This is a genomic window from Roseobacter sinensis (assembly GCF_025755255.1).
Taxonomy (GTDB): Bacteria; Pseudomonadota; Alphaproteobacteria; order Rhodobacterales; family Rhodobacteraceae; genus Roseobacter; species Roseobacter sinensis.
Genome location: NZ_JALIEB010000011.1, coordinates 1 through 111,855, shown reverse-complemented (window position 1 = coordinate 111,855; position 111,855 = coordinate 1). Strand labels below are relative to the sequence as shown.

113 protein-coding genes and 2 pseudogenes (1 of these 115 only partly in view) are annotated in these 111,855 nt (G+C 64.2%); 71 read left to right on the top strand and 44 right to left on the bottom strand.

Features of this window, described 5'->3' with window-relative positions:
• On the bottom strand, positions 1-922 hold the 5' portion of the coding sequence (locus MUB52_RS16245; RefSeq protein ID WP_263845294.1) for an SLC13 family permease. It extends 851 nt beyond the left edge of the window; only the first 922 of its 1,773 coding nucleotides appear in the window; its start codon is at positions 920-922; the stop codon falls past the left edge of the window.
• Between the two features lie 62 nt (positions 923-984).
• Between MUB52_RS16245 and MUB52_RS16240 the strand changes: the two genes are divergently transcribed.
• The 4 genes from MUB52_RS16240 (at position 985) to MUB52_RS16225 (ending at position 3,044) form a co-directional block, all read left to right on the top strand.
• Positions 985-1,482 carry a hypothetical protein gene (locus MUB52_RS16240; RefSeq protein ID WP_263845293.1) on the top strand — a complete coding sequence of 166 codons (498 nt, stop codon included), beginning with the start codon at positions 985-987 and terminating at the stop codon, positions 1,480-1,482.
• A gap of 79 nt (positions 1,483-1,561) precedes the next feature.
• Entirely contained in the window at positions 1,562-1,966 is a 405-nt protein-coding gene (locus MUB52_RS16235) for a helix-turn-helix domain-containing protein (protein WP_263845292.1), read from the top strand.
• Positions 1,963-2,232: a hypothetical protein gene (locus tag MUB52_RS16230; RefSeq protein ID WP_263845291.1), complete on the top strand. Its 270-nt coding sequence runs from the start codon at positions 1,963-1,965 to the stop codon at positions 2,230-2,232. Before MUB52_RS16235 ends, MUB52_RS16230 begins: the two co-directional genes overlap by 4 nt.
• A gap of 71 nt (positions 2,233-2,303) precedes the next feature.
• Positions 2,304-3,044, top strand: a complete 741-nt coding sequence (locus MUB52_RS16225; RefSeq protein ID WP_263845290.1) for a YebC/PmpR family DNA-binding transcriptional regulator — start codon at positions 2,304-2,306, stop codon at positions 3,042-3,044.
• Between the two features lie 75 nt (positions 3,045-3,119).
• On the opposite strand, the gene MUB52_RS16220 is transcribed toward MUB52_RS16225, so the two are convergent.
• The gene (locus tag MUB52_RS16220; RefSeq protein ID WP_263845289.1) at positions 3,120-3,377 is read right to left on the bottom strand and encodes a hypothetical protein; all 258 of its coding nucleotides are present in this window, start codon (positions 3,375-3,377) and stop codon (positions 3,120-3,122) included.
• 91 nt (positions 3,378-3,468) lie between these two features.
• Positions 3,469-4,371, bottom strand: a complete 903-nt coding sequence (locus MUB52_RS16215) for a LysR family transcriptional regulator ArgP (RefSeq protein ID WP_263845288.1) — start codon at positions 4,369-4,371, stop codon at positions 3,469-3,471.
• Positions 4,372-4,460: 89 nt separating this feature from the next.
• Between MUB52_RS16215 and MUB52_RS16210 the strand changes: the two genes are divergently transcribed.
• From MUB52_RS16210 to MUB52_RS16180, 7 genes are all read left to right on the top strand, one after another.
• On the top strand, positions 4,461-5,060 hold the full coding sequence (locus MUB52_RS16210; RefSeq protein ID WP_263845287.1) for a LysE/ArgO family amino acid transporter: 600 nt from the start codon (positions 4,461-4,463) through the stop codon (positions 5,058-5,060).
• A gap of 139 nt (positions 5,061-5,199) precedes the next feature.
• On the top strand, positions 5,200-6,105 hold the full coding sequence (locus MUB52_RS16205; protein WP_263845286.1) for a DMT family transporter: 906 nt from the start codon (positions 5,200-5,202) through the stop codon (positions 6,103-6,105).
• A 72-nt stretch (positions 6,106-6,177) separates the two neighbouring features.
• Complete coding sequence (betI, locus tag MUB52_RS16200; protein ID WP_263845285.1) at positions 6,178-6,753, top strand: choline-binding transcriptional repressor BetI; 576 nt, start codon at positions 6,178-6,180, stop codon at positions 6,751-6,753.
• Positions 6,750-8,258: a choline-sulfatase gene (betC, locus tag MUB52_RS16195; protein WP_263845284.1), complete on the top strand. Its 1,509-nt coding sequence runs from the start codon at positions 6,750-6,752 to the stop codon at positions 8,256-8,258. The genes betI and betC overlap by 4 nt, the downstream gene beginning before the upstream one ends.
• A gap of 49 nt (positions 8,259-8,307) precedes the next feature.
• A complete protein-coding gene (gene betB / locus MUB52_RS16190; protein ID WP_263845350.1) occupies positions 8,308-9,765 on the top strand; it encodes a betaine-aldehyde dehydrogenase in 1,458 nt (485 codons plus the stop codon).
• 89 nt (positions 9,766-9,854) lie between these two features.
• Positions 9,855-11,513 (top strand): choline dehydrogenase, encoded by a 1,659-nt coding sequence (betA, locus tag MUB52_RS16185; RefSeq protein WP_263845283.1) that lies wholly within the window; start codon positions 9,855-9,857, stop codon positions 11,511-11,513.
• A gap of 101 nt (positions 11,514-11,614) precedes the next feature.
• Complete coding sequence (locus tag MUB52_RS16180) at positions 11,615-12,244, top strand: thermonuclease family protein (protein ID WP_263845282.1); 630 nt, start codon at positions 11,615-11,617, stop codon at positions 12,242-12,244.
• Positions 12,245-12,342: 98 nt separating this feature from the next.
• Here the strand turns inward: MUB52_RS16180 and MUB52_RS16175 are convergent, their stop codons facing one another.
• A complete protein-coding gene (locus MUB52_RS16175) occupies positions 12,343-13,743 on the bottom strand; it encodes a helix-turn-helix domain-containing protein (protein ID WP_263845281.1) in 1,401 nt (466 codons plus the stop codon).
• A gap of 112 nt (positions 13,744-13,855) precedes the next feature.
• Positions 13,856-15,085 (bottom strand): multidrug effflux MFS transporter, encoded by a 1,230-nt coding sequence (locus MUB52_RS16170; RefSeq protein WP_263845280.1) that lies wholly within the window; start codon positions 15,083-15,085, stop codon positions 13,856-13,858.
• A 181-nt stretch (positions 15,086-15,266) separates the two neighbouring features.
• Here MUB52_RS16170 and MUB52_RS16165 point away from each other — a divergent pair, with 181 nt between their 5' ends.
• The 7 genes from MUB52_RS16165 (at position 15,267) to MUB52_RS16135 (ending at position 21,061) form a co-directional block, all read left to right on the top strand.
• A complete protein-coding gene (locus tag MUB52_RS16165) occupies positions 15,267-16,799 on the top strand; it encodes an acyl-CoA carboxylase subunit beta (RefSeq protein ID WP_263845279.1) in 1,533 nt (510 codons plus the stop codon).
• A 12-nt stretch (positions 16,800-16,811) separates the two neighbouring features.
• Positions 16,812-17,213 carry a RidA family protein gene (locus MUB52_RS16160; RefSeq protein WP_263845278.1) on the top strand — a complete coding sequence of 134 codons (402 nt, stop codon included), beginning with the start codon at positions 16,812-16,814 and terminating at the stop codon, positions 17,211-17,213.
• Between the two features lie 40 nt (positions 17,214-17,253).
• Positions 17,254-17,634 (top strand): DUF6497 family protein, encoded by a 381-nt coding sequence (locus MUB52_RS16155; protein ID WP_263845277.1) that lies wholly within the window; start codon positions 17,254-17,256, stop codon positions 17,632-17,634.
• 211 nt (positions 17,635-17,845) lie between these two features.
• Positions 17,846-17,983: a hypothetical protein gene (locus MUB52_RS16150; RefSeq protein WP_263845276.1), complete on the top strand. Its 138-nt coding sequence runs from the start codon at positions 17,846-17,848 to the stop codon at positions 17,981-17,983.
• Between the two features lie 69 nt (positions 17,984-18,052).
• A complete protein-coding gene (locus MUB52_RS16145) occupies positions 18,053-18,409 on the top strand; it encodes a hypothetical protein (protein ID WP_263845275.1) in 357 nt (118 codons plus the stop codon).
• Between the two features lie 289 nt (positions 18,410-18,698).
• Positions 18,699-18,905 (top strand): hypothetical protein, encoded by a 207-nt coding sequence (locus tag MUB52_RS16140; protein WP_263845274.1) that lies wholly within the window; start codon positions 18,699-18,701, stop codon positions 18,903-18,905.
• 110 nt (positions 18,906-19,015) lie between these two features.
• Positions 19,016-21,061, top strand: coding sequence for an acetyl-CoA carboxylase biotin carboxylase subunit (locus MUB52_RS16135; protein WP_263845273.1), 2,046 nt, complete (start codon positions 19,016-19,018; stop codon positions 21,059-21,061).
• 31 nt (positions 21,062-21,092) lie between these two features.
• On the opposite strand, the gene MUB52_RS16130 is transcribed toward MUB52_RS16135, so the two are convergent.
• The gene (locus MUB52_RS16130; RefSeq protein WP_263845272.1) at positions 21,093-21,557 is read right to left on the bottom strand and encodes a DUF4174 domain-containing protein; all 465 of its coding nucleotides are present in this window, start codon (positions 21,555-21,557) and stop codon (positions 21,093-21,095) included.
• A gap of 165 nt (positions 21,558-21,722) precedes the next feature.
• Between MUB52_RS16130 and MUB52_RS16125 the strand changes: the two genes are divergently transcribed.
• Genes MUB52_RS16125 through MUB52_RS16095 form a run of 7 tightly spaced genes read left to right on the top strand, consistent with a single transcriptional unit; the run spans position 21,723 to position 27,985 of the window.
• Positions 21,723-22,664: a hypothetical protein gene (locus tag MUB52_RS16125; RefSeq protein ID WP_263845271.1), complete on the top strand. Its 942-nt coding sequence runs from the start codon at positions 21,723-21,725 to the stop codon at positions 22,662-22,664.
• Complete coding sequence (gene scpA, locus MUB52_RS16120) at positions 22,627-24,756, top strand: methylmalonyl-CoA mutase (protein WP_263845270.1); 2,130 nt, start codon at positions 22,627-22,629, stop codon at positions 24,754-24,756. The genes MUB52_RS16125 and scpA overlap by 38 nt, the downstream gene beginning before the upstream one ends.
• A 4-nt stretch (positions 24,757-24,760) precedes the next feature.
• Complete coding sequence (locus MUB52_RS16115) at positions 24,761-25,414, top strand: VOC family protein (protein WP_263845269.1); 654 nt, start codon at positions 24,761-24,763, stop codon at positions 25,412-25,414.
• Entirely contained in the window at positions 25,411-25,887 is a 477-nt protein-coding gene (locus tag MUB52_RS16110) for a GNAT family N-acetyltransferase (RefSeq protein ID WP_263845268.1), read from the top strand. Before MUB52_RS16115 ends, MUB52_RS16110 begins: the two co-directional genes overlap by 4 nt.
• A gap of 52 nt (positions 25,888-25,939) precedes the next feature.
• Positions 25,940-26,620: a molecular chaperone DjiA gene (locus MUB52_RS16105; protein WP_263845267.1), complete on the top strand. Its 681-nt coding sequence runs from the start codon at positions 25,940-25,942 to the stop codon at positions 26,618-26,620.
• On the top strand, positions 26,620-27,624 hold the full coding sequence (locus MUB52_RS16100) for an endonuclease/exonuclease/phosphatase family protein (protein ID WP_263845266.1): 1,005 nt from the start codon (positions 26,620-26,622) through the stop codon (positions 27,622-27,624). The genes MUB52_RS16105 and MUB52_RS16100 overlap by 1 nt, the downstream gene beginning before the upstream one ends.
• A gap of 37 nt (positions 27,625-27,661) precedes the next feature.
• Positions 27,662-27,985, top strand: a complete 324-nt coding sequence (locus MUB52_RS16095) for a hypothetical protein (protein WP_263845265.1) — start codon at positions 27,662-27,664, stop codon at positions 27,983-27,985.
• On the opposite strand, the gene MUB52_RS16090 is transcribed toward MUB52_RS16095, so the two are convergent.
• The 5 genes from MUB52_RS16090 to MUB52_RS16070 form a co-directional block, all read right to left on the bottom strand.
• On the bottom strand, positions 27,970-29,559 hold the full coding sequence (locus MUB52_RS16090) for a Ppx/GppA family phosphatase (RefSeq protein ID WP_263845264.1): 1,590 nt from the start codon (positions 29,557-29,559) through the stop codon (positions 27,970-27,972). The two genes, MUB52_RS16095 and MUB52_RS16090, sit on opposite strands and share 16 nt — an antisense overlap.
• Positions 29,560-29,659: 100 nt before the next feature.
• Positions 29,660-31,834, bottom strand: coding sequence for an RNA degradosome polyphosphate kinase (locus MUB52_RS16085; protein ID WP_263845263.1), 2,175 nt, complete (start codon positions 31,832-31,834; stop codon positions 29,660-29,662).
• Between the two features lie 40 nt (positions 31,835-31,874).
• A complete protein-coding gene (locus MUB52_RS16080) occupies positions 31,875-32,546 on the bottom strand; it encodes a P-loop NTPase family protein (RefSeq protein ID WP_263845262.1) in 672 nt (223 codons plus the stop codon).
• A 1-nt stretch (position 32,547) separates the two neighbouring features.
• Positions 32,548-33,615, bottom strand: coding sequence for an AI-2E family transporter (locus MUB52_RS16075; protein WP_263845261.1), 1,068 nt, complete (start codon positions 33,613-33,615; stop codon positions 32,548-32,550).
• A gap of 172 nt (positions 33,616-33,787) precedes the next feature.
• Positions 33,788-34,303 (bottom strand): fasciclin domain-containing protein, encoded by a 516-nt coding sequence (locus MUB52_RS16070; RefSeq protein ID WP_263845260.1) that lies wholly within the window; start codon positions 34,301-34,303, stop codon positions 33,788-33,790.
• A 236-nt stretch (positions 34,304-34,539) separates the two neighbouring features.
• Between MUB52_RS16070 and proS the strand changes: the two genes are divergently transcribed.
• From proS to MUB52_RS16045, 5 genes are all read left to right on the top strand, one after another.
• Positions 34,540-35,931, top strand: a complete 1,392-nt coding sequence (gene proS, locus MUB52_RS16065) for a proline--tRNA ligase (RefSeq protein ID WP_263845259.1) — start codon at positions 34,540-34,542, stop codon at positions 35,929-35,931.
• Positions 35,932-36,002: 71 nt separating this feature from the next.
• The gene (locus MUB52_RS16060; RefSeq protein WP_263845258.1) at positions 36,003-36,500 is read left to right on the top strand and encodes a DUF2937 family protein; all 498 of its coding nucleotides are present in this window, start codon (positions 36,003-36,005) and stop codon (positions 36,498-36,500) included.
• A 52-nt stretch (positions 36,501-36,552) separates the two neighbouring features.
• Positions 36,553-37,839, top strand: coding sequence for a lipoprotein-releasing ABC transporter permease subunit (locus tag MUB52_RS16055; RefSeq protein WP_263845257.1), 1,287 nt, complete (start codon positions 36,553-36,555; stop codon positions 37,837-37,839).
• A complete protein-coding gene (locus MUB52_RS16050; protein ID WP_263845256.1) occupies positions 37,832-38,515 on the top strand; it encodes an ABC transporter ATP-binding protein in 684 nt (227 codons plus the stop codon). The genes MUB52_RS16055 and MUB52_RS16050 overlap by 8 nt, the downstream gene beginning before the upstream one ends.
• Before the next feature lie 71 nt (positions 38,516-38,586).
• Positions 38,587-39,570: an Ldh family oxidoreductase gene (locus MUB52_RS16045; protein WP_263845255.1), complete on the top strand. Its 984-nt coding sequence runs from the start codon at positions 38,587-38,589 to the stop codon at positions 39,568-39,570.
• Here MUB52_RS16045 and MUB52_RS16040 read toward each other — a convergent pair.
• Positions 39,567-40,001: a DMT family transporter gene (locus MUB52_RS16040; protein WP_263845254.1), complete on the bottom strand. Its 435-nt coding sequence runs from the start codon at positions 39,999-40,001 to the stop codon at positions 39,567-39,569. The two genes, MUB52_RS16045 and MUB52_RS16040, sit on opposite strands and share 4 nt — an antisense overlap.
• A gap of 105 nt (positions 40,002-40,106) precedes the next feature.
• Here MUB52_RS16040 and MUB52_RS16035 point away from each other — a divergent pair, with 105 nt between their 5' ends.
• The gene (locus MUB52_RS16035) at positions 40,107-40,505 is read left to right on the top strand and encodes a c-type cytochrome (RefSeq protein ID WP_263845253.1); all 399 of its coding nucleotides are present in this window, start codon (positions 40,107-40,109) and stop codon (positions 40,503-40,505) included.
• Here the strand turns inward: MUB52_RS16035 and MUB52_RS16030 are convergent, their stop codons facing one another.
• The 3 genes from MUB52_RS16030 to parE form a co-directional block, all read right to left on the bottom strand.
• Positions 40,506-41,183, bottom strand: a complete 678-nt coding sequence (locus MUB52_RS16030; protein ID WP_263845252.1) for a hypothetical protein — start codon at positions 41,181-41,183, stop codon at positions 40,506-40,508.
• A 1,050-nt stretch (positions 41,184-42,233) separates the two neighbouring features.
• Positions 42,234-42,950 (bottom strand): hypothetical protein, encoded by a 717-nt coding sequence (locus MUB52_RS16025; protein ID WP_263845251.1) that lies wholly within the window; start codon positions 42,948-42,950, stop codon positions 42,234-42,236.
• A gap of 3 nt (positions 42,951-42,953) precedes the next feature.
• A complete protein-coding gene (parE, locus tag MUB52_RS16020; protein WP_263845250.1) occupies positions 42,954-44,912 on the bottom strand; it encodes a DNA topoisomerase IV subunit B in 1,959 nt (652 codons plus the stop codon).
• A gap of 221 nt (positions 44,913-45,133) precedes the next feature.
• On the opposite strand from parE, the gene MUB52_RS16015 reads away from it, so the two are divergent.
• Both MUB52_RS16015 and MUB52_RS16010 read left to right on the top strand, forming a co-directional pair.
• Positions 45,134-45,826: a dimethylsulfoniopropionate lyase gene (locus MUB52_RS16015; RefSeq protein ID WP_263845249.1), complete on the top strand. Its 693-nt coding sequence runs from the start codon at positions 45,134-45,136 to the stop codon at positions 45,824-45,826.
• Positions 45,827-45,847: 21 nt separating this feature from the next.
• Positions 45,848-46,325: pseudogene (locus MUB52_RS16010) on the top strand (carboxymuconolactone decarboxylase family protein).
• A gap of 28 nt (positions 46,326-46,353) precedes the next feature.
• Here MUB52_RS16010 and MUB52_RS16005 read toward each other — a convergent pair.
• A complete protein-coding gene (locus MUB52_RS16005) occupies positions 46,354-47,637 on the bottom strand; it encodes an alpha/beta hydrolase family protein (RefSeq protein WP_263845248.1) in 1,284 nt (427 codons plus the stop codon).
• A gap of 217 nt (positions 47,638-47,854) precedes the next feature.
• On the opposite strand from MUB52_RS16005, the gene MUB52_RS16000 reads away from it, so the two are divergent.
• Entirely contained in the window at positions 47,855-49,228 is a 1,374-nt protein-coding gene (locus MUB52_RS16000; protein ID WP_263845247.1) for an MATE family efflux transporter, read from the top strand.
• A gap of 58 nt (positions 49,229-49,286) precedes the next feature.
• On the opposite strand, the gene MUB52_RS15995 is transcribed toward MUB52_RS16000, so the two are convergent.
• The 3 genes from MUB52_RS15995 to MUB52_RS15985 all read right to left on the bottom strand — a co-directional run bounded on the left by MUB52_RS15995 (position 49,287) and on the right by MUB52_RS15985 (position 51,980).
• Entirely contained in the window at positions 49,287-50,093 is an 807-nt protein-coding gene (locus MUB52_RS15995) for an N-formylglutamate amidohydrolase (protein ID WP_263845246.1), read from the bottom strand.
• A 233-nt stretch (positions 50,094-50,326) separates the two neighbouring features.
• Entirely contained in the window at positions 50,327-50,956 is a 630-nt protein-coding gene (locus tag MUB52_RS15990; protein ID WP_263845245.1) for a 2-hydroxychromene-2-carboxylate isomerase, read from the bottom strand.
• A gap of 4 nt (positions 50,957-50,960) precedes the next feature.
• Positions 50,961-51,980 carry a phosphotransferase family protein gene (locus tag MUB52_RS15985; protein WP_263845244.1) on the bottom strand — a complete coding sequence of 340 codons (1,020 nt, stop codon included), beginning with the start codon at positions 51,978-51,980 and terminating at the stop codon, positions 50,961-50,963.
• An 88-nt stretch (positions 51,981-52,068) separates the two neighbouring features.
• On the opposite strand from MUB52_RS15985, the gene MUB52_RS15980 reads away from it, so the two are divergent.
• The 4 genes from MUB52_RS15980 (at position 52,069) to MUB52_RS15965 (ending at position 56,681) form a co-directional block, all read left to right on the top strand.
• Positions 52,069-53,304: an acyl-CoA dehydrogenase family protein gene (locus MUB52_RS15980; RefSeq protein ID WP_263845349.1), complete on the top strand. Its 1,236-nt coding sequence runs from the start codon at positions 52,069-52,071 to the stop codon at positions 53,302-53,304.
• A 253-nt stretch (positions 53,305-53,557) separates the two neighbouring features.
• Positions 53,558-54,538: a dipeptidase gene (locus MUB52_RS15975; protein ID WP_263845243.1), complete on the top strand. Its 981-nt coding sequence runs from the start codon at positions 53,558-53,560 to the stop codon at positions 54,536-54,538.
• Positions 54,535-56,187 carry a hypothetical protein gene (locus tag MUB52_RS15970; protein WP_263845242.1) on the top strand — a complete coding sequence of 551 codons (1,653 nt, stop codon included), beginning with the start codon at positions 54,535-54,537 and terminating at the stop codon, positions 56,185-56,187. The genes MUB52_RS15975 and MUB52_RS15970 overlap by 4 nt, the downstream gene beginning before the upstream one ends.
• Positions 56,184-56,681, top strand: coding sequence for a hypothetical protein (locus MUB52_RS15965; RefSeq protein ID WP_263845241.1), 498 nt, complete (start codon positions 56,184-56,186; stop codon positions 56,679-56,681). Before MUB52_RS15970 ends, MUB52_RS15965 begins: the two co-directional genes overlap by 4 nt.
• An 89-nt stretch (positions 56,682-56,770) precedes the next feature.
• Here the strand turns inward: MUB52_RS15965 and truA are convergent, their stop codons facing one another.
• Complete coding sequence (truA, locus tag MUB52_RS15960; protein ID WP_263845240.1) at positions 56,771-57,538, bottom strand: tRNA pseudouridine(38-40) synthase TruA; 768 nt, start codon at positions 57,536-57,538, stop codon at positions 56,771-56,773.
• 116 nt (positions 57,539-57,654) lie between these two features.
• Here truA and MUB52_RS15955 point away from each other — a divergent pair, with 116 nt between their 5' ends.
• The 7 genes from MUB52_RS15955 (at position 57,655) to MUB52_RS15925 (ending at position 66,433) form a co-directional block, all read left to right on the top strand.
• The gene (locus tag MUB52_RS15955; RefSeq protein WP_263845239.1) at positions 57,655-59,070 is read left to right on the top strand and encodes a YcjX family GTP-binding protein; all 1,416 of its coding nucleotides are present in this window, start codon (positions 57,655-57,657) and stop codon (positions 59,068-59,070) included.
• The gene (locus MUB52_RS15950) at positions 59,067-59,516 is read left to right on the top strand and encodes a GNAT family N-acetyltransferase (RefSeq protein WP_263845238.1); all 450 of its coding nucleotides are present in this window, start codon (positions 59,067-59,069) and stop codon (positions 59,514-59,516) included. Before MUB52_RS15955 ends, MUB52_RS15950 begins: the two co-directional genes overlap by 4 nt.
• Positions 59,516-60,520 carry a YcjF family protein gene (locus MUB52_RS15945; protein WP_263845237.1) on the top strand — a complete coding sequence of 335 codons (1,005 nt, stop codon included), beginning with the start codon at positions 59,516-59,518 and terminating at the stop codon, positions 60,518-60,520. The genes MUB52_RS15950 and MUB52_RS15945 overlap by 1 nt, the downstream gene beginning before the upstream one ends.
• A 42-nt stretch (positions 60,521-60,562) precedes the next feature.
• Complete coding sequence (locus MUB52_RS15940) at positions 60,563-62,179, top strand: FAD-dependent oxidoreductase (protein ID WP_263845236.1); 1,617 nt, start codon at positions 60,563-60,565, stop codon at positions 62,177-62,179.
• A gap of 402 nt (positions 62,180-62,581) precedes the next feature.
• Complete coding sequence (gene ileS, locus MUB52_RS15935) at positions 62,582-65,581, top strand: isoleucine--tRNA ligase (RefSeq protein ID WP_263845235.1); 3,000 nt, start codon at positions 62,582-62,584, stop codon at positions 65,579-65,581.
• Entirely contained in the window at positions 65,562-65,825 is a 264-nt protein-coding gene (locus MUB52_RS15930; protein WP_263845234.1) for a DUF3253 domain-containing protein, read from the top strand. Before ileS ends, MUB52_RS15930 begins: the two co-directional genes overlap by 20 nt.
• Positions 65,826-65,977: 152 nt before the next feature.
• Complete coding sequence (locus MUB52_RS15925; protein ID WP_263845233.1) at positions 65,978-66,433, top strand: methylated-DNA--[protein]-cysteine S-methyltransferase; 456 nt, start codon at positions 65,978-65,980, stop codon at positions 66,431-66,433.
• Between the two features lie 84 nt (positions 66,434-66,517).
• Here MUB52_RS15925 and MUB52_RS15920 read toward each other — a convergent pair whose 3' ends face one another.
• From MUB52_RS15920 to fsa, 4 genes are all read right to left on the bottom strand, one after another.
• Positions 66,518-67,222, bottom strand: a complete 705-nt coding sequence (locus tag MUB52_RS15920; RefSeq protein ID WP_263845232.1) for a CDP-alcohol phosphatidyltransferase family protein — start codon at positions 67,220-67,222, stop codon at positions 66,518-66,520.
• A 99-nt stretch (positions 67,223-67,321) separates the two neighbouring features.
• The gene (locus tag MUB52_RS15915; RefSeq protein WP_263845231.1) at positions 67,322-68,242 is read right to left on the bottom strand and encodes a tyrosine recombinase XerC; all 921 of its coding nucleotides are present in this window, start codon (positions 68,240-68,242) and stop codon (positions 67,322-67,324) included.
• Positions 68,239-68,946 carry a DUF484 family protein gene (locus MUB52_RS15910; protein WP_263845230.1) on the bottom strand — a complete coding sequence of 236 codons (708 nt, stop codon included), beginning with the start codon at positions 68,944-68,946 and terminating at the stop codon, positions 68,239-68,241. The genes MUB52_RS15915 and MUB52_RS15910 overlap by 4 nt, the downstream gene beginning before the upstream one ends.
• A 136-nt stretch (positions 68,947-69,082) precedes the next feature.
• Entirely contained in the window at positions 69,083-69,736 is a 654-nt protein-coding gene (gene fsa / locus MUB52_RS15905; RefSeq protein ID WP_263845229.1) for a fructose-6-phosphate aldolase, read from the bottom strand.
• Between the two features lie 66 nt (positions 69,737-69,802).
• On the opposite strand from fsa, the gene MUB52_RS15900 reads away from it, so the two are divergent.
• The 5 genes from MUB52_RS15900 to MUB52_RS15880 all read left to right on the top strand — a co-directional run bounded on the left by MUB52_RS15900 (position 69,803) and on the right by MUB52_RS15880 (position 76,134).
• Positions 69,803-72,049, top strand: coding sequence for a primosomal protein N' (locus tag MUB52_RS15900; protein WP_263845228.1), 2,247 nt, complete (start codon positions 69,803-69,805; stop codon positions 72,047-72,049).
• Positions 72,050-72,193: 144 nt separating this feature from the next.
• Complete coding sequence (locus MUB52_RS15895) at positions 72,194-73,426, top strand: MFS transporter (protein WP_263845227.1); 1,233 nt, start codon at positions 72,194-72,196, stop codon at positions 73,424-73,426.
• On the top strand, positions 73,423-74,814 hold the full coding sequence (locus MUB52_RS15890; protein WP_263845226.1) for an MATE family efflux transporter: 1,392 nt from the start codon (positions 73,423-73,425) through the stop codon (positions 74,812-74,814). The genes MUB52_RS15895 and MUB52_RS15890 overlap by 4 nt, the downstream gene beginning before the upstream one ends.
• Complete coding sequence (locus MUB52_RS15885; protein WP_263845225.1) at positions 74,814-75,689, top strand: 50S ribosomal protein L11 methyltransferase; 876 nt, start codon at positions 74,814-74,816, stop codon at positions 75,687-75,689. The genes MUB52_RS15890 and MUB52_RS15885 overlap by 1 nt, the downstream gene beginning before the upstream one ends.
• Positions 75,690-75,792: 103 nt before the next feature.
• Positions 75,793-76,134: a hypothetical protein gene (locus tag MUB52_RS15880; RefSeq protein WP_263845224.1), complete on the top strand. Its 342-nt coding sequence runs from the start codon at positions 75,793-75,795 to the stop codon at positions 76,132-76,134.
• Between the two features lie 142 nt (positions 76,135-76,276).
• On the opposite strand, the gene MUB52_RS15875 is transcribed toward MUB52_RS15880, so the two are convergent.
• Positions 76,277-76,495: a DUF1127 domain-containing protein gene (locus MUB52_RS15875; protein WP_263845223.1), complete on the bottom strand. Its 219-nt coding sequence runs from the start codon at positions 76,493-76,495 to the stop codon at positions 76,277-76,279.
• Between the two features lie 331 nt (positions 76,496-76,826).
• Here MUB52_RS15875 and ruvC point away from each other — a divergent pair, with 331 nt between their 5' ends.
• The 18 genes from ruvC (at position 76,827) to folD (ending at position 92,875) form a co-directional block, all read left to right on the top strand.
• Complete coding sequence (gene ruvC, locus MUB52_RS15870; protein ID WP_263845222.1) at positions 76,827-77,330, top strand: crossover junction endodeoxyribonuclease RuvC; 504 nt, start codon at positions 76,827-76,829, stop codon at positions 77,328-77,330.
• A complete protein-coding gene (gene ruvA, locus MUB52_RS15865; protein WP_263845221.1) occupies positions 77,327-77,986 on the top strand; it encodes a Holliday junction branch migration protein RuvA in 660 nt (219 codons plus the stop codon). The genes ruvC and ruvA overlap by 4 nt, the downstream gene beginning before the upstream one ends.
• Before the next feature lie 3 nt (positions 77,987-77,989).
• Entirely contained in the window at positions 77,990-79,009 is a 1,020-nt protein-coding gene (gene ruvB / locus MUB52_RS15860; protein WP_263845220.1) for a Holliday junction branch migration DNA helicase RuvB, read from the top strand.
• Between the two features lie 37 nt (positions 79,010-79,046).
• On the top strand, positions 79,047-79,670 hold the full coding sequence (locus MUB52_RS15855; RefSeq protein WP_263845219.1) for a hypothetical protein: 624 nt from the start codon (positions 79,047-79,049) through the stop codon (positions 79,668-79,670).
• A complete protein-coding gene (locus tag MUB52_RS15850; RefSeq protein WP_263845218.1) occupies positions 79,667-80,023 on the top strand; it encodes a hypothetical protein in 357 nt (118 codons plus the stop codon). The genes MUB52_RS15855 and MUB52_RS15850 overlap by 4 nt, the downstream gene beginning before the upstream one ends.
• Positions 80,020-80,421, top strand: coding sequence for a tol-pal system-associated acyl-CoA thioesterase (gene ybgC, locus MUB52_RS15845; protein WP_263845217.1), 402 nt, complete (start codon positions 80,020-80,022; stop codon positions 80,419-80,421). The genes MUB52_RS15850 and ybgC overlap by 4 nt, the downstream gene beginning before the upstream one ends.
• Positions 80,422-80,522: 101 nt before the next feature.
• The gene (gene tolQ, locus MUB52_RS15840) at positions 80,523-81,218 is read left to right on the top strand and encodes a protein TolQ (RefSeq protein WP_263845216.1); all 696 of its coding nucleotides are present in this window, start codon (positions 80,523-80,525) and stop codon (positions 81,216-81,218) included.
• A gap of 3 nt (positions 81,219-81,221) precedes the next feature.
• Positions 81,222-81,698: a protein TolR gene (gene tolR / locus MUB52_RS15835; protein ID WP_263845215.1), complete on the top strand. Its 477-nt coding sequence runs from the start codon at positions 81,222-81,224 to the stop codon at positions 81,696-81,698.
• Between the two features lie 9 nt (positions 81,699-81,707).
• Complete coding sequence (locus MUB52_RS15830) at positions 81,708-82,838, top strand: energy transducer TonB (RefSeq protein ID WP_263845214.1); 1,131 nt, start codon at positions 81,708-81,710, stop codon at positions 82,836-82,838.
• Positions 82,839-82,849: 11 nt separating this feature from the next.
• On the top strand, positions 82,850-84,166 hold the full coding sequence (gene tolB, locus MUB52_RS15825; protein WP_404818239.1) for a Tol-Pal system beta propeller repeat protein TolB: 1,317 nt from the start codon (positions 82,850-82,852) through the stop codon (positions 84,164-84,166).
• 84 nt (positions 84,167-84,250) lie between these two features.
• Positions 84,251-84,766: a peptidoglycan-associated lipoprotein Pal gene (gene pal, locus MUB52_RS15820; protein ID WP_263845212.1), complete on the top strand. Its 516-nt coding sequence runs from the start codon at positions 84,251-84,253 to the stop codon at positions 84,764-84,766.
• Positions 84,767-84,770: 4 nt separating this feature from the next.
• Positions 84,771-85,601 (top strand): tol-pal system protein YbgF, encoded by an 831-nt coding sequence (ybgF, locus tag MUB52_RS15815; protein ID WP_263845211.1) that lies wholly within the window; start codon positions 84,771-84,773, stop codon positions 85,599-85,601.
• A gap of 28 nt (positions 85,602-85,629) precedes the next feature.
• Complete coding sequence (gene tilS, locus MUB52_RS15810) at positions 85,630-86,853, top strand: tRNA lysidine(34) synthetase TilS (protein WP_263845210.1); 1,224 nt, start codon at positions 85,630-85,632, stop codon at positions 86,851-86,853.
• A gap of 80 nt (positions 86,854-86,933) precedes the next feature.
• Positions 86,934-88,856, top strand: a complete 1,923-nt coding sequence (gene ftsH, locus MUB52_RS15805) for an ATP-dependent zinc metalloprotease FtsH (protein WP_318527438.1) — start codon at positions 86,934-86,936, stop codon at positions 88,854-88,856.
• 114 nt (positions 88,857-88,970) lie between these two features.
• On the top strand, positions 88,971-89,567 hold the full coding sequence (locus MUB52_RS15800) for an MOSC domain-containing protein (protein ID WP_263845208.1): 597 nt from the start codon (positions 88,971-88,973) through the stop codon (positions 89,565-89,567).
• Between the two features lie 145 nt (positions 89,568-89,712).
• Positions 89,713-91,389, top strand: coding sequence for a formate--tetrahydrofolate ligase (locus MUB52_RS15795; protein WP_263845207.1), 1,677 nt, complete (start codon positions 89,713-89,715; stop codon positions 91,387-91,389).
• Positions 91,390-91,488: 99 nt separating this feature from the next.
• A complete protein-coding gene (locus MUB52_RS15790) occupies positions 91,489-91,959 on the top strand; it encodes a hypothetical protein (protein WP_263845206.1) in 471 nt (156 codons plus the stop codon).
• A gap of 13 nt (positions 91,960-91,972) precedes the next feature.
• Entirely contained in the window at positions 91,973-92,875 is a 903-nt protein-coding gene (gene folD, locus MUB52_RS15785) for a bifunctional methylenetetrahydrofolate dehydrogenase/methenyltetrahydrofolate cyclohydrolase FolD (protein ID WP_263845205.1), read from the top strand.
• Between the two features lie 139 nt (positions 92,876-93,014).
• On the opposite strand, the gene MUB52_RS15780 is transcribed toward folD, so the two are convergent.
• The 4 genes from MUB52_RS15780 to MUB52_RS15765 all read right to left on the bottom strand — a co-directional run bounded on the left by MUB52_RS15780 (position 93,015) and on the right by MUB52_RS15765 (position 97,381).
• Positions 93,015-93,434 (bottom strand): PaaI family thioesterase, encoded by a 420-nt coding sequence (locus MUB52_RS15780; RefSeq protein WP_263845204.1) that lies wholly within the window; start codon positions 93,432-93,434, stop codon positions 93,015-93,017.
• 9 nt (positions 93,435-93,443) lie between these two features.
• Positions 93,444-94,106 (bottom strand): ligase-associated DNA damage response endonuclease PdeM, encoded by a 663-nt coding sequence (gene pdeM, locus MUB52_RS15775; protein WP_263845203.1) that lies wholly within the window; start codon positions 94,104-94,106, stop codon positions 93,444-93,446.
• A 39-nt stretch (positions 94,107-94,145) separates the two neighbouring features.
• Positions 94,146-96,599 (bottom strand): ligase-associated DNA damage response DEXH box helicase, encoded by a 2,454-nt coding sequence (locus MUB52_RS15770; protein WP_263845202.1) that lies wholly within the window; start codon positions 96,597-96,599, stop codon positions 94,146-94,148.
• Positions 96,600-96,781: 182 nt separating this feature from the next.
• Complete coding sequence (locus MUB52_RS15765) at positions 96,782-97,381, bottom strand: hypothetical protein (RefSeq protein ID WP_263845201.1); 600 nt, start codon at positions 97,379-97,381, stop codon at positions 96,782-96,784.
• Positions 97,382-97,455: 74 nt separating this feature from the next.
• Between MUB52_RS15765 and MUB52_RS15760 the strand changes: the two genes are divergently transcribed.
• Positions 97,456-97,992: a hypothetical protein gene (locus MUB52_RS15760; RefSeq protein ID WP_263845200.1), complete on the top strand. Its 537-nt coding sequence runs from the start codon at positions 97,456-97,458 to the stop codon at positions 97,990-97,992.
• Between the two features lies 1 nt (position 97,993).
• Positions 97,994-98,212 (top strand): helix-turn-helix transcriptional regulator, encoded by a 219-nt coding sequence (locus MUB52_RS15755; RefSeq protein WP_318527437.1) that lies wholly within the window; start codon positions 97,994-97,996, stop codon positions 98,210-98,212.
• Positions 98,213-98,228: 16 nt separating this feature from the next.
• Here the strand turns inward: MUB52_RS15755 and MUB52_RS15750 are convergent, their stop codons facing one another.
• The 13 genes from MUB52_RS15750 to MUB52_RS15690 all read right to left on the bottom strand — a co-directional run bounded on the left by MUB52_RS15750 (position 98,229) and on the right by MUB52_RS15690 (position 110,250).
• Positions 98,229-99,536 (bottom strand): ATPase, encoded by a 1,308-nt coding sequence (locus MUB52_RS15750; protein WP_263845199.1) that lies wholly within the window; start codon positions 99,534-99,536, stop codon positions 98,229-98,231.
• A gap of 84 nt (positions 99,537-99,620) precedes the next feature.
• A complete protein-coding gene (locus tag MUB52_RS15745) occupies positions 99,621-100,118 on the bottom strand; it encodes a prepilin peptidase (RefSeq protein WP_263845198.1) in 498 nt (165 codons plus the stop codon).
• Between the two features lie 13 nt (positions 100,119-100,131).
• Positions 100,132-100,980, bottom strand: coding sequence for a tetratricopeptide repeat protein (locus MUB52_RS15740; protein WP_263845197.1), 849 nt, complete (start codon positions 100,978-100,980; stop codon positions 100,132-100,134).
• Between the two features lie 32 nt (positions 100,981-101,012).
• Positions 101,013-101,588: a tetratricopeptide repeat protein gene (locus MUB52_RS15735; RefSeq protein WP_263845196.1), complete on the bottom strand. Its 576-nt coding sequence runs from the start codon at positions 101,586-101,588 to the stop codon at positions 101,013-101,015.
• Positions 101,588-102,571, bottom strand: a complete 984-nt coding sequence (locus tag MUB52_RS15730) for a type II secretion system F family protein (RefSeq protein ID WP_263845195.1) — start codon at positions 102,569-102,571, stop codon at positions 101,588-101,590. The genes MUB52_RS15735 and MUB52_RS15730 overlap by 1 nt, the downstream gene beginning before the upstream one ends.
• 12 nt (positions 102,572-102,583) lie before the next feature.
• A complete protein-coding gene (locus MUB52_RS15725) occupies positions 102,584-103,546 on the bottom strand; it encodes a type II secretion system F family protein (RefSeq protein ID WP_263845194.1) in 963 nt (320 codons plus the stop codon).
• A gap of 107 nt (positions 103,547-103,653) precedes the next feature.
• Positions 103,654-105,096: a CpaF family protein gene (locus tag MUB52_RS15720; protein WP_263845193.1), complete on the bottom strand. Its 1,443-nt coding sequence runs from the start codon at positions 105,094-105,096 to the stop codon at positions 103,654-103,656.
• An 18-nt stretch (positions 105,097-105,114) separates the two neighbouring features.
• Positions 105,115-106,341, bottom strand: a complete 1,227-nt coding sequence (locus MUB52_RS15715; RefSeq protein ID WP_263845192.1) for an AAA family ATPase — start codon at positions 106,339-106,341, stop codon at positions 105,115-105,117.
• A gap of 235 nt (positions 106,342-106,576) precedes the next feature.
• On the bottom strand, positions 106,577-106,975 hold the full coding sequence (locus MUB52_RS15710; RefSeq protein WP_263845191.1) for a hypothetical protein: 399 nt from the start codon (positions 106,973-106,975) through the stop codon (positions 106,577-106,579).
• Positions 106,976-106,979: 4 nt separating this feature from the next.
• Entirely contained in the window at positions 106,980-108,407 is a 1,428-nt protein-coding gene (locus MUB52_RS15705; protein WP_263845190.1) for a type II and III secretion system protein family protein, read from the bottom strand.
• A gap of 194 nt (positions 108,408-108,601) precedes the next feature.
• Entirely contained in the window at positions 108,602-109,450 is an 849-nt protein-coding gene (gene cpaB / locus MUB52_RS15700; protein ID WP_263845189.1) for a Flp pilus assembly protein CpaB, read from the bottom strand.
• A 238-nt stretch (positions 109,451-109,688) separates the two neighbouring features.
• Complete coding sequence (locus MUB52_RS15695; RefSeq protein ID WP_263845188.1) at positions 109,689-109,886, bottom strand: hypothetical protein; 198 nt, start codon at positions 109,884-109,886, stop codon at positions 109,689-109,691.
• A gap of 115 nt (positions 109,887-110,001) precedes the next feature.
• Positions 110,002-110,250 carry a Flp family type IVb pilin gene (locus MUB52_RS15690; protein ID WP_263845187.1) on the bottom strand — a complete coding sequence of 83 codons (249 nt, stop codon included), beginning with the start codon at positions 110,248-110,250 and terminating at the stop codon, positions 110,002-110,004.
• A gap of 351 nt (positions 110,251-110,601) precedes the next feature.
• On the opposite strand from MUB52_RS15690, the gene MUB52_RS15685 reads away from it, so the two are divergent.
• Positions 110,602-111,441 (top strand): lytic transglycosylase domain-containing protein, encoded by an 840-nt coding sequence (locus MUB52_RS15685; protein WP_263845186.1) that lies wholly within the window; start codon positions 110,602-110,604, stop codon positions 111,439-111,441.
• Positions 111,442-111,461: 20 nt separating this feature from the next.
• On the opposite strand, the gene MUB52_RS15680 is transcribed toward MUB52_RS15685, so the two are convergent.
• A complete protein-coding gene (locus MUB52_RS15680) occupies positions 111,462-111,752 on the bottom strand; it encodes a GNAT family N-acetyltransferase (protein ID WP_263845185.1) in 291 nt (96 codons plus the stop codon).
• Positions 111,745-111,855 (bottom strand): annotated as a pseudogene (locus MUB52_RS15675) (succinyl-CoA--3-ketoacid-CoA transferase); the annotation flags it as partial. The pseudogene MUB52_RS15675 and the gene MUB52_RS15680, both read right to left, overlap by 8 nt.

The window sequence follows — 111,855 nt, the reverse complement described above, 5'->3', positions numbered from 1 at the left end:
CGCCCTCGCCGTCGGCCCGCAGCGCCTCTTCGCGTTTGGCATCCGCGACGGCCAGATCGAGGCTGCTGCGGAATTCGTCGAGCGCGTCAGGCGTGGCCTCCAGCACCAGCGCGTCTCCCGCTTGCAGAAGTGAATTGCGCGCCTGGCCGTAGCGGCGCTTGCCGTCGCGGATCAGCCCGAGGATGGCCACGTCGGATTTGTCGGCGGCCTCGGAGAGTTCAGCGAGCCGCTTGCCGATCTGCTTGTTGCCTTCGGGCACGGTCAGCTCGGCGATGTATTGCGACAACTCGGCCTCGGTCGTGGTGCCTTCGCCGCTCTGCGGGATCAGGCGCCAGCCGATCACGGCGACGAAGGCAAGCCCGGCCAGCGCCGCAGCCCCGCCGACGGGGGCGAAGTCGAACATGGCGAAGGGCGCGCCGAGCGCGTCTTCCCGGATCGAGGCGATGATGATGTTGGGCGGTGTCCCGATCAGCGTGGCCATCCCCCCGAGGATCGTCGCAAAACTCAGCGGCATCAGGCTGAGCCCGGGCGGCCGACCTGCCTTGCGCGCGGTTTGGATGTCGACAGGCATCAGCAGGGCAAGCGCCGCCACATTGTTCATGAAGGCCGAGAGCACACCGCCGATGGCACCCATCAAAGCAATATGTGCCCCGAGTGCACGGGAGGCATCGACCAGCGTGCGGGTGATCAGAAACACCGCCCCCGAGCGCACCAGACCGGCGGAGACCACAAGCACCAGCGCCACCACCAGCGTGGCCGGATGGCCAAAGCCGGAGAACGCCGCCTCGGTCGGCACGACGCCCAGAACCACACCGATCATCAGCGCGGAAAAGGCAACGATATCATAGCGAAACCGCCCCCAGAGCAGAAGCCCGAAGACGGCGCCGAAGAGCGAAAAGAGGATGATCTGGTCTTGTGTCAAACGGGCTGCTCCACGCTCTTGATTTCGCGAGTTGTTTTACCTCAACTGCGGTTATGTCCGATTTGAACTTTTTTATCACCAACGGATTTCTCGACGCGCTCGATCGGGCCGGCAAGCTGGCACCGCGGGCCGCGGCCAGGGCCAAGGTGCGCATCTTCAAGCTGAAACGATACCTCGACGGGGTCGAGCACAGCTGGCGCAATCCCGATCATCTGCGCTGGAGCCACGTGGAGCAGGCGCATCATATCAAGAGCGGCTATCCCCCGCCGGAGTTTGGGGCCTTTCTGAGCGATCTGGAGAAACCGGTTTTGTTTCAGCAGATTACCGGGCTCAACGATAAGGATGAAGAAGGCTACTTTGCCCGCTTTCATGCCCGCCGGTTCAACCTGGCTTGCGTGGTGCTCTATACCGAACAGCCGGATCGGCGGCTGGCGTTCCTGACGGTCGGCACCCTCACAGAGTGCAATCGGACCCTGACCGATTTGCGCGATGCCGCGGTGGCCAAGAAGGTGATCGCAGAGCTGCGCGGGTTACCGAAGCCTGATCGCACCGCACGCTGAAATCTTGACAAAAGCACGCTGGTTGACTAGGTGTTGCTTTGCAAGACAACAGTTCTAACCGCGATATCAACGGTGACATATGACTGATGTACAGATCAATGCCGGAACCGGAGGCAAGGCGTCCAAGCGCAAAGCGGTCCGCGCGGCGGCACGCACGACGAATGCGCCGGTCAAACCCGTGAAGGCCTTGGACGAGGCGGGGTTTGATGCCGCATTCGACGCGCTGGAGCCCGCAGAAAAGCACGCTGTCTTCCGTGACGCCGGCGAAGAGTTGGCGCGGACGCTCGGTGCGCAGGTGATCGCCCAGATGCTGAACGGCTCGGACATGAGCCTGCGTGAGATCGGGGCGCAATCGGGCTTCGATCATACGGCGCTGTCGCGTATTGCACGCGGCGACTCGAAGACAGGGCCGACCCTGTGGAAGGTCTTCGCGCTGGCCGAGGCGCTGGGCTACCGGATCGAGTTGAACGCCGTCAAGAAGTGAGCACGGCCGGTCTCGTCTCCGATGCGCTGATCCTCGCACCGGCGATCTGGGCGTGCTCTTTCCTGCTGCGCTCGCGCTGGCACGAACGCGCGGTTGCGCGCCTCATCGCGCAGGGTGCAGATGAGGCGACCGTGCAGCTCAAGCGCGAAGAGGCGCGCTACTACCAGGATTTTGCCCGTGTCATGCCGAATTACATGTTGGCGGCCCTGACCTTGGGGCTGGCGATCCGGGCCTACCTGATCCTCGCAGCGGTCTTCGCCGCCTAGCCTCGGGGCTTGAGGGTTTTCGCGCGCCCGGATACATAATCGCCAAACGCAAAGACGAATGGAGGGTGCCGATGGCCGGACACTCAAAATGGGCCAATATCCAGCACCGCAAGGGCCGTCAGGACGCCGTGCGGGCCAAGCTCTTTTCCAAGCTCAGCAAGGAGATCACGGTGGCCGCTAAAATGGGCGACCCCGATCCCGACAAGAACCCGCGCCTGCGCCTGGCTGTCAAGGAGGCCAAGTCGCAGTCCATGCCGAAGGACAACATCGACCGCGCCATCAACAAGGCGACCGGCGGCGATGGCGACGACTACGAGGAAATCCGCTACGAGGGCTATGGGCCAAACGGGGTTGCGGTGATTGTCGAGGCAATGACAGACAACCGCAACCGCACCGCCTCGACCGTGCGCTCGACCTTCACCAAGAACGGCGGCAACCTGGGCGAGACGGGCTCGGTCGGGTTTATGTTCGACCGCAAGGGGGAAGTCACTTACCCTGCAGAGGTGGGCGATGCGGACACGGTCTTGATGGCGGCGATCGAAGCGGGGGCGGAGGACGTGGAAAGCTCCGAGGATGGGCACGTGATCTGGTGCGCCGATACGGATCTGAACGAGGTGGCAACGGCGCTCGAAACCTCCTTGGGCGAGTCCGAAAGCACCAAGCTGGTCTGGAGGCCGACGACCACGACCGAAATGGACCTCGATGGGATGCAAAAGCTCATGAAGCTGATCGAGGCGCTTGAAGATGACGACGATGTTCAGCGCGTGACGACCAACTTCGAAGCCACCGACGAGGTCATGGCGCAGCTTTGACGCAATCTTCCGCCCGACATAAGAAAAAAGCCACCTCTTCAGCGGGTGGCTTTTTTGTGACGAGCGACCGCAGCGTCAGCGGACCTGATCGCATTGGGTGCAGAACAGCATGCGCGCGAACTGCCCCCAGCTTTGCGCGGTGTCCGTCTCCGGGCGCGCGGTGCTCCGTCTGATCCGTTTCATCAAGTGCTTGAGGTCCGTCAGGCGCTTATGCGCGCCGCTTCCTCCAGCCTGGCTCTGCACAGTCAGGATCTTCTTTTGCGTATGCAGCGCAGACTCGATGAGTTCGATGTCTTTGGCAGTCAGATCGAGGTTGTGTAAGTTGTCCAGCATCAGAAACGTATCCTTGTTACATCCCCATCATATGGGGAACAAAAAGAAATACGCCAATCATCCCGAATAAGATTTCCGTGATTTTCCGTTTCTAAGTCACGGTTGCGTGAGAAGGCTTAGCAAGATGCCGCCGGGCCTGCCGCTTGATCGCGCGGCTGAGCGGGTCGAGCGCCGCGGTCATCAGACGACTGGTTTGCCAGTAAAGTGCGACATCCAAAGGATTTTCCGGCACGAGCGCGCGCAGCCAGCCCTGCCGCAGATGGCTCTCGACGAGGGGTAGCGGATTCATGCCCCAGCCGAGCCCGGCCCGCGCGGCGTCAACGAATGCGTGGGTCGAAGGCAGTTGATGCGCGGGCGGTGTGAGTTTCTCGCCGGTGATTTGCGTGATCCAGCGGTGTTGCAGCTTGTCCTTCGCGTTGAAGGTCATCACCGGGGCACGCGCCAGCGTCGCGGCACTGACGCCATCCGGGAACCAGCGGTCCACGAACGCCGGACTGGCCGTCGCCACATACCGCAGGGCACCAAGCGGTTGGCATAAGCACCCCGAGACCGCCTGGGCCTGCCCGGTGACCGCTGCGCTCACCGCGCCACGCAGCAGCCAGTCGGCAGAGGTGTCCTGATCGTCGATCACCAGATCGAAGAGCAGGCCCCCGACATCCGCCAACCCGCCCACGAACCACGTCGCCAGGCTGTCCGCATTGACCGCGATCCTGACCCGCGGCGTCGCGGCCTCGGCATCGGGGCGCAGTTCCTTCAGGATATGCGCCTCCATCAGCGCCACATCATCCGCATGGCGCGCGAGGCGGGTGCCCGCGTCCGTCGGGGTGCAGGGCTGGCCGCGATAGACAAGTGCGGTGCCGAAGCGCTCTTCCAGCGCCTTGATCCGTTGCGAGATCGCCGAAGGTGTCACGCCCAGATGCGCTGCCGCCGCATCGAAGCTGCCGTGCCGCACGATGGCTGCCAGGGCGTTCAGGTGACCGGGGTCGAATGACATTAGAGATGCTTAATCAGGAGCATAAGTTTTAATTTGAGTAATCCGCGGCATCTCCGTAGTCAAGGCGAGAGACTGCATGGAGCACCGCGATGATCGACACCTTTCTGCCCGGCTACCTGCTCAGCCTCTCGCTGATTGTGGCGATCGGCGCGCAGAATGCCTTCGTGCTGCGGCAGGGGTTGCGGCGCGAGCATGTCTTCTGGGTGTGCCTGACCTGCGGGGTCTCCGATGCACTGCTGATTGCGGCAGGGGTGGCCGGCTTCGGCGCGCTTGCGCAAAAACTGCCCTGGTTCGAGACGGCGATGCGCTACGGCGGGGCCGCCTTCCTACTGTGGTACGGATGGCGCAGTGCCCGCTCTGCATGGGTCGGCGGGCAGGTGCTCCGGGCCGATGGCGGTGTTCAGAAGGCGCTGCTGCCGACACTTCTCACGCTGCTGGCACTGACGTGGCTGAACCCGCATGTCTACCTCGACACGGTGGTTCTCATCGGATCGATCTCGGCACAATACGACAATCGGCTGGTGTTCGGGGCGGGCGCCGTGCTTGCCAGTCTCAGCTTCTTCTTTGCGCTCGGCTATGGGGCGCGGTTGCTCGCCCCGCTCTTTGCCCGGCCCCGCAGCTGGCGCATTCTCGACGCGCTGATTGCGCTTACGATGTGGGCTATTGCGGCCGGATTATTGTTGGCCTGAAGCATTTCGAGCAAACTCTGAATGGCGTCGCGCTGCCTCTCCCTTCGGTGATCGCAAAAAGCGATCCTGCCTATCTCAGATTAAACTCGAAACGCTATAGCCCCTTGCGGAGCCCCGCAAAACGCGGTGTCTATGGCCCATGGTCACCCGCACCCCCCACCGCCCCGTGGTCGGCATCTTCTGGATGCTGGTGACGGGCCTCTGTTTCATTGCGGTGACGGCGCTGGTCAAACATCTGGGCACCCGTGTCCCGCCCGCGGAATCCGCGTTTCTCCGCTACCTGATGGGCCTCGTCTTCCTGCTGCCGGCCATCGGTGCCTTGCGTGCGGCGCAACTGACCCCACGGCAGTGGAGGCTGTTCGGCCTGCGCGGCGTCATGCATGGGATCGGGGTCATCCTGTGGTTCTATGCCATGGCCCGCATCCCCATCGCGGATGTCACCGCGATGAACTACATGGCCCCGATCTATGTCACGATCGGCGCGGCGCTGTTCCTCGGCGAACGGCTTGCCTTTCGCCGGATCGCGGCGATCCTCGCGGCGCTTGCGGGGGCCATGCTGATCCTGCGCCCCGGGTTCCGCGAGATCAGCACGGGGCATCTTGCGATGCTGGCCACGGCCATCGCCTTTGGAGGCTCCTACCTGACGGCGAAAGTCATGGCCGATGAGGTCAAGCCGGCCGTCGTCGTCGCGATGCTCTCGATCTTCGTCACGATCACGCTCGCCCCCTTCGCCCTGGCCAATTGGGTCACGCCCACGCTCGCCGATCTTGGTGTGCTCTTCCTCGTCGCCTGCTTCGCGACCGCCGGCCACTACACGATGACGCTGGCTTTCGCGGCGGCCCCGCTGACCGTGACGCAGCCCGTAACCTTCGCCCAGCTGATCTGGGCGGTCCTGCTGGGGTATCTCGTCTTCGACGAAGCCATCGACATCTGGGTGGTGCTCGGCGGCCTTGTCATCATGGGGTCGGTCGTCTTCATCACCCTGCGCGAAGCGGCGCTCAAACGCGGCGAGACGACACCGCCCGTGCATGCCACGAAAGGCTAGGAGTTTTTTCTTGATTGACTGATCAATAAAAAACCCGCTATCACATGCGACGCCGCAAACAGGGGAAGTCGCATGCCGAAACTTGGAATGGAGCCGATCCGCCGCAGCGCTCTGGTCGAGGCAACGATTGCCGAACTGGCGTCGAAGGGCTCGCTCGATGTCACCGTCGGTCAGATCGCCAAACGTGCAGGCATGTCGACGGCGCTGGCGCACCACTATTTCGGCGGGAAGGATCAGATCTTTCTCGCCGCGATGCGCCAGATCCTGCGCGACTTCGGCGCAGAAGTCCGCCGCGGCCTGGCAGCTGCCGACACGCCCAAGGCCCGTGCCGTCGCGATCATCGAGGCGAGTTTCTCGCCGACCTGCTTCTCGCCCAAGACCGTGAGCGCCTGGATGACGCTCTACGCCCAGGCGCAGACAAATCCCGAGATGCTGCGGCTGCTTGCACTCTACCAGCGCCGCCTGAAATCCAACCTCAGCCATGCGCTGCGCCCGCTGAGCGCGCGGCCCGAAGACCATTCAGAAACACTGGGCGCATTGATCGACGGTCTCTATCTGCGTGCGGCCCTGTCGCGGTCGCAAAGCCCGGACGCCGCGCGACAGACGGCGCGCGAGATGCTCGACAAGCTGCTGGAGCCCGATGCATGAGCCGCCCCAACATCCTGATCCTCATGGTCGACCAGCTGAACGGCACACTCTTCCCGGACGGGCCGGCGGAGTGGCTGCATGCGCCCAACCTCAAGGCACTTGCCGCGCGCTCGACCCGGTTTCGCAACGCCTATACCGCCTCGCCGCTCTGCGCGCCGGGCCGCGCGGCCTTCATGTCGGGCCAACTGCCCTCGGCCACCGGGGTTTACGACAATGCAGCCGAATTCCCGTCCGCGGTGCCGACCTACGCACACCATCTGCGCCGCGCGGGGTATCAGACCTGCCTGTCGGGCAAGATGCATTTTGTCGGCCCGGACCAGTTGCACGGGTTCGAAGAGCGCCTGACCACCGATATCTACCCCGCCGACTTCGGCTGGACGCCCGACTATCGCAAGCCGGGCGAGCGGATCGACTGGTGGTACCACAACATGGGGTCCGTGACCGGCGCGGGCGTGGCTGAGATTTCCAACCAGATGGAGTATGACGACGAGGTCGCCTTCAACGCCACACGCAAGCTCTATGACCTCTCGCGCGGCGTCGACGACCGGCCCTGGTGCCTCACGGTCAGCTTCACGCATCCGCACGACCCCTATGTCGCGCGCAAGCGATACTGGGACCTCTACGAGGACTGCGGCCACCTGCTGCCCGAGGTGCCCGCCATCCCCTACAAGGATCTGGACCCGCACAGCAAGCGCATCTTCGACGCCAACGACTGGCGCAGCTTCGACATCACCGAAGAGAACATCCGCCGCTCGCGCCGGGCTTACTTCGCTAACATCAGCTACCTCGACGACAAGATCGGCGAGATCCTTCAAACCCTGACCGAAACGCGGCAGGAGGCGATCATCCTCTTTGTCTCTGATCATGGCGATATGCTGGGTGAGCGGGGGCTGTGGTTCAAGATGTCCTTCTTTGAAGGCTCCTCGCGCGTGCCGCTGATGATCTCGGCACCCCAGATGACGCCAGGCCTGCAGACCACACCCGTCTCCAACATCGACGTCTGCCCCACGCTCTGCGACCTCGCCGGCGTGGCGATGGACGAGGTGATGCCCTGGACGACCGGCCAGTCGCTTGTGCCGCTGGGCCAGGGCGCGGAGCGGACCGAACCCGTCGCCATCGAATACGCCGCGGAGGCCTCCTACGCGCCGATGGTCTCGCTGCGGTACGGCAAGTGGAAATACAACCGCTGCGCGCTCGACCCGGACCAGCTCTTTGACCTGGAGGCCGACCCGCATGAGCTGACCAACCTCGCCGATCACCCGGCCCATCAGGGGACTCTCACCCAGCTTCAGGCGAAATCCAAGGCGCGCTGGGACCTCGCGGCCTTCGATGCGGATGTGCGCAAGAGCCAGGCACGCCGCTGGGTTGTCTACGAGGCGCTGCGCCAGGGCGGCTACTATCCTTGGGACTACCAGCCGCTGCGCGATGCCTCCGAGCAATACATGCGCAACCACATGGACCTCAACATTCTCGAAGACAGCAAACGCTTCCCCCGAGGCGAATGATCTTCACCCGTCTCAAAATACTCCCGCCGGAGGCATGAAAGTTCATCTGATGACCTATCCCACCCAACCCACCGCCAGCCACTTCATCAACGGCGCCTACGTCGAAGACACAAGCGGTACGCCCATCGAGGTGATCTATCCCGCCACCGGCGAGACCATCGCAACTGTGCACGCTGCCACACCCGCACTGATCGAGCAGGCAATCACAAGCGCCGGGCGGGCGCAGGCGGTCTGGGCGGCTATGACCGGCACCGAGCGGGGCCGGGTTCTGCGCCGCGCTGCAGACATGATGCGCGAGAGGAACCACGAGCTGTCGGTGCTGGAGACCTATGACACCGGCAAGCCTTATCAGGAAACCAGCGTGGCCGACGCCACCAGCGGCGCCGATGCGCTGGAGTACTTCGGCGGGATGGCCGCGACGCTGACCGGCGAGCACATTCAGTTGGGCGAGGACTGGGTCTATACCCGGCGCGAGCCGCTGGGTCTCTGCGTGGGCATCGGCGCCTGGAACTATCCGACCCAGATCGCCTGCTGGAAAGGCGCGCCGGCCCTCGCCTGCGGGAACGCGATGATCTTCAAACCCTCCGAGACCACGCCGCTCTGCGCGCTGAAGGTGGCCGAAATCCTGCATGAAGCGGGGCTGCCGGCTGGCGCATACAACGTGGTGCAGGGGCTCGGCGATGTGGGTGCCGCGCTCGTGACCGACCCGCGGATCGACAAGGTGTCGCTGACCGGTTCGGTGCCCACCGGTCGCAAGGTCTATGCCGCGGCGGCCGAAGGCATCAAGCACGTCACGATGGAGCTTGGCGGGAAGTCTCCGCTCATCATCTTTGAGGATGCTGATCTGGAGAATGCGATCAGCGGCGCAATCCTGGGCAATTTTTACTCCTCGGGGCAGGTCTGCTCGAACGGGACACGGGTCTTCGTGCATCGGGCAATCAAGCAGGCGTTTCTGGATCGGCTGGCCGCGCGACTGGACAGCGCCGTGATCGGCGACCCGATGCGGCCCGAGACGAGCTTCGGCCCCATGGTGTCCGAGCGCCAGATGAATATCGTTCTCGACTATATCGCAAAGGGCAAGGCCGAGGGCGCTCGGCTCGTCTGCGGAGGCTGCCGGCTCGACCGCGACGGCTTCTATATCCAGCCGACCGTCTTTGCCGATGTCACCGACGACATGGTGATTGCCCGCGAAGAGATTTTCGGGCCGGTGATGGCGGTGCTCGACTTCGACGATGAGACCGAGGTGCTGGCGCGTGCGAATGCGACCGAATTCGGCCTGGCCGCGGGCGTCTTCACCCGCGATCTGACCCGCGCGCACCGCATTGCGGCCGGCTTCGAGGCAGGCACCTGCTACATCAACACGTATAACGACGCCCCCGTGGAAGCGCCCTTTGGCGGCGCCAAATCCTCCGGTGTCGGGCGCGAGAATTCGAAAGCGGCGATCGCACACTACAGCCAGCTCAAGTCTGTCTATGTGCGCATGGGAGACCTCGAAGCGCCATTCTAGAAGCAGGTTTTAATCCGAAGGCGCGCTGACGCGCACGCCATGTGTTTGGCGCGTGCCGCGCGGCGCTGATCCAGTGAGTGAGAGTGAAGATGCAAGCGGATTTCGTCATTGTGGGGGCGGGCAGTGCAGGCTGTGCCATGGCCTACCGGTTGAGCGAGGCCGGCGCGTCGGTCATCGTGATCGAGCACGGCGGCACGGACGCGGGGCCGTTCATCCAGATGCCCGCAGCGCTGTCCTATCCGATGAACATGAAGCGCTATGACTGGGGCTATCGCTCGGAGCCCGAGCCGCATTTGAACAACCGGCGCCTGGCCTGTCCGCGGGGCAAGGTGATCGGCGGATCGTCGAGCATCAACGGTATGGTCTATGTCCGCGGTCACGCCATGGACTTTGATCATTGGGCCGAACAGGGCGCCGATGGTTGGTCCTTTGCGGATGTGCTGCCCTATTACAAGCGGATGGAGAACTGGCACGCGTGCGGGCATGGCGGCGACCCCGCCTGGCGTGGCACCGACGGGCCGTTGCATGTCAGCCGCGGACCGCGACAGAACCCGCTCTATCACGCTTTTGTCGAGGCCGGGCGCCAGGCCGGCTACCAGACGACTGACGACTACAACGGCCAGAAGCAGGAGGGCTTCGGCCCGATGGAACAGACCGTCTGGCACGGGCGGCGCTGGTCGGCCGCCAATGCCTATCTCCGGCCTGCACTGAAGAGCGGACACTGCACGCTCGTTACGGGGCTCGCGCAGCGCATCCTGATCGAAGAGGGCCGTGCCACGGGCGTGGAAATCCGTCATGGTGGGTCGATCAAGACGGTCAGGGCGAACCGCGAGGTGGTGCTGGCGGCCTCGTCGATCAACTCGCCGAAACTGCTGATGCTTTCGGGGATCGGCCCGGCGGCGCATCTGGCTGCGCATGGGATCGATGTGGTGGCGGACCGTCCGGGCGTTGGCCAAAACCTGCAGGACCATCTCGAACTCTACCTCCAGATGGCGGCAAGCCAGCCGATCACTCTCTACAAGCACTGGAACCTGGTCTCCAAGGCCATGATCGGCGCGCAATGGCTGTTCTTCAAGCGGGGCTTTGGCGCGTCCAATCAGTTCGAAAGCACCGGGTTCATTCGCTCGGAGGCCGGTGTGCCCTATCCCGACATCCAGTTCCACTTCCTGCCGATCGCTGTGCGGTATGACGGGACCGTCGCGGCTGGGGGGCACGGCTTCCAGGCCCATGTCGGGCCGATGCGCTCGCCCTCGCGCGGGTCGGTCACCCTGGCCTCCGCCGATCCTGCTGCGGCCCCGCGCATCGCCTTCAACTACATGTCGACGGAGCAGGATTGGATCGATTTTCGCCGCTGCATCCGCCTGACCCGCGAGATATTCGCGCAGGACGCGTTCAAGCCTTTCGTGAAGCACGAGATCCAGCCCGGGGATGCGGTGCAGTCGGATGCCGAACTGGACGACTTCATCGCCGAGCATGCGGAAAGCGCTTATCATCCTTGCGGAACCTGTCGCATGGGGCGTGCCGACGACCCGGACGCGGTCGTCGATCCCGAAGCGCGGGTGATCGGTGTCGAGCGGCTCCGGGTCGCCGACAGCAGCATCTTCCCGCGGATCACGAACGGCAATCTGAACGCCCCCTCCATCATGGTAGGCGAAAAGGTCTCGGACCATCTGCTGGGCCGCACCATGCTTGCGCGATCGAACGACATGCCCTGGGTTCACCCCACCTGGCAGACCGCGCAACGTTAACACCTCGCTAACCTTGGTTAACGAAATCGGTTGCGTGGTGCGGTGGTCGGGACCATACCGCGCACATGCGTGTGTTAATGATGTGTTTGCTGGCGGTGTTTATGCCAGCCCCCGGTGCCGCCTTGGCGACGACCGCATTGTCCGGCCCGGTTCGTGTTGTGGATGGCGATACTTTCGATGTTGGCGGCACACCCGTGCGGCTCTTCGGTATCGATGCGCCTGAAGCGGATCAGACCTGCACAACCGACCAGGGACAGACCTGGGCCTGCGGGGCCTGGGTTACCGATCAGGTTACCACGCGCTATGCCGGCCGCGTCGCTCACTGCGCGCCGGTCACGCGCGACCGCTACGACAGGGTCGTTGCGCGCTGCGAGGTCGACGATGAGGATGTGGGCGCGGCGCTTGTAGGAGATGGCCTGGCCTTTGCCTACCGCAGATATGCGCAAGACTACGTTCTGGCCGAAAAGGGCGCTGCCGTGCGCAACGTCGGGCTGCACGCGAGCCGGGTGCAGGACCCGTCCGAATTTCGCCGGGCCCGGGCGGCAGGGTCTGCGCCCGTGGTTCCGGGGTGCGCGATCAAGGGCAACATCTCGCGCAGCGGGGTGAAGATCTATCATCAGCCCGGTCAGCGCGACTATGACCGCACGCGTATCCGGCAGGACAACGGTGAGCGCTGGTTCTGCTCTGCGGCAGAGGCGCAGGCGGCGGGCTGGCGCGCCGCGCGGCGCTAAAGCAATTGGCCTTCGGCTTGCATCACCATCGCTGCCCGATTTCAAGGCAATCAACGCAATAGGCGATGTATCCTGGCCCAGGTCAAAGGCCAAACGCTCTAGCCGATCTGATAGGGCAGGACGTCGCGCTGGTTGGGGTCGACCTTCAGCGTGCGCTCCAGCGGCGGGACCGCGCGCTGATGGCACTGCGCACGCTCGCAGATGCGGCATGAGATGCCAATCGGCTCGAAAGCGCCGTCGCGGCTGAGATCGAGGCCATCTGCATAGACCAACTCCTTCGCGTGCCGCACTTCGCATCCCAGGGCGATGGCATAGCGGCGAACCGGGGCTCCGAAGCGGCCTGCGGGCTTTGAGACATCGCGTGCGAGGTTGATGTAGCGCACGCCATCGGGGGTCTCGGCCAATTGGCGCAGGAACCGGCCGGGCAACTCGAAGGCGCGATGCACGTTCCAGAGCGGGCAGGCCCCGCCGAAGCGCGCGAATTGCAGCCGGGTCGCCGAATGGCGTTTGGTGATGGTGCCGGCCTGATCGACGCGCACGAAGAAGAAGGGGATGCCCTTGGCGCCCGGGCGCTGAAGGGTCGACAGGCGATGCGCCACCTGTTCGATGGAGGCGCCGAAATGTCCGGCGAGCGCTTCGACGTCGTGCCGGCAGGCGCGGGCTTCGGCCTGAAAGGCCTCGTATGGCATGAGGGCTGCGCCCGCGAAGTAGTTGGCCAACCCGATTTTCGCGATCGCGCGCGCTTCGGCAGTGTGAAAGCGCGCCAGATCCAGTGTCGCCTCGAGCAAGGCATCTTGTTTGACCAGCGCGACCTGAAGCAGCAGCTGGAACGTCTGACTCTCCGGCGGCGCCCGGCGCGAAAGCGTCAGGGTCCGCGTCTCGGTGTCGTAGCTGCGCAGGCGGTCGATGTCGGCAAAGGTCACCTGGACATCCGCGTTCCCGAGCGCGGAGACGGCAGCCACGCGAATATTGCGGTGTCCGCCCTGCTTGGTTGCAAAGTGTTCGGCTGCGCGATCGACAGCATCTATGTAATTGTCGCAGTAGTGGAAGAAGTCGCGTACCTCCTCCCATGGGCTCGGGATGGTACGCGCATCCTCGCGTCCAAGTGCTTCGTCCAGCGAGGCGAGACGTTCCTGCATCTGCCGGTAGCTGCGGTGCAACTCGAGGAAGGCGTGGGCGAAAGCGGGCGCGTTGGAGGCTGCGAGCCGCAGATCGGCAAGCGGGGGCAGGGCCTCGGCAAACAGCGGATCGGCAAGGGCCTCGCGCATATCGCTGACGAGCCGCTCACCATCGCCGGTGCTGAGTTCGGTCACGTCCAGCCCGAATTCCTGCGCCAGTGCAAGAACCACGGTGGTGGAGACCGGACGATTGTTGTTCTCCATCTGGTTCAGATAGGGCAGCGAAACACCGAGTTTTGCCGCAAAGTCTTTCTGGGTGTGACCGAGCCGCGTGCGAAGCTCCCGAAGCTTGGCGCCAGCATAGAGTTTCTGTGTGGCCATCCAAGGCGCCTCATTGATTTCATTTGCAAATTTGCAGGTTTGCAAAGTCTATCTTTGCAAAGCCCCCGGAACAAGATGCGCCGATCGTGGTTAACGTGGCGCTAACGCGGCATCAGCCCAACGGATTTTGCAAAGCGATCCGCCGTTCGCGACGATAGACAAGCAGGATCGAAATCACAGCCGCTGACGAGGTCGCAAACATGATGAAAAGCAGCGGGAAGGCACCTGTCGCTTCGCTGAGTGTCGCGCCGGCCAGCATGCTGAGTGCGGCGCCACCGCCGATCATGATCGCGCCACCCAGCCCCGATGCCGAGCCTGCCAGCTGCGGGCGGACGGACAGCATACCGGCGGTCGCGTTCGGGATCACGAGCCCGTTTCCGAGGCCCACGAAGGTCATGAGGCCAAAAAAGCTCATCGCGCTGCCATATCCCAGAAGGAAGATCACCAGCGAGAGCAGAACGCCGAACGCGTTGATGAGGCTGCCGATCAGGACCAGCCGGTTGATGCCGACCCGCTGGGCCAGCATGCCGGTGAACATGTTGCCAAAAAAGTACCCCAGCGCGGGGGCGCCGAAATAGATGCCGACCCAGAAGGGCGACAGCCCGAACACCACCGAGCCCACGAAAGGGCCGCCTCCCAGGTAGGCGAAAAACGCGCCTGAGCAGAAGCCCGCGGCGAGGGAGTAGCCCCAGAAACGCGGCGATGTCAGCAACTCGGGGTATTCGGCAAATTGCCGGGTGAGTGATTTGCCACTCTTGGTCGCGGTTTCACCCTGATCCGTCCAGGCGAGCCACAGGGTCATCGCACCCATCACGAACAACGCCCAGAAGTTGGCGCGCCAGCCGAACATCTCGTCGAGAAAGCCGCCCAGCATCGGGCTGATCATCGGTACGATCGCCATGCCCATCGTGACGTACCCGATCATCGATGCGGCGCGGTCCTGCTCGAACATGTCGCGGACGGCGGCGCGGCTCAGCACCATCGCCACTGCGACGATAGCCTGACACATGCGGAACACGAGGAAGAGTTCGGCCGTAGGGGCGAAGATGCAGCCTAGGGTCGCGAGCAGGAATATGCCCAGTCCCCACAAGATCACAGGCCGGCGCCCGACCTTGTCGGAGATCGGTCCGATCAGGATTTGCAGCACCGCGCTGATGCCAAGATAAAGCCCGACGGACAGCTGCATCAGGCCATAATCCGTCTGGAAATACGCGGTCATGTTTGGCAGACTGGGCAAGAACATGTTCATTGCCGTCGCGGACATGCCAGCGAGGAGGATGAGTGTCACGATGTGCGGCGGTGTCGACCGATCCAGGAAGCGGACAACGGGGGCGTTTTCCATCCTCGAAACCTAGGATCTGCTCGGATTGTTGTCCACGCATAACGGCCATGCATTTTGGGAATATTTGCTGATTTGCAATTTGCAAAGCGGAGGCTGAATAGACTTTGCAAATTAGCCAAAAACCCCTTCGATCCCGCTATTCTCTTCGGTATGGTGCGCCAAGCAAATCAACGGGGGCGCCATGAAAGATATCCTTCTTCAACTGGAAGAGCGTCGCGAGACCGCGCGGCTCGGCGGTGGGCAGCGCCGGATCGACGCGCAGCACGGCCGCGGCAAGCTGACGGCGCGCGAACGTGTGGACCTCTTGCTCGACGAAGGCAGCTTCGAAGAGTTCGACATGTTCGTCACCCACCGCTGCGCCGACTTTGGAATGGAGCAGGAGAAACCGGCGGGAGACGGCGTCGTGACCGGCTGGGGCACGATCAACGGTCGGCTTGTCTATGTCTTCAGTCAGGACTTTACCGTTCTCGGCGGATCTGTCTCCGAAACCCATGCCAAGAAGATCTGCAAGATCATGGATATGGCCGTCCAGAACGGGGCGCCGGTCATTGGGATCAACGATTCCGGCGGGGCGCGCATCCAGGAAGGTGTGGATTCGCTCGCGGGCTATGGCGAGGTCTTCCAGCGCAACATCATGGCCTCGGGCGTGGTGCCGCAGATCAGCGTGATCATGGGGCCCTGCGCGGGCGGAGCGGTCTACTCGCCCGCGATGACCGACTTCATCTTCATGGTGAAGGACAGCTCGTATATGTTCGTCACTGGGCCGGACGTCGTGAAGACCGTGACCAATGAACATGTCACGGCGGAGGAGCTTGGCGGCGCGGGGACCCACACCAGGAAGTCCTCTGTGGCCGATGCCGCCTTTGAAAACGATGTCGAGGCCCTGGCCGAGGTGCGGCGGCTGGTGGACTTCCTGCCCTCGAACAATCGCGAGCGCCCGCCGGTGCGCCCGTTCTTCGACGATCCCGACCGGATCGAGCCCTCTCTCGATACGCTGGTGCCGGAGAATCCGAACACGCCCTACGACATGAAAGAGCTGATCCTGAAGCTTGCCGATGAGGGGGACTTCTACGAGATCCAGGCGGAGTTTGCGCGCAACATCATCACGGGCTTCATCCGGCTCGAAGGGCGCACGGTGGGTGTCGTGGCGAACCAGCCGATGGTCTTGGCCGGCTGTCTCGACATCGACAGCGCCCGCAAGGCCGCGCGTTTTGTGCGCTTCTGCGATGCCTTCGAGATTCCGCTTCTGACCCTCGTCGATGTGCCGGGCTTTCTGCCGGGCACAAGCCAGGAGTATGGCGGCGTGATCAAGCATGGGGCGAAGCTGCTCTATGCCTATGGCGAGGCCACGGTTCCGATGGTTACTGTGATCACGCGGAAGGCCTATGGCGGGGCCTATGTGGTGATGTCGTCCAAGCACCTGCGGGCCGATTTCAACTACGCCTGGCCCAAGGCCGAGATTGCGGTGATGGGCGCGAAAGGGGCGACGGAGATCATCCACCGCGGCGATCTCGGCGATGCGGAGAAGATCGCCAAGCACACGGCAGACTACGAGGACCGCTTTGCAAACCCCTTCGTGGCGGCCGAGCGTGGTTTCGTGGACGAGGTGATCATGCCGCGCACCACCCGCAAGCGGATCGCACGGGCCTTCGCATCCCTGCGCAACAAGCAGGCGCAGATGCCCTGGAAGAAGCACGACAACATTCCGCTCTAGAGAGACGTTGCAATGCCCGTCTTCCACAATATTGCCGATGCGCCTGCCCATGTCGCCCCGTTTTCCCATGCGGTCGAGGCGGGCGGATGGGTGCAGCTGACCGGCCAGATGCCGACGGTTCCGGGCGCGCCTGACGCCCCGCTGGAGGGTGGGATCGCGGCGCAGACCCAGCAGGTGATGGAGAATCTCGCAACGGTGTTGCGCGGCGTCGGTCTGAGCCTTGAGGACGTGGTTCAGTGCCGTTGCTACCTGACGGAGTTCGAGCGGGACTACGCCGCTTTCAACACAACCTACAAGCGCTTCTTTCCGCCCGATCGCCTGCCCGCGCGGACGACCATCGGTGTCACGGCGCTCGCGCTCGGCGCGTTGGTCGAGATCGACTGCCTGGCGCGGCGGCCTGAGGCAGCGGGCTGATGCGGGCTGCGGATGCGCATATCCAGCGCGGGGCTTTATCGTGAGCGTTCGGCCTGTTGTCATTGTTGCGGACACGCATCCGCAGCTGGTGCTCGATGTGCCGTCGGGGCAGCCGGTCGAGTTTTATGAAGTGCTGACCGATACCGTGGGTGACGAGCTTTGGGTCCGGTTTCGCTTTCTCGCGCCCCAGATCGCGCGCAGCACCGGCAGCATCGGCTTTGAGCAGGCGGAACCGGATCTGGAGCATCTGTGCACGGAGGTCGCGCTGCCCTACTTGGCCGAATACGCGCTGGAAGCCGACATTGTGGCCGTGACCCTGCTTGACCGGCCAGTGCCCTTCGGTGTTTCCGATGCCGAGGCAACGCAGTTCATCGACGTGTTCCGCGTGAGCTCGGGTCAGTGCGTCTGGGAGGGGCTCTGACCGTGGTGCGAAAAACCACCCCATACGCCGGCGCTCGGCGAAAACCCGCAGTCTCGGCACGCTGCACCGGCGGATCGGCACGCAGTGCGTTTCTTTTGCCAGGCGCTTTGCCTATGCTGATGCGGGGCAGCGCACAGCGCTGGTTCCGATCAACAACGGACAAGGGTGCGATTTTGCACCTGTCCGAACACTATTGTGACAGGAGATACAGATGTCCAAGAGCATCAAACTGCTGGCGACCCTGGGCTTCATCGCCCTCGTGGCCGCTTGCGCACGCGAGCAGGAAGAATTCGTCGTGGTCGACCCAGAGCCGATCTCGACCGAACCGGTGCAGACCGGCAAGTTCTAAGACGGACTTCGGGGGGCGGGCGACACCGTCCGCCCTCACCGATGCACGCCGTTTGCCGTGGGCGTGCGTATGTTGAAGCACCGCGGCTTTCCCGGCCGGCTGCCCGGCACGGACCATCAATTCACCCTTCGCAGAGCCAACCCGCGCGGTGTCACCCCGCTCGTCCGGCGCGAGCGCTACAAGGATCGCAAGCCGGCCGACAGGCGTGCCGATGCGGCTTTCTTCGAAGCGCTCTGGGCGCATTTCGGGCCCGAGCCCTTTGTGCGCGGCAATCTCGATGCCGGGCGGCTGTCCTGGCTGTTCGGCCGGGAAGTGATTCCGGCCACCGATCCGTTCGACCCGGCGGATTATGACGCCCTGCTTGTCATCGACGTTGCGGCGGCGAGCCGGTCGTTTCCGGACGTATTCGAGGAGGGATCGGCGTGATCTTGCCAGTCTTGGCAGCAAAGTGGCGATCTCCAGCCCATTTCTACAAAAGCCGTTCGAAAGTGGTAGAAAATTCAACCAATGCGAGTATTGTCGTTAATGCAGCCACGCGCGAATATCCCCGCACCGTGTCTGTGTACACTATTCGTACCCCTTCCCCTGGCGGGCAGCACGGCGCTCATTCGTCGTTGCTGCCCGCCTTTTTCTCGAAGGCCTCAGTGACATGGAATAAAACAGGCGCACCCGACGTTTGCAGGGTGTTAAAAGTGTCAACAAGAGGATTTGGACCATGCCAGTTAAAAAGATCATTCTCACGCTCGCGGCCTGTGCAGGACTTGCGGCATGTGGCGACACCCTGGGTGAACAGGCCGCAGGTGGCGCGGCCATCGGAGCCGGCACAGCCGTCATCACAGGTAACAGCGCCCTTAAGGGCGCTGCCGTTGGTGCGGGCGCCAATGTGGCCTACTGCCAGCTCTACCCCAGCCAGTGTAACTGATCTCGCATCAGACACGGCTCTTTCGAATGCAAACGCCGCGCGTGGTAACCACGCGCGGCGTTTTGCGTGGCCACACCTGACGTCAATTCGCACTGCCAAAAGGACCCCCCATGTTCAATAAGATCCTGATCGCCAACCGCGGCGAGATTGCCTGCCGCGTTATCAAGACAGCCCGCAAGATGGGCATCCAGACGGTCGCGATCTACTCCGATGCGGACAAGCAGGCGCTGCACGTGCAGATGGCGGATGAGGCAGTGCATATCGGCCCGCCGCCGGCCAACCAGTCCTACATCGTGATCGACAAGGTGATGGAGGCGATCACATCGTCCGGCGCGCAGGCGGTGCATCCGGGCTATGGCTTTTTGTCGGAGAATGCGAAGTTCGCCGAAGCACTTGAGCAGGCCGGTGTGGCTTTCATCGGCCCGCCAAAAGGCGCCATCGAGGCGATGGGAGACAAGATCACCTCCAAGAAGATCGCGCAGGAGGCCGGGGTGTCCACGGTGCCCGGCTACATGGGCCTGATCGAGGATGCCGAGGAGGCGGTGAAGATCTCGGGCGAGATCGGCTATCCGGTGATGATCAAGGCCTCTGCGGGCGGTGGCGGGAAGGGCATGCGCATTGCCTGGACTGACGCGGAGGCGCGCGAGGGGTTCCAGTCGTCCAAGAACGAGGCGGCGAATTCCTTTGGGGATGATCGGATTTTCATCGAGAAATTCGTCACACAGCCGCGGCATATCGAAATTCAGGTGCTCTGCGATGCGCATGGCAACGGCATCTATCTGGGCGAGCGGGAATGTTCGATCCAGCGCCGAAACCAGAAGGTGGTCGAAGAGGCGCCCAGCCCGTTTCTGGATGAAGCCACGAGGAAGGCCATGGGGGAGCAGGCCGTCGCTCTGGCGCAGGCCGTGGGATATGCCAGCGCAGGCACGGTGGAATTCATCGTCGACGGCGAAAAGAACTTTTATTTCCTCGAGATGAACACCCGTCTTCAAGTGGAACACCCGGTGACCGAGCTGATCACCGGCGTCGATCTGGTGGAGCAGATGATCCGTGTGGCGAATGGTGAAAAGCTGACGATCACGCAGGACGATGTGACCCTCACAGGCTGGGCGATCGAGAACCGGCTTTATGCCGAGGATCCCTATCGCGGCTTCCTGCCGTCGATTGGTCGCCTCACACGCTACCGCCCACCTATGGAAGTGGCGGCAGGACCGCTCTTGGACAACGACAAGTGGCAGGGTGACGCGCCCTCTGGTCCCGCTGCGGTGCGCAACGACACCGGCGTTTATGAGGGCGGCGAGATCAGCATGTACTACGATCCGATGATCGCCAAGCTCTGCACGTGGGCACCGACCCGTGCTGAGGCCATTGAGGCGATGCGCGTCGCGCTTGACAGTTTCGAAGTGGAAGGCATCGGGCACAATCTGCCCTTCCTCTCGGCGGTGATGGACCACCCGAAATTTGTCTCAGGCGACATGACAACCGCCTTTATCGCCGAGGAATACCCCGATGGCTTCAACGGGGTGGAGTTGCCCGAGGCAGAGCTTATGCGTATCGCGGCGGCCTGTTCCGCCATGCACCGCGTTGCCGAGATCCGCCGCGCGCGTGTTTCGGGCCGCATGGACAACCACGAGCGCAAAGTGGGTGCCGATTGGAACGTGCGCCTGCAGGGGCAGTCCTATGATGTTGTGATCGATGCGGATCAGGACGGCTCGACCGTCCGCTTTGACGGTGGTACCGAACTGCGGGTCACCGGCGGTTGGACGCCCGGAGACCAGCTGGCCGAGATGACCGTCGGGGACGCGCCGCTGGTGCTGAAGGTCGGCAAGATCAGCGGCGGCTTCCGGATCCGCACGCGCGGGGCGGAGATCAAGGTGCATGTGCGCACGCCGCGTCAGGCCGAACTGGCCCGCAAGATGCCCGAGAAGCTGCCGCCCGACACTTCCAAGATGCTGCTCTGCCCGATGCCCGGTCTCATGGTGAAGATGGATGTGGCCGTGGGTGACGAAGTGCAGGACGGTCAGGCGCTTTGCACCATCGAGGCGATGAAGATGGAAAACATCCTGCGGGCCGAGCGCAAGGGCGTTGTCTCGAAAATCAATGCCGCAGCCGGCGACAGCCTCGCGGTCGATGACGTGATCATTGAGTTCGAATGAGAGGCTGCGCCTATACCAGGCGCGATGGCGCTCAGCCGGGCACGGCGCCGCGGGCGCGATCCTTCTCTTCGCGGATTTCGCGCTGCCGCATGGGCATCTTGTCGATGCTGCGGCTGATCTCGCGGATGTCCCACGGGAAGGGCTTGCGCAGTTTGACCCCGCCATCCTTGCCGATGATCACCAGCATGAACTCGCGCGGGCGCAGTTTCCGCCGCAGATCCGACTGCGCGTCGGGGTCGGTGTCGACGATGACGACCACGTCGCGTTCGATCAATTCAGCCGGCCGTTCGCGCAAAAGCTGCATCTGTTCGATGAAGGCCGGGTTGTTTTCACTGTCGGAGAACACAACCACGGGACGTTTTTCCCACTTAAATTGGTTCAAATCGACTTCATCCATCGTGACGAAGAGGTCTGTCTCCGGCTCCGCTTCGGCGGTTTGCGCTGCAGTGGTGTTGGCAAAAAAGCAAGCCAGAACAATGGGTAGTATTGGTCTCATCGTGCCTCCTGTGTGCTCCAATATAGGCCTCTCCTCCAGATATGCGATGGGTAATCCGCGCTTATTTACCATTAAATCCGCAGCAAGAGATTGCGTGTAATGTTACCGACAACCCCATCACACCGGCCGGACGGGGCGGCCGATTCTCATCGGGCCAGACATGCCATGGACGTGATCCTTCACCTGGGTGCCCATCGCACCGGAACAAAGACATTTCAGGACTACCTGCGTCGGCAGGCAGAGACGCTGAACACGGCCCAGACGGGCTATTGGGGGCCCGGCCGGACGCGCCGTGGGCTGTTTTCCGGTCTGGTTTCCAAGACCCGGACCGCCAAGGCGCGGGACCTCAGCCGCCGCGCCGAAGCCCGGATCCAACTGCAGCTTTCGGCGGCACAGGCGCGCGGGTTGCGGATGCTGCTGATCAGTGACGAAAACATGATCGGATCCCTGAAGGACAACATTCGCACCGGCAGCCTCTATCCGGACATCGGCGCGCGCATGGCATGTTTTGCGCGTGCGTTGGACGGCCAGCTTTCAACGGTGATCCTGTCGCCGCGAAGCCTCGAGTACTATTGGAGCTCGGCCATTGCCTACGGCGCCGCGCACGGCCACCCGATCCCGGACCCTGACGGGTTGCGCAAGATTGCGCAAGCGACGCGCAGCTGGCGCGATGTGGTGACCGATCTGGCCGCCGCCATGCCGGGGACGGAGATCCGCGTGATGCCGTTCGAGGCCTTCGCGGGGCGTCCGAACGCCCTGTTGGAACATGGCGTCGGTGTCGCGGCGCCGCGCGACGCGGATCGCGTGTGGTTGAACCAGGCGCCCAGCCTGCCAGAGCTGCGCCGGGTTCTCGCCGACTGCGGCGCCGATGGATCGGCATTGCCCTTCGGGATGGGCCGGTGGAACCCCTTTACACCAGAAGAAACCGCAGCGCTCAGAGAGGCTTATGCGGACGACATGATGTGGCTTGTTGCCGGTGCAGACGGCCTTGCCACGCTGACAGAGGACCGAGCCCGGACAAGAGCAGCATCAAGCCTGCCAGCCGGCGCTCCGACAGAAGGACATGGGAATGAGCACAAAGAAAGACAGATGGCGCGCCCTGGCTGAAGCCGAGCTGCGCGGACGGCCGCTGGACGATCTGACCTGGCAGACGCTGGAGGGGATTGCCGTCCAGCCGCTCTATACCGCCGAGGACATTGCCGATCTCGATCACCTAGACACGCTTCCCGGAGAGGCGCCCTATACCCGCGGCGTCAAGGCCACGATGTATGCCGGCCGCCCCTGGACGATCCGCCAATATGCCGGGTTTTCAACGGCCGAGGAAAGCAACACCTTCTATCGCCGCGCGCTGGCGGCGGGCCAGCAGGGGGTGTCAGTGGCCTTCGATCTGGCCACTCATCGTGGCTATGACAGCGACCACCCGCGCGTCGAAGGCGATGTGGGCAAGGCGGGGGTGGCCATCGACAGCGTCGAGGACATGAAGATCCTCTTCGACGGCATTCCGCTCGACAAGGTCTCGGTCTCGATGACCATGAACGGCGCGGTCATTCCGATTCTGGCGAATTTCATCGTGGCGGGCGAGGAGCAGGGACATGACAAATCCCTGCTCTCGGGCACCATCCAGAACGACATCCTCAAGGAATTCATGGTGCGAAATACCTATATTTATCCGCCTGAGCCCTCGATGCGTATTATCGCGGATATCATAGAATATACATCGGATTACATGCCGAAATTCAACTCGATTTCGATCTCGGGTTACCACATGCAGGAGGCGGGGGCGAACCTCGTGCAGGAGCTCGCGTTCACCCTGGCGGACGGGCGCGAATACGTCCGCGCCGCCATTGCACGCGGCATGGATGTGGACAAATTCGCCGGGCGGCTGTCGTTCTTCTTTGCCATCGGCATGAATTTCTTCATGGAGATCGCCAAGCTGCGCGCGGCGCGGCTGCTCTGGGCGCGGATCATGGAGGAGTTCGAGCCGAAAAACCCCAAATCCTCGATGTTGCGGACCCACTGTCAGACCTCGGGCGTAAGCCTGCAGGAGCAGGATCCCTACAACAATGTGGTGCGCACCGCCTATGAGGCGATGTCTGCGGTTCTCGGCGGCACGCAGTCGTTGCACACCAACGCGCTGGACGAGGCGATTGCTCTGCCGACCGAAAATTCCAGTCGAATTGCGCGCAATACTCAGTTGATTTTGCAGGAAGAAACCGGAGTGACCAATGTGGTCGATCCGCTCGCCGGGTCCTATTATGTCGAGAAGTTGACCTCCGATCTGGCCGCGGCGGCCTGGGCGCTGATCGAAGAGGTGGAGGAAATGGGCGGCATGACCAAGGCGGTCGCCTCGGGCATGCCGAAGCTGCGGATCGAGGAGGCCGCAGCGCGGCGGCAGGCGAATATCGATCGGGGCACCGAGGTGATCGTTGGGGTCAACAAGTACCGCCGCGCGGCCGAAGACCCGATCGACATTCTGGATATCGACAACGCGGCGGTGCGCAGCAGCCAGATCGCGCGGCTGGAGAACATGCGCGCCAGCCGGGATGAGGCCGCCTGCACCGCGGCGCTGGAGGAGGTGACGCGCCGCGCGGCCGAAGGCGGCAACTTGTTGGAGGCAGCGGTAGAGGCGGCGCGCGCACGGGCTTCGGTGGGAGAGATCAGCATGGCAATGGAAAAGAGTTTTGGCCGCCACCGGGCGGAAGTGAAGACGCTGGCCGGTGTCTACGGCGCCGCATATGAAGGCGATGAAGGCTTTGCCGCGATCCAGAAATCCGTCGAAGCCTTTGCCGAGACCGAGGGGCGCCGCCCGCGGATGCTGGTTGTAAAGATGGGGCAAGACGGGCATGACCGTGGCGCCAAGGTCATCGCAACCGCCTTTGCGGATATCGGCTTTGACGTCGATGTGGGCCCGCTCTTTCAGACCCCGGCCGAAGCGGCCCAGGACGCGGTCGACAATGATGTGCACGTGATTGGCATCAGCAGCCAGGCGGCGGGTCACAAGACGTTGGCGCCGCAGCTGGTCTCGGCCCTGAAGGAGGCGGGGGCCGAGGATATTCTGGTGATTTGCGGCGGGGTGATCCCGCAGCAGGACTACCAGTTTCTCCACGATGCGGGCGTCAAGGCCATCTTCGGGCCGGGCACCAACATCCCGAAGGCCGCCCAGGACATCCTGACACTCATAAGCGACGCCCGGGCCTGAGGCCATGCCGGACTTCACGCCAGCCGATGGGACGGGTGCCGAGATGCGGCTCGATCATCTGGCGGTCGCAGGTGAGACGCTGGAGCAGGCCCAGGCCCGCGTCGAGGAGGCGCTCGGCGTGCCGATGCAACCCGGCGGGGAACATGCGGTCTTTCACACCCACAACGCGCTGCTCGGCCTCGAGGATGGCCTCTACCTCGAGGCCATCGCGGTGAACCCCGCAGCCCCCGCGCCGGAGCGGGCGCGCTGGTTCGATCTCGATCGCTTCCGCGGGTCGGCGCGGCTCACGAACTGGATTTGCCAGGTCTCCGATCTGCCGATGGCGCTTGGCGACCTTCCGGCCGGGATGGGGCAGCCTGTTGCACTGAGACGCGCCGCGCTGCGCTGGCGCATGGCCGTGCCGGAAAGCGGCGGTCTGCCCTTCGACAATTGCGCGCCCGCGCTCATTCAATGGGACACGCCGATCCACCCCGCGCAGATGCTGGAGCCCAGAGGCGTGCGGTTGCGCCGCCTGACCGTGCAGCATCCCGAGGCCGATGCGCTGCGCGCCCTTTTCGGATCGCGCTTGCAGGATGATCGCCTGTATTTCGACGCCGGCGCCCCTGCGCTTGTCGCCGATTTTGAGACCCCGCACGGTCCCCGGACGCTGTCGTCATGATCCGCCCTGCCGAACCGGTGGACGCCCCAGCCATTGCCGCACTGTGGAACGCGATGATCCGCGAGACGCTGTCGACCTTCACCACGGTCGAGAAGACCGATGCGGAGATCGAAGCTCTGATCTCGGAGCGCCGCGGCGCTGTTTTCGTCGCCGAAAGTGCCGGGGCATGTGGCGGCTTCGTGACGTTCGGTCCGTTTCGGGCGGGGCCAGGCTATGCGGCGACGGTCGAGCATACGGTGATCGTTGCGTCCACCACGCAACGCGCCGGGGTCGGACGCCGGCTTATGCTGGCCGCGGAAGAGGCGGCCCGGGCGGACGGAAAGCATGTGATGGTCGGCGGGATCAGCCAGACCAATATCGCGGCACAGGCATTTCATGCGCGTCTGGGCTATGCCGAGGTTGCACGCATGCCGGAGGTGGGCCGCAAGGCGGACCGTTGGCTCGACCTTGTGCTGATGCAGAAAATCCTCTGACCCGGCGCTTCGCCACCTGACTTCCCCCGGGTCAGACGCTAAGCTGCAGACGATGTCCATCTGGTCCCGCATATCGGACGCGCTGGCGGCTCTTGCCGCCGGCGAGAGCCTGTCGACGGTCTTCGACCGCCTGCGCAGCCCGCCGGAACGTTCCGTGGCCTTTACCATCGCGGTGATCGCGTTGGGGGCCAAGATGGCCAAGGCCGACGGGCAGGTGACGCGCGACGAGGTGACCGCCTTCAAGGAGGTGTTCCACATCGCCGCCCAGGACGAGCAGGGCGCGGCCCGCGTCTTCAACCTCGCGCGTCAGGACGTGGCGGGGTACGAGGAATACGCCACGCGCATCCGCGACATGTTCTCTGCCCAGCCCGAGACGCTGCGCGATCTGCTGGAGGGGCTGTTTCACATTGCGATGGCGGATGGCTTCTATCACCCGAACGAAGATGCGTTTCTGGAACGCGTGACAGAGATTTTCGGGCTGCCACAGGCGGAGTTCAACAGCCTGCGCGTGCGCTTTGCACCGGATGCCTACCGCGATCCCTACGCCGTGCTTGGTGTGACGCCTGATGCCTCGCTGGACGAGATCCGCAAGGCGTGGCGCCGTTTGGTGCGGGAAAATCACCCGGACGCGATGATGGCGCGGGGGCTGCCCGAGGAAGCGATGCAACTGGCGCAAAAGCGGATGGCCGACATCAACCGTGCCTGGGACGAGATCGCAGGCGCCGAGGCGTAATGCGCTTTGCGACCTACAACGTCGAATGGTTCACATCGCTCTTTGATGACGACAGCCGGTTGCAGATGGATACCGCATGGTCGGCCCGCCATAACGTGACCCGGGCCGAGCAGGCGACCGCATTGGGCGAGGTATTCCGGCGGCTGGATGCGGATGCGGTTCTCGTGGTGGAAGCCCCCGATGCCAACAGCAAACGCCAGACCGTTGCCGCGCTGGAGGATTTCGCAGGCCACTTCGATCTGCGCGCGCGGACGGCCGTGATGGGGTTCATGAACGAAACGCAGCAAGAAATCGCGCTGCTCTACGATCCCGACCGGGTGACCGCGCGCCATGCGCCGCGGCCCGGAACCGCCTCGGTTCCCCGGTTCGATGGCACCTTCGAGATTGATCTGGATATCGACGCCACGCGGGACCAGGTGAGGTTCTCCAAGCCGCCGCTGGAGCTGGACATCGAAACGGCTTCGGGCACCGCGTTCAGCCTGATCGGTGCACATCTGAAGTCAAAAGCGCCGCATGGCGCACGCAACACGGCGCACGCGATGAAGCTTGCGATTGCCAACCGGCGCAAGCAATTGGCGCAGGCGATATGGTTGCGGGCCCGCATCGATCAGCTGTTGGCCGAGAACCGCCCGGTCATGGTCATGGGAGATCTGAACGATGGGCCGGGGCTGGACGAATTCGAGGGGCTCTTTGGCCGCTCCTCCGTCGAGATCGTGATGGACGGGCCGGAGGGGGCGCTCTTTGATCCGCATGCGCGACTGGCGCTTTCGGCGCGCTTAGGCGCTGCACCGACCTCGGCGCGGTTCTGGATTCAGCAGGAAAAGCGCTATCTCCAGGCGCTGCTCGATTACATCATGGTGTCGGCCGAACTTCGGGATCGGGGGCCCGCCTGGCGCATCTGGCATCCTCTGGACGATCCGGAGTGTTGGGCGGACGCTGCGCTGCGAGAGGCGCTTGTCACCGCGTCAGATCATTTCCCCGTGACGATGGACCTTGAGATCTGACCTCGAAGAATCGCGGCAAGAGGCGTATATCTGGGGTATGAAACGGGTTTTGATCGTCTTTTTTGCCTGTGGCCTGGCTGCGCTGCCTCTGGCGGCGCAGGAGGACGAAGACGCGCCCTCGATGATGGAGCGCGGGGCCCAGCAGTTCCTCGAAGGGCTGCTTCTGGAGATGGAGCCCGCGCTCGATAGCATGCGCGGGTTCATGGATCAGATGGGCCCGGCGCTGGCGGATCTGATGGATCAGGTCGAGGATTGGTCGGTCTATGAAGCGCCCGAGGTGCTGCCCAATGGCGACATCATCATCCGCCGCAAACCCGAGGACGAGCCCGCGCCAGAGTTGCAGCCTCAGATCGATCTCTGAGCGGGCCGCCGCAGTCTCTTGATCTTGACATCGGCGCCGAGCGAGCTGCCCAGCGACATGAGCCGCGCCTCCGCCACCTCGCCGAACAGCGGCACCATGTCGGGTGTCAGCCGCAGATGCAGTTCCTTTTTCTTGGGAAACCACTTCAGCGTGCCGCGTTCGGCATCCGCGGTCATCCAGAGCATGGCGCCAAAGCGCATGGCCTTGCCGAGGACTTCGGCCTCCAGCTGGGACTTCTCGTCGATCAGCTCGTACAAGCTTTCGAACCGCGTGCCCTCGCGTTTGTTCGAATAGCGGTGCAGCAGAGCAAGCCCGAGAAAGACGCGCTCGGAGTGTTTCAGCCCTCCGAGGTTGGCGCGGGTCGCGTTGTCGAAACAGGTTTCTGCGCGGTAGTCGGGATGCGCGCGCCAGCTCACGTCATGCAGCAGGCAGGCCGCCTTGACCAGCCGGCGCCGCTGCTCCGGCATGGAGCGGAAGAGGGGATGGATGAAGGCATAGAGCAGCTTGCCGAAGCCGGGCATCCGCGCATCCTTGGCCTCGGCAAAGCGGCAGGCCTCGATCAGCGGGTCGCGGTCGCGCAGCCGTTGCGGCATCTGCTCATAGAGCATGCCTTCGCGAATGCCATAGCTCGAGATCGCGATGTCCTTGGGCCGGAAGGTCTTGACCAGACGGCTGAGGACCTCGGTCGCCAGCGGCACAAGGCTCATCCGCGCCGAAGAGATGCCGCAGGCCCCGCGCAACTCGTCGAGATCCGAGCCTTCGATGAATTGGACCGTCGCGCTGACACTGCGCGCGGTCATGCGGTATTCATGCAGAACGTGCAGCGGGTAGCCGCGGCGGTACATGTCGATCCGCGCAATCGCGCGCCAGGACCCGCCGACCAGAAACAGACGATCCCGTTGCGGGCCCATCTTTTCCTGCAGCTGCAGCATCGTTTCCTTGATGTGCGCTTTGCGGGCGCGCTTGCCGCCCCTGATCTCCAGCAGCTTCAGGGGGCCGAGCGAGGAGGTCACGCGTCGTCCGACCCGGCCGCCCGAGATCTCGGCCAGTTCCATCGAGGAGCCGCCGATGTCGCAGACCAGCCCGTAGGACCCCGGCCAGCCCAGCAGCACCCCTTGGGCCGAGAGCCGGGCTTCCTCCTCGCCGTCGATCACCCAGATCCGCAGCCCCGTCTCGCGCAGCACCTCCTCGCGGAAGGCCGGGCCGTCTTCCGCATCGCGGACGGCGGCCGTGGCCACGACGGTCAGTTCGGGCAGCCCCATGCCCTGGGCCAGATGCTGGAACCGGCGCAGCGCATTCAGCGCCCGGACCCGGCCCTCGGGGTTGAGCCGCCCGCTCTCAGACAGCCCGGCGCCAAGCGCACACATGATCTTTTCGTTGTAGAAGTATGCGGGCGAACGGGCGGCGCCATCGAACACAACCAGCCGGACCGAGTTCGAGCCCACATCCACCACGCCGACCCGTGACAGCGCCCGCGCACTTGGATCCTGAAAGAGCGGCCTGCCAAAGAGGCCGACGTCCGGGTGATCGCCCTGTGCCCCTGCAAGATCGGGGAGTTCGGTGGCTTGGTTCATGGCGTCATCCGGTCCTTGCTGGCGCTACCCTGTGCAAAAATTGCTCATCGGTCAACACAGGGCAGGGTGCAGAGGGGGCTCCGATACCGGAGGGCCGTGCTCAGTCCTCGGTGTGGGTCAGCTTGGGCACATCCGACGCGCCCGCCGAGCCGCGCCCCGAGAGCGAGGGGTTTTCCATGAAGAACCGGTGGCAGTTGAACGCGAACGCGCCTTCCGGAACGGGCGGGCGTTCGAAGCCACCATCCGGCCCCATGATCCAGCTTTGGGCCACGTCGGCGAGATTCGCGGCCATGATCTGGCTGACAATCTGCGCCTTCACCGTCGGGTTTTCGATTTCCACCAGGGTTTCGACGCGCCGGTTCAGGTTGCGCCCCATCCAGTCGGCCGAGGAGATGAAGACGCGCGCCTTCTTGTGCGGCAGACCCTCGCCGTTGCCGAAGCAGACGATGCGTGAGTGCTCCAGAAAGCGCCCGACGATCGACTTCACCCGGATGTTGTCGCTCAGCCCCTTGATGCCCGGACGCAACCCGCAGATGCCCCGGATCACCAAGCTGATCTTCACACCTTCCTGCGAGGCCGCATAAAGCGCGTCGATGACTTCGCTGTCGATGAGTGAATTCATCTTGGCCCAGATGACCGCGGGTTTTCCGGCGCGGGCATGGGCCGCCTCCGCCGCAATCAGCTCCAGAAGCCGCGGTTTCAGCGTGGTGGGCGAAATCGCCAGATTGTCGAGGCTTTCGGGCTGAGCGTAGCCGGACAGGAAGTTGAACACCTTCGTGGCATCCCGCCCGAGCCGCGCATCACAGGTGAAGAGCGACAGATCGGTGTAGATACGTGCGGTGATCGGGTGATAGTTCCCGGTCCCATAGTGCGTGTAGGTCACAAGCTGGTTGCCTTCGCGCCGCACCACCGTGGAGATTTTGGCGTGGGTCTTGAGGTCGAGGAAACCGTAGACCACATGCGCGCCGGCCCGTTCCAGGCGGCGGGACTGCCGAATGTTTGCCGCCTCGTCGAAACGGGCCTTGAGCTCGACCAGCGCGGTGACGGACTTGCCGTCCTCGGCCGCTTCGCAGAGCGCCTCGACGATCGGGCTGTCGCGGGACGTGCGATAAAGCGTCTGCTTGATCGCGACCACTTGCGGGTCGCGCGCGGCCTGTTGCAGGAAACGGACGACCATGTCGAAGGTCTCGTAGGGGTGGTGCAACAGCATGTCCTTCGAGCGGATGGCGGCGAGCATATCGCCATCGTGGTCCATGACCCGCTCCGGAACACGCGGGGTGAACATGGGCCAGAGCAGGTCGGGGCGCGACTCCAGCACCAGCTCCTTGAGATCGGCAGAGCCGATCATCCCGTTGATCTCAATCACTTCCTCCGGGCCGACGCCGAGTTCTTCCATGATCACGGATTTCAGAGCTTCAGGGGCGCCCGCGGAATGGGTCAGCCGGACGACCTCGCCGCGCCTGCGCCGCTTCAGTGCCACCTCGAACTCGCGCACGAGGTCTTCGGCTTCCTCTTCGACCTCCAGATCGCTGTCGCGCAGCACTCGGAATTCGAAATACGCCTTCAGCTTGTAGCCCGGAAAAAGACCGCCGACGTTGAGCACCAGAAGCTCCTCGAGCGGCAGGAACCGGTGGTGCCCGTCGTCGGCGGGCAGCGCGACAAATCGGTCGATCTGCGCCGGGATCGGCAGCAAGGCCTGCAGCGGGCGTTTGTCCGAGATCCGTTCAAGCTGCAGCGCCAGCGCGTAGCCGGTGTTCGGGATGAAGGGGAAGGGGTGCGCGGGATCAATCGCCAGCGGCGAGAGCACCGCGAAGACCTGCGTGAGGAACACCTCATCGAGGTAGCTGAGGTCACTCTTGGTCAGGTCAGCGGGACGCAGCACCGAGATGTTTTCCGCCTCCATCTCCTTGAACAGATCGACCAGGACGCGCTGCTGGGTCTCCAGAAGGCGGCGCGCGTTCTCGTCGATCAGCCGCAGCTGCTCGGCCGGGCTGAGGCCGTCGGCGGCGGGCGTGGTGTTGCCGGCATGCGCCAGCTCGCGCAGGCCCGCGACGCGCACTGTGTAGAACTCATCGAGATTGGCCGCCGAGATCGACAGGAACCGCAGGCGTTCGAGCAGCGGCACGCGCGGGTTCTCGGCCTCTTGTACCACGCGCCAGTTGAACCCGAGCCAGCTGAGCTCGCGGTTGAAGAAGCGGCCGGGCCCGCTCGCGTCGAGCTCCGGCATCTCCGTGGCGTCGGGGAAGTCGGTCTTGAGAAAGTCGGCTTGCGTCATGGCGGCCTTCTGCGGGTCCCGTGTAACGTGTCTGTGACAGTTATCGCGCGGCGGGGTCCTCATTGTCCAGAACGCGCCCTGCAAGTGCTCGTGACAGAGGGCGTTTTTGCGCCAGCGAGGCCGCATCGAGGCGCGCGACCAGATCCCGCGCCGCGGCAAACGACCGATCCATACGCCGGATCAGATAGGGGATCAGATCTGGCTTCGGCGTCAGCTGCCGGTCGGCGAAGAGTTTCGCCAACACGGCAGCCAGCAGGGTGTCATCCGGCGGCTTAAGGGCGGCCGCGGGGGCTGCCGCGATCCGGCTCGCGAGATCCGGCAGGGTGATGCCCCAATCTCGCACCCGCCCGCGGCCCGTCAGAAGCAGCGCGTGGCCTTCGGCCAGCACCAGATTGTGCAGATGGAAGAGCGCCTTCTGCGCCTCCTCATCTGTGGCGATATCGGGCACGTCTTCCACGGCAACCGCGCCTTGGGCGAGCGCAGGTACATCCCAAGCACACACTTCCGTCGCCGCGACGATCTGCGCGCGCCGCCGGCTGGCCCAGACATGCGCGAGGTGGGTCTTGCCCGCGCCATCGGGGCCCGTCAGCACAAGCTTGTCGGCGTCGCCCTCGATCATGGCGACCGCGACGGCATTCGACGGCGCGACGAGAAAGTCGGCGCGCCCGAGCGCCGGAACGCTTGGCAGCTTGAACCCCAGTTGCTCCGGCATGTCAGTCCTCGTGTCGGCCCGCTTGCCCGCGATAGAGCAGCGAGCTTTTGTACTGGCTGACGGCAAAGCGGGCGATCACACCGATGGCGGCTGCGACGGGCACGGCAACCAGCATGCCCACAAATCCGAAGGCGGCACCGAAGACCGAAAGCGCGAGGATCAGCCAGACCGGGTGCAGCCCGACCGAATTGCCCACCAGCTTCGGCGTGAGGATATTGCCTTCGACCACCTGTCCCACCACGAAAATGCCGGCCACCATGCCGATGGAGACCCAATCCCCCCAGAACTGGAAGAGCGCCAGCCCGATGGCCAGCGCGCCGCCGATCAGAGCGCCCAGATAGGGGATGAAGGTGACCAGCCCGGCCACGAACCCCACGACCAGGCCGAACTGCAGACCCACCAGCATCAGCGCGAAGGCGTAATAGGTCCCCAGGATCAGGCAGACGGTGCCCATGCCGCGGATGAAGGAGGCCAGCGTCGCGTCAATGTCCCGTGCCAGCTGCCGGATGGTATCGGCGTGATCACGCGGCAGAAGCTCGTCGATGCGCGCCACCATCCTATCCCAGTCGAGAAGCAGATAGACAGACACGACCGGCACAATCACCAACAGCACGACGACGTTCAGGATGGAAGCCACGGAGCTGAGCGCCGTGTTCAGCAGTTCCGCCCCGCGGCTCTGGATCGTCTCGCCGAGCGTGCTGATCGACTGTCGCACGGTCGAACTCGCATCCAGCAGCGAGGGGAAGCGCTCGGTCAGGAAGGCCGTGAAGCTCTTGGCGTATTCGGGGGCCACGTTCACCAGTTGCAGCGCCTGGTTGGTGAGCGTCGGGATGACAAGCAGGGCCATCAGCACGAAGATCAGGATCCCCACGATGGTGATCAGCCCGGTCGCCGCCACCCGGCTGAGGCCCAGCCGCTCCAGCCGATCCGCTACCGGATCGAGGAAATAGGCTATGGCACCGCCCAGGACGAAGGGAAGCAGCACGTCCCCCATCGCCCAGAGCAGTGCCAGAAAGACCGCCGCGGCGATCCCCCAGTAGAGCATTTGTTTCTGAACGGGCAGGGCCATGAGCGCTCCGATGTGACTGTCACAGGTCACATTGCGCAAGCGGGCAGGTCATTCAAGGGGCGAAAGGCGGATTGTTTGTCTGGGCGGTCCGTTGCGCGCGGTCTTCGGCATTTCCCGGGCGCGCATAGGGGCCCCGCTGGCTGCGAGACCCCCGCGTCTTGACGTCCGTGCCTTAGTCGCAGTCGGGGCGTGTGCCCGGCAGCAACACCTTGTCGACGACGTGGATGACGCCATTGTCCGCTTCGATGTTCGCAACGATGACGTTCGCGCTCTCGCCGGTGCCGTCCGCGATGGAGACACCATCGGCCCCCTTGCTGATGCAGAGCCGCTCGGACGCGAGCACCGGTTTGAAGTAGTTGGAGCCTGCGGGGATCATCTCGGCGGTCAGCTTGCGGTCATCGACATGATACAGCAGCACATTGGTCAGCTGATCCTTGTTCTCGGGCTGGAGCAGCGTCTCAACCGTGCCTTCGGGCAGGGCCGCGAAGGCATCGTTGACCGGTGCGTAGACGGTGAAGGGGCCCGGGCGTTGCAGCGTCTCGACCAAGCCGGCGGCTGAGACGGCGGCGACCAGCGTCGAGAAGCGCTCGTCCCCCGAGGCGATCTCGACGATGTCGGCGGCCGGTGCTGCGGTGCCCAGCGAAAGGGCGGTGGCAGCGGCGGCTGCGATGGTGCGGAAACGTGTCATGGTTCAGACCTCCTGGATGTTCATTCATGTCCTGTTGACATGCAAGGCTTACGGGCCCGCGGAGGCGGCAGATCAGCGCGCTCGCGGCCTTGTGAGAAACGTGTAACATTTGCACACGCCGTCTTTTCAAGCGTCGGAACAGCACTGTCCACGCAGCCGTTGACGCGGGTTTCGCGATTGCGAGCCCCTGCCGTTTGGCCTAATCAGGTCTGAACCAAGACCTGAGAGGACATCCCATGCGCCTGACCCGCTATTTTCTGCCCGTCTTGCGGGAAACCCCCGCCGAGGCGCAGATCGTGTCGCATCGCCTGATGCTGCGCGCGGGCATGATCAAGCAGAACGCGGCGGGCATCTATTCCTGGCTGCCGCTGGGCTTCAAGGTGCTGCGCAAGCTGGAAAACATCGTGCACGAAGAGCAGGTGCGGGCGGGGCATATCCCCGTGCTGATGCCGACGCTGCAACCGGCGGATCTGTGGCGTGAGAGCGGGCGCTACGATGCCTATGGCGAGGAGTTGCTGCGCATCCGCGACCGGCACGACCGCGATATGCTCTACGGCCCCACCAATGAGGAGATGATCACCGACATCTTCCGCGCCCACGTGGGCAGCTACAAGGACCTGCCGCTGACTCTCTATCATATCCAGTGGAAGTTCCGTGACGAGATGCGGCCGCGCTTTGGCGTGATGCGGGGCCGCGAGTTCCTGATGAAAGACGGCTACAACTTCGACCTCACGAAGGAAGACGCGCTGCACGCCTACAACCGCCATTTGGTGAGCTACTTGCGCACCTACGAGCGGATGGGGCTGCAGGCGATCCCGATGCGGGCGGACAGCGGGCCTATCGGTGGAGATGACACCCATGAGTTCCTAGTGCTCGCGGACACAGGCGAGTCGGAGGTGTTCTACGACAGCGCAGTGACGGACCTTACCTTCGGTGACCGCGAGATCGACTATAACAGCGTCGAGCAATGCGCGGCGATCATGGAAGAGTTCACGACGAAATACGCGCGCACCGATGAGACGCACGACGCGGCGCTCTTCAACCAGATCCCGGAAGAGCGCAGGCGGACCGCGCGCGGCATCGAAGTGGGCCAGATCTTCTACTTCGGAACCAAATATTCCGAGCCCATGGGCGCCACCGTTCAAGGCCCCGACGGCAAGCCGACGCCGGTGCATATGGGCAGCCACGGCATTGGGGTGAGCCGTCTGGTCGGTGCCATCATCGAGGCCAGCCATGACGAGAAGGGGATCATCTGGCCCGAAGGTGTCACGCCCTTCCACTGCGGGATCGTGAACCTCAAGCAGGGCGATGCGGCGGCGGATGCCGCCTGCGACCGGCTCTACGCGAGCCTGCAATCGAAAGGGTTGGAGCCGCTCTATGACGACCGGGACGAGCGTGCCGGCGGCAAGTTCGCCACGATGGACCTGATCGGTCTGCCCTGGCGTATCACGGTCGGCCCGCGGGGGCTGAAGACCGGCGTGGTCGAGCTCACAAGCCGCAAGACGGGTGAGAGCGAAGAGCTGCCGCCAGAGCAGGCGGTGGAGAAGATCGTCGAGATCTATGGCGGCCATGACACCAGCGAACATGTGGAGATGATGCGCAGCCGCGCCTTCCACACCTACATCTGAGGCTTTTCGAGGGCGCACCGTTCTGATACATCTAGCCGCATGCTGCCGGGGGGTTGAGCAGGAGCACGGATATGATCCTTCGCGCAGTGACTCTGGCCGCCGGCTTGGCCGGTGCATTCGGAGCGGCCCAATTCCCAGCCTATTCCCAACAGTATCTGCAACGGCTCGGCGGTGCGGTTGATGCGCTGAGCCAGGTGGTTGCCGATTTCGATGCCTCGGCGGCTGCAGAAGGGCTGAGCCGGGCGGAGGCGTTGGAGGAATTGCGCGGCACGGCCTTCGTCGAGCGGCGCCGCGCCGATATGATCCGCACCTTCGAGCGGCACGCGCGCCTGCAGTCGGATCTGGCCGTCCTGCAGGGGCAGGGGCCGTTCATGCGCGCCTATCACGCCCTGCGCCTGACCGATCGCGAGCTGGCCGGACGGGCCTGGCAGGCCTTTGAGCCGGCCTTGCCCATGACCTTTGCCGCGGCGCTCTTTGCAGCTGTCGGTTTTGTTGCGGGCAGCCTGTCTTGCGCTGCCTTTCTGGCCGCTCTGCGCTGGCCGCTGCGTCGCCGGACGATGGCGGCTTGACCCTCTGCGTGCAAAGCCTCAGGTTGCGCGCACGTCAGCTTTAGGGAACCTCATGGCCTCTTCACCGGCACCCTTTGCCCCCTTCGAGTGGATGATCGCCTGGCGCTATCTGCGTGCCCGTCGGGCCGAAGGTGGCGTCAGTGTCATGACCTGGATCAGCCTGATCGGCATCACGCTGGCGGTCTTTGCGCTGATTGCAACGCTCGCCGTCCGCTCCGGCTTTCGGGCGGAGTTCGTCGATACGATCCTGGGCGCCAACGCGCATGTCACGGTCTATTCGCTGGGGCAGGTCACCGAAGCGGGGCAGATCGACCGCTCCATCAGCGACTACGATGCGCTCGCCGCGCGTCTGGCGGAGGTGCCGGGTGTGGTGCGGGCAGCCCCGCTTATCCGCGGTCAGGTGATGGCCGCGAGCCAGGGTCGCAACGCCGGGGTCGAAATCTTCGGTATCGCGCCGGATGACCTGCAAACGCTGCCCCGGATCGCCGACCCGGAGACCGCGCGCGGTGACATCGCTGGCTTTGCCGACGGCATCGCGCTCGGCTCCGGGGTTGCCCGCGAGCTTGGCGTGGGCGTCGGCGATACGATCCGGCTGATCTCGCCGGACGGGGTCAAGACGGCCTTTGGCACATCGCCGCGGGTCAACGGATATGAGGTGACCTATATCTTCAGCGCGGGCCGCTACGATATCGACCGGACTCGCGCCTACCTTCCGTTTTCCGAAGCGCAATCCTTCTTTAATCGAGAGGGGTTGGCCGATGAAGTTGAGGTGATGGTCGAGCAGCCGGAACACGTGGACAGCCTGGCCCCGACGCTGCTCGCCGCGGCCGGAGACCGGGCCCAGGTCTGGACCTGGCAGGACGCCTCGGGCGGCTTTCTGCGCGCGTTGGAGGTGGAGGACAACGTGATGTTCGTGATCCTCTCGATCCTCGTCCTGATCGCGGCGATGAACATCGTCTCGGGGCTGATCATGCTGGTCAAGAACAAGGGGCGCGACATCGGCATCTTGCGGACCATGGGGCTGAGCCAGGGCTCCGTCATGCGGATCTTCTTCATCTGCGGCGCTTTCACCGGGCTTCTTGGTACGGTCTTCGGCGTGATCCTCGGCTCGCTCTTCGCGCTTTACATCGATCCGATCTTCTCCTTCGTGAACGTCATGATGGGTGGCGGCGTCTGGGATCCGTCGATCCGCGGGATCTACGCGCTGCCTGCCCAGCTGCATCTGGAGGATGTGCTCTCGGCTGTCGCGCTGTCACTGGGGCTGTCCTTCGTCGTGACGCTCTTCCCGGCGCGCCGTGCCGCGCGGATGAACCCGGTCGAGGCCTTGCGGTATGAGTGAGCCCGCGCTGCTGCTGAGCGGCATCGAGAAATCCTACAACCGCGGTCTGCCGGGCGAGGTTTCGGTGCTGCGCGGCATCGAGCTTTCGGTCGCCCGTGGCGAGGTGATCGCCCTGGTCGCACCGTCCGGCGCAGGCAAATCCACGCTGCTGCATATCGCGGGCTTGCTTGACAGTGCAGATGCCGGGCGCGTCGCGATTGCGGGGCAGGATATGAGCGGCCTGCCCGACACCCGGCGGACGGCCGTGCGCCGTGCCGATGTGGGCTTTGTCTATCAGTTTCACCACTTGCTGCCGGAGTTCTCGGCCCTGGAAAACATCGTCTTGCCGCAGCTCGCCAATGGCACCCCGCGGAAGAAGGCAGACACCCGCGCGCGTGAGCTGCTCGACCGGGTGGGTCTTGCGCCGCGCGCGAGTCACCGGCCCGCCGCGCTTTCGGGGGGGGAACAACAACGCGTGGCCTTCTGCCGTGCGTTGGCCAACGCGCCCGGGCTTCTGCTGGCAGATGAGCCTACGGGCAATCTCGATCCCGTCACCTCCGATCAGGTCTTCGATGCGCTGATGGAACTGGTCCGCGGCACCGGGCTGTCCGCGGTGATCGCGACACACAACATGGACCTCGCCGCCCGCATGGATCGGCGAATCCGCCTCGAAGCCGGGCGGCTGGTGGACATCTGAGCCTGGCCCGCGCGCTTGACGCCGCCGGCCGCTTCTGACCACCCTGTCACGACACGAAAGCCGGGACACCCATGAGCCTCCGTTCACTGGATGAGATTGAAGCACTGACCCAAAAGGCATTGCTGGCTCATGGCGCATCGCCCTTCGCAGCGGCCGAAGTGGCGCGCGCCGTGCGTCAGGCGGAAGGACGCGGCAACAAGATCTGCGGGCTCTACTACGTCGAAAGCTACTGTTTGCAATTGCTAAGCGGGCGGGTGCTGGGCGATGTGGCACCGCAGGTCACGACGCCACGCCCGGCTGTGGTTCATGTCGATGCCGCTCATGGGTTTGCGCAGCCGGCCTTCACCCTTGCTCTGGTGCCCGCACTCGATGCGGTACGGCGGTGTGGCGTTGCCACCCTCGCCGTCGGCCATGCCCACACCTGCACCTCGCTTGGATATTTCACCGAACAGATCGCGCGGGAAGGCTTCATCGGCCTCGGGTTCACCAATGCCTCGCCGATTGTGGCCCCGCCAGGCGGAAAGACCCGGGGCATCGGCACCAACCCCATCGCGTTTTCGGTCCCCGACGGCGCGGGTGGCATCGCCATGCAGTTCGATCAGTCGACCACAACCGTTGCGCTTGGCAAGATCACAATGGCGCAGGCCGCCGGAGAGCGGATCCCGCTGGGCTGGGCGCTGGATGAAAACGGCGCGCCCACCACCGACCCGGAGGCGGCGCTGAAGGGTTCGCTGGTCTCAATCGGCGGGTACAAGGGGTGGGGCTTCGGCCTGATGGCCGAAATCCTGGCTGCGGGGATGACCGGCTCTGTGCTGTCACGGAATGTCAAACCGCTGAAGGCGGCTGAGGGCCCGCATCACGACCTCGGGCAGTTCTACATTCTGATCGATCCGGAGACCTCACCGGAATTCGCAGCGCGCGTGCAGGCACTTGCAGATGCGGTGGCGGTGGACGAGGGGGCAAGGATGCCGGGCGAGGCGCTCGACATGCAGAGCCACGTGCCGGTTGGCGACACGGTCTGGGCGCGCCTGCGCGAGTTGGCAGACGCAGGCTAGACTTTCTGTGTCACGAAAATTCCCGCCGTCATCAGCGCGATCCCAAGGGCCCGTTTGGCGTCAACCGGTGAGATGCGGGCGCCGAACAGGCCGAAGTGGTCGATCAACGCGGTACTGATCAACTGCCCCAGCAGGACGAAGAAGACCGCATTGCCGACACCGAAGGTCGGGGCCACATAGGTGATCGACAGCACATAGAAAGCGATCAGCACCCCCGCAAGGAACAGGTGGCGCGGGGCAAGGGTCATCTTGGCCAGCGCCTGCGGCCCCGTCGCGATCATGACGACTGCGGAGGTCAGGAACGCCACGGCAAAGAGTACCGTGGCCGCCGCCGCGGGGGAGCCCACCCGCAGGCCTAGGGCTGCATTCAGCGCGGCCAGCACGGGGATGCCGATGCCGGCCACCAACATGATCAGGGCGTAAGGGGCCATTCATACATCTCCTCTAGACTGATGCGCGGTCGAGAGGACCATGGCCGTGCAACCGACCGTCGGCAAGGCCGATTGCGGCGGTTCAGTCCGACGAGAGAGGAAACCATGCGGTTCGTTCTGATGCTCATGATGATGGCCCTGACGCTGGCCGCCTGCGGGCGTGAACGGGGCGAGACGGGTGCTGCGCTCTACGCCGCCAATTGCGCGATCTGTCATGGTGCCGATGCGCGCGGCGGTGGGGGAGGCGGGGTCGACGGCCTCAGCAAGACACCGCCAGATCTGACAGGGCTCGCCTTGCGGAACGGCGGTATCTTCCCGGCCGATCACGTTCTGACGGTGCTTGACAGTTACGGGTTGGACGGGCGGCATTGGCCGCAGATGTCCGCCCTGCCGGCGCTCCAAAGCGAAAATCGCGCCCGCGTGCGCGTGGGCAACAGACGGGTTCGGACATCCGTTCCGAATGCGGCCCTGCTCATCTATCTGGAGAGCGTGCAGGCCTCCTGATCAGCTGCAGATCCCCTCGATCTCGACGCCATCCCACGGCAGCCCAACGGCATACGCGCGCGCCTCGGGCAGCGGGGCGACGGGCATCGCTTGGGAAATCAGGGCGTGCAGACGTTCGGTTCGGGGCGCGGTGGGATCAAGCGCGCGGCAGCAGACGAACTCCTCCATGATCGCGCCCTGCTGTTCGAAGCCGAAGTCGCTGAACTGCGGATTTGTATCAAGATCAAAGAGATAAGGGTCACGGGCGCCGCCGTGCTCGAAGGCTGCCCGCAGCGGGGTATAACCTGTTTCCCGGCGGTTCTGCCATTGCCAGACATGCACCATCTCATGGGCGAAGAGCATGGCGGCGACGAGGCTGATCTGATCCGGATATTCAGGCAGATAGTCGTCGAGATACCAGTCCTTGTCGAAGAGGATCCGGTTCCAGAGCGCGACGGCGGCGGGTTTGGAGGTCACGATCTCGTCGGTGGGCGGCGGCAGGATGCGCTCGCGGCAGGTGGTGCGCGGGCGCGGCTCCCGCCGGAAGGTGACCGCGCGGGTGGGCGCGCCGTCGACCAGCCGGACCTTTGAGATATCCACCGTATCGCCATGGATGGTGCGCGCGAAGGCGGCCTCGGTCGGCGTCAGCGGACGGCCGCAGGCGGCAAGCAGCATCAGCAGGATCAGGGCAAAGCGCATATGCCTAGTGGGCCTGAAAAACGCTTTCGGATCAAGCCCCTGTCTCGTCCTTGCAAAGAAAATTGATCAGACGAAATTGTTACAGTGCTGTCCCGGATCGGTGATCCGGCGTGACGGGTCTGGGGCTTTTTGTGTCAGCCCGCCGCGCCCATCTGACGTGCAGATCGCGGGGCCAGACCGGTTCTGCGGCACGCACCGCAGCCCCGTGGGGGCTGCCTGGAAAGGAGAGCCAAAATGGCAAAAGTTATCGTACCGACCGTTCTGGGGTTTGTCTCGCTGATGGGGGTCTGGGTGGTCTACGGATCGTTCCACACGGTTGTGATCTAATCGCATCGGGCGGGGCGCCCCACGTGCCCCGTTCCCAACTGAGCGCTGTTGCCCCAACTGAGTGCACCTGTTGCGTTGATGTCTCGTCGGTCTAGGTGATTGTTTGGGCGAGCTGGCGTGCGTCTTGGCGCCTTTGTTGCATGTGAAGAGCCCAGGACGAGCGCAAGAGGGACTCATTGAAACGGCTGAGCAGGGCCGCGCCCGACCTCGGGCCGGAGGGCGCCTTGCAAACGGTGAGGCGGATCAGAAAAAGCGCCAGTGGCGCGTTTTCCCGCCGAACGGGGAGCGTTTGAGCCCGGAGGGATGCGGCAGCATCAGGGGGCACGCAGTGCGCCCTCGTCGCACCGGAGGTGCGCCGGGTATTCTGGCACGCCTTTGGCGTGACGGGGGAGGGTGATTGGGCGTCCCGGAAATCATCCGGGGGATGAATTCGCCCAATCACGGGCGGAGCCCGGGACGAGGCGCAATAAGGACTCATTGAAACGGTTGAGCAGGAACGACTCCGCAGATGCTGCGCATCCGCTCTGTCGTCCGACGCAGGCGCTACGCGCCCACTGGGCCGCGCCCGATCTCGGGCCGGAGGCTGCCTTGCAAAAGGTCCGGGGGACCTTTTGAAGCCGAAGGGGGGCGTGAGCCCCGGGGGGCACGTATGTGCGCCCTCCCCGTGGGGGAGGTCGGGCGCGGCCCGAGGCGGGGCCTCGGGCAGGGAACACACCACAAGTGCTAGCCACCAAACCTGTTGGGTTTGTTGCGCTTTATTGCAATAAGCCTTTCACGCTCCGCGAGACTATGGATTTGGCGTTCAATGGATGAACGAAGAAATGCCGATTTTCCTCTTATGCGGTAAGCTGCTGCTACGGCTTCCTCCAATTCTCTTTGATTAGTTGCAGGTTTGTCTTTTGCCCACGCATCAACGTCTTCTTTCAGCTTCGAAAACCCGCCATCAAACGAGTGGGAGTCCATAGCAATTTGTTCAGCGTCGTTGCCAGACGCCTTGTTCACCAGTTCCAAAAGACTCGACTGGGCCGACTTGTAGGCAGACATCAGACTCGGTATCGCGATCATGTCATTTTGGACGTCGGCAATTAGCTTTGACCTCTCAATTCGAAGTGATCCATGGAAGCGCTCGGTTTCCAGTTCCGCGATACGTTCATTCGACTTTACTAGCTGTCGTTGTTGTTCTGAAGCAGCGGCTAGCTCGGCAGCCTGCCGTTTAAGGGCGTCGACGCTATTCTTGAGCTCTTTTCCTTGTTGGAAGTATCCGAGAATCAACCAAAAGAGAGCCAATAATCCCAAAGACCCGGCTAGGAAGTCACCCCACGCGTTCGGCTCAAGCTGCGAAAAGGTTTCCCAGTTTAGTACGACAATCGCGCACATTGATGTGAGGTAGATCAGCGTAAGACCGATGCCTATTCCCGGCTGTTGATGCTTCCAGCCCATTAGCTAAACATCCAACTCCTCCACGAACTTCGCGTTTTCCTGAATGTACTGGAACCGTAGTTCGGGCTTTTTGCCCATGAGGCGCTCGACCAGATCGCCTGTCTCTCCCGGCATGTCTTCGTCGATGCTCACGCGGATGAGCTTGCGGGTTTTGGGGTCCATGGTGGTCTCTTTGAGGTCCTTGGCGTCCATTTCGCCCAGGCCCTTGAAGCGGGAGACGTCGATCTTGCCCTTGCCGCCCAAGCCTTTTTCGAGCCAGGCGTCCTTTTCGGCCTCGTCGAGGCAGTAGACGCGCTTGGCGCCTTGCGTCAGGCGGAAGAGGGGCGGGCAGGCGAGGTACAAATGCCCGGCGTCTATCAGCGGGCGCATCTGGGTGAAAAAGAAGGTCATAAGCAGCGCGGCGATATGCGCGCCGTCCACATCGGCGTCGGTCATGATGATGATCTTGTCGTAGCGCAGGTCGTCGAGGTTGAATTTCGTGCCCATGCCGACGCCAAGGGCCTCACAGAGGTCGTTGATCTCGGCGTTTGAACCGAGCTTGCTGGAGGCCGCGCCCAGCACGTTGAGGATCTTGCCCTTCAGCGGTAGCAGGGCCTGCGTTTCGCGGTTGCGCGCGCCTTTGCCGGAGCCGCCAGCGGAGTCGCCCTCGACGATGAAGAGCTCGGTCCCTGCGCGGTCCTTGGAGGTGCAATCGGTGAGCTTGCCGGGCAGGCGGAGTTTTTTCGTGGCGGATTTGCGCGCCGTTTCCTTTTCCTGCCTCCGGCGCAGGCGCTCTTCGGCGCGCAGCACGAGGAAGTCGAGGATGGCGCCTGCGGATTTCGTGTCGGCCGCAAGCCAGTTGTCGAAGTGGTCGCGCACCGCCCCTTCGGTCATCTTCTGGGCGGCCTCGGTGGAGAGGCGGTCCTTGGTCTGGCCGACGAAAGCGGGGTCGGCGATGAAGCAGGAGACCAGCGCGCAGCCGCCGGAGAGGAGGTCTTCGCGGGTGATCTGGGCGGCCTTGCGGTTGTTCGCAAGCTCGCCGTAGGCCTTGATGCCCTTGAGGATCGCGGCCCAGAATCCCGCCACATGCGTGCCGCCCTCGGGCGTGGGCACGGTGTTGCAGTAGCTCTGGATGAAGCCGTCGCGGCTGGGCGTCCAGTTGATTGCCCATTCGACCTTGCCGGATTGGCCGAACTTCTCCTTGAAATCGACCGTGCCGGCGAAGGGTTTCTCGGCATAGGTGGTGGCCCCGTTCAGGGTCTCGCCCAGGTAGTCGGAGAGGCCGCCGGGGAAGTGGAAACTGGCCTCAAGGGGCGTCTCGCCGTCGTCGATGGCGGATTTCCAGCGGATTTCGACGCCGGAGAAGAGGTAGGCCTTGGAGCGGATGCTCTTGAACAAGCGCGCAGGCTTGAAACGGTGAGAGCCGAAGATCTCTTCGTCGGCGTGGAAGGTGACGGTGGTGCCGCGGCGGTTGGGGGCGCTGCCTATGTTTTCGACCTGGGTCAGCGGCAGGCCGCGGGAGAAGCGTTGTTCGTAGAGTTGCCGGTCGCGGGCGACCTGCACGACCATGGAGTCGCTGAGCGCGTTCACGACGGAGGCGCCGACGCCATGCAAACCGCCGGAGGTCTCATAGGCCTTGCCGGAGAATTTGCCGCCCGCGTGCAGGGTGCAGAGGATAACCTCCAAAGCGCTCTTGTCGGGAAACTTGGGGTGCGGGTCGATGGGGATGCCGCGGCCGTTGTCGCGGACGGTCACGGCGTAGTCGGCGTGCAATTCGACCTCGATGCGGTTGGCATGCCCTGCAACGGCCTCGTCCATGGAGTTGTCGAGCACCTCGGCCACCAGGTGGTGCAGCGCGCGCTCGTCGGTGCCGCCGATATACATGCCGGGGCGCTTGCGCACGGGCTCCAGCCCTTCGAGCACCTCGATGGAGGCGGCGTCATAGTCGGGCGTGGCAGCGCTGGACAGAAGATCATTGGGCATCGGCTCGAACCTCGTTTCTTGATTGGCGGTGAGTATGGCAGAGGGGCGCGCGGCGGGGAAGGGCGCATTCCGGTCCGGCGCCGCTGTAGAACCGTTCAGCCTGGCCTGGCGCTGCCTCTCTTCGCGGCAGATGCCGCACGGGTGGGCACGACGCCGGCCTGCGCGCTTGGCGGCGCGCGCCGACTGTGCCAAGAGGGGCCGACAGAAGGGAGCGCACGCCTATGAACGACATGCCGCAGGCCACCGAGGCGACGTTGCGCGATCTGCCGGACTGGCGGTATCTCTTGCAGGAGTATTACGAACTCTACCGCTTTCTACCTTCGGGCGGGAGCGGGCGCATCCGCAGCCACCAGCGCAATGTGCGCGAGGCGATCAGCCGGGTTCTGAAGGCCAACCCGGCGATCCGCCTGCAACCCCCCGCACAGAAACGGGTCACGGCGCACCTCAAGCGCGCGCTGGATCAGGGGCGCGGTGACCGGATGGGCAAGATGGTGCGCGCGCTGGAATCGGTGCAAGACAATCTGTCCTGGCAGTACGGCTATGAGAAAGTGCCGAAGGCGCTGCAGGGCAGCTATGCCTATGCGGAGGTCACCGGCCCGACCGGGCCCGTCGTGAGCGCCGAGATCATCCTCGGGATCGTGCTCTTTGCGCCGGGCTGTACCTATCCCGCCCATGCGCACAAGGGCATCACCGAGAGCTATATCTGCCTCTCGGGCGCGGTCTCGGAGAACCATCAGGGGGTCTATGTGCCCGGATCGCTGATCTTCAACCCGCCGGAACACCTGCATCGGATCACCGTCGGGGTCAACGAGCCTGCGTTGCTGGCCTATGCCTGGATGGGCGCGCCTGCCGATCTGCAGGATCAGAAGATGGTCTTTACGCGGTCGCGCAAAGAGGGGCAGTCTGACCGCTGACAGTGCAGCGGAGCCATGCGCATGACCTGGATCACCACCATTCCCTTCGAGGCCGCAACCGGCAAGCTGCGTCGCCTTTACGAGCGCATCGCCGGGCCGGGACAGAACGTCGACAACATCATGATGGCGCACAGCCTGCGGCCGCATACGATGGAAGGCCATATGGCGATCTACAAACATGTGCTGCATCATTCGGGCAACACACTACCCAAGTGGTTTCTGGAGGCGCTTGGCGTCTGGGTCTCGGGCCTGAATGGCTGCGATTACTGCGAAACCCATCATTTTGCTGGGATGATGCGCCTGTTGAAAGATGACGGACGTGCACGCGCTTCGGGAGGCGGGCTTTGACGACGGAGAGATCCTCGAGATCAATCAGGTCGTGAGCTATTTCAGCTATGCGAACCGCACCGTCATGGGGTTGGGGTGCTCGACGACGGGGGATATCATCGGCCTTTCGCCGGGAAACTCCGATGATCCGGACGACTGGAGCCACAGTTAGGTGACACGAAAGCCACCTTGCGACAGGCTCACTCGCCTTTCAGCAGTGTCTCGAACCGCAAACCCTTGGCGGTTCGAGCCGGGAATCCGGTCCAATAGCTGTGGTCTTCCGTGGGTGTTGCGTCTTCATCGAGTGCAATGATGCCCTGATCCGCATCCGGGATCAGCTCAAGGTAGGGCCGCTTGCTGATGTCGCCCTTGAGGTGCAGGTCGAAGAAGGCCGTGGCGAAGTGCTGCGCGATGTTGTTCATGCGCGTGGTGTCCCACACCGGGTCCGAATAGTGTTCGAAGGGCACGAAATCGAGCTCCTCGACCGGGATCCATGATTCCTTCGGGGCCGGGATCGGCGCTGCGGCATTGTGGTTTGCGTGCTCGAAGGTCAGCAGGTGACGGTCGGCGCCGGCGGCCTGCTCGAAGATCGTTCGGATCGTGGCATAGACCGAAACATCGTCGGACCCGCCGGCCATCAGCAGTGTCGGCACCCGCAGACCGGCGAGCCCATTGGCATCCCAAAAGCCTGCATTGCGACCCCAAGGACCGATGGCAATGATCGCCTTGACGCGGGAATCAATCAGCGCTTCATGGCTTTCGGAGCCGGCCATATGCCGCTCCAGCAGCCCGTTGGGCGTGCCCCAGCTGTACTCGGTGGCCGCCTGTGTCACGCCCGCGCCACCGAAGATCAGCGCGCCGTAGCCCCCCATGGAGTAGCCGATGACACCCACCGCAGAGGTGTCGATGATCGCCCCGAGTGGGCCATCCAGCGTCGCCATCTGGTCCACCACGAAACGTTGGTCGATTGGTCGGTGATAGAGCGTCGCACCGAAGGCGGCCTGATCGGAATAGGTGCTGTCCGTGTGATCGATGGAGACCGTCACGAACCCTTTCGAGGCGAGGTTTTCGCCGAGATGTGACATCAGAAACCGGTTGCCGGGATAGCCGTGGCTGATCACGATCAGGGGATAGCGCTCGCCCGAGGCCGGCGGGGCATCGCGGGCGGCGCGTCCGGTCAGCGTGACTTCCGTCTTGCCGTCGCGCAGGATCGCCCGGTAGCTGCCGCCGGGCGTGGTTCCATCCGCTGCCGGATACCAGACTTCGGCAGTCAGCGGGCGGTCGTAGAGCGGCTCTGAGTCGCCCTCGACGTTCACGATGTCGATCTGATCGGCGTGCACCCATTCGAGCGTCTGGACACCGATGGGCCGTGACCCATAGGGGGCCAGCTCGGGCGCGTCAGGCCGTATCGAGTCTATCGGGTTCGCAAGCGCAGGCGCGGCCATAATTGCCACGACCGCAGCCAGCGGTTGTTTCCACGTCATCATTCACTCCGGCGGGCCTCGTCCTGCCCGCAGCCACAGACTGACAGGTTCTCGCGGCAATTCAAGAACTTGAGTGCCCTTTTTTGTGTCGGCGGTGCGCTTTTTCGGATGCGGGACGTAACGTCAACCTCCAGATTCGCGCATCCAGCGCCCTTTTTGGGTTTCCCGCATAGCGAGAAACCTTTCACCCGGCGCATGGGAGGCGTATGGCGGTGTCATGCGCAAAGTGATGACATATCCCGAACATATCCGGGCGATTCTCGGCCTCGGGCTGCCGCTGGTGGGCGGCCATCTCGCGCAGACTGCGATCGGCGTCACCGATACGGTGATGCTGGGTTGGTATGGGGTCGAGGCGCTCGCGGCAGTGACGCTTGGTTCGACGGTCTTTTTCGTGCTGCTCATCTTCGGATCGGGCTTTGCCTGGGCCGTGATGCCGATGGTGGCCTCGCTGCAGGCTGAAGGAGATGAGGTTGGGCTGCGCCGCACCACGCGGATGGGGCTCTGGCTGAGTGCGGGTTTTGCCCTGCTGGCCTTGCCGGCGTTGATCTGGTCCGAGCCCATTCTGCGCAGCCTCGGCCAAAGCGACGCGCTGGCGGCTGATGCGGGCGCTTACCTGCGGGTGGCCGGATACGGCATCTTGCCCGCGCTGCTGGTCATGGTGCTGAAGTCCTACTTGGCCGCGCTGGAGCGCACTCAAGTCGTGCTCTGGATCACCGTGTTGGGCGCTGTGGTCAACGCCGTCGTCAATTACGCGCTGATCTTCGGCAACTGGGGTGCGCCCGAGCTTGGCATCACCGGTGCCGCGCTGGCCTCGGTTGCCACGCATGTGGTTGCGCTGATCGGCATCGTGATCTACGCCCGCCGCACCTTGCCCGAGCACGCGCTCTTCCAGCGGCTCTGGCGTCCGGACTGGCAGATGCTGGCGCGCGTCTTCCGCCTTGGCCTGCCCATCGGCGTCACAAGCCTGAGCGAGGTCGGGCTCTTCGCGGCGTCGGCGATGATGATGGGCTGGCTGGGCACCGTGCCGCTTGCTGCGCATGGGATCGCGCTGCAACTCGCGTCGATCACCTTCATGGTCCACATGGGGTTGAGCAACGCGGCCACAATCCGCGCCGGGAACGCCTACGGGCGGGGCGATCCGCCACATATGCGCAAGGGGGCGCTTGTCGTGACTGCGATGTCGCTGCTCATGGCCGCCGCAACGATCGCGCTGTTCCTGCTGCTGCCGGAGCCGCTGATCTCGCTCTTCATGCAACGAGATGAGCCGCAGCGCGCCCAAATTCTCGCCGTGGGGACCGGGCTTCTGGCGATGGCGGCGTTGTTCCAACTGGTGGACGGTGCACAGGTGATCGCGCTCGGGCTGCTGCGGGGCGTGCAGGACACGCGCATGCCGATGATTTTTGCCGCCCTCAGCTACTGGGCTGTTGGGGTGCCCTGCTCCTATCTCTTCGGCTTCGTGTTTGATCTGGAGGGGATCGGCGTCTGGCTCGGTCTGGTGGTCGGTCTCGGACTTGCGAGCGTGCTGCTGTCCCTGCGGTTCTGGGGCGTTGCTCTGCGCAAGCTGACCGCAGGGGCGCGGAGCGCGGTATGACAACAGGTCATCGACGTGAGGTAACACTTTATATACGCAATTTAACAATATGATTTTATTAGTGTTGTAACGGAAATGAAGATCGCTGCGGCGCCCAATTCCGCGCCGTAACGAGCAAGTCGCGCAGCACCTCCCGCAGCGGCTCGGCCTTCTCCCGGTCATAGCGCCAGTGGCCGTCGTCGTCCGAGAGATAGCATGATCGTGCGACCTCGACCTGTAGCGCGTGCACGTTCTGCTTGGGGCGCCCGTAGCGGCTGACGGTCCAACCGTCGGTCTCGCCTTCATGAATGGCCGTCTCGTAGGATGTCGCGGACATGCAGATCCCGGCGAGACGTGCGGCCAGCGCGTGATCGCAGGATGCACCCCTGTTTGTTCGGATGCCGATGTCGGGCAACGCCCGCAGCGTACCGGGCGCCGCGTGTTGCCGCACCGCATGGCAATCGATCAGCAGGGCATGCCCATGCTTGGCCCGCCGATATGCCACTTCGGCCGCGATTGCAGCGTGATAGGGCGTGTGGAACGCCGCGCCCCAGCGCCTCATCTCGCCCCGGGTGGGCGGTACTCGCCAGATCAGCTCGCGATCGAGATTGCAGACCGGCACGATAGCATCCGGATCGGTGGCCTGATCGGTGGTCGAGCGCGTGGGATTGCCATTCGCGTTGCACAAGTAGCGGTGGAAGTTCGCCCGGATCACAGTGGCATCTTCCACGAGACCCTCAAAGAGATGATCGACATGCCAGTCGGTATCGGTCAGGGCCTGCCCGCGCGCATTCAGCCGCCGCATGACCACCATCGGAATGTCGGTTGCGGCATGGGGCAGCGTCAGGATCAGCGGGCTGTCTCCTCTGACGATCTTGACTGGCACCGGTCTCGTCCCTCCGCGTCAGCCTTGCACCAGACAGGTGCGAACCGGGTGACGGGTGTCTTCACGGACGAAGATCCGGGTTTTCGTCCAAAACATCTCTTCGCCCAGCGGCGGTCGCGCCAAAAAGGTACGAGCGCGCAGCCGCGGTCCGATGATCACGCCATAGATGTGGTGCCGAGTCGTCATCGTCGTCTCCGATCCCCACTGTCAGGAACACCGGCCCGGCCAGCAGGTCAAGCGGTCTGGCGTGGCAGTTGGGCGAAAGGTTTCACGAGCGCGCGGGCGACCATGTCGAGCCGGTCCTGTCCGTAGAACATATCGCCGTCGACGAAATAGGTGGGCGAGCCGAGCACATGGCGCGCGATTGCCTCCTCGGTGTTGGCGGCGTGCTGGGCCTGAACCGCGTCGCTCTGCGCCGAGGCGACAAGCGCCGCCCCGTCCATCCCGAGGCTCTCTGCAATAGCGGCGATGGTGGCGGCATCCGCGGGGTCCGCATCGTCGCGCCAATGCGCTTGGAGCAGCGCGCGGGACAGGGCGTGCACGTCCCAGCCCATGGTCTGCGCGGCGATGATCGCGCCATTGCCCAATCCAAGCGGGTTGTCGTGATGCTTGGGTCGGCGCATGATCCACGGCAGATCGCGGTACTCGGCCCATCGCGTGATCTCGCGCCCGAAGAAATAGTAGGTGTGGGTCTTGGAGCGGGCATCGAAAGGTGCGCTGCCAGCCGCGGCGACGACGGGGTTGAGGTCCATCGGTTTGTGGATCACGCGCGCGCCGTGCTCCGCCGCGATCTCGGCCAGTCGCCAGGCGCCCAGATAGGCGAAGACGGAGTGGCAGGCGTAGAAGTATTCGATTTCCTTCATGGGCTTATCCTGTCTCGGCAAGCTGGCGTGCGTCGCGCGCCATGAGCGCGATCACCTCGCGCAGACGGTCCGTGTCCTTGGGGTTCGAGGCGTTGCCGTCGAGCCCGCGTTTCAACACGCCCTGCAGGATCGCAAGGAGGCGGAAATAGGAGAAGGCCACATAGAAGGTCCATTGACCGGGACGTGGCAGGCCGCGGCGGGCGCAATAGGCGGCGACGTAAGCGTCTTCATCCGGCAGGCCGAGTGCCGCGCGATCCACGCCGCCGAGGCCCCGGAAGTGACCCGCATGCGGCAGCCGCCAGTGCATGCACTGATAAGCGAGATCGGCCAGCGGGTGCCCCAGCGTGCTGAGCTCCCAGTCGAGCAGGGCCACGACCGCCTCGCGGTCGGGTGCGAAGATCATGTTGTCGATGCGAAAATCGCCGTGCACGATACTGGCCGCACCGTCGTCGGCAACCATGTGATCGTCGAGCCAGCGCATCAGCCAGTCGGCGTCGGGCAGCCCGTCAGTGGCGGTCTGGGTGTATTGCCCGGACCATCGGGCAAGCTGGCGGGCAAAGTAATTGCCGGGCTTGCCGTAGTCCTCCAGCCCCACCGATGACGGGTCCACGTCATGCAGGGCGGCGAGGGTGGCGTTCATCGCGTCATACACACGGGTGCGGGCAGCGGTGTCCAACACGGGCAGGGCCGGGTCCCAGAAGATGCGGCCCTCGACCATCTGCATGACCATGAATTGGGTGCCAAGCGGCGTCTCCTCACCGGAGAGATGGTAGACCTTCGGCACCGGTACGGGGGTCGGGCTGAGCGCCTGCATCACGCGGAACTCGCGATCCACCGCATGGGCGGATTTCAGCAGCGTACCGGGTGGCTTCGCACGCAGCACGAAGTGGCGCCCGCCGCTGGTGACCCGGTAGGTGGGGTTGGACTGCCCGTCGGAGAACTTCTCGATCCCGTCGAGCCCGCCAAAGCCCGGAACATGGGCGGCCAGATACGCCTCCAGTTCGGCGGGCTCGTAGCTGTGCATCGCATTGGCTCCCTGAGACCCATGGACATCGCCCCGCGATCTAAGCAAGTCTGCGCGGGCGGGGAAAGCCCGAATGCCAACCCGGGAGGTGCAGATGGACTTCGGAATGCGCGATGAGACCCGCGACCTGCTGGAGCGGGTGGCGGTGATGATCCGCGAGGAGGTGATGCCGCTGGAGGCGGCGTATCACGCCGAGATCGGCCAGGGCGATCGCTGGGCCTATACCGACCGGCAGGCCGAGATCCTCGAAGGGCTGAAGGCCAAGGCCAAGGCGGCGGGGCTGTGGAACTTCTGGCTGACCGACAGCGAAAAGGGGTTTGGCCTCAGTACGGTCGAATACGCCTATTTCGCCGAAGAGATGGGCCGCACGCCGCTGGGGGCCGAGGTCTTCAACTGCTCGGCGCCGGATACGGGGAACATGGAGGTCTTCGAGCGCTATGGCACGCCGGCGATGAAAGACCGCTGGCTCGCGCCGCTGCTCGAGGGGGAGATTCGATCCGCCTACCTGATGACGGAGCCGGAGGTCGCCTCCTCGGATGCCACCAATATCGCCATGTCCTGCGTGCGGGAGGGTGACGAGTATATATTGACGGGTGAAAAGTACTGGGCGAGCGGGGCGGGCGACCCACGCTGCAAGGTCTATATCGTTATGGTGAAGACGGGCGGGGACGATCTGCCAAAGCACAAGCGGCATTCCATGATCGTGGTCGATGCGGCAAGCCCTGGTATTGAGATTTTGCGGCCCATGATGGTCTTTGGTCATGACGATGCGCCGCATGGGCATATGCACATCCGGTTCACGGATGTTCGGGTGCCGGCCGAGAACATGCTGCTGGGCCAGGGCCGGGGCTTCGAGATCGCGCAGGGCCGGCTGGGGCCCGGGCGGATTCACCACTGCATGCGGTCCGTGGGGCAAGCCGAGGCGGCGTTGGAGCTGCTCTGCCAGCGGTCCCTGCGCAAGGAGGCCTTCGGCAAACCGCTGGCGCAGCTCGGCGCCAACTTCGACATCATCGCGGAGTGCCGGATGGAGATCGAGATGGCGCGGCTCTTGTGCCTGAAGGCGGCCTGGATGATGGATCAGGGCGACGCGCGGGCCGCGGCGCCGTGGATCAGCCAGATCAAGGTGGTGGCCCCGCGCATGGCGCTCAAGGTGCTCGACGAGGCGATGCAGATGCACGGTGGCCAGGGCATCAGCCAGGACACGCCGCTCGCCATGGCTTGGACCTGGCAGCGCGCGCTGCGCTTTGCCGATGGGCCGGATGCCGTGCATCGCCGTCAGGTGGCCCGCGCCGAACTGCGCAAACACACGCAAGAGAAGATCTGATCGGCGCTTTTGGCGGTTTTGCGCTTAGCCCCGTGTAAACTTCCACCGTGTGTGGAACTCACACGTGTGTTCTGGTGTTCCTCTTGCAATTCCGGTCCGCGTCCTAGGGGCCGGGTGGGTTTAACCAGTACCTGGGGAGCAAGGGTAACGAGTGCGCGGCGGGTCGGGCCCATGGTCCGGCCCGTCGTGTGAACTGCACTGGTGGGTCGCATTTGGCATTGAGCCGCCTGCGCATGTCTTCCACAGTGGTGTCATGCGGGCCCCTTTGATCGACAACCTGCAATATGCAAACTATTCGCCCCGCATCTTCAAAGAGATGCGCGAAGGCGGTGTCGATGCCGTGCATGTGACCATCGCCTATCACGAGAGCTTCCGCGAGATGGTGCAGAACCTCGAACGCTGGAACCGCTGGTTCGAGGATCACGGTGATCTGATCTTCAAGGCGACCTGCGCCGAGGATGTGACCCGCGCGCAGCGCAGCGGCCGCACCGCGATCTTCTTCGGGTTCCAGAACCCCAGCCCCATCGAAGATGACATCGGGCTGGTCGAAATCTGTCACCAACTCGGCGTGCGCTTCATGCAGCTGAGCTACAACAACCAGTCGCTGCTGGCGACGGGGTGTTACGAGGCGGAGGATGCGGGCCTGACGCGCATGGGGCGGGCCGTGGTGGCCGAGATGAACCGGGTGGGCATGGTGGTGGACATGTCGCATTCCGCCGAACGTTCGACGCTCGAGGCGATTGAACATTCGAGCCGGCCCATCGCGATCACCCATGCCAATCCGGCGTGGTGGCATGACGCCCTGCGCAACAAATCCGACGCGGTGCTCCGGGCGCTGACCGAGGCGGGAGGGATGCTCGGGTTTTCGATCTACCCGCATCATCTGAGAGGTGGCAGCGCCTGCACGCTGGAGGACTTCTGCGCGATGATCGCGGAAGCGGCGCGGCGCTATGGCGCGCAGCATCTGGGGCTGGGCACCGATTTGTGTCAGGACCAGCCCGACAGCGTTGTAGAGTGGATGCGGGTCGGGCGCTGGACCAAGGGGGTGGACTATGGCGAGGGCTCGGCGACAGCCCCCGGCTTTCCACCGATGCCAAGTTGGTTCGCTGGCAACCGGGATTTCGGCACCGTCCGGGACGGGCTTCTCGCCCAGGACCTCTCTGCCGAGGAGGTCGATGGCATCATGGGCGGCAACTGGCACCGGTTCTATGCCGAAAGCTTCGGCCAAGCATGAAAGATTTCATTCCGCCTCCGCAAGCGCCGTTGCGCCCACCAAGCCAGGTGATGCGGCTGAGCCGGATGGGCGCGATGTTCCCGACCCGGCTGTCGTTCTTGCGCACGCTGATGCGATATCTCGCCGCCGAACGGGCCGAGGTCACGCGGCCCGTCTGGCAGATGTGCCCCGAGGGCTTTGGCCACGCGGTCTATGCGATCTCTTTTGGTGGTCACACCTATTCGCTGGTGGCCGTCTCTAACGCGCTGGCGCCGGAAGACCGCACCGACCGCGTGATCGCCGAGGCCTGGGACAGCTCTTACGTGCTTTACGACGGGGTGCCAGATGCGGCGGAGATCGCGCGGATCTGTGCGACCGCACCCAGACAGGAAGCGGCGCGATTCACGGAGCGTGATCTGGTCCTGAGCCGTGCCAACAGATCGGTCCGGCTCTTTGCCCATGTGGTGGAGCGGTTGCGGGCGGGCGCGCAACCGGAGGAGCGGATGGTCCGAGAGATCGGCTATCTGATGCGCACGACGGCCGTCTATGGCAACGGGAAGTTCGGTATTGCAGACCGGTCCTGCATCGACACGCGCCCCGGGCTGTCGGGGCCCTTCATGGCCGAGATGCTGACCGTGTGGCTGATCCGCCAGTTCACGCACGATCTTGTGGAACATGTGGGGCGGGGGCGGCTCGATCGGTCCCTCAAGAGGCATCTGGGGATCGGCAATTCGACCGGGCTCGGCATGGCGCCCTTTCTGGTCACGCACCCGGTGCTGTTGAACAACTGGATGATGGCGCGGGAGACGGCGCTGGCGCGGGTGCGCGCGGTGCGGCATCTGGAGCCCGTGCATTGCGACCGTCTGATGGTGCTCGCAGCGCGGGCGGCGCGGCATCTGGCCGAGTGGCAGGTGCCCGATCCGGTGCATCAGGTGCGGATCGACAGACTGCGCGCCGAGTGGTCCGGATTCATGGCTGGCATCACCCAGGCGGCGCTCCGCAGGGAGGGTGCGCTCGAGCACCTGTTTCAGGCGTCATTGGCGCAGACGGAGGACCTGCAGGAGCTGCTGGTCGCGTTGATGCTGGAACCATTCCCCGCGTTGGTCGATGGGCTCGCCGACTGCATGGCTGATCCGCTGGGGCCGATTGCGAGGCCACTTGCAACCGCAGAGATGGTGCGCGCGATCATCCGTCGCGCCTTCGACTGGGCGCTGGCGCCGGAGTATGCCGCTCAGGCGCAGTGCCGGCAGTTCTGGTATGTGAGTGCGGCCAAGCAGGAACCGCGCCTGGGGGATCGCTTTGCCGAACCGGGGGCTGAGCTCGAAAGCCCGCTCGACATTGGCCGTAGGATCAAGGCGCTTTTCGCCGATCTGCCGGAGCACGCTGAAGCTGTTCCCGACTTCCTGGAGCGGCATCCTGAACACCTCATGGCGGTGGAGCGGGTCGCTCTGGCCGAGATCTATCCCTACGCAGAGATCCGAGACAACCTGATCGGGGTGGACTGTTTGCCCATCGACATGCTGCGCTGCAAGCTGGCGTTTTTCGGGGCCTCGAAATTTGATCCAAAGTCAGACCGCTGGACGCGGATCACGCTTTGCCAGGGCGCGCCGCTGGCCGATGAGCTGGCAGCCCGGGCCGACGATTGGTGGCTGCCGGTCTTCGCCGCATGAGCTGGTCCCGGGCGGAGGTGCAGGCCCTTGCCGGTAAGGCCGCCCGGGGCGCAGGCGCACCGCCGGGGCAGGCGGCACTTTTCGGCGCGGCAGCTGCGCTGCACCTGGGGCAGGGACGCGGGGCAGAGGCCCTGGCCGAAGCGCTGGAAGACTTGCCCGACGGTCCGGTCATGGCGCTGCCGCTGGTCCTGCAAGAGGTGTTGCCCGCCGCGCATGAGGGCAGAGGCGCTGCGTTTGGTTGGACGGGTGATGCCGATTTGGCGCGCAGTTACCTGGAGACGTTGCCCTATGACTGCCGGGTCGAGGTCCTAGAGCCGGACCGCCTGAAGGTGCAGTTCACCGAACGATCTGGGCAAAGCGCTCCGCTTCGTCGAATTGCAGGCTGCGCGCCGCTGCTGCAACACATGACAACGCTCGCGGCGCGGACCTTCGTGCCGGAAAGCGATGCGTCCCGTGCTGGTGGGGCCGGAGCAGGCGTCAGCGACAATGACTGAGCGGGTCAGGGCGGCCTGAAAGCCCACCCCACCTGCCAGCACGGACGGGCGGGACAGGCAGGTAAGGTGGGCTTTCAGGCCACCTTTGGTCACGCAAACGGGTCCTGCGGATAGCACACCTCCGCAAGGTAGAGCCCCTGAGGCGGGCAGACCGGGCCGCAGGCCGCGCGATCGCGCGCCGCGAGCGCCTCGGCCACCTGATCTGGCGCCCAGGATCCCGCACCTACGCGCTCCAGCGTGCCGATGAAGCTGCGGACCTGATTGTGCAGGAAGGACCGCGCCCGCACGTCGAACTGCGCTTCCGGCCCATGCGGCGTCTCGACCCGCGTTACATCCAGCCGGTCGAGCGTCTTCACCGGGCTGTCGGATTGGCAGATCGACGCGCGGAAGGTGGTGAAATCATGCCGCCCGATCAGATGCGCGGCACCGGCCTGCATCGCCGCCACATCGAGGTCGTGCTTCACCTGCCAGACCAGACCGGCCTGGTGGGTGGCCGGCGCCCGGCGCATCAGGATGCGGAAGAGATAGCGCCGCTGCATCGCCGAGAACCGGGCGTGCCAATCCTCCGGCACAGAGGCGCAGGCGACAATGGCGACCGGTGCAGGCTTGAGGTGATGGTTCAGCGCTTCCGACAGGCGAAACGCATCCCACTCCGCCACCATGTCGCAGTGGGCCACTTGCCCCAGCGCATGCACGCCTGCGTCTGTTCGGCCGGCTGCCGCAATGGTGTGCGGGCCGGGTTCCAGCTTGGCCAAAGCGGTCTCGATGGCCTCCTGCACCGACGGCTGGTCCGCCTGCCTCTGCCATCCGGCGAAGGGCCCTCCGTGGTATTCGACTTTCAAGGCATAGCGCGGCATATGGCTGCCCCTAGCGTGCAGCACCGCAGCCGTCAAATGGCTTTGCGCCCTCTGGTGCCTTCGCGCGCCAGGGCCTATGTAGCGCGAGACACGAGAATTGCAGGGACAGCCGGGCATTGGGACTGACATCACTCGCCGACACGGTGCTGCGCCAGATCGAAACCGTGCAGGACACCGTGACCGAGACCTTGTTCGAGCCGGTCATCCGCCTTGGTGTCACGGGGCTTGCGCGCTCGGGCAAGACGGTGTTCATCACCTCGCTTGTCGCCAATCTGCTCGACCGCGGGCGCATGCCGCATCTGGTGGCTGCCGCCGAGGGCCGGATCGAGGCGGCGTTCCTGCAACCGCAACCCGACGACACCCTGCCGCGCTTTGATTTCGAGACCCACCTGAGCCAGCTGACCGCGCGAGACCCGGTCTGGCCAGAGAGCACGCGCGCGGTTTCGGAGTTGCGGCTGTCGCTGCGGGTCCGGCGGGCGGGGCTGCTCGCCGGGCTGCAAGGGCCGCGGACGATCCATATTGACATCGTGGATTATCCCGGTGAGTGGCTGCTCGATCTCGCGCTGCTCGACAAGGACTATGCCACTTGGTCGGCGGAGGTGCTGGCGCGACTCGCGGGCCGGCCGGAAGCGGAAGAGTTCCGCGCGCGGGTGGACACCGTCGACCCTGCGGCGGTGCTCGACGAACCGACCGCGAAGGCGCTGGCCGGTGCCTTCACCGGCTATCTGCAGACCGCACGGGCGAGCGGGTACTATGACTGCACGCCCGGGCGCTTCCTGCTGCCGGGGGATCTGGCGGGCTCGCCGGTGCTGACCTTCGCGCCGCTGCCGGGTGAGACGCCGGGGCCGCGCCGCTCGCTGATCCGCGAGATGGCGCGGCGCTTCGACGCCTACAAGCGCGAGGTGGTGCGGCCCTTCTTTCGCGACCATTTCGCGCGGATCGACCGGCAAGTGGTGCTGGTGGATGCGCTGGGGGCCATCCATCAGGGGCCGCGGGCGGTGGAGGACATGCGCGGCGCGATGGCCGATATCCTCGGTGCCTTCCGGCCCGGGCAGAACGCCTTTCTGACCCAACTGTTTCAGGGCAAACGGGTGGAAAAGATCCTCTTTGCGGCCACGAAGGCGGACCACCTGCACCACCGCCAGCACGGGCGTCTGACTGCCGTTATGGAGGCGCTGCTGCGTGCGGCCGCCGACCGGGCGCGGTTTGCAGGTGCCGAGAGCTCTGCCATGGCGATCGCGGCGCTGCGTGCCACCACCGAAGAAACGATGCGCCATGACGGACAGGAGCTCGACGTGGTCCGGGGCACCTTGCTGGACACCGGCAAACAGGCCGCCTTCTATCCCGGTGCGCTGCCGGAGGACCCCGCGCATCTGCTGGCACCCGCGAAGGCGGGTGCGGACAGCTGGCTTGACCAGGACTACCGTGTGATGAATTTCGCACCCTCGCCGCTTACTTTGCGCCCCGGTGACGGCCCGCCCCATATCCGGCTTGATAAGGCGGCCCAATTCCTTTTAGGGGATAGGCTATGAGTGAGATTATCATCGCTCCGGCCCGGACGCTCGATGCAGGTGCCGTGGGGCATATACTATCGGTGTCGAACGATGCCATGCCCTGGCTTCCGCGGCTGCATTCCGCTGCGGAAGAGATCATGTACGCCGGTGACATGATCGAGGCGGGCTGGGTGCGCGTGGCCAAGAAAGACGGCAAGGTTGTGGGGTTCATCGCGCGCTGGGAAGAGGAGGTGCATGCGCTCTACGTGCTGCCCGAGGCGCAGGACTGCGGGGTGGGCACGGCGCTGCTGGAAGACGCCAAGGGCGAGACCGACCGGCTGACGCTCTGGAGCTATCAGGCGAATTCTTCGGCCACGCGGTTCTACGGGTTGCGCGGGTTCATTGAGACCGCGCGCACCGACGGCAGCGAAAACGACGCGGGCCTGCCCGACATCCGGTTCGAATGGATCAAGGGCGCCTCCTGATGGCGCGGGGGCCGGTTCTCATTGAAATCGACGAGGGCGAGGCGCCGAAAGTCCCGGTGGCCGAGGCGCCTCCCGTGCCCGACGACGACATGCCGCTGCCGCAGGGGCAGGCAATGCACGCCGCGGCAGGGATCGCCGCGCACAAACCGTCGCGGCTGGTGCGTTGGGTCTGGTCGCTGGGGCTGGCGTTGGTTGGCGCGGTGGTTTCGATCAAGGCCTGGGGGTTTCTATCCACTCTCGTGACGCAGAACCCGCTGCTGGGCTGGGCCATGGCCGGCTTGACCGCTGCCTTTTTGCTTGTTCTGGCCGTGGTGATCCTGCGCGAGGTGGCAGCCCTTGGTCGGTTGGGGCGGCTCGATGGGTTACGCCGCGCGGCCGATACCGCGCTGGCTGATGACGATTTGCAGGGCGCCCGCGCCGTGACCGACCGGTTGCTGGCGCTCTACAAGGGGCGCGAGGATACGCGCTGGGGCCGCGACCGGCTGGCCGAGCTGCGCGGCGACCAGATGGATGCGGCGAGCTTGCTGATCCTGGCGGACCGCGAGCTGCTGGGCCCGCTCGATCACGCCGCGCAGCGCGAAGTCGAAGCGGCGGCCCGGCAGGTGGCGACTGTCACCACGCTGGTGCCGCTGGCGCTGGCGGATGTGGCGGCGGCCCTCGCGGCCAACCTGCGCATGATCCGCCGCATCGCCGAGGTTTACGGCGGGCGCTCGGGCTTTCTGGGCGGCTGGCGGCTGACCCGCGCCGTGATGGCGCACCTGGTTGCCACGGGCGCCGTGGCGGTCGGCGATGATCTGCTGGAGCCGGTTCTGGGCGGCTCGATCCTCGGCAAACTGTCCCGTCGCTTCGGCGAAGGGCTGGTCAATGGCGCGCTGACGGCGCGGGTCGGCGTCGCGGCGATGGAAGTTTGCCGACCGCTGCCCTTCGCATCTGGAAAAAAGCCGAAAATACGCAATATCATAAAGCAGAGCCTGGGCGGCCTTTTCCGGGCGTCCAAGACCTGATCCCTGCGGCGTGGGCCCGCGGGCCTCATAGGAGCGGGAGTGATGGAGAGTTTTGCCGCCGATCTGGCGACAATGGTGCGCAGGCCGCTTGAGCCCGAGCATGTGGCTGCGATGCGGCGCAAGGGCGTGATTTCGAAATTCAAGGCAGGTGAATTCGTGCAGGAGCCGGGCGGCGCCTCGGACGAGTTCCACTATGTGATCGAGGGTGAGGTCGAGGCGGTGAATCCGTCGAATATGCAGCGACTCGGGGCGGCCACGCTGGGGCCGGGGCAGTTCTTCGGCGATCTGCAGTTTCTCTCGGGCGGTGTATCGCTTGCAGGTGCGCGAGCCGTCGTCGACAGCACCATGCTCTGCGTGCCGCGCGCGGACATGCTGCAGATGATGTCGGACATGCCCGAGATGAGCGATATCATCGTGACGGTCATGGCCGCGCGGCGGCGACGGGCAGTAGAGCAATCGGATTCGGCGCTCACGCTGATCGGCTCGGAAATCAGCCGCGACATCCGTCATGTAGCGAGCTTTGCCGCACGCAACCGCATCCCCTATCGCGAGATCGAGGTGACCTCGCCGGAGGCGATGGCGCTGGCCGAGCAATGCGGTATTGCCCAAGCGCATCCCGGCGTGATCTTTGGCCGCGAGCGCAAGATCGACCCGCCGACGCCACGCGGGGTGGCACAGGCGCTGGGGCTGCATATGGCGGTCGATGGCGTGGAGAGCTTCGACGTGCTGATCGTGGGGGGCGGGCCTGCGGGTGTGGCGGCGGGTGTCTATGCCGGCGCCGAGGGGCTCAAGGCGCTGGTGCTGGAGGATATGGCCGTGGGCGGGCAGGCGGGCACCTCGAGCCGGATCGAGAATTACATGGGTTTCCCGACGGGCATTTCGGGGGGCGATCTGGTCGGGCGCGGCGAGGTGCAGGCGATGAAGTTCGGCACCAAGTTTTCTGTGCCGCGCCGCGCCGCGACCCTGCGGCAGTGCGATGAGAAGTGGTTCCACGCGACGCTCGACGACGGGCAGGAGGTCAGTGCCAAGGCGTTGATCGTGGCCACCGGCGTGCAGTACCGCAAGCTGCCGCTCGAGGGGCTGGAGCGGCTGGAGGGCGCGGGGGTGTATTACGCGGCGACGGAGGTCGAGGCGCGCTGGTGCCGTGATGCCGAGGTCGCGGTGATTGGCGGCGGCAATTCGGCGGGGCAGGCGGCGATGTATCTGGCGCGCACGACCAAACATGTGCATGTGCTGGTCCGCGGCGAGAGCCTCGCGGCGTCGATGTCGGACTATCTTCTGCAGCGGCTCACGACCCATCCGCGCATCACCGTGCACATCTGCACTGAGGTCAGGGCGCTGCATGGGGAGGAGGCGCTGGAGCGCATCACCATCCGCGATCGGACCTCGGGGCAGGATTGGGAGCTCAAGACCTCGGCGCTGTTCGTCATGGTGGGGGCTGCGCCCAACACGGAGTGGCTGTCGGGGCTGATCAAGCTCGACGACAAGGGGTTCGTGCTGACGGGCGCAGAGGCGGGCGGGCGCTCGCAATATGAAACCTCATGTCCCGGCGTCTTTGCTGTCGGTGACGTGCGTGCGGGATCGGTCAAACGCGTGGCCTCTGCTGTGGGCGAGGGATCGGTTGTGATGTCCGAGGTCTGGGCGCATGTGAATGCGTGAGTAGAGGGCTGCCCCCGGTGCTGAGCAATTTGGGGCTCCGCCCCGTTCGGCCCTCAAACTGTCCGCTGGACAGTTTGCCGCTGACGCGGACCGGGCCTCACCCCCCGGAGTATTTTGGGACGGGTGAAGGAGGCCATGCTCCGGCGGGTCCGTGGAGCAGGACGGCCGATAGACGGGGGGTGCGAAGCTGTGGCCCTTCCGTGGCGCCCGCAATCGGCGGGACGGGACTTGTCGGAGCAGAACTCGCTGCGTATAAGGCGCCTCATGGATCATTTCTGCCTGATCATCATCCGAATTATATCCCCGGCGCTCTGAGATCATGAGACGCCGGGCCAAGGTGTTTGAGCCGCTCGCACCGACCGCTTTTCCGATATTTGACACGACATTCGAAGGACGCCCGCAATGTGCGCCGACACCACCGAAACCGCCGAAAAACACGACTATAAATCTACGCTGAACCTCCCGAAGACGGACTTCCCGATGCGGGCTGGTTTGCCCAAGCGCGAGCCCGAGTGGCTGAAGCGTTGGGAGGAGATCGGGGTCTATGACCGGCTGCGCGAGAAGGCCCTCGCCCGGACGGGCGAAGATGGAAAGCCAGTCCGCGAGAGCTTCGTGCTGCATGACGGACCCCCTTACGCCAACGGCAACCTGCACATCGGCCATGCGCTGAACAAGACGATCAAGGACATCATTGTGCGCAGCCACCAGATGATGGGGTTCGACAGCCGGTACGTGCCGGGCTGGGACTGTCACGGGCTGCCCATCGAGTGGAAGATCGAGGAGCAGTACCGCAAGGACGGCAAGAACAAGGACGAGGTACCGATCAATGCCTTCCGCGCCGAGTGCCGCAAATTCGCGGACCACTGGGTGGGTGTGCAGCGCGAAGAGTTCAAGCGGCTCGGCGTGACGGGCAATTGGGGTGAGCCTTATCTCACCATGGATTTCCACGCCGAGCGCGTGATCGCCGAGGAGTTCATGAAATTCCTCATGAACGGCACGCTCTATCAAGGCTCCAAGCCGGTGATGTGGTCGCCGGTGGAGCAGACCGCTCTGGCCGAGGCGGAAGTGGAGTATCACGACAAGGAAAGCTTCACCATCTGGGTGAAATTCCGGGTCGAGACGGGCGACGATCCCACTGTGGTGCCCGACCTGTCCACGCTGACCGAGGCTGAGATGCGGCGGCGCGAGTTGATGAACGCCTATGTCGTGATCTGGACGACGACGCCCTGGACCATGCCGTCGAACAAGGCGGTGGTCTATGGGTCCGACATCTCCTACGGGCTCTACGAGATCACCGGACGGCCCGAGGACTGCTGGGCGCGGATCGGCGACCGGTATCTGCTGGCCGACAACATGGCGGCGGATGTCTTGGGCCGGGCGCGGCTGGATGAGACCATGTACCGCCGTCTGCGCGATGTGGACACGGCGGAGTTCGAGGGCCTGCGCCTGAGCCACCCGCTGAGCGGGCAAGACGGGGCCGAGGGCGAATGGGACGACCTGCGGGACTTCCGCGCGGCGGAGTTCGTGACAGATACGGAAGGCACCGGGTTCGTGCATTGCGCGCCCAGTCACGGGATGGAGGAGTACGAGCTCTACCGTGATCTCAATATGCTGCAGGAGGTCATCACCTACAATGTGACCGATGAGGGCATGTTCCGCGAGGATCTGCCGTTCTTCGGCGGCACCTACATCCTGAACCGAAAGGGCAAGGAGGGCGATGCCAATGCGGCGGTGATCAACAAGCTCGCTGAGGTCGGCGGGCTGCTCGCACGCGGCAAGATCAAGCACAGCTACCCCCATTCCTGGCGCTCCAAGGCGCCGGTCATCTACCGCAACACGCCGCAGTGGTTCGCGGCCATCGACAAGGAGATGGCCGTGGGCGCGGATCGCTTCACCATCCGTGAGCGGGCACTGAGCGAGATCGACAAGGTGAACTGGACGCCGAAGTCAGGCCGCAACCGGCTCTATTCGATGATGCAGGCGCGGCCCGATTGGGTGCTGAGCCGTCAGCGCGCCTGGGGGGTGCCGCTCACCTGCTTTACGAAGAAGGGTGCGCTGCCGACGGATGACGATTTCCTGCTGCGCAACGAAGAGGTCAACGCACGGATCGTGGAGGCCTTCGAGGCTGAAGGGGCTGACGCCTGGTATGAGGAGGGCGCGAAGGAGCGCTTCCTCGGCAATGTGGTCAACCCTGACGACTACGATCAGGTGATGGACATCCTCGATGTGTGGTTCGATAGCGGCTCGACCCATGCCTTTACGCTGCGCGACCGGGCGGATGGTACCGAGGACGGCATTGCAGACGTCTACATGGAGGGCACCGACCAGCACCGCGGCTGGTTCCATTCCTCGCTTCTGCAATCGGTGGGCACGACGGGTCATGCGCCTTATCGCAACGTGGTCACGCACGGCTTTACGCTGGATGCCAAGGGCATGAAGATGTCGAAATCTATCGGCAACACGATTGTCCCTGAGAAGATCGTGCAGCAATACGGCGCCGATGTCCTGCGGCTCTGGGTGGCGCAGACGGATTACACGGCGGACCAGCGGATCGGCGATGAGATTCTGAAAGGCGTGGCCGACAGCTACCGCCGCCTGCGCAACACCATGCGCTACATGCTGGGCTCCTTGAGCGACTTCACCGAAGCCGACCGGGTGCAACCGGCCGAGATGCCGGAGCTGGAGCGCTGGGTGCTGCACCGTCTGGCTGAACTCGATCAGGAGGTCCGGGCGCGTTATGCGCGGTTCGACTTCCAGGGCGTCTGGCAGGCCGTCTTCACCTTCGCGACGCTGGACCTTTCGGCCTTCTACTTCGACATCCGCAAGGATGCGCTCTACTGCGATGGCGACACGCTGGCGCGGCGGTCTGCGCGCACGGTGCTCGATCTGCTGTTCCACAGGCTGAGCACGTGGCTTGCGCCGATCCTCGTGTTCACGATGGAGGAGGTCTGGCTGGACCGGTTCCCCGAGCCGGGCAGCTCGGTGCACCTGCAGGATTTCCCCGACACCCCGCGCGACTGGCTGGCGCCTGACCTGGCCGAGAGGTGGTCCGGGGTGCGGGCTGCGCGTCGGGTCGTGACCGCCGCATTGGAGGTGGAGCGCACAGGCAAGGTGATCGGCGCCTCGCTGGAGGCGGCCCCGGTTGTTTATGTGTCAGACGACACGTTGCGCCTGACGTTGGAGGCGCTTCCGTTCGAGGACATCTGCATCACCTCGCAGATTTCCATCGCCGCGGGCGCGGGACCCGAGGGGGCATTCACGCTGCCGGAGGTGCCGGGGGTGGCGGTCGTCTTTGCCAGAGCCGAGGGTGAGAAATGCGCGCGCTGCTGGAAGATCCTGCCGGACGTGGGCAGCCATGCCGCACCGGGTGTGTGCGGGCGCTGTGACAGCGCGGTCGCCTGAGCAGACGGCGATCGCGGCGGAGATCCGCAGGCTCGCGCTGCGTCGCGGTCCGGGAAAGACATTCTGCCCGTCCGAGGTGGCACGGGCGCTCTCGCCGGATCGCTGGCGCGATCTCATGGCCGAGGTGCGCCAGGTGGCGGATGCGCTGGCCGAGGCCGGAGAGATTGTCGTGACGCAAAAGGGCCGCCCGGTGTCCGCGTGCACGGCGCGTGGCCCGATCCGCGTTGGGCTCGCGTCCACTTAAGGCAATTCGCCTTGGATCGGCATCCGCTATCGCTGCCTGACTGCAATGAAATCAACGCAATTGGTGATGTACCCTGCCTTGGGTCAAAGGCGAAACGCTTTAAGCGCAGGTTCCGGGTTGCTGGTCCGGCCGGTCTGAGCCACTCTGCCCGCATGCCCCGCCTGAGCGTAGATACCCAATTCGGCCGCCTGACCCTCGTCGATGACGACGGGGCGATCACCGCAGTGCGCTGGACCGGCCGCGACGAGGGGGCGCCCACTGAACTCCTGAAGGAGGCGGCGCGCCAAGTCGCGGAATACGATGCAGGAGAGCGCGAGGCGTTCGACCTGCCACTGCGTGTCCGAGGGTCGGCCTTTCAGCAAGCGGTGTGCGACGCCATGCGTGCGATCCCCTTTGGCGAAACGGTCACCTATGGCGATATCGCGCGGGATCTGGGCGCCATGCCCCTGGCCGTGGGTCAGGCCTGTGGTGGCAACCCGATACCCATCATCATTCCCTGCCACCGGGTGATGGGGGCCAAGGGGCTGACCGGGTTCTCGGGCGCGGGTGGCGTCGAGACCAAGGTCGCGCTTCTGCGCCACGAGGGAGCTGCGGGCCTGTTGATTTGACCAGGGGTGGCCTGAAAGCCCACCCAACCTGCCAACACAAGCGGCGGAGCAGGCAGGTGCGGTGGGCTTTCAGGCCACCGCGTGCTACAGTCCTCCGTTGTTCCGGGTCGGAAAGATCTGCTGCACGATGCCTGCAAAGACCAGGTAGACCGAGGTGGTGACCAACCCCCAATGCGCCCAGCTTTGTGGGTGAAAATCGACCCAGGCCGCCCAACCTGCAAAGAAGGTCCAGGCCAGTGCCATGGGCAGGGTGATGACCCGCCAGCGCTCTGTGCGGACGGGATGCACGAATTTCAGCGGCAGGAACATCGCGATGGCCAGCGCCGTCACCAGCGTCAGAGAGACCCAGAAGTTCGGCTGCAAGGCGAAGATCACAAGGACCAACATGTTCCAGCATCCCGGGAAGCCGGAGAAAGAGTTGTCCTTTGTTTTCATGCGTGTATCGGCGAAGTAAAGCGCCGAGGTGAAGGTGATCACGATGATCGCGAACCAGCCGGTCCAGCCGTCCATCAGACCCGATTTGAAGAGCGCGAAGGCCGGGATGAAGACATAGGTGAGATAGTCGATGATCAGATCCAGCAGCACCCCGTCGAACTCCGGTGCGTTCACCTTCACGTGGTAGTGGCGCGCCAGCGGGCCGTCTATTCCGTCAACGAAGAAGGCCACGACGAGCCAGAGGAACATCAGATCCCATTTCTCGTCGACCGCTGCCAACATCGACAGCATGGCAAATACCGCGCCCGTGGCCGTAAACAAATGCACGCCGAGCGCGCGTAACCTCAATGTCATGGCCCGTTCATGCCGCAAGGCCCCGGGGGATGCAAAAGGAAAAGGCGTGGTGCGGAAGATGCCGCGGCGTCGCGGTTGCGGTGCAACAGGCGGCGCGGCTCAGGCCTTGGGGTGCGCGCGGTCGTAGACTTCCATCAGCCGCGCGGTATCAACCGCCGTGTAAGCCTGGGTTGTCGACAGCGAGGCATGCCCCAGGAGCTCCTGTATGGCGCGCAGATCGCCGCCCGCGTCGAGCAGGTGCGTTGCGAAGCTGTGCCGCATCGCATGCGGTGTGGCGCTGGCGGGCAGGCCGAGCTGCATCCTGGCCCGCGCGACCACCTTCTGGATTGCCCCCGGCCCCAATGCGCCGCCACGTATGGCCCGAAACAGCGACTGGCCGGGCTGCAAGGGATAGGGGCAGATGCGCAGGTAAGCATCCACGGCGTCGCGGGCTGCGGGCAAAACGGGCACGACCCGCTCCTTGTTGCCCTTCCCGGTGATCCGCAGCGTCTCGGGCAACGGTGCGTCCGCGCCCCGCAACCCAAGCGCCTCGGAGATCCGCAGACCGCAGCCCCAAAGCAGGGTGACAACGGCCACGTCGCGCGCGCCGACCCAGGGCTGCTGCGACTGCATCTCGACCGCGTCGATCAGATTGCGCGCTGCATCCACCGCCAGAGGCCGCGGCAGTTTCTTCTGGAACTTGGGAGCGCGCGCGGACAGCATCGCCGTGGGCTCGAACCCTTCGCGTTCGGCCAGCCAGCGGTAAAAGGCCTTCACGGCCGAGAGTTTGCGCGCGAGCGAACGCGGCGCGATCCCGCCGCTGCGCGCCTCCGCCATCCACGCGCGCATGTCCGTGACGGTGATCCGCGCAAGCGCCGCAAGTCCCTGACACTCGCCCTTGTACGCGGTGATGAAGGCGAGAAACTCGGTGACATCTCCGCGATAGGCGGTGAGCGTGTTCTCCGCCGCACCCTTCAGAGCGCGCTGGTGCCCCACCCACGCCTCGAGCGCGTCGCGCGCCGCGGGGCTGATCAGGCTCATGAGAGCCAGCGGCGCAGGGCTCTTTCGAAAACGCCGGTGAAGAAGACGAGAAGATCGGTGCCTTGCTGCGGCCCGAACATGTCCCGATCCCGAGACCCAAGGACCAGCAGGCCCGGCAAACGCCCCGGCCCGAGATCGAGCAGCAGGCAGGCTTCGGATCCGAGCCCCGCCGCCTTGTCCCGAAAGACCATCTCAGGGCTCTGCTGAAGCTGGCGCAGCGTGACCTGACGCGCGCTGCCCTGGCGGTTGTGGCCGATGTATTCGCCTACGAACCCGGGCGATGCAACCGCCAGCACGTCATCGAGGCCGTCGAGCGCCGGGTCTATCTCGTTTTGCGCGCTTTCGAGAACCAGCCGGACTGCATCCACCCGCAGGATTTCAGCAACCTCGCCGCCAAGGTCGGCCAGAAAGGTTTCGAAATCCATGGGATCCAGCATGCGCAGGATGGCGCGGTGGATCTGGTTGGTCCCTGCAAGGTTCTCGTAAGCGGCGGCGATGACCGAGCGATGGGTGTCTTCGAGCCGGTCGAGCCGGACTTCCATCCGTTCCATCGCGATGCCGCGCAGATCAACGATATTGTCGCCCATCGCGCGCTCGTTCGCCGCAATCAACGCCTTCATGACATCCTTGTCATCCAGTATGGCATCGGGCTGCGACAGGATGGCCGCGCGCAGGGCATCTTCCATTTTTGGGCTGCTGCTCATGTTTTTCTCGCTTATTTTTCCGCACCCTAGCACGGCGCGCGCGCGAAATCCTGCGGAAAAACAGCAGCCGCCTGTATCGACGGCGAGGTGTTGCCAATGGGTGCCAGCGCCGCGGCCGCGCGCTGGCCGCGGCGCCTCAGAGGATCTTTTGCCCGGTCTTGGCCCAATCGGCCATGAATTGCTCGAGCCCCTTGTCCGTCAGCGGGTGGGAGGCGAGCTTCTTGATGACCTCGGGTGGTGCGGTGATCACATCAGCGCCGATCAAGGCGGACTCCTGCACGTGGTTGACCGACCGGATCGAGGCGGCGAGGATTTCTGTCTCGAAGCCGTAATTGTCATAGATCGTGCGGATGTCCTGGATCAGTTCCATCCCCTCGAGATGCATGTCATCGAGCCTCCCGATGAAGGGGCTGATGAAACTGGCGCCGGCCTTGGCGGCCAGCAAGGCCTGGTTGGCCGAGAAGCACAAGGTCACATTGACCATCTTGCCTTCGCTGGAGAGCACCTTGCAGGCCTTCAGCCCGTCCCAGGTGAGCGGCAGCTTCACGGTGATGTTGGGCGCGATTTCGGCCAGCTTGCGGCCCTCGGCAATCATCGCTTCGGCCTCCAGCGCGACCACTTCGGCGCTCACCGGCCCATCGACGATGCCGCAGATTTCCCTGGTCACCTCCAAGATGTCGCGGCCGGATTTCAGGATCAGAGACGGGTTGGTCGTGACCCCATCCACCATGCCCAGATCGTTCAGCTCTGAGATGGCCTGTGTGTCGGCGGTGTCGACAAAGAATTTCATCGGTCGGCTCCTTTCAGCGACAATGTGAACGCTAACAGTCTTCGGTCTTGCGCTTGGCTTTACCGCATGATCTGCGATGCTGAAACCCTCAAGCGCCATATTTCGAGAGTGAGCCTGTTGCGCCTGCCGGAATTCTACGACGAGGGCGGTCTGATCGCTGTTCTGACGACACAGCCGCTCGGGCGGGCGCTGGACTATCGTGCGCCCGAGGGCGGCTGCCATCTGGGCGCCTTTGTCGAAGTGCCGCTGGGGCCGCGCAAGGTGCTGGGTGTGGTCTGGGGACCGGGGCGTGGGGACTATGACCTCGCGAAGGTGCGCGCGGCGTTTCGCGTGCTCGATGCCGCGCCCATGCGGGAGGAGATGCGCAGTTTTCTGGAACGCGCGGCGGACTACACCCTGACGCCCATGCCCGCGATGCTCCGGCTGGCCACGCGCGCGCCAGGGCTGGGCGACCCGCCCTCGATGCGCAAGATTTACCGGAGGGGGCCGTCGGAGCCCGACAAGATGACGGCGGCGCGACGCAAGGTGCTGGAGGCCTTGGCGGAATACGGCGATCTGGCCTTTACCTTGAAGGAGTTGGCCGAGATGGCGGGCGTGGGGACGTCCGTGGTGAAGGGGCTGGTTGCGCAGGATGCCGTCGTCGAAGAAGAGAGTCCGCGCGATCTGCCCTTTCCGCGCCTTGATCCTGCGCGGCCCGGCAAGGATCTGACCGACGATCAGGCGCGCGGGGCCGCGCAGCTGGCCGAAGCCGTGCGGTCCGAGCGATACGGCACGACCCTGCTGCGCGGGGTCACCGGTTCGGGCAAGACCGAGGTCTATCTGGAGGCGGTGGCGGCAGCCTTGTCGGCGGGGCGGCAGGCCCTGGTTCTGCTGCCGGAGATTGCGCTGACGGCGGAGTTTCTGACCCGGGTGGAAGAGCGGTTCGGAGCGCCGCCCGCCGAATGGCACTCCGGGGCGACAATGACCGAGCGGCGGCGGATCTGGCGTATGGTCGGTCAGGGGGATGCACAGCTGGTGATCGGCGCGCGTTCAGCGCTGTTTTTGCCGTTCCAGAACCTCGGATTGATCGTTGTCGATGAAGAGCACGACACCTCTTACAAACAGGAGGAGGGCGTGCTCTACAATGCACGGGACATGGCGGTGCTGCGCGCGTCGATCTGTGGCGCGCAGGTGGTGCTGGCCTCGGCCACGCCCTCGTTGGAGAGCTGGGCCAATGCCGAAGCCGGCAAGTACAAGCGGCTGGAGCTGACCGCGCGGTTCGGCCCGGCGGTGATGCCCGAGATGCGGGCCATCGACATGCGGGCCGAACAGTTGCCGTCCGATCGTTGGATCTCTGCGCAGTTGCAGCGCGAGGTCGAGGCGCGGCTGGCGCGCGGCGAACAGGCGCTTCTGTTCATCAACCGGCGCGGCTACGCGCCGATCACGCTCTGCCGCGCCTGCGGGCATCAGATCGGCTGTGATCATTGCGACGCGCGCATGGTCGAGCACCGGTTCCTCAAGCGGCTGATGTGCCATCAATGCGGTGAGACGAAGCCGATGCCGCAGGTCTGCCCGGCCTGCGAGGTCCAAGGGAAGCTGGCCGCCGTGGGCCCCGGCGTCGAGCGGCTGGGGGAAGAGGCGGCGGCGCTCTTTCCGGAGGCGCGGATCGCGACGCTGAGCTCGGACATGTATGGCTCCGCGCGCGCGCTGAAGGCCGAGATCGAAGGGATCGCCCAGGGGGCGGCGGATGTGATCATCGGCACGCAGCTGGTTGCCAAAGGGCATAACTTTCCGAAACTCACCCTAGTGGGCGTGATCGATGCGGACCTCGGTCTGCAGGGCTCGGATCTGCGTGCAGCCGAGCGAACGTTCCAGCTCATGCGGCAGGTGGCGGGCCGCGCGGGGCGCGCCGAGACGCCGGGTGCTGCCCTGATGCAGACCTATCAGCCCGAGCATCCGGTGATCCGCGCCATCCTTGCGGGCGACGAGGAGCGCTTCTGGGCGGCGGAGGCGCGCGAACGCGAGGCGGCTGGCGTGCCGCCTTACGGGCGCATGGCTGGGATCATCCTCAGCGGGACGGATGTGGCGCAGGTCTTTGATGCAGGTAATCTCTTGGCGCGGCAGGACGGCATGTTGCGGGCGATTGGGGCGCAGGTCTTTGGCCCCGCACCCGCCCCGATTGCGCGAGTGCGCGGGCGGCACCGGGTGCGGCTGCTCGTGAAGGCGGAGAAACCCGCGCCCTTGCAAAAAGCGCTGGCGCAGTGGGTGGCGCAGCTCCGGATCAAGGGGGATTTGCGGCTGGCGGTCGATATCGACCCGCAGAGTTTTTATTGAGGTATCATTGTCTCGCGCCTGCGGCGCGTGACGGCCTCCGGCGGGGATATTTGTCGGCCAGAAGAAGCGGGCGTAGCCAAGGCGAACAGATGCTGTGCGCTATTGTGGCTCGCCAAGCTGATGCAAAAGGCCTATGGGTCGGATATGGCACAGATTGTTCCCCTTGCCGACGCCAAGCGCCTGCCGCTGTGGCGGCGCCCCATCGCGCTGCTTTTTCTGATGGCGTTGGCGATGCCCATTGCCTTCAACACCTGGTCCGCGCTGCTCAACAACTTCGTGATCGAGGCGGCCAATTTCGATGGCGGCGATATTGGTCTTCTGCACACCATACGGGAGATCCCCGGGTTTCTGGCCGTGGGTGTGATTGCCATCATCATCTTCATGCGCGAGCAGGTATTGGGATTGGTCTCGCTTCTCCTGTTGGGCGCGGCGACGGCGGTCACGGCATGGTTTCCGTCGATGGGTGGCATTCTGACGATCACGATGCTGAGCTCCATCGGGTTTCACTATTACGAGACGGTGAACCAGTCGCTGCAGTTGCAGTGGCTGAGCAAGGAGCGGGCGCCGCAGATGCTGGGCTGGTTGCTTGCCGCGGGCTCGGCCGCAACCCTGGTGGCTTACCTCGCGATCATGCTGCTTTGGGACACGCTGCAGCTCACCTACAACACCGTCTACATGGTGGGCGGCGGTGTCACGGTCGCCATGGCCGCCTTTGCCATGCTGGCCTATCCGCAATTCGAAGCGCCCAACCCGCAGGTGAAGAAGATGATCCTGCGGCGCCGGTACTGGCTCTATTACGCGCTGCAGTTCATGTCGGGCGCGCGACGGCAGATCTTCGTGGTCTTCGCGGGCTTCATGATGGTCGAACGGTTCGGCTATGACGTGCATGAGATCACGTTGCTCTACCTGATCAACCTGGTGATCAACATGGCTGTGGCTCCGCTGCTTGGGCGGGCCGTGGGGCATTTCGGAGAGCGGAGGACGCTGGGCTTCGAGTACATCGGGCTGATCATCGTGTTCCTGTCTTATGGGGGCGTCTACTACTTCGGCTGGGGTGTTGCCGTAGCGGCGGTGCTGTATGTGCTGGATCACATCTTCTTCGGGCTCGCGCTGGCGCTGAAGACCTATTTCCAGAAGATCGCGGATCCCGGAGACATTGCACCCACCGCCGCTGTCGCCTTCACCATCAACCACATCGCCGCGGTCTTCCTGCCGGTGCTGCTGGGGCTCTTGTGGTTGGCCTCGCCCGCGGCGGTCTTTTTTCTGGCGGCGGGGATGGCTGCGGTGTCGCTGGTGCTGGCGATGATGATCCCGCGCCATCCCGAGCCGGGACATGAGACCATCTTTTCGCGTCCGGTGGCTGCGCCCGCGGAATGAGCGACGCGCGGTTTTTGACCGGCTCGACCATGGGGCATGTGACGCGGATGACCGCGACCGGCGCCATGGGCATCACTTTTGTCTTCCTCGTCGATGCGGCCAATCTCTTCTGGGTGTCGCAGCTGGGCGATCCCTCGCTCGTGGCCGCCATCGGCTTTGCCTATGCGATCCAGTTCTTCTCGGTTTCCTCGGGTGTCGGCCTGATGATCGCGGCGACGGCGCTGATGTCCCGCAGCATCGGGGCTGGCGACCGACCGGCGGCGCGGCACCAGGCGGGCGGCGCCATCGCGATTGCCGTGGCGATCCAGTCTGCGGTCGCGCTGGCGATTGTTCTCTTGCGTCACGACCTCGTCGCCTTTGCGGGGGCTACCGGAGAGACGGCCGCGTTGGCAGCGCGCTATCTGGGCCTGACGGTACCCTCGTTGCCCTTCATGGCGATCGGCATGGTCGCCTCGGGAGCGCTGCGCGCGGAAGGTCTGGGGGCAAAGGCGATGTATGTCACGCTGCTGTCCGGATCCTTGCTGATGCTGGTCGATCCGGTGCTGATCCTCTGGATGGGGCTCGGGCTCGACGGTGCCGCAATTGGGCTCTTTGCCTTCCGGCTGGCGTTGATGGCGCTTGGTCTCTTCTTTGCGGCGTACCAGCACAGGCTGATCGCGATGCCGAACATCGCGATGGCGCGCCGGGTGCTGCGGCCCTACATGGTTGTCGCCCTGCCGGCGATTGCAACCCAGATGGCGACCCCGGCAGGCAACTATGTGCTGACCATGGTGATGGCCCCGTTCGGAGATGATGCGGTGGCGGCCTGGGCGGTCGTCGGGCGGCTGACGGTGGTGGCTTTCGGCGGGATCTTTGCGCTCTCGGGCGCCATTGGCGGCATCTTCGGGCAGAACTACGGCGCGGGCCTTTGCGACCGGCTGCGCTCGACCTATCGCGATGCGCTGATCTTCTGTGCGATCTATACCGGCGTCACCTGGGCGGCGCTTCTGCTGGCCACACCCTGGGTCGTGATGGCCTTCGGGCTGAGCGCGCAGGGCGCAGACGTGCTCTGGGCCTTCACGACCGTTGGGGTGGGCGGGTTCATTTTCATCGGTGCGCTCTTCGTCTCGAATGCGGCCTTCAACACACTGGGTCGACCGGCGCGCGCGACCTTCGTGACCTGGGTCAAGGATGGCGTGCTGAGTTGGCCTGCCGCGGCGGCACTGGCCGCACTCTACGGGGCGCCCGGTGTGATCTATGGGCAAGCGGCGGCGGGCGTCCTGGTCGGCGGGCTCGCGGCGCTCTGGGGCTGGCGCTTTGTTCAGGGGCTCAAACCCGTCGCGCCGGAGGCACTTGACCTTCCACCGGCGCGGCCCTACCCGAACCCCGACCGATACCGGAGCCGCTGATGCCCACGTTCACCGCCCTGACTACGCTGCCGGGCAAGACCGCCGCCGAGACATTGGGTGCTGCGATGGAGCGCCTCTCGCCTGAGCCGACCGGCGTTGGGGTCTTCGAGATGGAGGACGGCTCGGGCCTCTGGGAAGTGGGGGGCTATTTTACCGAGCCGCCGGACGAGACGGCGTTGGCGCTTCTTGCAGCTGCCACCGGGGCCAGGCCCTTCGTCGTTTCGGAGCTGCCCGAGACCGACTGGGTGGCCCATGTGCGGCGCGAGTTGGCACCGGTGCGGGCGGGCCGCTTCTTCGTCTACGGCAGCCATGACGCGGATCAGGTGCCCGCAGATGCTGAGCCTTTGCTGATCGAAGCGGCGATGGCCTTCGGGACAGGGCATCACGGCACGACGCTGGGCTGCCTGCGCGCCTTGGACCGTTTGGCCGCGCAGGGGTTTGTGGGGCGAAATGTGGTCGATATCGGCTGTGGGACGGCCGTCCTTGCGATGGCAGCGGCCCGGATCTGGCCGGGCCCGGTGCGCGCCAGCGATATCGACGAGGTGGCTGTCGAGGTTGCGCGCAGCAATGTTGCGGCCAACGGGCTGGAAGGGCAGGTCCTCTGCCTCGAGGCGGCTGGTTTCGGCAACCCCGAGCTGACGGTGGCCAGCCCGTTCGATCTCATCTTTGCGAATATTCTGAAAGGGCCGCTCATCGCATTGGCCCCCGATATGGCGCGGCATTTGCAGCCTGGCGGGCATGCGATTCTCTCAGGTCTACTGAATGAGCAGGCCGAAGAGGTGATTGCCGTTTATGCACGTCACGGCATCAATCTGGAGCACCGCGAAGAGATTGTTGACTGGACCACGCTTACCCTAGGTAGTGATCTGCCTTAATTGCCTCAATTCCGCCCAATTTCAGGCATTTGCCTTGAATTTTAGACGGATTCTCGACAGATTCTAACGGGTTCGGTGGGGGCCGGATCGTCAGGAGAGTGTGGTGACCGATTACGCTCAATTCGAAAAGCGCCGGGCAGCGCTGAGTGACAAGCACCGGAAGTTGGCGCGTGGGTACACCGCCAAGATTGGGGATGACGGGCTGATCACCGTGGAGCCGAGACGGTTCCGTCTGCCATTCCGGCCGCGGATCGTGGTGTTTGCGGTGGCGAGCATGTTCCTGTTCAAGTCGTTGATGATCGTATCGACGGGCCTCGGCACGTACGAAGGTCGGATCGACACCCTGCGTGCCGGGACCACGGTTGAGCAGGCGGCCGCTTGGATCATGCAGCCCGATCTGATCTCGGGCGGGTTGGCGGAGTTGATTGCCAGATCGCTACCCTGATGTGATGTGTGCGGATGGGGCCTGGCCCCATTCGAGTGTGTGACTGAATGTCCCGGGGGCGGGATATTCCTTGTAAAAAACCGCTTCTGCCGTGACGGTAGAAGCGGTTTTTCCTATGCGGTCCTGACGATCGCGGGCTGTCTCAGCGGATGATGTGGCTTTCCGCGACAGAGTCGATGTCGGCGCGGCTGAGACCGATGTCTTCGAGCTCGCGGTCGGTGAGTGCGGCCAGCGCATTGCGGGTCACGCGGGCGTCGTTCCAGGCGACGACGGCAGCGATGGTTGCGCTGATCATGCTGAAGATGCGGCTTGCAACGGATGCGGAGCCGTAGGTGGTGCGGGAAGTGTCAAAAGTCGCCATTGAAGCCGTCCTTTATCTGAGGGTGAACCGGTCATGCCGGTGTGTCGTGAGCCGCAGATATGAGCTGCCTGATTTTTGGGCAAGGTGTGAAAACGCATGGTCGATATGCACCGGGCGCATGGGTCGCCTCAGGGGTTAATGTAATGTAAATAAAAAGGAAAATATGCGACGAAAGGGTCGAAAACAGACATTGCGATGACGCATTTGACCCATGATTCCGGTGGTTGTGGCGGCATGGAGTGATCGGCGGGGGGAGTCACGAAGCGCTTTGCGGATGTTCGCCTTTCGTGCTAATGCAGACAAAACGATATAAATTGTTCGGGCAGGGTTCATGGCGCGCATCATCGGCATTGATCCGGGGTTGAGGACCCTCGGTTGGGGGGTGATCGACACCTCCGGCAGCCGACTCGCTCATGTGGCGAATGGTCTCTGCCGGTCCTCCGGGGTGGATCTGGCTGCACGGCTTTTGTCGTTGTACGAACAGCTGACCGCGGTGGTCGCGCAGTTTGCGCCGGAGCAGGCGGCGATTGAGCAGACATTCGTGAACAAGGACGGGGCCGGCACGCTAAAGCTTGGGCAGGCGCGAGGGATCGCGATGCTTGTGCCGGCACAGGCTGGCCTCAGCATCGGCGAGTATGCGCCGAACTCGGTGAAAAAGGCGGTTGTGGGCGTCGGGCATGCGGACAAAGCGCAGATCCTGCATATGGTGCGGCTGCAATTGCCCGGTGCGGCGATCGCGGGGCCGGATGCGGCAGATGCGCTGGCGATCGCCATCTGCCACGCGCATCACAGTGCCGGCGGGTTGAGCGCGGCCATTGAAAGGGCGCGCGTATGATCGGGAAGATCACCGGTCGCCTGGAGTATCGCGCCGCGGATCATGTGCTGATCGATGTGCGGGGCGTGGGCTATCTGGTCTATTGCTCGGAACGGACGCTGGCCGCGCTGCCGGGTCCCGGCGAGGGTGTGGCGCTGTTCACTGATCTGGTGGTGCGCGAGGATCTGATGCAGCTCTTCGGCTTTCCGACGCTGGTCGAGAAGGAATGGCATCGGCTGCTCACCTCCGTGCAAGGCGTGGGTGCGAAGGCCTCGCTGGCCATTCTGGGCACGCTGGGTGCCGATGGGGTGAGCCGGGCGATCGCGTTGGGAGACTGGACTGCGGTGAAGGCCGCCAAGGGTGTGGGGCCGAAGATTGCGCAACGGGTGGTTCTGGATCTCAAGGACAAGGCCCCGGGTGTGATGGCCATGGGTGGCACTGTTGCGGCAGCGACCGGAGCAGCTGGCGCGGAGGTCATCGAGACCCCCGCGCCAGCGGCCCCTGCTGCGCAGGCGCCCTCTTCGGCTCAGGCCGATGCGCTCTCAGCTCTGGGCAACCTCGGCTACAGCCCCGGCGATGCGGCGGGTGCCGTCGCGCAGGCTGTGAGCGAGGCGCCGGAGGCGGAGACACCCGCGCTGATCCGCGCGGCGTTGAAACTGTTGGCGCCAAAGGGCTAGGGCATGAGCGATATTGACCCCACCGTGCGGGCGGACCCGCTGCCCGAGGATCAGGACCGGGCGCTGCGTCCGCAGATGCTGGACGAGTTCGTGGGGCAGGCGGAGGCGCGGGCCAACCTGCGGGTGTTCATCCAATCGGCACGCCAACGCGGCGAGGCGATGGATCACACGTTGTTTCACGGGCCGCCGGGCCTTGGCAAGACGACTTTGGCGCAGATCATGGCGCGCGAGCTCGGTGTGGGGTTCCGCATGACCTCTGGCCCGGTGCTGGCCAAGGCGGGGGATCTGGCGGCGATCCTGACCAATCTGGAGCCGCGCGATGTGTTGTTTATTGATGAGATTCACCGCCTGAACCCGGCGGTGGAAGAGGTGCTTTACCCCGCACTTGAGGACTTCGAGCTGGATCTCGTGATCGGCGAAGGGCCGGCCGCGCGGACGGTTCGGATCGAATTGCAGCCCTTCACGCTGGTGGGTGCCACGACGCGGATGGGGCTTTTGACCACGCCGTTGCGGGACCGGTTCGGGATTCCGACGCGGTTGCAGTTCTACACCGAGGATGAGCTTTTCATCATCGTGGAGCGCAATGCGCGCAAACTGGGGGCTCCTGCGGATGAGGGCGGGGCGCGCGAGATTGCGCGGCGGGCCCGCGGCACGCCGCGGATCGCCGGGCGGCTCTTGCGCCGGGTCGTGGATTTCGCTGTCGTTGAGGGCGATGGGACGGTGACGCGCGATCTCGCCGATATGGCGCTGACGCGGCTCGGGGTGGACCACCTCGGCCTTGATGGGGCAGACCGGCGGTATCTGCTGCTGATGGCGGAGAACTATGGCGGCGGTCCGGTGGGCATCGAGACGTTGAGTGCGGCACTGTCCGAGAGCCGGGATGCGCTGGAGGAGGTGATTGAACCCTTCCTGCTGCAGCAGGGGCTCATTCAGCGCACACCGCGCGGGCGGATGCTGGCGCAGAAGGGCTGGGCACATTTGGGGCTGGATGCGCCCCGCAGCCAGACGGACCTGTTTGAGTGATGCGGTGGCGCATTTGAGTATTTTGGGACGGGTGAAGATGGACGCATCCGAGATCGAGGCTCTGTTCACGCGGGAGAGCGGGGAGTTCGTTTTTGCGCGCTGGGGGCGGCCCATTGCGCCGGTGGTCTTCGGCGTGAACGATGAGACGCTGGCCGTGGTGAAAGGCGCGCTGGAGGCGGTGATGGTGCTCTCTGGCCACAAGATGGCTGAGACGGACCCGGAACTGGGCAGCAACCTCATGGTGTTTTTCTTCCGCGACTGGGAGGAGTTGCCCGAGGTGCCGGGCCTGGATCGGCTGATCCTCGATTTGCGCCCCTTGGTGGCGCGGCTGAAAGCGGCAGAGGCGAACCAGTACCGGGTGTTTCATTTCGACGAGGGTGGCGCAATCAAGGCGTGCTTCGTCTTCCTGCGCATGGATGCGCACTTGAGCGCCGTGCCCGCCGAGACGCTGGCGCTGAGCCAGATCGTGCAGTCGGTGCTGTTGTGGTCCGATACGGCGTTTCGCGAGCGCTCGCCCCTGGCGGTGGCGGGCGACAAGACGATTTTGCGGCCCGAGATTTCAGCGCTCGTCCGCGCGGCCTATGACCCGGTGATGCCGCCTGCCGCGCAGGATGCGAGCCATGCGCTGCGGTTGGCGGCACGCGTGGGGCAGATGCAATGAGCCCGGAGTTCTTTGGCGATATGGCTCCGGATACCTCGACCTACCAGGCCTTCAAACTCTGGCTTGGGACCATCCTGCCGGTGAACCGCAACCTCTTGCATGTTGTGCTGGGTGGCCTGCTTTTGATTGCGGCTTTGCTGGTTCCGCCGCGCAGCCATGCACCCAGCCGTGCCCTTGGTGCCGCGGTGCTGCTGGGGATCGGGATGGAGGCGCTGGATCGGCGCGACGATCTTGCGGATCTTGGCGCGTGGCGGGTTGGAGAAAGCCTGAAGGACGTTGCGCGCACGATTGCGGTGCCGCTTTTCGCTTTGGTGCTGGTGCGCGTCCGGCGCGCGCGGAGCAGGGTCACATGAGCGCGCATCGGTTTCGGGTCCGGGTCTATTACGAAGACACCGATATGGCGGGCATCGTCTACTACGCGAATTACCTGCGCTACATCGAGCGGGCGCGCAGCGACTGGGTGCGTGAGATTGGCATTGATCAGCTCGCGATGAAAGCCGAGGGCGTTGTTTTTGCCGTGCGCCGGGTGGAGGCGGATTATCTGCAGCCCGCGCGGTTTGACGATGAGCTGGAGGTGGAAACGACGCTCAGCAAGCTCACACCCGCGCGCATGATCATGGCGCAGATCGTCCGGCGCACAGACGACGTGCTGTTCCGGGCGGAGGTCACCATTGCCTGCATTGGGCCGGGCGGAAAGCCTGCGCGGCTTCCAGCAGAACTCCGCTTACTGCCACTCACCCCCACCTCATGACAGCATAGTGATAGCAATCCGCATTGTTCTTCGATAGAATCGCGTGAAATTGAGGTCGGCCAAACGACCCGATGAGCGGTGAATAGTAAAGAGCAGGCATCATGGAAGCAGAAACGCTGGCGCTGGCGCATGAGATTGATTTCTCATTCTGGGGGCTCTTCATGCGCGCCACCCTCATTGTCAAAATCGTGATGATCATGCTGATCGTGGCCTCCTTTTGGTCGTGGTCGATCATCGTGATGAAGCTGATGGTCTATCGGCGCGCGCGGGCGGAGGCGGAGGCCTTTGACCGCGAATTCTGGTCAGGCGAACCTCTGGATGGGCTCTTTGAGACCATTGGCCCCGCGCCCTCCGGCAGTTCGGAGAAGATCTTTGCCGCCGGGATGACCGAATGGCGGCGCTCGCACCGGGATGATGGTGGGCTGATCGCGGGGGCGACCTCGCGCATCGATCGGTCGATGGACGTGGCGATCAACAAGGAAGCGGATTATCTGCGCGGCGGGCTGACCGTGTTGGCGACGGTCGGCTCCTCGACGCCGTTCATCGGACTTTTTGGCACGGTGATCGGGATCATGAACGCCTTCATCGAGATTGCCGAGCAGCAGAACACCAATCTCGCCGTCGTGGCGCCGGGGATCGCCGAGGCGCTTCTGGCCACGGGGCTGGGGCTTTTGGCCGCGATCCCGGCGGTGATCTTCTACAACAAGCTGAGTGCGGATTGTGATAAGATCCTGTCAGGCTACGAGGCGTTTGCGGATGAATTCGCGACAATCCTCAGCCGCCAGCTGGACGGGTAGGCCATGGGCGCGGGTATCATTCCAAGTCAGGGCGAAGGGACGCGGCGCCGCAGGCGGGGGCGGGCCAAGGCGCAGCCCATGTCCGAGATCAATGTCACGCCTTTCGTGGACGTGATGCTGGTGCTGCTCATCATCTTCATGGTGGCGGCCCCTTTGCTGACCGTCGGCGTGCCGGTGGAGCTGCCGCGGACCGCTGCGGGCGCGCTGCCCACCGATCAGGAAGAGCCGCTGACCATCACCATCACCGCCGAAGGCGCGGTGCAGATCCAGACGACCGATACGCCACGTGCCGAGCTGGTGCCGAAACTCCGGGCCATTGCCGCTGAACGCACCACCGATCAGATCTTCCTGCGCGCCGACGGTGCTGTGCCATATGCGCAGGTGATGGAGGTCATGGGCGCGCTCAATGCAGGTGGGTTTGCCAACATCGGGCTGGTCACGGATATCGGTGGGCCGACACTGGACGGGCAGGACCAGTAGGGCGCGGCGGTGCACATTGGCCACTATATCTCAGGGGCGGGGCATACGGCTCTGATCGGCCTTCTGATCTTTGGCGATGTCTTCGCTGCCGAACCGCTGCCAATTGAAGCCACGCCCGTTTCCGTGATCACCGGGGCCGAGTATGCGGCCCTGATCGCGCGGCAGCAGCCGCCGCAGTCGGCGACAGAGGTCGCACAGCCCTCGAGCCCCGAGATCACACCCGACGCACCGGATATCGCGACCGCAGAAGATACGGTGAACGATCAATCCGTGCCAGCGCCAGCCGAAACCCCGAGTGCCGATGACGCGCCCGATGTCTCTCAGATCCAACCGCTGCCGCGGGCCGATGTGAGCGATGAGGCGCCGGTCCTGCCGGAGCCACCTGCGGATGTGGCAGTGCTGGTGCCCGAGATCGGCGACAGGCCGGTTCCTGAAGCGGCGGAGCGGGTGGCGCCCGAGGCTGTTGCGCGGCCCGACCCAGAGGCGCTGCCCGACCCGGTGGAGCAGGATGCCGTGGCGCCCGACGAGGCCGGAGAGACCCCGCAGGATCCCGCGGAGGCCACCGCGCCGGAAGCGGCGGCCACTGAAATCGTCACCGAAGCCGAACGCCCGAGCGCACTGCCCACCACCTCGATCCGGCCGCCGGCACGCCGACCCGATGCGCCCGTTGAGACGGCGCAACCGGCCGAAGAGGCGCCGACACCCCCGGCGGCAGAGACGCCGGAGCCTGCAGAGGACGACCCGGTCGCCGCAGCCCTTGCCGAGGCGCTCAGCGAAGAGACCACACCCTCCAGCGCCCCCAGCACACCGCAAGGCCCGCCCCTTACGGCAGGCGAGAAGGACGCGCTGCGCGTCGCGGTGCAGTCCTGCTGGAACGTAGGCTCGCTTTCGACAGATGCGCTGAACACCACCGTGGTTGTCAGCGTAGCCATGAGCCAGGACGGCAAGCCGGTCACCTCCTCGATTCGCATGACGTCGAGCTCGGGCGGGTCCGAGCAGGCTGCCCGGCAGGCCTTTGAGGCGGCGCGCCGCGCAATCATCCGCTGTGGTGCCCGGGGTTTCGATTTGCCCGTGGAAAAATATAGTCAGTGGCAGGATATTGAGATGACGTTCAATCCCGAAAGGATGCGTATCAAATGAGATTTCTGGGAATGGTATTGAGTGCAGCGATGGCCCTTTGTGCCGCCTGGACGCCCGCCGCACAGGCGCAGAGCGAGGGGCCGCTGCGGATCGAGATCACCGAAGGCGTGATCGAGCCCTTGCCCTTCGCCTTGCCGGTCTTCGAAGCGGAGACGGGTGATGCAGGCAGTCTCGCCGCGCAGATTTCCCAGGTGGTGTCCGCCGATTTGTCGGGCACCGGGCTGTTTCGCGAGATCCCCGCCGATGCCTTCATCAGCCAGATCACCAGCTTCGCAGCGCCGGTTCAATACGCGGACTGGAAGGCGATCAATGCGCAGGCGCTGATCACCGGGGCGGTCTCGGTTCAGGGCAACCAGCTGGCCGTGAAGTTCCGCCTCTATGACGTGTTCTCCGGTGCGGAAATGGGGGACGGGCTGCAATTCACCGGCACGACCGAGGGCTGGCGGCGGATGGCGCATAAGGTGGCCGATGCGGTCTACAGCCGGATCACTGGCGAGGGCGGCTACTTCGACAGCCGTGTGGTCTACGTCTCGGAAACGGGCGGCAAGGACGCGCGGCAGAAGCGGCTGGCGATCATGGATTACGACGGCGCCAACGTGCAGTACCTGACCGACAGCAGCGCGATCGTGCTGGCGCCGCGGTTTTCGCCCGATGGCAGCCGCGTGCTCTACACCAGCTACGAGACCGGGTTCCCGCGCATCTATGTGCTCGACGTGGGTTCTGTCGAACGCCGCGTACTCGAAAGCCAGGAGGGCACCATGAGCTTTGCGCCGCGCTTCGCACCTGACGGGCAGACCATTGTCTTCTCGCTTAGCCAGGGCGGCAATACTGACATCTGGGCGATGAATATCGCAGGCGGCGGCGCCGCGCGGTTGACCTCGGCGCCGTCAATTGAAACCGCGCCCAGTTTCTCGCCCGATGGTCGCCAAATCGTATTCGAAAGCGACCGCTCAGGCTCGCAGCAGCTCTACATCATGCCTGCGGGCGGTGGCGAGGCACAGCGCATCTCCTTCGGCCCAGGGCGCTACGGCACGCCCGTCTGGTCGCCTCGAGGGGACCTGATTGCCTTCACCAAGCAGAACGCCGGACGCTTTCACATTGGCGTGATGCGCACCGACGGATCTGAAGAACGCCTGCTCACGGCCTCCTTCCTGGACGAGGGGCCGACCTGGGCGCCCAACGGGCGGGTGATCATGTTCACCCGTGAAACCCAAGGCGAAGGCGGCCGGTCCTCGCTCTATTCCGTCGATATCTCGGGCCGCAACCTGCGCCCGGTGCGCACCCCGGAGGGGGGCTCCGATCCGTCGTGGTCGCCGCTTTTGAAATGAGGCTGTCGAAACCGTTTCCAAGGGGGGCTTGCATATGCTAAAACCCCAACAAAATAACAATACGAACGACATGAGGCAGAGAGCATGACACGCAAGGCAAAAATCATTCTTCTGGTTGCGGGGCTCGCACTCGCGGCCTGTACCAATCCCGACCGGTTCGGGGCAGACGGGACAGCGGGCGGCGCGGGCGGACCCGGTGGCGCAATCGTTCCCGGCAGCCCCAGCGATCCGAACTCGCCGGCCTATTTCAATCAGACCATCGGCGACCGCGTGCTCTTTGCCGTGGATCAGTCGACCATAACCGACGAAGGCCGCGCCGTTCTCGACGGGCAGGCGAACTGGCTGCTCAGCAATACCGATTTCACGGCCATCATCGAAGGGCACGCGGACGAGCAGGGCACGCGGGAGTATAACGTGGCGCTGGGCGCGCGTCGGGCCAATGCGGTGCGCGAGTATCTCGTCTCGAAAGGCGTTGCCGGCAACCGGCTCAGCACGGTCAGCTACGGCAAGGAACGCCCCATCGAGATCTGTTCCAACGAATCCTGCTATGCCAAGAACCGGCGCGCGGTCACGGTATTGGCGGCGGGCTTGACGGGGTAGTCCCATGCGTATCTTCGCAGCATTTCTCTCCGCTTTGATCCTGCTGCCCTTGAGCGCTCAGGCGCAGGACGACCAGACCCTGGCGGATATCCGGCAGGAGATGACGGTGCTCTACGTGGAAATCCAGAAACTGCGGCGCGAGCTGTCGACCACGGGTGCTGCCACGGTGAACACCGGCGGCGCGACGGTGCTTGACCGGATGAGCGCGATCGAGGCGGAGATGCAACGCCTGACCTCGAAGACGGAAGAGCTTGAGTTCCGCATCAACAGCATTGTCCAGGACGGCACAAACCGCCTGGGCGATCTGGAGTTCCGTCTGGTCGAGCTGGAGGGCGGCGACGTCGCGGCCCTTGGCGAGACGACGACGCTGGGCGGCGATCTTCCGGCACCGGTGACACCAACCCCCGGCACCGGGACAGCGCCTGCGGCCCCGCAAGGCGGCATTCAGCTCGCGGTTGGCGAGGAAGAGGATTTCAAGCGCGCACAGACCGCGCTCTCCGAAGGGGACTATCAGCGCGCCGCCGACCTCTTCGCCACTTTCACGCAGACCTATCCCGGCGGGCCGCTTGCCGCCGGTGCTGATCTGGGGCGCGGCGAAGCGCTGGAGGAGCTCGGTGACACCCGCGAGGCCGCGCGCGCCTATCTCGACAGCTTCAGCGTCGATCCGACCGGTCCGGTCGCGCCACAATCGTTGTTCCGGCTCGGGCGCTCTCTTGGTGGGCTCGGCCAGACGCAGGAGGCCTGCGTGACGCTCGGCGAGGTTGGGCTACGCTTCCCTCAGGATCCGGCTGCAGAGCAGGCGCGCGGCGAGATGCAACGCCTGGGCTGTGCGTGATCTCGTGCCACGGGACTTGGGCAGTGAGGTGGCGCAACACCTCCTGCCGCATCCGCCGGCAGCCTTGGGGGTGGCCGTCTCGGGCGGTGGCGACTCCGTCGCGCTGCTGCATCTTCTGAACGATGTCGCGCAGATGCACGGCATCCTGCTGCATGCCATCACCGTCGACCATGGGCTGCGACCCGAAGCCAAGCACGAAGCCGATACCGTGAGCGCGCTTTGCCAGACGATGCGGGTTCCGCACACCATCGTGCGGTGGAGCGGCTGGGACCGCCAGGGCAATCTCCAGAAAGAAGCGCGGGACGCACGCTATCGGCTGATCGCAGACTGGGCCAGGGATCACGACATCTCGACGGTGGCGCTTGGCCATACGCTGGACGATCAGGCGGAAACCGTGCTGATGCGGCTGGCGCGGGGCGCGGGTGTCGACGGTCTGTCGGCGATGGCGCCACGACGGCTGGCAAACGGTGTCACCTGGATCCGGCCGCTCCTTGACTTCACCCGAGCCGAGCTCCGCGAGGATCTGCGCGGCCGCGGCGCTACTTGGATCGAGGACCCCAGCAATCAGGACACGCGGTTCGACCGTATCCGCGCCCGCGAAGCGCTGGAGGCTTTGGGGCCGCTGGGCCTGGATGCGCGCGCGCTCGGTCAGGTGGCGTTCAATATGGCGCGGGCGCGGGATGCGCTGAATTGGCAGGCCTTCCTCGAAGCCCGCCGGATCGCTCGGGTGGACGCCGGTGCGGTCCGGATCGACTGGCGCAGCTACCGCACGCTGCCGGACGAAACGGCCCGGCGCATTCTTCTCAGCGCCATCGGATGGATCAGCGGCTCGGGCTACGCGCCCCGCCGCCGTCCGGTCCTGGGGCTGATCGAGGCGCTGAAACAGGGCACTGGCGGCACGGTCGACGGTTGCCAGGCCTGGCGTGACCGCGACACGCTCTGGGTCTTCCGCGAGTATCAGCCGGTCCGCGCTCTGAAGTGCCGCGTTGACGCGCGCTGGGACGACCGGTGGGTGCTGAAGGGCGGTCTGCCGGACGAGCAGTTGCACCTCGGGGCGCTTGGCGATGCGGGTTTGGCGCAACTTCGGGACTGGCGCACGGCAGGGCTGCCACGTGATGTCTTGCGGGTCACACCGGCGGTCTGGCGCGATCAGGAACTTGTCGCAGCGCCCATGGCAGGGCACCGAAACGGCTGGCACGCGAGCATCGACGGCGGGGAAGAGGCCTTCTTTGCCGCACTTTTATCGCATTGAACATGTGAGCGCAGTGTCTATCTTAGCGGTGTAGTGGTACGATGACACGTCGTTCCGCGCGCAAATTTAGGAGAAAATCGTTGGGTAATGCACGCAACATCGCCTTCTGGGTCGTTCTGTTTCTTTTGATCCTGGCCCTGTTCAACCTGTTCAGTGGCCCCGGCAGCACGCTGCAGAGCCGCGAGGTCAGCTACTCCGAGTTCGTCAACGCGGTCGAATCCGGCGATGTCAGCAACGTGACGCTCGACGGCGAGCAGGTGCGCTTCCGTCAGGCTGATGGCGTGGACTATGTGGCGATCAAGCCGGAAGACGCTGAAATCACACAGCTTCTCATCGAGAACGACATTGCCGTGCGAGCCGAGCAGCAACAGCAGTCGGGCTTCCAGACTTTCCTGATGTCGCTGCTGCCGTTCCTGCTGCTGATCGGCGTCTGGGTCTACTTCATGAACCGGATGCAGGGTGGCGGGAAAGGCGGTGCCATGGGCTTCGGCAAGTCCAAGGCCAAGATGCTGACCGAGAAGCACGGCCGCGTGACCTTCGACGATGTTGCGGGAATCGATGAGGCCAAGGAAGAGCTCGAAGAGATCGTCGAATTCCTGCGCAACCCGCAAAAATTCTCGCGTCTGGGCGGGAAAATTCCGAAAGGTGCGTTGCTCGAAGGCCCTCCGGGCACCGGTAAGACGCTGCTGGCCCGCGCGATTGCGGGCGAAGCAGGCGTGCCCTTCTTCACAATCTCGGGATCGGACTTCGTGGAAATGTTCGTCGGCGTCGGCGCGTCCCGCGTGCGCGACATGTTCGAACAGGCCAAGAAGAACGCGCCCTGCATCGTTTTCATTGACGAGATCGACGCCGTGGGCCGGCACAGGGGTGCGGGCTATGGCGGCGGCAATGACGAACGCGAACAGACGCTCAACCAGTTGCTGGTCGAGATGGACGGGTTCGAGGCCAATGAAGGCGTGATCATCATCGCGGCCACCAACCGCAAGGATGTGCTGGACCCCGCGCTGTTGCGCCCGGGCCGGTTCGACCGCCAGGTCACCGTGGGCAACCCGGACATCAAGGGCCGCGAGAAAATCCTCGGCGTGCATGCCCGCAAGACCCCGCTGGGTCCGGACGTGGACCTGCGCATCATTGCGCGGGGCACGCCTGGCTTCTCGGGGGCTGACCTGGCGAACCTCGTGAACGAGGCCGCGCTTGGGGCGGCCCGCGTGGGGCGTCGGTTCGTGACGATGATCGACTTCGAGAATGCGAAGGACAAGATCATGATGGGGGCCGAGCGCCGCTCCATGGTCATGACCCCGGAGCAGAAGGAAATGACCGCCTATCACGAAGCGGGCCACGCGCTCGTGGGCATCAAGCTTCCGAAATGCGACCCGGTTTACAAGGCGACAATCATTCCGCGCGGCGGTGCGCTCGGCATGGTGATGAGCCTGCCGGAGATGGACCGCCTGAACATGTTCAAGGACGAATGCCACCAGCGTCTGGCCATGACCATGGCGGGCAAGGCGGCGGAGATCCACAAGTATGGCCCCGATGCGGTGTCGAACGGCCCGGCGGGCGACATCATGCAGGCCTCGGCGCTCGCGCGCGCGATGGTTCTGCGCTGGGGTATGTCGGACAAGGTCGGCAACATCGACTATTCCGAAGCAGCCGAAGGCTACCAGGGCAACACCGCAGGCTTCTCCGTCTCGGCCAACACCAAGGAGTTGATCGAGGAAGAGGTGCAGCGCTTTATCCAGGACGGCTATGACTGGGCGCTGAAGATCGTCAAGGAGAACGAGACGGAGTTCGAACGCCTCGCACAAGGCCTGCTCGAATATGAAACGCTGACCGGCGACGAGATCAAGCGCGTCATGAACGGCGAGCCTCCCGTGCCGCCAGCGGGCGAGGACGACAAGCCCGACAGCGGCTCGGCGCCCAGCGTGATCGGCATTCCGAAAGCCAAGGCGAAGGCCAAGAAGGCCCCGCCCTCCGACGGCGGGATGGAGCCGGAGCCCACCTGATCACGATCCGCAATCGCGGCATCACGAAAAACCATGGGCCCCGCAAAGCGCGGGGCCTTTTCTTTTGGCGGAGGCTTTGATCAGACTGCGGAGGTTACTCATGGAGGTCCGATCATGCCTGCTCTTCTGCCCACGCGGTTCACCGGTACCATCACCTGGCTGGGGCGGGTGATCGACAGCGAGCACACGCTGCGCGCCGAACCGCTTGAGACGGCGGAGCTGACCTTCACCGGGATCGAAGGCGAGTGCCACGGCGGGCTGACGCGCCCCGCCTGCGTGCGGGTCAAGGCGCAGTACCCGAAGGGCACCGAAATCCGCAATGTGCGTCAGCTCTCGGTGCTCTCCGCAGAAGAGCTCGGTGCGATCGCCGCTGAAATGGGGTTGGAGGAGATTGATCCTGTTTGGGTGGGGGCGTCGATGGTGATCGACGGTATACCGGATTTCACCCATGTCCCGCCATCCTCACGGCTACAGATGCCCAGCGGGGCGAGCCTCACCGTGGATATGGAAAACCGTCCCTGCGTGCTGCCGGGTAGCGAGATCGAGAAAGATCGGCCAGGCTTTGGCGCGCGGTTCAAGCCCGCGGCCAAGAACCGGCGCGGGGTGACGGCCTGGGTCGAGCGCGAGGGTCCGGTGGCCGTGGGCGATGCGGTCACGCTGCATATTCCGGACCAGCCCGTCTGGGCCTATCTTGCGGACGCCCGAACGTAACAATCGTTTCCGAAACGAAACGATTGCGGCGCTTCCCGCCGCTGACGGTGACGGAAAGGTCGGAATCACCCTTCTGCGCGCCGATGCGCGCTCGTATTGAAGACGCAGCAACATCGCCGCGCGCGGCGTATCAGGGGAGTGTTCCATGGCCTATAAATCCGACATTGAAATCGCACGCGCCGCGTCCAAAAAGCCGATCCAGGAGATCGGGGCGAAGCTGGGCATTTCCGAGAGTGATCTGCTGCCCTATGGCCACGACAAGGCCAAGGTCTCGCAGAGCTTCATCAACTCGGTGCAGGGCAATGAGAACGGTAAGCTGATCCTCGTGACAGCGATCAACCCGACGCCTGCGGGTGAAGGCAAGACGACCACCACCGTGGGTCTGGGTGACGGGTTGAACCGCATCGGCAAGAAAGCCGCCGTTTGCATCCGCGAAGCCTCGCTCGGCCCGAACTTCGGCATGAAGGGCGGGGCGGCTGGCGGCGGCTATGCGCAGGTTGTGCCGATGGAAGAGATGAACCTGCACTTCACGGGCGACTTCCATGCGATCACCTCGGCGCATTCTCTGCTCTCGGCCATGATCGACAACCACATCTACTGGGGCAATGAGCTGGAAATCGACACGCGCCGCGTGGTCTGGCGCCGCGTGGTCGACATGAACGACCGGGCGCTGCGCCAGATCACCACCTCTCTGGGCGGCGTGGCGAACGGCTTCCCGCGCGAGGCGGGCTTTGACATCACCGTGGCCTCCGAGGTCATGGCGATCCTCTGCCTGGCGAAGGATCTCAGTGACCTTCAGAAACGCCTCGGCGACATGATCGTGGCGTACCGCCGCGACAAATCCCCGGTTTATGCGCGGGACATCAAGGCCGATGGCGCGATGACCGTTCTGCTGAAAGACGCAATGCAGCCGAACCTTGTGCAGACGCTGGAAAACAACCCGGCCTTCGTGCACGGCGGCCCGTTTGCGAATATCGCGCATGGCTGCAACTCCGTGATTGCGACCACCACGGCGCTGAAGCTGGCGGATTATGTCGTGACCGAAGCGGGTTTTGGTGCCGACCTCGGCGCCGAGAAGTTCCTCAACATCAAGTGCCGCAAGGCGGGTCTTGCGCCGTCCTGCGTGGTGGTCGTCGCGACCGTGCGCGCGATGAAGATGAACGGTGGCGTGGCCAAGGCCAACCTGGGCGCGGAGAATGTGGAGGCGGTGAAGAACGGCTGCGCGAACCTCGGACGTCACATTGAAAACGTGAAGAGCTTCGGCGTGCCGGTGGTTGTGGCGATCAACCACTTCGTCACGGACACCGACGCTGAAGTGCAGGCTGTGAAGGACTACGTGGCCGCGCAAGGCGCAGAGGCGGTGCTGTCGCGGCACTGGGAGCTGGGCTCGGAAGGCTCTGCTGATCTCGCCACCAAGGTTGTCGAAACCATCGAGAAGGGTGAGGCCGACTTTGCGCCGCTCTACCCGGATGAGATGGGCCTGGCCGAGAAGATCAACACGATTGCGACCAAGATCTACCGGGCGGATGCAGCGCTGATGGATCAGAAGATCCTGGCGCAGCTGAAAGACTGGGAAGATCAGGGCTATGGCAACCTGCCGGTCTGCATGGCGAAAACGCAGTACAGCTTTACCACCGATCCGAACGAGCGTGGCGCGCCCACGGGCTTCAACATTCCGGTGCGCGAAGTGCGTCTGAGCGCGGGAGCAGGCTTCGTTGTGGCGATCTGCGGTGAGATCATGACCATGCCAGGCCTGCCGCGCGTGCCCTCCGCGGAAGCCATCAAGCTCAACGCCGACGGTGACGTGGAAGGTCTCTTCTGATCACAAACGGATCACGAATGTCCGGGAGGGCGGCAAATTTTGTTGCCCTCTGCGACATCGGGCGCGCAAGCTCGATCGCAGGACATCAAGGAGACGATCATGACCAGAGCACTCCCGATTTTTTTCGCACTGATCTTCGCAGGCGCGGTTGCGGCGCAGGATCGATACGTGGGCTACTACTACCCCGAAGTGACCTCGGAAGAGAGCTTCGACCGGATCGTTCGGGCCAGCGACGGGGCGAGCAAGGCGGTCCGGATCGACTTTGTGAACCTGCTGACGAGTTCGCAGCTCGAAGCACCGGAAAGCCCGCGCTTTGTGTTTTTCGCCAAGGGCGAGGATGCGGACACGCTGATCCTGACCGCGCTGGATGACGAGGTCTTTGCCACGCTCTACCGCGCGCGCGCGATCATGGCGCAGCTCACGGTCGCCGTGCGCCAGGGCGGGTTCTTCCAGCAGGAAGAGCTGCAATACGTGGCGACCTTCTACGATTTGCTGCAACTGATGCACTTCAACGAATTGGTGATCAGCGATGGTCGCTCATGGACCCATAGGGTCAGATTTCAAAGATAACGGGACAAAACATATGCCAGCCAAGATCATCGATGGAAAAGCTTTTGCCGCAACGGTTCGCGCGCAGGTGGCGGAGCATGTGACCAAGCTGAAGGACGCGCACGGGATCACGCCGGGGCTGGCGGTGGTGCTGGTGGGGGAGGATCCGGCGAGCCAGGTCTACGTGCGCTCCAAGGGCAAGCAGACCGTCGAGGTTGGTATGAAATCGGTCGAACACAAGCTCGATGCCGAGACCTCTGAGGCGGATCTGCTCAAGGTCATCGACGATCTGAACAACGATCCGGAAATCCATGGCATTCTCGTGCAACTGCCGCTGCCGAAGCATCTGGACGAGGATCTGGTGATCAACTCCATCGCGCCCGAGAAGGACGTGGACGGCTTCCATATCTCGAACGTCGGTCTGCTCGGCACCGGGCAGAAGTCGATGGTGCCCTGCACGCCGCTGGGCTGTCTGATGATGCTGCGGGATCACCACGGGAGCCTGTCGGGTCTGGATGCGGTGGTGATCGGCCGCTCGAACATTGTCGGCAAGCCGATGGCGCAGCTCCTCTTGGGCGACAGCTGCACGGTGACCATCGCGCACAGCCGTACAAAGGATCTCGCGGACGTCGTGCGCCGGGCGGATATCGTCGTGGCCGCGGTCGGCCGGCCCGAAATGGTGCCGGGCGACTGGATCAAGCCGGGGGCCACAGTGATCGATGTGGGCATCAATCGCCTCGACGCACCGGAGAAGGGCGACGGCAAGACCAAGCTGGTGGGCGACGTGCACTATGAAAGCTGTGCGGCCGTGGCGGGGGCGATCACGCCGGTGCCGGGCGGAGTGGGGCCGATGACCATCGCCTGTCTGCTTGCGAATACCGTCACCGCCTGCTGCCGCGCCAATGGGCTGCCTGAGCCCGAGGGGCTGACCGCCTAGCACGTCTGCTAGGCCTTAGCTTTGAGATAGCATTTGTGCGGAGGGAACTGCGCCTGCATCCCCCATCGAGGGGGCTGCAGGCGCTGCCCCGCTTGTCAGCCGGGCGGTCTGGCTGAGAGCTTCGGTCGATCCAGGACCGTCAGCCTGGCACCGGGACCATCGTGCCTTGCAGGACGGCGATCAGCGTTTCCGTGCCGTCCTTCAGCGCGTGCACCTCGCTGCTGACCACCACCAGCCGACGCCCGGGTTTGATCACCCGCCCCCGCGCGCGCAGCGTGTCGCCGATTGCCGGCGCCAGGAGGTTGATCTTGATTTCGGCGGTGACGACCTCGGTGTCGGGTGGCAGCATCGTGAGCGCGGCGTAGCCCGCAGCACTGTCTCCAATGGAAAAGGTGAGCCCTGCATGACCATAGCCCTGTTGCTGGGTGGCGCTCGGCAGGATGGGCGCGGTGATCTCCACGGCGCCCTCGGCGACCGCCGTGATCTCCGCCCCCAGCGTGGCCATCATCGCCTGTGCTGCGAAACTGCGGCGAATGCGGTCTGTGTTTCCGGCGTCCATCTGCACTCCTCAGCGTGGCATCGGGACACATGTGGGCATTGGACCGGTCAGAATGGCAAGGGCATCCGGTTGCATCAGGGTGCCCAGCACATCGCTGTGACTGTGCAGCCCACCGGTGTAGGTGCCATAGGCGGGCAGGATCAAACGCTTGGAATCAAAGAGAAACGCAGGCCGCGTGATGGTCCGCCCGCGCGCGTGCAGCCCGGCCTTTGGGTGGTAGTGACCGGAGACCTCGCCCGTCGCTTCGGCACTGGCAATGTGGCGGAAGGTCAGGGGGCCGAGCGCCATCTCCTGCAGATGGGTGCCGCCGAACTCCAGGGGGCCGGGGTCGTGATTGCCCTCGATCCAGACCCAGCGCCGGCCCGCCTGCAACTGGGTGATCCAGAGCCGTTCCTGTTCGGGCAGGCTCGCGGCGGCGGTCAGATCGTCAAAGCTGTCGCCCAGGCAGATCACGAGACGCGCTTGTGTTGCGGCAAGGTCGGCCGCAAGCCGCTCCAAGGTGTCGCGCGTCTCGTAAGGCGGCAATGATTGCCCGCTGCGCCGCGCGACGCGCTCGGATTTGGCGAGATGCAGGTCCGAGACGCAGAGCAGCGCCTGATGGGGCCACCAGAGCGCGCCCGACCCCAGCGCTTTCAGCGCCGCACCGGCAAAGGTGAAGTCATGGCAGTTCATGCTTTGTTCATCGCGTATCCCGCGGGCCCGCGCAAGTCTTCAATAGCCCACGCGCCAGCGCGGTTTGCTGGCCGGCTCCGGAGTGATGTTGGCCAGCCCCGAGGTCTCCATCAGGCGCGCGGCCTCCTCGGCCAGCAGCTTCTCCTCTGCCGCGCCCTTGACCGGCACCCGCCCCATTTCCAGAAAGAGCGGGGCCGCGAGCGGGGTCACGCGGTCGAGCGTGATGTGGTCGATCCGGTTGCCCACACGCTGGGCCATTTCCTCGATGCGTCCAAAGTCGACCAGCCCGCGCAGCGCTTCCTCGCGGGTGATATCGAGGAGCAGGTGGCCGGGGTCGTACTTTTGCAGCGTGTCATAGAGGATGTCGGAGCTGAAGGTCGCCTGACGGCCGGTCTTGCGCGCCGAGGGCGTGTTGCGCTGGATCAGGCCGGCAATGGTCGCACTGGCTCTAAAGGTCCGTTTCATAACGGCATTTCCGGCGAGCCAGGTCTCCAAGCCGTCCTGAAGCGCGTCGAGATCGAAGAGCGGCGCGGGATTGTCCACCCGCGTCAGCCCCCAGATCAGGGTGGCGTAATCGGTGGCGACAAAGCCCATCGGATTCAGCTTCATTTCCTCCATGCGCTTGGTCAGCAGAAGCCCCAGCGTCTGCTGACCGTTGCGCCCGGCAAAGCCGTAGATCACCGTCTGTTCGCGCCCGTCATGTGGGAAACTTTCGATCAGCAGACGCCCGGGTTCGGGCAGCTGGCTGACCTCGCGCTGAAGATGCAGCCAGTCGGCGGTGTGGGCCGGTAGCTCGGGCCAACTCTCCTGCTGAAACATCTCGATCACGCGGGCGCTAAGCTGCGTCGAAGTCGCGAATTTGGTGCCCAGAAAGGTGGCCACTTTCGGTTTCTTGGCGGCGTTGCGGCTGACCTCGACAGTCATCTCACGCAGGCCTTCATAGCGCACGATCTGCCCGCCGATCAGGAAGGTGTCGCCCGGCGTGAGTGAGGCGGCAAAGCCCTCTTCGACCTCACCCAAAGGCTTGCCGCCGCTGTTGCGTTTCAGCCGGACTTTCAGCGTGTCTGTGTCCTGTATTGTCCCGATGTTCATGCGAATTTGCTGCGCCGCGCGCGGGTCGCGCAGCTGCCACCGACCGTCCGGGCGCTGCAGGAGCCTCTGCCACTGGTCATAGGCGCGCAGCGCGTAGCCGCCGGTCGCGCAGAAATCGAGGCAAGCGTCGAACTCGGCTCGCGTGAGGCGTGCGTAGGCGCCCACCGTGATGACTTCGGCATAGAGCGCATCGGTGTCAAAGGGGCCGGCGGCGGCGGTGATCAGGATGTGCTGACAGAGCACATCGCGGGGGCCGCGCCCGCGCGGGTCGCCGTCGAGCGCGCCTGCGCGGACGGCTTCGAGGGCGGCCACGCATTCGACCACTTCGAAGCGGTTGGCCGGCACCAGCAGCGCCTTGGAGGGGGCGTTGTAGCGGTGGTTGGCGCGGCCGATCCGCTGTACGAGGCGTTTCACGTTCTTGGGCGCGCCGATCTGGATCACGAGGTCCACATCGCCCCAGTCGATTCCCAGATCAAGGCTGCCGGTGCACACGATGGCGCGCAGCTCGCCCCGCACCATGGCGCCCTCGACGCGCTCGCGTTGCTGACGGTCGAGCGAGCCATGGTGGATGCCGACGGGCAAGCCATCGTCATTGGCAAGCCACAGATTATGAAAGAAAATTTCCGCCTGCGCGCGGGTGTTATGAAAGATCAGCGTGGTCTTGTGCTGGCGGATCTGATCGAGCACCGCGGGGATCGCATAGGCCGCACCGCCGCCCGACCAGGGAGGCGCCTCATCGGTGGTGAGCATGGAGATATCCGGTGCCGGCCCGGGGTCGGCCAGCAGGATTTCGCAGGGGTCGGGGTGGCGGGCGAGTTGCTGGGCAATGGCGTCCGGATCCTCGACCGTAGCGGAGAGGCCGACGCGTCTGAGATCGGGGCAGAGGCGCTGGAGCCTCCCGAGCGCCAGCATGAGCTGGTCGCCGCGCTTGCTTTCGGCCAGCGCGTGGATTTCATCGACGACCACCCGTTTGAGCCCTTTGAACGTGCGCGGGGCGTCCTCGTAGGAGGTCAGCAGCGCGAGGCTTTCTGGCGTTGTCAGCAGGATGTGCGGCGGGTCCGCGCGCTGGCGTCTCTTGCGGCTGGCGGGCGTGTCGCCGGTGCGGTCTTCGATGCGGATGGGCAGGCCCATCTCGCTGACCGGGGTCGTCAAGTTCCGTTTGATATCAGCGGCTAGGGCCTTGAGCGGTGAGATGTAGAGTGTATGCAGCCCGTCGCGTGGTGCCTCGGCGAGATCAACCAGCGTGGGCAGGAAGCCGGCCAGCGTCTTGCCGCCCCCTGTGGGCGCGATGAGCAGCAAGGCGGGCGCGTTGGCGCGGTCGAGCATCTGCTGCTGGTGCGGGTGGATGGACCACCCCTTGGTGGCGAACCAGTCGTGAAACATCTGGGGCAGGGCCGTCATGCGGAGCAAGATAGCCGATTGCCGATTGGGGGCCAGCCCCCAAACCCCCGGGATATTTCGGGCCAGAAGAAAGTTGGAGCACCTGCCGGATGTAACGGGGACTGGATCCGGATGCTCTTGACCGGCAAGAGCAACCGGACGTCACGGGCAGCAAAGGTCATATCGCCCGTGGCCCCGTCTGACTACGATGGGCACGGGGTCAGTTCGGCCTCTAAGGCCGCGCGATTGCCCTCGTCCATTGCTCGAAATACATCTCGCTGCCGGGTCAGGCGAACGAACCCATCCTCGGGGCTGGTTTGCAGCCACGTGGAGACCGGAAGGGCCGCGAGCGGTGCTCCAACGCGGCAGCCGCCGGTCACGGCAATGCTGAGCGTACCCTGTCCGTCGATGCCGCGCCCGCGCAGCGCCTTGATCTCGGCCTGGGCCGCGGCGATTCGCGCCGCATCTTCCGGCGCAAGCCGCGCGAGATAGATCGCCTCATCCGGTCCGTTTGGTTTGATCGCGCCGTCTGGAGCGCGGCTAACCTGTAGCGGCGCGGTTTCCTCCACGAGGACCGTGGACGCGGCGCTGCCACCCTTGAAGCCGATGTAGAGCTGGGCGTCGCCATCGGCCAGACGCAAACTGTCCGGCACGCCGACAGCGACGACGATTTCCGTCGGTGACGTGTTCAGCGGGTCGAGCCGGCTTGCCGCCATCAACCCCGCCGGTGTCACGGAGGAACAGGCCGAAAGGATCAGGGCGGCAAAGGCGAATGCTGCGGGTGCAAGAAGATTTTGGTGCATGGATATCCTGCTTGTGTTACGAATCATATGAATTGTTTAATGTAAAACATGAAAAAAATTAAGAGGAACGTGCGATGATCGACCCCGACCGGCTGACCGCTTCGGCGCGGCGGCTGCAAATTGTGATGACATCTGGCCTCGTGCTGCTTTGCGTGCTTGCGGTTGCGCTTGCCGTCTGGCTCTTCGCCGCAACCGCGGATCTGGGGGAGGGCTTGGCGCGCATGAGTGGCGGCTCGCCGGGCCCGCTGGCGGCGTGGCAAATCGCGGTGCTGGCGGGTCTGCTGGCGGTGCACCTAGCGGTCTGGTGTGTGCTTCTGGGCATGGCACGGGCGATGTTCGGGCATCTGGCAGCCGGTGACCCGGAGGCAGCGGCGCGGTCTGCGCGACGGCTGGCGGCCTCGCTTTGGGTCATGCTGGGCTGGGGCTTGGTCTCGCAGTTGATCGCATCGCCGGTGGCGACCTGGGGGCTCGGCGACGGCGCGCGAAGCCTCAGCCTCAGCCTGGGACCGTTGCAGCTGTCGCTGCTGCTTTCCGCCCTCTTCGCGGGGTTCATGGCGCGAGCCTTCGCGTTGGGCGCCGAGTTGTGGCGCGATCATCGCGCTGTGGTGTGATGTGGCGATCGTTGTCCGACTCGACGTGATGCTGGCGCGTCGCAAGATGACCTCGCGGGAGCTTGCAGCACGGATCGGCATTGCCGAACAGAACCTCTCCCTGCTGAAGTCCGGCAAGGTCCGCGGCGTGCGGTTCAATACGCTCGAGGCCATCTGCGCTGAGCTCGATTGTCAGCCCGGCGATCTCCTGGAGTATTGCGCGGACGCGGATGAGTCGTGACGCCCGCCGTCCGCCACTACTTCACGATGTGCTCGTCTTTCACGAACATATTCGCCCAGGCGCGGTCGATCAGCTCGGGGCTCATCTGATAGGGAATGCCTTCGAAGTCGCAGATCGAGATCATCTGGTCGATCAGGAAGATCGGCTGGTAATTGGCATAGATGTTGTCGATCTCGGGGTATTTGACCTTCAGCAGATGCACCAAGGTGGCCTCGTCCAGCGGCATCCTGCGCTTCTTGGCGACCATGGCGAAGATCTTCAGGAAGTTCTCCTGGTTCGGCCCGTCGATCTTGATCTTGAAGAAGATCCGGCGGAGGGCGGCCTGGTCGAAGATCTCGTTGGGGTGGAAGTTGGTAGAGAAGATCACCAGCGTGTCGAAGGGCACCTCGAATTTCTCGCCCGATTGCAGGGCGAGGATGTCCTTGCTTTCTTCCAGCGGCACGATCCAGCGGTTGACCAGCGCCTGCGGCGGCTCGGCCTGGCGGCCGAGGTCGTCGACGATGAAGATGCCGCCTGTCGATTTCAGCTGCAGCGGCGCCTGGTAGGTGCGGGCGGTGGGGTTGTAGACCAGATCGAGCATGTCGAGCGACAGTTCACCGCCGGTGATCACCGTGGGACGTTCGCATTTCACATAGCGCTGGTCGAATTTCGGTGCGCGCCGCAGGCAAGTGGGATCGTCCTCCTCGACCGGCACGGCGGCATGCACGATCGGGTCGTAGACGGTGATCACCTGGCCTGCGTATTCGATGGCCCGCGGCACGAACACATGATCGCCAAGCGCGTCCCGGATGCCGTTGGAAATCGAGGATTTACCATTGCCGGGGGGGCCGTACATCAGGATCGAGCGCCCGGCAGACACCGCCGGCCCCAGCTGGTCGAGCAGCGTGTCTGGCAGCACGAGGTGGCCCATCGCGCCGGTCAGCTGGTTTCGGGTCACCTGGATGTTGCGGATCGACTGGCGCTTGACCTGTTCGCGGTAGACATCGAGCGGCACCGGCATCGCGCCGAAGTATTCCGATTGTGCCAGCGCGTCGAGTGCGCGTGCCTTGCCGGCTTCGGTGAGCTGGTAGCCCATCTCGTTGCCATTGTTGGCGTTGAGCGTGCCCGTGGCCTCAAGCAGCCGCTGTTCGCGGGCCATGTCGATCAGCTCTTGTGTGACGCGCACGGGCAGGCAGATCGCCTTGCTGAGGTCGCTGACCATATCGACGTTCTTGCGGAACATCGTCTTCAGCACGATGTCGCGCATCATCACGGTGGAGAGCTGCATGTCGGCCAGCGTGTTCGGCTGCGGCGGTGACAAGACGTCGGCGGTGTGCATATTCATCGGATCGTCCTCGAGACCAGCAAGCATGGCGGCGGCGCGGAGCCGCCCCTCTATCTGCAGGATATCCGGTGAAAATGGCGTAAATCAGGCACCATAAAGGACAGCGAGGATCAGGTAGAGCGAAAGCGTCATACCCAGCGCGAGGCCCATGGGGAATTTCTTGCCCTGATCCCAGCTGGCCCAGTGGGGCGCGAGCCGGCGCAGCGGCGTGGCGCGCGCGATCCGGTGAGTGACGAAGGCGGCCAGCAGGGAGGCCGCAAGCAGCGCCATGATCAATCGGATATCGGCGGCGGCCACGAAGGGGGCAGCGGCGGCGATGAACTTGGCATCGCCGGCACCCATCGCCCCGATGGCATTGAGCAGGACGCCGAGCACCAGCATGATGCCGAGCTGCACCAGCCGCCACAGGTAGGTCTCAAGATCCGGCATCGCAAAGGGGCCGACCACGACGAAGACGAGGGCCAGAACGACCACCGTCTGGTTGGTGATCTTCATGCGCGAGAGGTCCGTGAAGGCGACGTAAAAGCAGATCGGCAGCACGAATGGCAAAAACCACCAGGCGGAGGAGGCGGTGATCGCCATGGGGCGCGCGCCTTCAGGCTTCCAGAGCGTTCAGCGCCCGCACCGCAGGCTCAAAATGCTGCGGGTGGGTCTCAATCGCGTCGCGCAGGAGCGATTTGCCCACGGCCACGTCCCCCTGTTTGATCGCAGAGAGCGCCATCGTGTGCAGCAGCTGCGCCCGTTCGGTCTGGTCCATCGGGATCACCGGCAGGGTGTAGTCGCCCTGTGCGCCGCGGGCCAGAACGAGGTTGTTCTTGGCGGTAAAGAGCGTCGGGTCCTGTCGGATCGCTTCACCGAAGAGCCGCTCGGCCTCCTTGTAGTCGCCGCGGGTCAGCTTGGAGTAACCCCAGTTGTTCAGCACGCCGGAGGGCTTGGTGGTGAGCCCCGTTGCGATCTCGTAGAAACTGTCGGACTTCGTCCACTCCTCATTGCTGTCGGCGAGCATCGCTTCGAGGCGGTAGCGGTTGAAGGTCTCGTGGGTGGGGGGCAGGGCGTCGAGCGTGGCCTCGGCCTCTTCCCAGGCACCCGTGCGGATCAGCGTATCGGCGTAGGCCACACTGTCCTCGGCCGTGGCACCCTCCATCTCGGTCACTTTTTTCCAGGCGGGGGCGGCCTCGGCAAAACGCTTGGCGCGTACGAGGGAATAGGCCAGCCCGCGCTGAAGATCGATGCGGTCGGGCTTTTCATTGGTGGAACGCGTGAAATAGCTCACCGCCTCATTGGGGTCGGCGACCGTCAACATCACGTCATTGAGGTTGCTCTCATCGATCACGTTGACGTCCTGAAAAGCCCGTTCAACGGTGTCGTCAGCGTCTTTTTCGGCGCAGCCTGCAATGAGAACCGCACCCGCCAGACAGGCGGACAGAAGGATGGGGTGGCGCATGTTCTTGCGTCCTTTTACTGCTCATGCCTCGATTACGGCGTCTGACGGATCAGGAAAGCACTGCTGCCACGCCGTACCAACTTATAGTCGTCGGTTTGTACCCCATTTGTAGCAGAATTTTCGGATTTTGCGAGCGCTAAGCGCAAGTTATCTCGAATTTCGACACTTTCGCCGTTGTCGAGCGCGAAGGCGCGCTTGAAAATCTGTTCGGCCTCTACCGGTTTGCCCGCCTCCATCAGCACCACGCCGAGGTTGTTCCAGTCCTCGGGCTGCGCATCTTCCATGGCAATTGCACGCCGCAGCAGCGTTTCGGCCTGGCCAAGGCGGCCCAGCCCGAGGTTCGCGCTGCCCAGGCCGGCGAGGATTTCCGCATCCATGGCACCCCGTTCCAGCGCTGCGCGATGAAAGGACTTGATGGCGAGTTCATACTCGCCCGCGGCCAGCAACCGATGCCCGACCTCAACCCCGTCCACCGCCTCGCCGCTGAGGTCCACGCCGGGGGCATCGACCTGGCCCTCGGGCAGCGCCACCGGATCGGTGCCGGTCACGCAGCCCGCCAGGCCGAAAGCAAGGAAAAGGGCGGTGGCTCGCCGGGCCGGTGATGTCATCAATTCGCGGTCATATTGCCCAGTTGCGTGATGCCGTGCACCGAGGGCCCCACGAGGATCATCAGCAGGGGCGGCACGGTCAACATCATTGTGGCAAGGGTCATCTTCGTTGGCAACTTGTTTGCGGCCTCTTCCGCGCGCATCACACGCTTGTCGCGCATCTCGGCGGCGTAGACCCGCAGCGCCTCGGCAATCGACGTGCCGAAGGTGGCCGACTGGATCATAACGGTCACGAAAGAAGACACGTCCTGCACGCCGCAGCGCTCGCCCATGTCGTTGAGCACCTGCGTCTTGTCCTTGCCGGCCTTCATCTCGTAGGCGACGATGTCGAATTCCTGGGCGAGGGCAGGGTAGGAGGCGTGCAGCTCGCGCGCCACCCGCACGATCGACTGGTCAAGCGACTGACCGGCTTCGACGCAGACCAGCATCATGTCGAGACTGTCGGGGAAGCCACTGGTGATCTCTTCCTTTCGCATCTCGACCCGGCGGGTGACCCAATAGGTAGGCAGGTAGTAGCCGATCACGCCTGGAACTAGGAAGTAGATCATCATCTTGTTGCCCGAGAAGCCTTCGCCGCCCCCCAGTACGATCAGGTAGACGAAGGCGCCCAAAAGACCGAGAAGGGCGAGGGCGAACTGCGCGAAGTGAAAGATGCGCACGGCGTCCTTGCTCTGGTACCCCGCTTGCCGCAACTGCAGTTGCTTCTTGCTGAGCTGGGCGTGGTCCTGAGGTTCGAGGAAGCTGGCAAAGCGCTGTAGCTGCTCGTTGCGCTCGCCCTGGCGCAGGCGCTGCTGCGGCGCCTTGGCGGCGTCGGGCGACTGCGCCGACTTCTTCAGCTTGCTCATCGGGTCTTCGGGCTGCTGAAGGATCAGCACGATCGTGACGGCGACCATGACGACCCCGATTGTGCCGAGGATGATGATCGGGCCCAAGGGGCCGAGTGCATCGGTGACCGCGGCGTTCAGAGAGCTAAGAAATTCCATGGTTTCAGATCCTTACACCTTGATGTCGGTCAGAATGCGCATCACGATAAGGTTCAGCGCCAGCATGATGCCCACGGCGAAGCAGGCCGGGATGAAGAGCGCGTGGTCGCGCACCTCGTCGTAGTAATTCGGGTCGGAGACGTTGATCACGATCAGCGCCACGATGGGGAAGGCCGAGAGGAACTTGCCCGACCACTTCGCTTCGGCCGTGATCGCCTTGACACGGCGGAAGAGGCGGAAGCGCGCCCGGATCACTTTGGCAAGCCCGGCGAGGATTTCCGCAAGGTTACCACCCGAGGTCTGCTGGATGGTCACGGCCACGGCGAGGAAGCGCAAATCCTGCATGTCGAGCCGCTCGGCCATTTCCTTCAGCGCGTCGCCGACGTCGCGCCCGTAGGCGGATTCATCCGCGATCATGCCGAATTCGGAAGCCAGCGGGTCTTGCACTTCCTTGGCGACGATCTGGATGGCAGAGGAAAACGGGTGGCCGACGCGCAGGGAGCGCACCATGAGCTCGACCGCGTCGGGCAGCTGTTCTTCAATCATCGACAGGCGCTTGTTGGCCTTCTGCGAGACCCAGAGGTAGACCGCGCCTACACCAATGCCCACGGAGAGCAGGGCACGCACACCCACTTCGGTTGCGGTGCCAACGGTCAGACCCATGAAGGCGACACCGGCGAGCAGGGCCATGATCATGATCAGCTGGCGCGGGGTGAAGGCGATGGCCGCCTTCTGCGCCTTCTCACCCAGGAGCGAGTAGAGCGGAATGCTGCGCGACTTCATGTGCTGCTGCATTTCCTTGCGCAGCTTTTCCAGCACCTCTTCGCGGCCGTTGCCCTTGTCGAGCATCTCCAGCCGACGGTTCACGCGGCTGTTCAGGCTGATCGATTTGCCGAAGGTGACGAGGTAGAGGCCCTCGACGAGCACAAGCACGCCGACGAAGATCAGGCCATAGACGATGAATTCGGTATTCATGAGCAAGTCCTCAAGTAGCGAAGCGGTAGGACATCATGGGTGTCCTCAAGTAGCGAAGCGGTAGGACATTATGGGTGTCCTCAAGGCGTGGCGTCGGTGTCTCATCCCTATTCGGCGGCGATGGGTTCATAGATGGAAGGCGGCAGATCGTAGCCCCAGAGGCGGAAGCGTTCGGCGAAGGCCGAGCGCACGCCGGTGGCGGTGAAATGACCGATGATCTTGTTGTCGGGCGTGAGGCCCACGCGCTGGTAGCGGAAGATCTCCTGCATGGAGATCACCTCGCCTTCCATGCCGGTGATCTCGGTGATCGAGGTCATGCGGCGCGAGCCGTCCTGCAGGCGCGAGGCTTGCACGATGAGGTTCACCGCCGAGGAGATCTGGCTGCGCACGGCCTTGATGGGCATTTCCACGCCCGCCATCGCAATCATGTTCTCAAGCCGGGAGATGCCGTCGCGGGCCGAGTTGGCGTGGATCGTCGTCATCGAGCCGTCGTGGCCGGTGTTCATGGCCTGCAGCATGTCGATGACCTCCTCGCCGCGGGTCTCGCCCACGATGATGCGGTCTGGACGCATGCGCAGCGCGTTCTTCAGACAGTCGCGCGGGCTGACCTCGCCCTTGCCTTCCACGTTCGGCGGGCGGCTTTCCATTCGGCCCACGTGGATCTGCTGGAGCTGCAGTTCCGCGGTGTCCTCGATGGTGAGGATGCGTTCGGAATTGTCGATGAAGCTGGAGAGCGCATTCAGTGTCGTCGTCTTACCCGAGCCTGTCCCGCCAGAGACGATGATGTTGAGCCGCGTGGCCACCGCCGCTTGCAGATAGGCTGCCATCTCCTCGGTGAAGGCGCCGAATTGCACCAGATCGTCGATGCCCAGCTTGTCTTTTTTGAACTTCCGGATGGAGACGAGGCTGCCGTCGACCGCGACGGGCGGCACCATCGCGTTGAAGCGCGAGCCGTCCTTGAGTCGGGCGTCCACATACGGGTTACTCTCGTCCACCCGGCGGCCCACGGCCGAGACGATCTTGTCGATGATCCGCAGCAGGTGTTTTTCATCCTTGAAGGTGACATCCGTCAGCTCCAGCTTGCCCGCGCGTTCCACGAAGATCTGCTGGGGGCCGTTCACGAGAATATCGTTCACGGTCTCGTCCTTCAGCAGCGTCTCGAGCGGGCCCAGCCCGGTCACCTCGTCGTAGAGCTCGGAGGTGAGCGTCTGGCGGTCTTCACGGTTCAGAACGATGCTGCGCTCTTCGAGGAATTCGCTGGCAATCGCGCTGATTTCCTGGCGCAGGTCCTGTTCGCTGGCGTGCTCGAGTGCGGAGAGGTTCAGATTGTCGAGCAGCACTCGGTGCAGGTCGAGCTTGATCTCGCCCATGCGCTCCTTGCGCTTGCGCTCCTTGTCCATCGGCGCGGCCTGGGCCGGCGCGGTGGGCGCTGCCTTGCGGGTTACAACCGGCGTCGCGGCCGGTTTCGCCGCCGCGATATCGGTGACCGGCGCAGCCGGCTTGGCCTCTGCGGGCGGTTGTGACGATGGTTTTTTGTACTTCGAGAACATCGCTTATCCTTTGCGCGCTCAGGCGGCCTTGACGTCGTTGGTGTTGAGTTCGTGGATCGAGGCGGCCAGTTTGGCGATTTCGCGCCGCAGGGGGTTCTTCGGCGCCGACTGGGCCAGCGGCAGGCCGTGATCCGCCCCTTGCGTGATCGGTTTGCCGCCGTCCGGCATATGCACATCGATCGAGATCCCGAGGCTTTCCGCCATGCGTTTGACCCGGCTCTTGCCATTCAGATCGGTGAATTTCGGCGCGCGGTTCATAACGTAACGCAGCTTTTCGACCGGCAGCTCCTCGGCCTGGAGCGCACGTTTGAACCGCAAGGTGTTCTGGGCCGAGCGCATGTCGAGCTCGACCGTCGCGAAATAGACATGAGCGGCGCTCAGCACCGCTTCGGACCAGCTCACCAGCGTCGAGGGCATGTCGATGACCACATAATCGAAGTGCCGCCGGGCCATCTTGAGCACACGGTTCACATCCTCCGCGGTGATGATGTCGAGCGGCAGCATCTCCATCGGTGCCGTCAGAACCTGCATCCGGTCCTGGAAAGTCAGCAGCGACTGACCGAAGATTTCGTCGTCCATGCCTTCGGTGTCCGAGAGCATGTCATAAACCACCTCGCGCCGCGGCAGGTCGAGATAGGTCGCAACCGCGCCATATTGCAGATCGAGATCGAGGACGCAGACGCTGGGGCCGTCCTCCTTGTCAGCCGTTGCCAGTTCCCACGCGAGGTTCACCGCCAGCGTGGTCGCGCCGGTGCCGCCGGCAAGGCCATGCACGACGATCACCGCGCCCTCTTTCTGGTTCTCGGAATGCAGGCGCGCGCCACCCGCAGCCATCATCTGTTCCTGCGCGCGGACCCGTTCGATGGCCTCGCCCAGCTCGTTCTCGGGCAACGGGTAGGGGACGAATTCATCGGCACCCTGGCGCAGCAGCGAATGCAGCGCGGCGGGGGTCACGTCTTCGGCAATCAGGATCACCTTGATGCCGCGGGCCTTCGCCTGGGTGATGATCTCGCCCATCAGCGGCAGCTTCTCTTCATCCGTCTCATCGAGGGCGAGGGCGATGAATTCGAGCGCCTCGGCCTCGGGTTGTTCGAAAAAGGCAAGCGCCTCGGCAAATCCCAGGTCACCCCAGCTCTCGCCCAGGGCAAGCTCCATGTCTTCGATCAACAGATCGAAGTTCTGGACATCGCGGCTGACCGTGCAGGCCACGATGAGTGATGTGTCCGTTTGCGGCAGTTTGCTCATTGCCTCGTCTTCCTTTTTCAAGGGCGAAGCAGAGCACCGGAGGATTATCTTGTTATGTCACCCCAACGTCCCCTGCGACGCCCATGCCCGACTCTGTGGCCGGGCATACGTGTCCCATTGAGAAGAAAATCGCAGTGAACTTGGGCGAGATTAGGGCTCAATCCGCCCAATTGTTGGGTATCTCGACACAATACTCCAGCTGGAGCGGGGTTTGTCGGAGCAGAGCCCAGGGGCTCTACTCGGCATCCGCTGCGGTGACCGTGATGGCCTGACCGGCGCTGCTCACGTAGTCGCGGTAGATGATCCGAGCGTATTTGCCGTCGAGCCGGCCATCGCAATGCACCCGGTAGACCGGCTGCCGCGGAGTACTCTCGGGATCGATCACCACAACCGGATCGCCGGGTACGCTGCCGATCTTGCCGGCGCCATAGGCGCCGCCGCGGCCCTGCGGAAAGCAAACCTGAGCCACCATGTTCTGCATCGTGGCGTTGCCGAATTCGCCGCCGTCGAGTTGGGCGCCTGCTTCGCGGAACCATTTGCCGCCGCCTGCGCCCTGTTCGCCGCAGGCGGCCAGGGCCGCAAGACCGGTGAGCAGGGTAAGGGCGCGCAGTTTGCCTGAGGTCAGCCGTGCCATTCTATCACTCCATCACATAGCCGTAGGAGCCGCTGAAGTCTTGCTTGGCCACTTCGCCAAGCGGACCTTGGGCCGTGGAATTGCCGGTTCTCGCCGTCCGCCCGAAGAGGAAGAGATCCTGTTCGGTGGGCGGCTTGACCCGATCGGTCGGCAGCGCAAGGGCCTCGCCGCGGGTCGGCGTGACCAGATGCGCGGTGATGATGATGACCAGCTCCGTCTGGCTGCGCTGGTACTCTGCGCTGCGAAAGAGCGCGCCCAGCACCGGGATATCGCCGATCCAGGGCAGCTGGGTCGCCTGATCGGTGAAGTCATCCTGCAAGAGACCTGCGATGGCAAAGCTTTCACCGTCGCGCATCTCGACCGTGGTGGAGGTTTCACGCCGGGTAAAGGCGTCGAGCACGAAGCCGCCGCCAAGACTGACACCGTTCGACGGATCGATCGCAGAGACGGCAGCGGACAACTGCAGGTTGATGATGTCCTCGTCCACCACACGAGGCACGAAGTTCAACTCGACACCGAAGGGCTTGAACTCAACCGTGATCGTGTCTTCGTCCTGCGCCACCGGCACCGGGTATTCGCCGCCGGCCAGGAAATTGGCTTCTTGCCCGGAGAGGGCCACGAGGTTGGGCTCGGCCAGGGTGCGCACAGCCCCCTTGCTTTCAAGTGCTTCGAGCAGCAGACCGATCTGGACCGATCCAAGGCCGAAACTAACTGCGGCGGAGCCCGCGTTTTCGGTCACCGTGGGAAAGGTGGGGCGGTCCAGCAGGGAGTTGGCAAACCCGGCGGCTGCGGCGCTGCCGGTTCCGATGGCCGCATCCCCGCCACCAATGGCCAGCGAGCTGCTGAGCGATTTCGATACCGTGCGGTTCATTTCGGCGAAGCGGACCTTCAGCATCACCTGCTGGATGCCGCCCACGCTCATCAGGTTCGAGACGCGATCCGGCGCGTAGCGTGCAGCGAGATCAAGCGCTTTCTGCAGCTTCTGGCTGCTGGAGACCGTACCGGAGAGCACGATGCCATCGTTCGCCGTCCGCACCTCGATGCGCTCGCCGGGCAGGATCTGGCCCAGCCGCTCCTTGAATTCGGTCACATCCGGTGCGACGCGCACTTCGACATTGGTGATCAGCTGTCCCGTGGCATCGAGAAGTGTCAGCGTGGTCATGCCGGGGGTCTTGCCGAGCACATAGATGCTGCGGTCCGACAAGGACGAGATATCGGCGATGCCTGGGTTCGCGATGCTGAGCTCTGCAAAAGGGATCTCGCTTTCGACCACGACAGCGCGGTTCATCGGCACCGCAAGCGTCCGGTTTGTCCCCTTGGTGACGACGCGAAGTGTTTCGGCCTGTGCTGTCACCGGCGCCGTGATCGGCAGCGATGACACGCTCAGTGCCAGCCCCAAAAGGGCCGCTTTCAAAAATCCGTTCATCTTCATGTGACCTGCCCTTTTTGATCACGCCTCGATTTCGGGTCTTAATGCCCGCATAAATTGTAATGTGCGCCGGTTTTGATTTTTTTGCAAGAATCAACGGGTTCTGCTTGGGCCTTTATGTGGATAAATGGCAACAGACCAAAAAAGAAAGGCGCCGCGGGGATGCGCGGCGCCTGTGGTAATCCGTTGGTTTTGCTTCAGTTTGTGCAGGGAATGGGGATCGAAACCACCTCTGCGCCGCGACGGGTCCGGATGCTGCATTCGCGCGGTTTTTGCGCCTTGGGCTTGGGTGCCGCCTGCTTGAGGCCGAGCAGCGAGACCTGATCGACCTGGATATCCGACAATTCCGTGTCATCGCCAATGCCGACGAGCGCCAGGGACAGGGTGCCGGTGGATTGCGCCTGTGCCAGGGCGGCGACCTGCTCGGGCCGGACGGCCACGGTCACCGTCCGGGCAATCCGCGCACCGGTCAGCGTTTCGTCATTCTGATCGACGGCGATCAGCTGGATCGAGCTGTCGATCAGTTGCGTCACATCTCCGCCACCATCGCCGGTGTCGACACGACCGGTCCAGTAGACATCGACGCGGTCTCCAGGCCGCAGGAAGCCGGACACACCGCTGGCCACGTCGACGCGGATTGCAAAGGCACGCATGCCCTTCTCAAGTCGCGTTGTCAGCCCCATGTCTTCGCCGGGCTTCGTCACCTTGATGGCCATCAGGGGTTCGTCCTCTTCCATCGGGCGGACGATCCGGCGCGGCGCATCTGTATCTGTCGGGAACAGGGCCTCAAGTTCGCTGAACGTGCCTTTGGGCAGAGAGGTCTTGGGCCAAGCCACGGCACGCACGTCGTCCTTCTTCAGTGTCTCGCCGTATTTCAGCGTGCGTGTGGCGACATAGACCGTCTGGGTCGGTACCACCTGCTGCTGTTCCTTCTTGGCACGCGCCAGTTCTGCCTGATACGCACCGATATAGTTCTTGGCCATGTAGACCGCGCCGCCCGCAAGCGCGACGCCGGCCAGAAGCACCAATCCGAATACCATTCGCATAATCTTAAACCTCGTTTCTCGAACGCGCCGTCGTTGGGCAGACCGTTTGGATCCAATACTTGCTGTTGATTGTGGCAATTTGGCGGTCAAGCGGTGTCCGTGCGGTGATTTTCGCCCGGATTCAGCAACAATCGCCTCAGTTTGCCGGCGCTTGCGATTTGGCTAGACCATTCGACTCCGGAAAAAACCGCCCCACGTGTCGAGGGGCGGCCTGTTAGGAGGTTGATGGCCAACGCGATCACTCAGTTGCGCCGATGTTTCCGACTTCCTGGTTTCTGAGGAAAGTTTCGGTGTTTTCGGTCACGCCGGACGAGCCAGCGCGCAGTTCGATCACGAGCGCGGTTGCCAGCCCGACCACCGCAGCGGTCAAGACCACCCAGTCTACAGTAACAGCCCCGGCCTCATCTTTTTTGAATTTTTGAAAAGCATTGAGCATGATTAGGCTTTCAATTGGGGAACCATTTTTGGATCCGGGTAAAAACAGGGGCCGCGTTCACGCGAATGAAGCGGCCCCGTGAATTTGTTCAGGCTTTGTGAGCCTCGGCGCGGACTTAGCCGCCTTCGCCGCCGCCTTCGCCGCCGCCTTCGCCGCCGCCTTCGCCGCCGCCGGCGCCGCCGATGTTACCGACGTCGATGCCGCCGAGGTAGTCGGATGTCTCGCTTGTCAGGGCGGTCGCACCGTCCTGGATCGAGCTGTAGGCCGCGATGGCCAGGCCGACAACTGCAGCTGTCAGCACAACCCAGTCCACCGTCACCGCACCGTCTTCGTCTTTGCGGAAGTTCTTGATAAATTTCATCATCGGTATGTCCCTCCAAAGGATCATTCGAGTTCACTTGCTAACCTTGCCGTCCTCAGGGACCGTCTCTCTCAATTGGCCCGTCCGACTTGGTATGTCCCCATATAGCCAAGGGATTCGGGCATGATTTTGGCGGCAAATGTGACTTTTCAGGTTTTGGCGCAAAAAAGCGCTAACGATAACTTAAGTGCCTGATTTTAAAACATAAAAAAATCACTCCCGTTTACATTTGCTTAAATCGAGGGGCGAATGTGGCAAAATCGCCGCCGTTTTGGCCCGGATTTTCTGGCCTGGGGGCCGTTTCTCTGCGATGTTGCGAGCAAAACAGCGCAACCAATCGTGCGAGCAGTCCAGATGAGCAGGCTTTTTGCGAGCTTGGCGGTGGCCATGGCGCTTATGGCGCAGCCGGTCGTGGCCGATACGCCCCGACCCTTTCCCGTATTCGAGGCCAAGCGCGTCGGCGTGCCGAAGACAGGCGATAAGCGGATCACCGTTCAGATCGACCCCGACGCACAGCGCGCCGCCCTCGCGGTTCCCGAGCCCCTGCCACCAGAGCCTGCGGCCGACGCGCCGCCATCCACCGCGCCTGTTGGGCAATACGGCTGGTTCTGGGACAAGGTCTCGCCGTCGATCTTTGACGTGCAACCCGGACGGCTCTCGTCCATCATGGATGTGATCACCGGCTCAGGCGAGGTTCCGGCGCCGCGGCTCCAGCATATGCAGGGCATCGCGCAGGCCAACGGGCGGCACATCCTGAAATCGACCGTGGGCACACGCGTGTCGCCGGCGCTGGTGCTGGCGGTGATCTCGGTTGAATCGGCGGGAAAAACCGAAGCCGTCAGCAGCGCCGGGGCACAAGGGCTGATGCAGCTGATGCCCGATACAGCGGCGCGGTTCGGCGTGGCTGACAGCTTCGAGGCGTCACAGAACATTGCGGGCGGCGTGAAATACCTTGACTGGCTGATGGAAGAGTTCGGCGGCGACCCGGTGCTGGTGCTGGCCGGATACAACGCAGGCGAAGGCTCGGTGCGCAGCTACGACGGCGTGCCCCCCTTTGCCGAGACGCGCGACTATGTGCCCAAGGTGCTTGCAGCCTTCCAGGTCGCGCGCGGACTTTGCCTGACCCCACCGGAGCTGATCAGCGACGGCTGTGTCTTTGCCGCGATGAACCGGAGCGCATCGGCAAAGCCGTGATTGAGGCGAATTGCTTTAGGCTAGACGTTGAACACGTCGGCCCAGTCCGGGTGTTTGCGGCGCTGCGCATTCACGAAGGGGCAGAGCGGTACGATCTTGAAACCTTCCGCCCGCGCATCCGCGACAAGCCGGGTCACGAGTGCGAGGCCGGCGCCGCTGCCCCGCAAGGCGTCCGGCACACCGGTGTGATCGGCGATGATCGTCTGCCGCGACAGGATCGAGTAGGTGAGATCGGCCTCATGGCCATCCTGAACAAGCACATAGCGGCCCTTCGTGCCGTCCACGGCGCGGGTGATCTCAGGCTCAGACAATCGTTGCCTCGGTTGCGGCGCGCAGGTCGGCCTCGGTGACGCCTTGGGCGGTCTCGACGATTGCGAGCCCGCCCTCGACCACATCCAGCACGCCGAGGTTCGT

Excerpts from the sequence above, each read along its gene's own strand:
- MUB52_RS16235 (WP_263845292.1), top strand. The coding sequence starts at position 1,562 with ATGACTGATGTACAGATCAATGCCGGAACCGGAGGCAAGGCGTCCAAG.
- MUB52_RS16225 (WP_263845290.1), top strand. The coding sequence starts at position 2,304 with ATGGCCGGACACTCAAAATGGGCCAATATCCAGCACCGCAAGGGCCGT.
- MUB52_RS16220 (WP_263845289.1), bottom strand. The coding sequence starts at position 3,377 with ATGCTGGACAACTTACACAACCTCGATCTGACTGCCAAAGACATCGAA.
- MUB52_RS16215 (WP_263845288.1), bottom strand. The coding sequence starts at position 4,371 with ATGTCATTCGACCCCGGTCACCTGAACGCCCTGGCAGCCATCGTGCGG.
- MUB52_RS16210 (WP_263845287.1), top strand. The coding sequence starts at position 4,461 with ATGATCGACACCTTTCTGCCCGGCTACCTGCTCAGCCTCTCGCTGATT.
- MUB52_RS16205 (WP_263845286.1), top strand. The coding sequence starts at position 5,200 with ATGGTCACCCGCACCCCCCACCGCCCCGTGGTCGGCATCTTCTGGATG.
- betI (WP_263845285.1), top strand. The coding sequence starts at position 6,178 with ATGCCGAAACTTGGAATGGAGCCGATCCGCCGCAGCGCTCTGGTCGAG.
- betC (WP_263845284.1), top strand. The coding sequence starts at position 6,750 with ATGAGCCGCCCCAACATCCTGATCCTCATGGTCGACCAGCTGAACGGC.
- betB (WP_263845350.1), top strand. The coding sequence starts at position 8,308 with ATGACCTATCCCACCCAACCCACCGCCAGCCACTTCATCAACGGCGCC.
- betA (WP_263845283.1), top strand. The coding sequence starts at position 9,855 with ATGCAAGCGGATTTCGTCATTGTGGGGGCGGGCAGTGCAGGCTGTGCC.
- MUB52_RS16180 (WP_263845282.1), top strand. The coding sequence starts at position 11,615 with ATGCCAGCCCCCGGTGCCGCCTTGGCGACGACCGCATTGTCCGGCCCG.
- MUB52_RS16175 (WP_263845281.1), bottom strand. The coding sequence starts at position 13,743 with ATGGCCACACAGAAACTCTATGCTGGCGCCAAGCTTCGGGAGCTTCGC.
- MUB52_RS16170 (WP_263845280.1), bottom strand. The coding sequence starts at position 15,085 with ATGGAAAACGCCCCCGTTGTCCGCTTCCTGGATCGGTCGACACCGCCG.
- MUB52_RS16165 (WP_263845279.1), top strand. The coding sequence starts at position 15,267 with ATGAAAGATATCCTTCTTCAACTGGAAGAGCGTCGCGAGACCGCGCGG.
- MUB52_RS16160 (WP_263845278.1), top strand. The coding sequence starts at position 16,812 with ATGCCCGTCTTCCACAATATTGCCGATGCGCCTGCCCATGTCGCCCCG.
- MUB52_RS16150 (WP_263845276.1), top strand. The coding sequence starts at position 17,846 with ATGTCCAAGAGCATCAAACTGCTGGCGACCCTGGGCTTCATCGCCCTC.
- MUB52_RS16145 (WP_263845275.1), top strand. The coding sequence starts at position 18,053 with ATGTTGAAGCACCGCGGCTTTCCCGGCCGGCTGCCCGGCACGGACCAT.
- MUB52_RS16140 (WP_263845274.1), top strand. The coding sequence starts at position 18,699 with ATGCCAGTTAAAAAGATCATTCTCACGCTCGCGGCCTGTGCAGGACTT.
- MUB52_RS16135 (WP_263845273.1), top strand. The coding sequence starts at position 19,016 with ATGTTCAATAAGATCCTGATCGCCAACCGCGGCGAGATTGCCTGCCGC.
- MUB52_RS16130 (WP_263845272.1), bottom strand. The coding sequence starts at position 21,557 with ATGAGACCAATACTACCCATTGTTCTGGCTTGCTTTTTTGCCAACACC.
- MUB52_RS16125 (WP_263845271.1), top strand. The coding sequence starts at position 21,723 with ATGGACGTGATCCTTCACCTGGGTGCCCATCGCACCGGAACAAAGACA.
- scpA (WP_263845270.1), top strand. The coding sequence starts at position 22,627 with ATGAGCACAAAGAAAGACAGATGGCGCGCCCTGGCTGAAGCCGAGCTG.
- MUB52_RS16115 (WP_263845269.1), top strand. The coding sequence starts at position 24,761 with ATGCCGGACTTCACGCCAGCCGATGGGACGGGTGCCGAGATGCGGCTC.
- MUB52_RS16110 (WP_263845268.1), top strand. The coding sequence starts at position 25,411 with ATGATCCGCCCTGCCGAACCGGTGGACGCCCCAGCCATTGCCGCACTG.
- MUB52_RS16105 (WP_263845267.1), top strand. The coding sequence starts at position 25,940 with ATGTCCATCTGGTCCCGCATATCGGACGCGCTGGCGGCTCTTGCCGCC.
- MUB52_RS16100 (WP_263845266.1), top strand. The coding sequence starts at position 26,620 with ATGCGCTTTGCGACCTACAACGTCGAATGGTTCACATCGCTCTTTGAT.
- MUB52_RS16095 (WP_263845265.1), top strand. The coding sequence starts at position 27,662 with ATGAAACGGGTTTTGATCGTCTTTTTTGCCTGTGGCCTGGCTGCGCTG.
- MUB52_RS16090 (WP_263845264.1), bottom strand. The coding sequence starts at position 29,559 with ATGAACCAAGCCACCGAACTCCCCGATCTTGCAGGGGCACAGGGCGAT.
- MUB52_RS16085 (WP_263845263.1), bottom strand. The coding sequence starts at position 31,834 with ATGACGCAAGCCGACTTTCTCAAGACCGACTTCCCCGACGCCACGGAG.
- MUB52_RS16080 (WP_263845262.1), bottom strand. The coding sequence starts at position 32,546 with ATGCCGGAGCAACTGGGGTTCAAGCTGCCAAGCGTTCCGGCGCTCGGG.
- MUB52_RS16075 (WP_263845261.1), bottom strand. The coding sequence starts at position 33,615 with ATGGCCCTGCCCGTTCAGAAACAAATGCTCTACTGGGGGATCGCCGCG.
- MUB52_RS16070 (WP_263845260.1), bottom strand. The coding sequence starts at position 34,303 with ATGACACGTTTCCGCACCATCGCAGCCGCCGCTGCCACCGCCCTTTCG.
- proS (WP_263845259.1), top strand. The coding sequence starts at position 34,540 with ATGCGCCTGACCCGCTATTTTCTGCCCGTCTTGCGGGAAACCCCCGCC.
- MUB52_RS16060 (WP_263845258.1), top strand. The coding sequence starts at position 36,003 with ATGATCCTTCGCGCAGTGACTCTGGCCGCCGGCTTGGCCGGTGCATTC.
- MUB52_RS16055 (WP_263845257.1), top strand. The coding sequence starts at position 36,553 with ATGGCCTCTTCACCGGCACCCTTTGCCCCCTTCGAGTGGATGATCGCC.
- MUB52_RS16050 (WP_263845256.1), top strand. The coding sequence starts at position 37,832 with ATGAGTGAGCCCGCGCTGCTGCTGAGCGGCATCGAGAAATCCTACAAC.
- MUB52_RS16045 (WP_263845255.1), top strand. The coding sequence starts at position 38,587 with ATGAGCCTCCGTTCACTGGATGAGATTGAAGCACTGACCCAAAAGGCA.
- MUB52_RS16040 (WP_263845254.1), bottom strand. The coding sequence starts at position 40,001 with ATGGCCCCTTACGCCCTGATCATGTTGGTGGCCGGCATCGGCATCCCC.
- MUB52_RS16035 (WP_263845253.1), top strand. The coding sequence starts at position 40,107 with ATGCGGTTCGTTCTGATGCTCATGATGATGGCCCTGACGCTGGCCGCC.
- MUB52_RS16030 (WP_263845252.1), bottom strand. The coding sequence starts at position 41,183 with ATGCGCTTTGCCCTGATCCTGCTGATGCTGCTTGCCGCCTGCGGCCGT.
- MUB52_RS16025 (WP_263845251.1), bottom strand. The coding sequence starts at position 42,950 with ATGGGCTGGAAGCATCAACAGCCGGGAATAGGCATCGGTCTTACGCTG.
- parE (WP_263845250.1), bottom strand. The coding sequence starts at position 44,912 with ATGCCCAATGATCTTCTGTCCAGCGCTGCCACGCCCGACTATGACGCC.
- MUB52_RS16015 (WP_263845249.1), top strand. The coding sequence starts at position 45,134 with ATGAACGACATGCCGCAGGCCACCGAGGCGACGTTGCGCGATCTGCCG.
- MUB52_RS16005 (WP_263845248.1), bottom strand. The coding sequence starts at position 47,637 with ATGACGTGGAAACAACCGCTGGCTGCGGTCGTGGCAATTATGGCCGCG.
- MUB52_RS16000 (WP_263845247.1), top strand. The coding sequence starts at position 47,855 with ATGCGCAAAGTGATGACATATCCCGAACATATCCGGGCGATTCTCGGC.
- MUB52_RS15990 (WP_263845245.1), bottom strand. The coding sequence starts at position 50,956 with ATGAAGGAAATCGAATACTTCTACGCCTGCCACTCCGTCTTCGCCTAT.
- MUB52_RS15985 (WP_263845244.1), bottom strand. The coding sequence starts at position 51,980 with ATGCACAGCTACGAGCCCGCCGAACTGGAGGCGTATCTGGCCGCCCAT.
- MUB52_RS15975 (WP_263845243.1), top strand. The coding sequence starts at position 53,558 with ATGCGGGCCCCTTTGATCGACAACCTGCAATATGCAAACTATTCGCCC.
- MUB52_RS15970 (WP_263845242.1), top strand. The coding sequence starts at position 54,535 with ATGAAAGATTTCATTCCGCCTCCGCAAGCGCCGTTGCGCCCACCAAGC.
- MUB52_RS15965 (WP_263845241.1), top strand. The coding sequence starts at position 56,184 with ATGAGCTGGTCCCGGGCGGAGGTGCAGGCCCTTGCCGGTAAGGCCGCC.
- truA (WP_263845240.1), bottom strand. The coding sequence starts at position 57,538 with ATGCCGCGCTATGCCTTGAAAGTCGAATACCACGGAGGGCCCTTCGCC.
- MUB52_RS15950 (WP_263845238.1), top strand. The coding sequence starts at position 59,067 with ATGAGTGAGATTATCATCGCTCCGGCCCGGACGCTCGATGCAGGTGCC.
- MUB52_RS15945 (WP_263845237.1), top strand. The coding sequence starts at position 59,516 with ATGGCGCGGGGGCCGGTTCTCATTGAAATCGACGAGGGCGAGGCGCCG.
- MUB52_RS15940 (WP_263845236.1), top strand. The coding sequence starts at position 60,563 with ATGGAGAGTTTTGCCGCCGATCTGGCGACAATGGTGCGCAGGCCGCTT.
- ileS (WP_263845235.1), top strand. The coding sequence starts at position 62,582 with ATGTGCGCCGACACCACCGAAACCGCCGAAAAACACGACTATAAATCT.
- MUB52_RS15925 (WP_263845233.1), top strand. The coding sequence starts at position 65,978 with ATGCCCCGCCTGAGCGTAGATACCCAATTCGGCCGCCTGACCCTCGTC.
- MUB52_RS15920 (WP_263845232.1), bottom strand. The coding sequence starts at position 67,222 with ATGACATTGAGGTTACGCGCGCTCGGCGTGCATTTGTTTACGGCCACG.
- MUB52_RS15915 (WP_263845231.1), bottom strand. The coding sequence starts at position 68,242 with ATGAGCCTGATCAGCCCCGCGGCGCGCGACGCGCTCGAGGCGTGGGTG.
- MUB52_RS15910 (WP_263845230.1), bottom strand. The coding sequence starts at position 68,946 with ATGAGCAGCAGCCCAAAAATGGAAGATGCCCTGCGCGCGGCCATCCTG.
- fsa (WP_263845229.1), bottom strand. The coding sequence starts at position 69,736 with ATGAAATTCTTTGTCGACACCGCCGACACACAGGCCATCTCAGAGCTG.
- MUB52_RS15900 (WP_263845228.1), top strand. The coding sequence starts at position 69,803 with ATGATCTGCGATGCTGAAACCCTCAAGCGCCATATTTCGAGAGTGAGC.
- MUB52_RS15895 (WP_263845227.1), top strand. The coding sequence starts at position 72,194 with ATGGCACAGATTGTTCCCCTTGCCGACGCCAAGCGCCTGCCGCTGTGG.
- MUB52_RS15890 (WP_263845226.1), top strand. The coding sequence starts at position 73,423 with ATGAGCGACGCGCGGTTTTTGACCGGCTCGACCATGGGGCATGTGACG.
- MUB52_RS15885 (WP_263845225.1), top strand. The coding sequence starts at position 74,814 with ATGCCCACGTTCACCGCCCTGACTACGCTGCCGGGCAAGACCGCCGCC.
- MUB52_RS15875 (WP_263845223.1), bottom strand. The coding sequence starts at position 76,495 with ATGGCGACTTTTGACACTTCCCGCACCACCTACGGCTCCGCATCCGTT.
- ruvC (WP_263845222.1), top strand. The coding sequence starts at position 76,827 with ATGGCGCGCATCATCGGCATTGATCCGGGGTTGAGGACCCTCGGTTGG.
- ruvA (WP_263845221.1), top strand. The coding sequence starts at position 77,327 with ATGATCGGGAAGATCACCGGTCGCCTGGAGTATCGCGCCGCGGATCAT.
- ruvB (WP_263845220.1), top strand. The coding sequence starts at position 77,990 with ATGAGCGATATTGACCCCACCGTGCGGGCGGACCCGCTGCCCGAGGAT.
- MUB52_RS15855 (WP_263845219.1), top strand. The coding sequence starts at position 79,047 with ATGGACGCATCCGAGATCGAGGCTCTGTTCACGCGGGAGAGCGGGGAG.
- MUB52_RS15850 (WP_263845218.1), top strand. The coding sequence starts at position 79,667 with ATGAGCCCGGAGTTCTTTGGCGATATGGCTCCGGATACCTCGACCTAC.
- ybgC (WP_263845217.1), top strand. The coding sequence starts at position 80,020 with ATGAGCGCGCATCGGTTTCGGGTCCGGGTCTATTACGAAGACACCGAT.
- tolQ (WP_263845216.1), top strand. The coding sequence starts at position 80,523 with ATGGAAGCAGAAACGCTGGCGCTGGCGCATGAGATTGATTTCTCATTC.
- tolR (WP_263845215.1), top strand. The coding sequence starts at position 81,222 with ATGGGCGCGGGTATCATTCCAAGTCAGGGCGAAGGGACGCGGCGCCGC.
- tolB (WP_404818239.1), top strand. The coding sequence starts at position 82,850 with ATGGTATTGAGTGCAGCGATGGCCCTTTGTGCCGCCTGGACGCCCGCC.
- pal (WP_263845212.1), top strand. The coding sequence starts at position 84,251 with ATGACACGCAAGGCAAAAATCATTCTTCTGGTTGCGGGGCTCGCACTC.
- ybgF (WP_263845211.1), top strand. The coding sequence starts at position 84,771 with ATGCGTATCTTCGCAGCATTTCTCTCCGCTTTGATCCTGCTGCCCTTG.
- MUB52_RS15800 (WP_263845208.1), top strand. The coding sequence starts at position 88,971 with ATGCCTGCTCTTCTGCCCACGCGGTTCACCGGTACCATCACCTGGCTG.
- MUB52_RS15795 (WP_263845207.1), top strand. The coding sequence starts at position 89,713 with ATGGCCTATAAATCCGACATTGAAATCGCACGCGCCGCGTCCAAAAAG.
- MUB52_RS15790 (WP_263845206.1), top strand. The coding sequence starts at position 91,489 with ATGACCAGAGCACTCCCGATTTTTTTCGCACTGATCTTCGCAGGCGCG.
- folD (WP_263845205.1), top strand. The coding sequence starts at position 91,973 with ATGCCAGCCAAGATCATCGATGGAAAAGCTTTTGCCGCAACGGTTCGC.
- MUB52_RS15780 (WP_263845204.1), bottom strand. The coding sequence starts at position 93,434 with ATGGACGCCGGAAACACAGACCGCATTCGCCGCAGTTTCGCAGCACAG.
- pdeM (WP_263845203.1), bottom strand. The coding sequence starts at position 94,106 with ATGAACTGCCATGACTTCACCTTTGCCGGTGCGGCGCTGAAAGCGCTG.
- MUB52_RS15770 (WP_263845202.1), bottom strand. The coding sequence starts at position 96,599 with ATGACGGCCCTGCCCCAGATGTTTCACGACTGGTTCGCCACCAAGGGG.
- MUB52_RS15765 (WP_263845201.1), bottom strand. The coding sequence starts at position 97,381 with ATGCACCAAAATCTTCTTGCACCCGCAGCATTCGCCTTTGCCGCCCTG.
- MUB52_RS15760 (WP_263845200.1), top strand. The coding sequence starts at position 97,456 with ATGATCGACCCCGACCGGCTGACCGCTTCGGCGCGGCGGCTGCAAATT.
- MUB52_RS15750 (WP_263845199.1), bottom strand. The coding sequence starts at position 99,536 with ATGAATATGCACACCGCCGACGTCTTGTCACCGCCGCAGCCGAACACG.
- MUB52_RS15745 (WP_263845198.1), bottom strand. The coding sequence starts at position 100,118 with ATGGCGATCACCGCCTCCTCCGCCTGGTGGTTTTTGCCATTCGTGCTG.
- MUB52_RS15740 (WP_263845197.1), bottom strand. The coding sequence starts at position 100,980 with ATGCGCCACCCCATCCTTCTGTCCGCCTGTCTGGCGGGTGCGGTTCTC.
- MUB52_RS15735 (WP_263845196.1), bottom strand. The coding sequence starts at position 101,588 with ATGACATCACCGGCCCGGCGAGCCACCGCCCTTTTCCTTGCTTTCGGC.
- MUB52_RS15730 (WP_263845195.1), bottom strand. The coding sequence starts at position 102,571 with ATGGAATTTCTTAGCTCTCTGAACGCCGCGGTCACCGATGCACTCGGC.
- MUB52_RS15725 (WP_263845194.1), bottom strand. The coding sequence starts at position 103,546 with ATGAATACCGAATTCATCGTCTATGGCCTGATCTTCGTCGGCGTGCTT.
- MUB52_RS15720 (WP_263845193.1), bottom strand. The coding sequence starts at position 105,096 with ATGTTCTCGAAGTACAAAAAACCATCGTCACAACCGCCCGCAGAGGCC.
- MUB52_RS15715 (WP_263845192.1), bottom strand. The coding sequence starts at position 106,341 with ATGAGCAAACTGCCGCAAACGGACACATCACTCATCGTGGCCTGCACG.
- MUB52_RS15710 (WP_263845191.1), bottom strand. The coding sequence starts at position 106,975 with ATGGCACGGCTGACCTCAGGCAAACTGCGCGCCCTTACCCTGCTCACC.
- MUB52_RS15705 (WP_263845190.1), bottom strand. The coding sequence starts at position 108,407 with ATGAAGATGAACGGATTTTTGAAAGCGGCCCTTTTGGGGCTGGCACTG.
- cpaB (WP_263845189.1), bottom strand. The coding sequence starts at position 109,450 with ATGCGAATGGTATTCGGATTGGTGCTTCTGGCCGGCGTCGCGCTTGCG.
- MUB52_RS15695 (WP_263845188.1), bottom strand. The coding sequence starts at position 109,886 with ATGCTCAATGCTTTTCAAAAATTCAAAAAAGATGAGGCCGGGGCTGTT.
- MUB52_RS15690 (WP_263845187.1), bottom strand. The coding sequence starts at position 110,250 with ATGATGAAATTTATCAAGAACTTCCGCAAAGACGAAGACGGTGCGGTG.
- MUB52_RS15685 (WP_263845186.1), top strand. The coding sequence starts at position 110,602 with ATGAGCAGGCTTTTTGCGAGCTTGGCGGTGGCCATGGCGCTTATGGCG.